Annotated in this window: 105 protein-coding genes (2 of these 105 cut by a window edge); 51 read left to right on the forward strand and 54 right to left on the reverse strand. The window is 62.2% G+C overall.

All coding sequences use genetic code 11. The annotated features are described in order from the left end of the window. Both GV035_RS01265 and ampC read left to right on the forward strand, forming a co-directional pair. On the forward strand, positions 1–737 hold the 3' portion of the coding sequence (locus GV035_RS01265) for a YoaK family protein (RefSeq protein WP_159832732.1). The gene continues 37 nt to the left of window position 1, outside the view; 737 of the gene's 774 nt are visible here — the last part of the coding sequence; its start codon lies beyond the left edge, outside the window; its stop codon occupies positions 735–737. Between the two features lie 182 nt (positions 738–919). Continuing rightward, positions 920–2083, forward strand: coding sequence for a class C beta-lactamase (gene ampC, locus GV035_RS01270; protein WP_159832733.1), 1164 nt, complete (start codon positions 920–922; stop codon positions 2081–2083). Between the two features lie 11 nt (positions 2084–2094). On the opposite strand, the gene GV035_RS01275 is transcribed toward ampC, so the two are convergent. Further along, positions 2095–3051 (reverse strand): LysR substrate-binding domain-containing protein, encoded by a 957-nt coding sequence (locus GV035_RS01275; protein ID WP_201303883.1) that lies wholly within the window; start codon positions 3049–3051, stop codon positions 2095–2097. A gap of 117 nt (positions 3052–3168) precedes the next feature. Between GV035_RS01275 and GV035_RS01280 the strand changes: the two genes are divergently transcribed. The 9 genes from GV035_RS01280 to GV035_RS01320 all read left to right on the forward strand — a co-directional run bounded on the left by GV035_RS01280 (position 3169) and on the right by GV035_RS01320 (position 13993). Next, positions 3169–4902, forward strand: a complete 1734-nt coding sequence (locus GV035_RS01280; RefSeq protein ID WP_159832734.1) for an IlvD/Edd family dehydratase — start codon at positions 3169–3171, stop codon at positions 4900–4902. Between the two features lie 15 nt (positions 4903–4917). Next, positions 4918–5856, forward strand: a complete 939-nt coding sequence (locus GV035_RS01285; RefSeq protein WP_159832735.1) for a Gfo/Idh/MocA family protein — start codon at positions 4918–4920, stop codon at positions 5854–5856. 44 nt (positions 5857–5900) lie between these two features. After that, entirely contained in the window at positions 5901–6905 is a 1005-nt protein-coding gene (locus GV035_RS01290; RefSeq protein ID WP_159832736.1) for an arabinose ABC transporter substrate-binding protein, read from the forward strand. A gap of 6 nt (positions 6906–6911) precedes the next feature. Beyond that, positions 6912–8447 (forward strand): L-arabinose ABC transporter ATP-binding protein AraG, encoded by a 1536-nt coding sequence (gene araG, locus GV035_RS01295; protein ID WP_159832737.1) that lies wholly within the window; start codon positions 6912–6914, stop codon positions 8445–8447. 40 nt (positions 8448–8487) lie between these two features. Then, positions 8488–9498 carry an L-arabinose ABC transporter permease AraH gene (araH, locus tag GV035_RS01300; RefSeq protein WP_159832738.1) on the forward strand — a complete coding sequence of 337 codons (1011 nt, stop codon included), beginning with the start codon at positions 8488–8490 and terminating at the stop codon, positions 9496–9498. Positions 9499–9599: 101 nt separating this feature from the next. After that, positions 9600–10304, forward strand: coding sequence for a DUF3348 domain-containing protein (locus GV035_RS01305; protein ID WP_159834908.1), 705 nt, complete (start codon positions 9600–9602; stop codon positions 10302–10304). A 5-nt stretch (positions 10305–10309) separates the two neighbouring features. Beyond that, positions 10310–12775 carry a DUF802 domain-containing protein gene (locus GV035_RS01310; RefSeq protein ID WP_159832739.1) on the forward strand — a complete coding sequence of 822 codons (2466 nt, stop codon included), beginning with the start codon at positions 10310–10312 and terminating at the stop codon, positions 12773–12775. Then, positions 12772–13419, forward strand: coding sequence for an OmpA family protein (locus GV035_RS01315; protein ID WP_159832740.1), 648 nt, complete (start codon positions 12772–12774; stop codon positions 13417–13419). The genes GV035_RS01310 and GV035_RS01315 overlap by 4 nt, the downstream gene beginning before the upstream one ends. Before the next feature lie 4 nt (positions 13420–13423). Then, the gene (locus GV035_RS01320; protein ID WP_159834909.1) at positions 13424–13993 is read left to right on the forward strand and encodes a DUF2894 domain-containing protein; all 570 of its coding nucleotides are present in this window, start codon (positions 13424–13426) and stop codon (positions 13991–13993) included. Here GV035_RS01320 and GV035_RS01325 read toward each other — a convergent pair. The 7 genes from GV035_RS01325 to GV035_RS01350 form a co-directional block, all read right to left on the reverse strand. After that, positions 13990–14988: a transketolase family protein gene (locus GV035_RS01325; RefSeq protein WP_159832741.1), complete on the reverse strand. Its 999-nt coding sequence runs from the start codon at positions 14986–14988 to the stop codon at positions 13990–13992. The two genes, GV035_RS01320 and GV035_RS01325, sit on opposite strands and share 4 nt — an antisense overlap. Positions 14989–15005: 17 nt before the next feature. Next, entirely contained in the window at positions 15006–15851 is an 846-nt protein-coding gene (locus GV035_RS01330; RefSeq protein WP_159832742.1) for a transketolase, read from the reverse strand. Between the two features lie 31 nt (positions 15852–15882). Next, entirely contained in the window at positions 15883–17211 is a 1329-nt protein-coding gene (locus GV035_RS01335) for an MFS transporter (protein ID WP_159832743.1), read from the reverse strand. An 86-nt stretch (positions 17212–17297) separates the two neighbouring features. Further along, positions 17298–18047 (reverse strand): SDR family NAD(P)-dependent oxidoreductase, encoded by a 750-nt coding sequence (locus GV035_RS01340; RefSeq protein WP_159832744.1) that lies wholly within the window; start codon positions 18045–18047, stop codon positions 17298–17300. A gap of 169 nt (positions 18048–18216) precedes the next feature. Continuing rightward, complete coding sequence (locus GV035_RS01345; RefSeq protein WP_159832745.1) at positions 18217–18801, reverse strand: peroxidase-related enzyme; 585 nt, start codon at positions 18799–18801, stop codon at positions 18217–18219. 496 nt (positions 18802–19297) lie between these two features. Next, positions 19298–19426 (reverse strand): hypothetical protein, encoded by a 129-nt coding sequence (locus tag GV035_RS29675; RefSeq protein ID WP_268892223.1) that lies wholly within the window; start codon positions 19424–19426, stop codon positions 19298–19300. 60 nt (positions 19427–19486) lie between these two features. After that, complete coding sequence (locus tag GV035_RS01350; RefSeq protein WP_159832746.1) at positions 19487–19753, reverse strand: DUF6566 family protein; 267 nt, start codon at positions 19751–19753, stop codon at positions 19487–19489. A gap of 105 nt (positions 19754–19858) precedes the next feature. Here GV035_RS01350 and GV035_RS01355 point away from each other — a divergent pair, with 105 nt between their 5' ends. Continuing rightward, the gene (locus GV035_RS01355) at positions 19859–20170 is read left to right on the forward strand and encodes a hypothetical protein (RefSeq protein ID WP_159832747.1); all 312 of its coding nucleotides are present in this window, start codon (positions 19859–19861) and stop codon (positions 20168–20170) included. A 12-nt stretch (positions 20171–20182) separates the two neighbouring features. Here the strand turns inward: GV035_RS01355 and GV035_RS01360 are convergent, their stop codons facing one another. From GV035_RS01360 to GV035_RS29010, 5 genes are all read right to left on the reverse strand, one after another. Continuing rightward, entirely contained in the window at positions 20183–20638 is a 456-nt protein-coding gene (locus tag GV035_RS01360) for a YaiI/YqxD family protein (RefSeq protein ID WP_159832748.1), read from the reverse strand. A gap of 57 nt (positions 20639–20695) precedes the next feature. Beyond that, entirely contained in the window at positions 20696–20953 is a 258-nt protein-coding gene (locus tag GV035_RS01365; protein ID WP_159832749.1) for a hypothetical protein, read from the reverse strand. Between the two features lie 50 nt (positions 20954–21003). Then, positions 21004–21216, reverse strand: coding sequence for a hypothetical protein (locus tag GV035_RS01370; protein ID WP_159832750.1), 213 nt, complete (start codon positions 21214–21216; stop codon positions 21004–21006). Between the two features lie 39 nt (positions 21217–21255). Beyond that, on the reverse strand, positions 21256–23892 hold the full coding sequence (locus GV035_RS01375) for a PAS domain-containing hybrid sensor histidine kinase/response regulator (protein ID WP_159832751.1): 2637 nt from the start codon (positions 23890–23892) through the stop codon (positions 21256–21258). Between the two features lie 143 nt (positions 23893–24035). Further along, complete coding sequence (locus GV035_RS29010; RefSeq protein WP_201303884.1) at positions 24036–24209, reverse strand: hypothetical protein; 174 nt, start codon at positions 24207–24209, stop codon at positions 24036–24038. A gap of 139 nt (positions 24210–24348) precedes the next feature. Between GV035_RS29010 and GV035_RS01380 the strand changes: the two genes are divergently transcribed. Further along, positions 24349–25491: an aldose epimerase family protein gene (locus GV035_RS01380; RefSeq protein ID WP_159832752.1), complete on the forward strand. Its 1143-nt coding sequence runs from the start codon at positions 24349–24351 to the stop codon at positions 25489–25491. A 13-nt stretch (positions 25492–25504) separates the two neighbouring features. Here GV035_RS01380 and GV035_RS01385 read toward each other — a convergent pair whose 3' ends face one another. Beyond that, positions 25505–26881: a GntT/GntP/DsdX family permease gene (locus tag GV035_RS01385; RefSeq protein ID WP_159832753.1), complete on the reverse strand. Its 1377-nt coding sequence runs from the start codon at positions 26879–26881 to the stop codon at positions 25505–25507. A gap of 257 nt (positions 26882–27138) precedes the next feature. Between GV035_RS01385 and treA the strand changes: the two genes are divergently transcribed. After that, positions 27139–28779, forward strand: a complete 1641-nt coding sequence (treA, locus tag GV035_RS01390; protein WP_159832754.1) for an alpha,alpha-trehalase TreA — start codon at positions 27139–27141, stop codon at positions 28777–28779. 54 nt (positions 28780–28833) lie between these two features. Here the strand turns inward: treA and GV035_RS01395 are convergent, their stop codons facing one another. Continuing rightward, positions 28834–29127 carry a DUF1330 domain-containing protein gene (locus GV035_RS01395; RefSeq protein WP_159832755.1) on the reverse strand — a complete coding sequence of 98 codons (294 nt, stop codon included), beginning with the start codon at positions 29125–29127 and terminating at the stop codon, positions 28834–28836. A gap of 225 nt (positions 29128–29352) precedes the next feature. Here GV035_RS01395 and GV035_RS01400 point away from each other — a divergent pair, with 225 nt between their 5' ends. After that, positions 29353–29652, forward strand: a complete 300-nt coding sequence (locus tag GV035_RS01400) for a DUF4148 domain-containing protein (RefSeq protein WP_159832756.1) — start codon at positions 29353–29355, stop codon at positions 29650–29652. Positions 29653–29655: 3 nt separating this feature from the next. Here the strand turns inward: GV035_RS01400 and GV035_RS01405 are convergent, their stop codons facing one another. Next, positions 29656–30537: an isocitrate lyase/PEP mutase family protein gene (locus GV035_RS01405; RefSeq protein ID WP_159832757.1), complete on the reverse strand. Its 882-nt coding sequence runs from the start codon at positions 30535–30537 to the stop codon at positions 29656–29658. Between the two features lie 129 nt (positions 30538–30666). Here GV035_RS01405 and GV035_RS01410 point away from each other — a divergent pair, with 129 nt between their 5' ends. Then, positions 30667–31815 (forward strand): alpha/beta fold hydrolase, encoded by a 1149-nt coding sequence (locus tag GV035_RS01410; RefSeq protein WP_159832758.1) that lies wholly within the window; start codon positions 30667–30669, stop codon positions 31813–31815. 20 nt (positions 31816–31835) lie between these two features. On the opposite strand, the gene GV035_RS01415 is transcribed toward GV035_RS01410, so the two are convergent. The 6 genes from GV035_RS01415 to GV035_RS01440 all read right to left on the reverse strand — a co-directional run bounded on the left by GV035_RS01415 (position 31836) and on the right by GV035_RS01440 (position 38087). Beyond that, the gene (locus tag GV035_RS01415; RefSeq protein WP_159832759.1) at positions 31836–33209 is read right to left on the reverse strand and encodes a sigma-54 dependent transcriptional regulator; all 1374 of its coding nucleotides are present in this window, start codon (positions 33207–33209) and stop codon (positions 31836–31838) included. 274 nt (positions 33210–33483) lie between these two features. Further along, positions 33484–34152 (reverse strand): RraA family protein, encoded by a 669-nt coding sequence (locus tag GV035_RS01420; protein WP_159832760.1) that lies wholly within the window; start codon positions 34150–34152, stop codon positions 33484–33486. After that, positions 34149–35189: an amidohydrolase family protein gene (locus GV035_RS01425; protein WP_159832761.1), complete on the reverse strand. Its 1041-nt coding sequence runs from the start codon at positions 35187–35189 to the stop codon at positions 34149–34151. The genes GV035_RS01420 and GV035_RS01425 overlap by 4 nt, the downstream gene beginning before the upstream one ends. Before the next feature lie 26 nt (positions 35190–35215). Continuing rightward, on the reverse strand, positions 35216–36574 hold the full coding sequence (locus GV035_RS01430; RefSeq protein WP_236572378.1) for an MFS transporter: 1359 nt from the start codon (positions 36572–36574) through the stop codon (positions 35216–35218). Between the two features lie 190 nt (positions 36575–36764). Next, a complete protein-coding gene (locus GV035_RS01435) occupies positions 36765–37658 on the reverse strand; it encodes a LysR family transcriptional regulator (RefSeq protein ID WP_159832762.1) in 894 nt (297 codons plus the stop codon). Positions 37659–37778: 120 nt separating this feature from the next. Next, positions 37779–38087 (reverse strand): hypothetical protein, encoded by a 309-nt coding sequence (locus GV035_RS01440; RefSeq protein WP_159832763.1) that lies wholly within the window; start codon positions 38085–38087, stop codon positions 37779–37781. A 235-nt stretch (positions 38088–38322) separates the two neighbouring features. Here GV035_RS01440 and GV035_RS01445 point away from each other — a divergent pair, with 235 nt between their 5' ends. Together GV035_RS01445 and ppk2 are read left to right on the forward strand one after the other, a co-directional pair. Then, positions 38323–38544, forward strand: coding sequence for a YdcH family protein (locus GV035_RS01445; protein ID WP_159832764.1), 222 nt, complete (start codon positions 38323–38325; stop codon positions 38542–38544). Between the two features lie 57 nt (positions 38545–38601). Next, positions 38602–39720: a polyphosphate kinase 2 gene (gene ppk2 / locus GV035_RS01450; protein WP_442859511.1), complete on the forward strand. Its 1119-nt coding sequence runs from the start codon at positions 38602–38604 to the stop codon at positions 39718–39720. Here ppk2 and GV035_RS01455 read toward each other — a convergent pair. Further along, positions 39717–40601 (reverse strand): LysR family transcriptional regulator, encoded by an 885-nt coding sequence (locus GV035_RS01455; RefSeq protein WP_159832765.1) that lies wholly within the window; start codon positions 40599–40601, stop codon positions 39717–39719. The genes ppk2 and GV035_RS01455 overlap by 4 nt on opposite strands. Positions 40602–40682: 81 nt before the next feature. On the opposite strand from GV035_RS01455, the gene GV035_RS01460 reads away from it, so the two are divergent. Beyond that, a complete protein-coding gene (locus GV035_RS01460) occupies positions 40683–41450 on the forward strand; it encodes a sulfite exporter TauE/SafE family protein (protein WP_159832766.1) in 768 nt (255 codons plus the stop codon). Positions 41451–41601: 151 nt separating this feature from the next. On the opposite strand, the gene GV035_RS01465 is transcribed toward GV035_RS01460, so the two are convergent. Next, positions 41602–42036, reverse strand: a complete 435-nt coding sequence (locus GV035_RS01465) for a hypothetical protein (protein WP_236572526.1) — start codon at positions 42034–42036, stop codon at positions 41602–41604. A 258-nt stretch (positions 42037–42294) separates the two neighbouring features. Further along, the gene (locus GV035_RS01470; RefSeq protein WP_008347993.1) at positions 42295–42498 is read right to left on the reverse strand and encodes a cold-shock protein; all 204 of its coding nucleotides are present in this window, start codon (positions 42496–42498) and stop codon (positions 42295–42297) included. A 296-nt stretch (positions 42499–42794) separates the two neighbouring features. Between GV035_RS01470 and GV035_RS01475 the strand changes: the two genes are divergently transcribed. The 4 genes from GV035_RS01475 (at position 42795) to GV035_RS01490 (ending at position 45558) form a co-directional block, all read left to right on the forward strand. Beyond that, positions 42795–43649, forward strand: a complete 855-nt coding sequence (locus tag GV035_RS01475; protein ID WP_159832768.1) for an oxidoreductase — start codon at positions 42795–42797, stop codon at positions 43647–43649. Positions 43650–43657: 8 nt separating this feature from the next. Beyond that, a complete protein-coding gene (locus GV035_RS01480) occupies positions 43658–44212 on the forward strand; it encodes a M48 family metalloprotease (RefSeq protein ID WP_159832769.1) in 555 nt (184 codons plus the stop codon). 114 nt (positions 44213–44326) lie between these two features. After that, entirely contained in the window at positions 44327–45130 is an 804-nt protein-coding gene (locus tag GV035_RS01485; protein WP_159832770.1) for an EAL domain-containing protein, read from the forward strand. Between the two features lie 83 nt (positions 45131–45213). Then, positions 45214–45558: a response regulator gene (locus tag GV035_RS01490; protein WP_159832771.1), complete on the forward strand. Its 345-nt coding sequence runs from the start codon at positions 45214–45216 to the stop codon at positions 45556–45558. 24 nt (positions 45559–45582) lie between these two features. Here the strand turns inward: GV035_RS01490 and GV035_RS01495 are convergent, their stop codons facing one another. The 3 genes from GV035_RS01495 to GV035_RS01505 form a co-directional block, all read right to left on the reverse strand. Next, complete coding sequence (locus GV035_RS01495; RefSeq protein WP_159832772.1) at positions 45583–45840, reverse strand: hypothetical protein; 258 nt, start codon at positions 45838–45840, stop codon at positions 45583–45585. 56 nt (positions 45841–45896) lie between these two features. Further along, a complete protein-coding gene (locus GV035_RS01500; protein ID WP_159832773.1) occupies positions 45897–46997 on the reverse strand; it encodes a glycosyltransferase family 2 protein in 1101 nt (366 codons plus the stop codon). Positions 46998–47554: 557 nt separating this feature from the next. Beyond that, the gene (locus GV035_RS01505; protein WP_159832774.1) at positions 47555–49510 is read right to left on the reverse strand and encodes a methyl-accepting chemotaxis protein; all 1956 of its coding nucleotides are present in this window, start codon (positions 49508–49510) and stop codon (positions 47555–47557) included. 404 nt (positions 49511–49914) lie between these two features. Between GV035_RS01505 and GV035_RS01510 the strand changes: the two genes are divergently transcribed. Further along, positions 49915–51204 (forward strand): MFS transporter, encoded by a 1290-nt coding sequence (locus GV035_RS01510; protein ID WP_159832775.1) that lies wholly within the window; start codon positions 49915–49917, stop codon positions 51202–51204. A 50-nt stretch (positions 51205–51254) separates the two neighbouring features. Here GV035_RS01510 and GV035_RS01515 read toward each other — a convergent pair whose 3' ends face one another. Then, positions 51255–52262, reverse strand: a complete 1008-nt coding sequence (locus tag GV035_RS01515; protein ID WP_159832776.1) for a LacI family DNA-binding transcriptional regulator — start codon at positions 52260–52262, stop codon at positions 51255–51257. Between the two features lie 182 nt (positions 52263–52444). On the opposite strand from GV035_RS01515, the gene GV035_RS01520 reads away from it, so the two are divergent. From GV035_RS01520 to GV035_RS01535, 4 genes are all read left to right on the forward strand, one after another. Next, positions 52445–53275, forward strand: coding sequence for an NAD-dependent epimerase/dehydratase family protein (locus GV035_RS01520; protein WP_159832777.1), 831 nt, complete (start codon positions 52445–52447; stop codon positions 53273–53275). Then, positions 53272–54180, forward strand: a complete 909-nt coding sequence (locus GV035_RS01525; protein WP_159832778.1) for an SMP-30/gluconolactonase/LRE family protein — start codon at positions 53272–53274, stop codon at positions 54178–54180. The genes GV035_RS01520 and GV035_RS01525 overlap by 4 nt, the downstream gene beginning before the upstream one ends. Positions 54181–54335: 155 nt before the next feature. Continuing rightward, positions 54336–55679, forward strand: a complete 1344-nt coding sequence (locus GV035_RS01530; RefSeq protein WP_159832779.1) for an MFS transporter — start codon at positions 54336–54338, stop codon at positions 55677–55679. A 219-nt stretch (positions 55680–55898) separates the two neighbouring features. After that, positions 55899–56876, forward strand: a complete 978-nt coding sequence (locus GV035_RS01535) for an aldo/keto reductase (protein WP_159832780.1) — start codon at positions 55899–55901, stop codon at positions 56874–56876. A gap of 150 nt (positions 56877–57026) precedes the next feature. On the opposite strand, the gene GV035_RS01540 is transcribed toward GV035_RS01535, so the two are convergent. The 5 genes from GV035_RS01540 to GV035_RS01560 form a co-directional block, all read right to left on the reverse strand. Continuing rightward, complete coding sequence (locus tag GV035_RS01540; protein ID WP_236572380.1) at positions 57027–58367, reverse strand: TAXI family TRAP transporter solute-binding subunit; 1341 nt, start codon at positions 58365–58367, stop codon at positions 57027–57029. Positions 58368–58522: 155 nt separating this feature from the next. Then, positions 58523–59404, reverse strand: a complete 882-nt coding sequence (locus tag GV035_RS01545; RefSeq protein WP_159832782.1) for a hypothetical protein — start codon at positions 59402–59404, stop codon at positions 58523–58525. A gap of 653 nt (positions 59405–60057) precedes the next feature. After that, complete coding sequence (locus tag GV035_RS01550) at positions 60058–60495, reverse strand: hypothetical protein (protein ID WP_159832783.1); 438 nt, start codon at positions 60493–60495, stop codon at positions 60058–60060. 167 nt (positions 60496–60662) lie between these two features. Further along, positions 60663–61586, reverse strand: coding sequence for a DNA-3-methyladenine glycosylase family protein (locus GV035_RS01555; protein WP_159832784.1), 924 nt, complete (start codon positions 61584–61586; stop codon positions 60663–60665). 289 nt (positions 61587–61875) lie between these two features. Further along, positions 61876–62619 carry a GntR family transcriptional regulator gene (locus tag GV035_RS01560; protein ID WP_159832785.1) on the reverse strand — a complete coding sequence of 248 codons (744 nt, stop codon included), beginning with the start codon at positions 62617–62619 and terminating at the stop codon, positions 61876–61878. A 164-nt stretch (positions 62620–62783) separates the two neighbouring features. On the opposite strand from GV035_RS01560, the gene GV035_RS01565 reads away from it, so the two are divergent. From GV035_RS01565 to GV035_RS29230, 7 genes are all read left to right on the forward strand, one after another. After that, positions 62784–64004, forward strand: a complete 1221-nt coding sequence (locus GV035_RS01565) for a pyridoxal-phosphate-dependent aminotransferase family protein (protein WP_159832786.1) — start codon at positions 62784–62786, stop codon at positions 64002–64004. Beyond that, the gene (locus GV035_RS01570; RefSeq protein ID WP_159832787.1) at positions 64001–64792 is read left to right on the forward strand and encodes a 2-keto-4-pentenoate hydratase; all 792 of its coding nucleotides are present in this window, start codon (positions 64001–64003) and stop codon (positions 64790–64792) included. The genes GV035_RS01565 and GV035_RS01570 overlap by 4 nt, the downstream gene beginning before the upstream one ends. Before the next feature lie 72 nt (positions 64793–64864). Next, the gene (locus GV035_RS01575; RefSeq protein WP_159832788.1) at positions 64865–67906 is read left to right on the forward strand and encodes an FAD-binding and (Fe-S)-binding domain-containing protein; all 3042 of its coding nucleotides are present in this window, start codon (positions 64865–64867) and stop codon (positions 67904–67906) included. 285 nt (positions 67907–68191) lie between these two features. Continuing rightward, positions 68192–69481 (forward strand): MFS transporter, encoded by a 1290-nt coding sequence (locus GV035_RS01580; protein ID WP_159832789.1) that lies wholly within the window; start codon positions 68192–68194, stop codon positions 69479–69481. Between the two features lie 70 nt (positions 69482–69551). Further along, positions 69552–70334 carry an enoyl-CoA hydratase/isomerase family protein gene (locus GV035_RS01585; protein ID WP_236572381.1) on the forward strand — a complete coding sequence of 261 codons (783 nt, stop codon included), beginning with the start codon at positions 69552–69554 and terminating at the stop codon, positions 70332–70334. A gap of 79 nt (positions 70335–70413) precedes the next feature. After that, a complete protein-coding gene (locus GV035_RS01590) occupies positions 70414–71601 on the forward strand; it encodes a CaiB/BaiF CoA transferase family protein (RefSeq protein WP_159832791.1) in 1188 nt (395 codons plus the stop codon). A 762-nt stretch (positions 71602–72363) separates the two neighbouring features. Next, positions 72364–72780: a hypothetical protein gene (locus GV035_RS29230; RefSeq protein WP_236572382.1), complete on the forward strand. Its 417-nt coding sequence runs from the start codon at positions 72364–72366 to the stop codon at positions 72778–72780. A 66-nt stretch (positions 72781–72846) separates the two neighbouring features. Here GV035_RS29230 and GV035_RS01600 read toward each other — a convergent pair whose 3' ends face one another. From GV035_RS01600 to GV035_RS01620, 5 genes are all read right to left on the reverse strand, one after another. After that, positions 72847–73830: an FUSC family protein gene (locus GV035_RS01600; protein ID WP_236572383.1), complete on the reverse strand. Its 984-nt coding sequence runs from the start codon at positions 73828–73830 to the stop codon at positions 72847–72849. A 100-nt stretch (positions 73831–73930) separates the two neighbouring features. Continuing rightward, positions 73931–74569: a LysE family translocator gene (locus GV035_RS01605; RefSeq protein ID WP_159832793.1), complete on the reverse strand. Its 639-nt coding sequence runs from the start codon at positions 74567–74569 to the stop codon at positions 73931–73933. A 58-nt stretch (positions 74570–74627) separates the two neighbouring features. Next, positions 74628–76208 (reverse strand): GGDEF domain-containing protein, encoded by a 1581-nt coding sequence (locus GV035_RS01610; protein ID WP_159832794.1) that lies wholly within the window; start codon positions 76206–76208, stop codon positions 74628–74630. Positions 76209–76445: 237 nt separating this feature from the next. Next, a complete protein-coding gene (locus tag GV035_RS01615) occupies positions 76446–76898 on the reverse strand; it encodes a hypothetical protein (protein WP_159832795.1) in 453 nt (150 codons plus the stop codon). Positions 76899–77820: 922 nt separating this feature from the next. Then, the gene (locus GV035_RS01620; RefSeq protein ID WP_159832796.1) at positions 77821–78918 is read right to left on the reverse strand and encodes a tartrate dehydrogenase; all 1098 of its coding nucleotides are present in this window, start codon (positions 78916–78918) and stop codon (positions 77821–77823) included. 274 nt (positions 78919–79192) lie between these two features. Between GV035_RS01620 and GV035_RS01625 the strand changes: the two genes are divergently transcribed. Genes GV035_RS01625 through GV035_RS01640 form a run of 4 tightly spaced genes read left to right on the forward strand, consistent with a single transcriptional unit; the run spans position 79193 to position 83489 of the window. Then, a complete protein-coding gene (locus tag GV035_RS01625) occupies positions 79193–80458 on the forward strand; it encodes an efflux RND transporter periplasmic adaptor subunit (RefSeq protein WP_442859542.1) in 1266 nt (421 codons plus the stop codon). A gap of 1 nt (position 80459) precedes the next feature. Then, positions 80460–81152, forward strand: a complete 693-nt coding sequence (locus GV035_RS01630) for an ABC transporter ATP-binding protein (RefSeq protein WP_159832797.1) — start codon at positions 80460–80462, stop codon at positions 81150–81152. 3 nt (positions 81153–81155) lie between these two features. Next, entirely contained in the window at positions 81156–82310 is a 1155-nt protein-coding gene (locus GV035_RS01635) for an ABC transporter permease (RefSeq protein ID WP_159832798.1), read from the forward strand. Between the two features lie 12 nt (positions 82311–82322). Then, entirely contained in the window at positions 82323–83489 is a 1167-nt protein-coding gene (locus GV035_RS01640) for an ABC transporter permease (RefSeq protein ID WP_159832799.1), read from the forward strand. On the opposite strand, the gene GV035_RS01645 is transcribed toward GV035_RS01640, so the two are convergent. Then, positions 83486–84160 carry a DUF2278 family protein gene (locus tag GV035_RS01645; RefSeq protein WP_159832800.1) on the reverse strand — a complete coding sequence of 225 codons (675 nt, stop codon included), beginning with the start codon at positions 84158–84160 and terminating at the stop codon, positions 83486–83488. The genes GV035_RS01640 and GV035_RS01645 overlap by 4 nt on opposite strands. A 290-nt stretch (positions 84161–84450) precedes the next feature. On the opposite strand from GV035_RS01645, the gene GV035_RS01650 reads away from it, so the two are divergent. Then, positions 84451–86676, forward strand: coding sequence for a TonB-dependent receptor (locus GV035_RS01650; protein WP_236572384.1), 2226 nt, complete (start codon positions 84451–84453; stop codon positions 86674–86676). A 186-nt stretch (positions 86677–86862) separates the two neighbouring features. On the opposite strand, the gene GV035_RS01655 is transcribed toward GV035_RS01650, so the two are convergent. From GV035_RS01655 to GV035_RS01675, 5 genes are read right to left on the reverse strand one after another with little or no spacing between them, the layout of a single operon-like run. Further along, positions 86863–89340, reverse strand: coding sequence for a glycosyl hydrolase 2 galactose-binding domain-containing protein (locus GV035_RS01655; RefSeq protein ID WP_159832801.1), 2478 nt, complete (start codon positions 89338–89340; stop codon positions 86863–86865). Positions 89341–89400: 60 nt separating this feature from the next. After that, complete coding sequence (locus GV035_RS01660) at positions 89401–90393, reverse strand: DUF1839 family protein (RefSeq protein ID WP_159832802.1); 993 nt, start codon at positions 90391–90393, stop codon at positions 89401–89403. Further along, on the reverse strand, positions 90390–91463 hold the full coding sequence (locus GV035_RS01665) for an amino acid--[acyl-carrier-protein] ligase (protein ID WP_159832803.1): 1074 nt from the start codon (positions 91461–91463) through the stop codon (positions 90390–90392). The genes GV035_RS01660 and GV035_RS01665 overlap by 4 nt, the downstream gene beginning before the upstream one ends. Before the next feature lie 2 nt (positions 91464–91465). Next, positions 91466–92731: an acyl-CoA dehydrogenase family protein gene (locus GV035_RS01670; RefSeq protein ID WP_159832804.1), complete on the reverse strand. Its 1266-nt coding sequence runs from the start codon at positions 92729–92731 to the stop codon at positions 91466–91468. After that, positions 92728–92979, reverse strand: coding sequence for an acyl carrier protein (locus GV035_RS01675; RefSeq protein WP_159832805.1), 252 nt, complete (start codon positions 92977–92979; stop codon positions 92728–92730). Before GV035_RS01675 ends, GV035_RS01670 begins: the two co-directional genes overlap by 4 nt. A 647-nt stretch (positions 92980–93626) precedes the next feature. Between GV035_RS01675 and GV035_RS01680 the strand changes: the two genes are divergently transcribed. Beyond that, positions 93627–93875, forward strand: a complete 249-nt coding sequence (locus GV035_RS01680) for a hypothetical protein (protein WP_236572385.1) — start codon at positions 93627–93629, stop codon at positions 93873–93875. Between the two features lie 24 nt (positions 93876–93899). On the opposite strand, the gene GV035_RS01685 is transcribed toward GV035_RS01680, so the two are convergent. Then, the gene (locus GV035_RS01685) at positions 93900–94313 is read right to left on the reverse strand and encodes a hypothetical protein (protein ID WP_159832806.1); all 414 of its coding nucleotides are present in this window, start codon (positions 94311–94313) and stop codon (positions 93900–93902) included. A 473-nt stretch (positions 94314–94786) separates the two neighbouring features. Here GV035_RS01685 and GV035_RS01690 point away from each other — a divergent pair, with 473 nt between their 5' ends. Next, the gene (locus GV035_RS01690) at positions 94787–95542 is read left to right on the forward strand and encodes a FadR/GntR family transcriptional regulator (RefSeq protein ID WP_159832807.1); all 756 of its coding nucleotides are present in this window, start codon (positions 94787–94789) and stop codon (positions 95540–95542) included. A gap of 162 nt (positions 95543–95704) precedes the next feature. Next, complete coding sequence (locus GV035_RS01695; RefSeq protein ID WP_159832808.1) at positions 95705–96259, forward strand: hypothetical protein; 555 nt, start codon at positions 95705–95707, stop codon at positions 96257–96259. Between the two features lie 17 nt (positions 96260–96276). Here the strand turns inward: GV035_RS01695 and GV035_RS01700 are convergent, their stop codons facing one another. Together GV035_RS01700 and GV035_RS01705 are read right to left on the reverse strand one after the other, a co-directional pair. Next, a complete protein-coding gene (locus GV035_RS01700) occupies positions 96277–97527 on the reverse strand; it encodes a metal-dependent hydrolase family protein (protein ID WP_159832809.1) in 1251 nt (416 codons plus the stop codon). A 41-nt stretch (positions 97528–97568) separates the two neighbouring features. Next, positions 97569–98966: an MFS transporter gene (locus tag GV035_RS01705; RefSeq protein ID WP_159832810.1), complete on the reverse strand. Its 1398-nt coding sequence runs from the start codon at positions 98964–98966 to the stop codon at positions 97569–97571. A 112-nt stretch (positions 98967–99078) separates the two neighbouring features. On the opposite strand from GV035_RS01705, the gene GV035_RS01710 reads away from it, so the two are divergent. Together GV035_RS01710 and GV035_RS01715 are read left to right on the forward strand one after the other, a co-directional pair. Beyond that, a complete protein-coding gene (locus GV035_RS01710) occupies positions 99079–100062 on the forward strand; it encodes a LysR family transcriptional regulator (protein ID WP_236572386.1) in 984 nt (327 codons plus the stop codon). Positions 100063–100232: 170 nt separating this feature from the next. Continuing rightward, entirely contained in the window at positions 100233–100979 is a 747-nt protein-coding gene (locus GV035_RS01715; RefSeq protein WP_159832811.1) for a glucose 1-dehydrogenase, read from the forward strand. Positions 100980–101040: 61 nt separating this feature from the next. Here GV035_RS01715 and prpF read toward each other — a convergent pair whose 3' ends face one another. From prpF to prpB, 4 genes are all read right to left on the reverse strand, one after another. Continuing rightward, positions 101041–102246 carry a 2-methylaconitate cis-trans isomerase PrpF gene (gene prpF / locus GV035_RS01720; protein WP_159832812.1) on the reverse strand — a complete coding sequence of 402 codons (1206 nt, stop codon included), beginning with the start codon at positions 102244–102246 and terminating at the stop codon, positions 101041–101043. A gap of 32 nt (positions 102247–102278) precedes the next feature. Continuing rightward, positions 102279–104876: a Fe/S-dependent 2-methylisocitrate dehydratase AcnD gene (acnD, locus tag GV035_RS01725; protein WP_159832813.1), complete on the reverse strand. Its 2598-nt coding sequence runs from the start codon at positions 104874–104876 to the stop codon at positions 102279–102281. A 190-nt stretch (positions 104877–105066) separates the two neighbouring features. Next, positions 105067–105588, reverse strand: a complete 522-nt coding sequence (locus GV035_RS01730; RefSeq protein WP_159832814.1) for a citrate/2-methylcitrate synthase — start codon at positions 105586–105588, stop codon at positions 105067–105069. 21 nt (positions 105589–105609) lie between these two features. Next, entirely contained in the window at positions 105610–106506 is an 897-nt protein-coding gene (gene prpB, locus GV035_RS01735; protein ID WP_159832815.1) for a methylisocitrate lyase, read from the reverse strand. Positions 106507–106694: 188 nt separating this feature from the next. Here prpB and prpR point away from each other — a divergent pair, with 188 nt between their 5' ends. Together prpR and GV035_RS01745 are read left to right on the forward strand one after the other, a co-directional pair. Further along, complete coding sequence (prpR, locus tag GV035_RS01740; protein ID WP_159832816.1) at positions 106695–108641, forward strand: propionate catabolism operon regulatory protein PrpR; 1947 nt, start codon at positions 106695–106697, stop codon at positions 108639–108641. 388 nt (positions 108642–109029) lie between these two features. Further along, positions 109030–109257, forward strand: coding sequence for a hypothetical protein (locus tag GV035_RS01745; RefSeq protein WP_159832817.1), 228 nt, complete (start codon positions 109030–109032; stop codon positions 109255–109257). A gap of 139 nt (positions 109258–109396) precedes the next feature. Here the strand turns inward: GV035_RS01745 and GV035_RS01750 are convergent, their stop codons facing one another. Both GV035_RS01750 and GV035_RS01755 read right to left on the reverse strand, forming a co-directional pair. Further along, positions 109397–109711: a DUF4148 domain-containing protein gene (locus GV035_RS01750; protein ID WP_159832818.1), complete on the reverse strand. Its 315-nt coding sequence runs from the start codon at positions 109709–109711 to the stop codon at positions 109397–109399. A 212-nt stretch (positions 109712–109923) separates the two neighbouring features. After that, a complete protein-coding gene (locus tag GV035_RS01755) occupies positions 109924–111228 on the reverse strand; it encodes a cation:proton antiporter (protein WP_159832819.1) in 1305 nt (434 codons plus the stop codon). A gap of 939 nt (positions 111229–112167) precedes the next feature. On the opposite strand from GV035_RS01755, the gene GV035_RS01760 reads away from it, so the two are divergent. From GV035_RS01760 to GV035_RS01775, 4 genes are all read left to right on the forward strand, one after another. Beyond that, the gene (locus GV035_RS01760) at positions 112168–112548 is read left to right on the forward strand and encodes a hypothetical protein (RefSeq protein ID WP_159832820.1); all 381 of its coding nucleotides are present in this window, start codon (positions 112168–112170) and stop codon (positions 112546–112548) included. Between the two features lie 108 nt (positions 112549–112656). Further along, on the forward strand, positions 112657–113694 hold the full coding sequence (locus GV035_RS01765) for an amino acid ABC transporter substrate-binding protein (RefSeq protein WP_159832821.1): 1038 nt from the start codon (positions 112657–112659) through the stop codon (positions 113692–113694). A gap of 33 nt (positions 113695–113727) precedes the next feature. Then, positions 113728–115068: an SLC13 family permease gene (locus tag GV035_RS01770; protein ID WP_159832822.1), complete on the forward strand. Its 1341-nt coding sequence runs from the start codon at positions 113728–113730 to the stop codon at positions 115066–115068. A 238-nt stretch (positions 115069–115306) separates the two neighbouring features. Further along, positions 115307–115343, forward strand: the start of a protein-coding gene (locus GV035_RS01775; protein WP_159832823.1) for an AI-2E family transporter. It continues 1103 nt past the right edge of the window; only the first 37 of its 1140 coding nucleotides appear in the window; it begins with the start codon at positions 115307–115309; its stop codon lies beyond the right edge, outside the window.

Below are 115343 nucleotides of genomic sequence, written 5' to 3' on the forward strand. Positions count from 1 at the left end.
CCCGCACCGATTCCGCGAATCGGCGGCTCGGTTGCGCGCTCGCCTTCGTCGCGGGCGCGGCGAATGCCGGCGGCTTTCTGGCCGTGGGACAGTACACGTCGCATATGTCAGGACTGGTTTCGTCGATGGCGGACAACGTCGTGCTCGGTCAGGCGGCACTGGTGGTCTCGGCGCTCGGCGCGGTGCTCGCGTTCATGTGCGGGGCCGCGACGTCCGCGCTACTCATCAACTGGGGACGCCAGCGCGCCGCGCACAGTGTGTTCGCCACGCCGCTCCTGCTCGAAGCCTGCTTGCTGCTCGTCTTCGGGATGCTCGGGGCGAATCTGGAGACGCATCGCGTGTGGGACGTACCGGCCACCGTCGCGCTGCTGTGCTTCGTGATGGGCCTTCAAAACGCGATGATCACCAAGATATCGAAGGCGGAGATTCGGACCACGCATGTGACGGGTCTCGTCACCGATATCGGGATCGAACTAGGCAAGGGCCTTTACTGGAATCGCGGCGTGGATCGGACCGACGCGAACTATGTGCGCGCGAATCATGCGCGACTTGCGCTGCTGACGTCGCTGCTTGCGATGTTCGTCGCCGGCGGCTTTGCCGGTGCGATCGGCTTCGCGCATCTCGGCTTCATGGCGACCGTGCCGTTGGCCGCGCTGTTGCTGCTGTTCTCGTCCGTGCCGGTCGTGGACGATCTTTCCGCGAGTCGGCGGCGCATGCGCAACGCGGCGGATCGTTAGAGCGTATTGCGTCTGCGATAGATTCTCTTGACGGTGCGGCAAATTTCCCTCGGATTGTGGCGCGCGCATAAAGGGCGGATAGTCTCGCCACGGTGGGGCTCGCGCCGTGTCTCCCGGCACGCACGCGACGCATCGGCCAATCAATGCGATATCGCACCCGTATTCAAACGAGGACTCAAACAATGAAGCTGACAACGCTGCTCGCAGCGGCCATTCTTTCCACATGCTCGATAGCCGCCTTCAGTCAGCCGGCGAGCCTGACCCGCGATCAGATCAAGCACATCGTCGATGAAACCATCGCGCCGTTGATGGCGCGCGACGGCATCGCGGGCATGGCAGTCGGAGTCGTCGTCGAAGGCAAGCCTTACGTGTTCGATTACGGCGTGGCGTCGAAGGAAAGCGGCGCGCCCGTCACGCGCACGACCTTGTTCGAACTGGGCTCGGTCAGCAAGACGTTCACGGCGACGCTCGCAACGTACGCACAAGAGACGGGGCATCTCTCGCTAAGCGATCCCGTCGGCAAGTACGTGCCCGAATTGCGCGGCAGCGCATTCGGCGACGAGGTCACGCTGCTCACTCTCGGCACGCACACGCCGGGCGGTCTGCCCTTGCAAGTGCCCGACGAGGTTCACGACAACGCAGAACTCATCCAGTACTTCAAGGCGTGGCGACCGCGCTATGCGCCGGGTACGTATCGCACGTATGCGAATCCGGGCATTGGCACGCTTGGTTTGATCACGGCGAAAAGCATGGGAGGCGACTTCGACGCGCTCATGCAGCAGCATGTCTTCGCGGCGCTCGGTATGAGCAATAGTTATATCCAGGTGCCGGCTGCGCGCATGCGCGACTATGCGGAAGGTTATGCCAAGGACGGCACGCCGATTCGCATGAGACCGGGCGTGCTGTCGTCGGAAGCGTATGGCGTGAGATCGACCGCTGAAGACATGACGCGCTTCCTGCAGGCCAACATGAACGACGCCGCGCCTGTCGACGCCACGCTGCAACGCGCGATCACGGCCACGCATACCGGGTACTTTCAGGCCGGTCCGATGACGCAGGATCTCATCTGGGAGCAGTACCCGTATCCCGCGCCGTTGAGCGCATTGCTCGATGGAAACGGCCCCTCGATGATCGTGGATGGACACGCCGTCACGCGTATCGATCCGCCGCAAGCGCCGCGCGACGACGCGTGGCTCAACAAGACCGGCTCGACCAACGGCTTCGGCAGCTACATTGCGTTCGTGCCGTCGAAGCATGTCGGCATCGTGATGCTGGGCAACAAGAACATCCCGAACGCGGACCGCGTGCGCGCGGCGTATGCAATCGTGACGTCGCTCGTCAAGTAGAAGATGGACCGTTAGCGGACTGCGCTCTCGTAGACGTCGGCGGCGGTGGCGCGCAACGCATCGACCATCACGCTCGTCGCGGGCGTGAACAAGCGGTCGGCGCGCGTGACGATGCCGAAGTCGTCCATCTGGCATTCCATCGGCAAGGGCAGCATCGCGGCCATGCCGTGGTGCGCGTAGTAAAGCGCCACGTCCTCCGCGAGCACGGCGATCATGTCGCTCTGTTCCAGCAAGCGCGTGATGAAAAGAATGGCCGCCGTCTCGACCACGTTCGACGGCGGCGCAAGACTCGCGCGCTGGAACATCAGTTCGAAGCGATGCCGCAACACGCTGCCCGCAGGCGGCACGAGCCACGCGCACGGCTGCACGTCGGCGAGCGTCAATTCAGGCGCATCCAGCAGCGGATGCCCCGGCCGCACGAGCGCGCGCACGGGTTCCCCCGTCAGCGGTTCGTAGCGAAGCCGCAGCTTGTCGTGTTCGACCGAAAGCCTTCCGATGACCACATCGAGCTTTTCCTGCGCGAGCCGTTCGAGCAGCACGTTGCTGGTATCGATTTCGACGGAGATGCGGATATCCGCATGCTGCCGTTTGACCGAAGCGACAGCGGCAGGCAAGAGCCGCACGCCCGGCGACGTGATCGCGCCGATCGCGACATGACCGAGCCGTCCCGTCTTCAGCGCGACGAGCTCTTCCTGCGCCTGATCGAGACTGCCTAGCACCGCCCGCGCGTGACGCACGATGGCTTCGCCATACAGCGTGGCGCGCATGCCGCGCGGCTCGCGCTCGAAAAGCGTCACGCCGAGCGTTTCTTCGAGTTCGCGCAGCAGCTTGGAAGCGGCGGGCTGCGTCATGTGCAGCACGGCCGCCGCGCGATGAATGTTGCCTTCCTCCACGAGCGCGACAACGAGCATCAACTGCCGCGTCTTCAGCCGGCTGCGGATATACCAAGGGGTCGAATTCAGCAGCATTTAGGGGTTTGTACGAATGCCGTTTCGGGTATCGGTAACGTCGAACAATTCATTAGTAGATTATCACGCGTCCTCATAGACTTCGCGGCAATCGCGTTATGAACCAGGACGAAACTCATGTCGGCATCGAAGCCCAAGCTGCGCTCCCAAGAATGGTTCGGCACCGCCGACAAGAACGGCTTCATGTACCGAAGCTGGATGAAGAATCAGGGCATTCCCGATCACGAATTCGACGGCAGGCCGGTCATCGGCATCTGCAATACGTGGTCGGAACTCACGCCATGCAACGCGCACTTTCGCAAGATCGCGGAACACGTGAAGCGCGGCGTGTATGAAGCGGGCGGCTTTCCCGTGGAATTCCCCGTGTTTTCCAATGGCGAATCGAATCTGCGACCGACCGCGATGCTCACGCGCAATCTCGCCGCGATGGACGTGGAAGAGGCGATCCGCGGTAATCCCATCGATGCCGTCGTGTTGCTCACCGGCTGCGACAAGACCACGCCCGCGCTTCTGATGGGCGCGGCGAGCTGCGACGTGCCCGCTATCGTCGTGACAGGCGGGCCGATGCTCAACGGCAAGCTCAACGGCAAGGACATCGGTTCCGGCACGGCGGTGTGGCAACTGCACGAATCGCTGAAGGCGGGCGAGATCGATCTGCATCAGTTTCTCTCGGCGGAAGGGGGCATGTCGCGTTCGGCGGGCACCTGCAACACGATGGGCACCGCATCCACAATGGCGTGCATGGCCGAGGCGCTCGGCACCTCGCTGCCGCACAACGCGGCGATTCCGGCCGTCGATGCGCGCCGTTACGTGCTCGCGCATATGTCGGGCATTCGCATCGTAGAGATGGCCCTCGAAGGTCTGACGTTATCGAAGATTCTGACGCGCGAAGCGTTCGAGAACGCGATTCGCACCAACGCGGCCATCGGCGGTTCGACGAACGCGGTGATTCACCTCAAGGCGATTGCGGGCCGTATCGGCGTGCCGCTCGAACTGGAGGACTGGACGCGCATCGGGCGCGATACGCCGACCATCGTGGACCTGATGCCTTCTGGCCGTTTCCTGATGGAAGAGTTCTATTACGCGGGCGGCCTGCCCGCCGTGCTGAGGCGCCTGGGAGAAGCGAGCCTCTTGCCGCATCCGGATGCATTGACGGTGAATGGCAAATCGCTCTGGGAGAACGTGAAGAACGCGCCCAATACGAATGACGAAGTGATCCGCGAACTGAGCAACCCGCTCATTGCCGACGGCGGCATACGCGTGTTGCGCGGCAATCTCGCGCCGCGCGGCGCGGTGCTGAAACCGTCGGCGGCGAGTCCCGAGTTGCTCAAGCACCGGGGGCGCGCGGTCGTGTTCGAGAACCTCGAACACTACAAGGAACGCATCGTCGATGAATCGCTCGATGTCGACAAGGACTGCGTGCTCGTGATGAAGAACTGCGGGCCGAAGGGTTATCCGGGCATGGCCGAAGTGGGCAACATGGGCCTGCCGCCGAAGCTTCTGCGTCAGGGCGTGAAGGACATGGTCCGCATTTCCGATGCGCGCATGAGCGGCACTGCATACGGCACGGTGGTGCTGCACGTCGCGCCGGAAGCGGCGGCGGGCGGCCCGCTTGCGGCCGTGCGTGACGGCGACTGGATCGAACTGGATTGCGATGCGGGCACGCTGCATCTCGACATCAGCGACGAAGAGCTGGCGAGCCGCATGAGCGCTCACGTGCCGCCGCGCGTGCATGGTGATGGCGGTTATCAGCGCCTGTACGTGGATCACGTACTGCAAGCGGACGAAGGTTGCGACCTCGACTTCCTCGTCGGCAAGCGCGGCGCGGCAGTGCCACGCCATTCGCACTGACCACGAGGAACACGCATGACATCGGCTTATAAGCTCGCCGTCGCGGGTATCGGCAAGATCGCGCGCGACCAGCATCTTCCGGCGATTGCCGCGCAACCCGGCTTCGAACTCGTCGCGTGCGCGAGCCGCAATGCGAGCGTCGATGGCGTGCGCAACTACGCGGACCTCGACGCGTTGCTCGCCGCCGAGCCGTCGCTCGATGCGGTGTCGCTCTGTGCGCCGCCGCAAGTCCGCTTCGCGCAGGCACGCGCAGCGTTGGAAGCGGGCAAGCATGTGATGCTCGAAAAGCCGCCGGGCGCGAGCGTGAGCGAAGTCGAGGCGCTGAGAGACATCGCGCAGTCGCACGGCCGCACGCTGTTTGCAAGCTGGCATTCGCGCGCCGCGAGCGCCGTGGAGCCGGCGCGTGCCTGGCTTGCGTCGAAAGAAGCGGGCGCGGTGCGCGCCGTGGAAATACGCTGGAAAGAAGACGTGCGCCGCTGGCATCCGGGCCAGCAATGGATATGGGAACCGGGTGGCCTCGGCGTGTTCGATCCGGGCATCAACGCGCTGTCCATCGTCACGCGGATTCTGCCGCGAGAGATCGCCTTGCGTGCGGCGACGCTCACCATTCCACGCGATACCGCGACGCCTATAGCCGCCGAACTCGATTGCATCGATACGAACGGTGCGCCGGTGCGCGCGGCGTTCGACTGGCGTCATGGTCCTGTCGAAGAGTGGGACATCGACGTGGACACGGACGGCGGACGCCTGTCGATTCGCGAGGGCGGCAAGCGCTTGTCGATTGCGGGCGAAGCCGTTTCACTCGGCCCCGAGCGCGAGTATCCGGCGCTTTATGAACGATTCCACGCGCTGATCGGGCGGGGCGAGAGCGACGTGGACGTGCGTCCGCTCAGGCTCGTCGCGGATGCATTTCTGTTAGGCAAGCATGTAGAGACCGAGCCGTTCGGCCGCTGAAATCAACGACATTCACCACAAGAGCAATACAAAGGAGACACGTCATGAACCAGCAATTCCGCCGCCTGACCTTGCGCGCCATCATGGCCGCGATGTGCGTCGCGCCTTTCGCCCTTCACGGCGCGGCGCAAGCCGACGAGCCGGTCAAGATCGGCTTTCTCGTGAAGATGCCCGAGCAGGCATGGTTCATCAATGAGCAGAAGGCGTCGACCGCGCTCGGGCAGAAAGAGAACTTCAGCTCCGTGAACATCGGCACGCCGGATGGCGAAAAAGTGCTCGCCGCCATCGACAACCTCGGTGCGCAAGGCGCGCAGGGCTTCGTGATCTGCGCGCCGGACGTGCGCCTCGGACCGGCCATCGCCGCGCGTGCGAAACGCTACAACATGAAGTTCGTCTCGGTGGATGACCAGCTCGTCGATTCATCGGGCAAGCCGCTCTCGAACGTGCCGCATCTGGGCATGTCGGCGCTCAAGATCGGCAATCAGGTCGGTGACGCTATCGCCGGCGAGATGAAGCGTCGCGGCTGGAAGCCGGAAGAAGTCGGCGCGTTGCGTATTACGGACTACGAGCTTCCTACGGCGAAGCTGCGTACCGATGGCGCGACGCAGTCGCTCGTCGCCAACGGCTTCAAGAAAGAGAACATCTTCGACGCCCCGCAGAAAACCACCGACGACGAAGGCGGCTTCAACGCGGCATCGCCCGTGCTCGCGCAGCATCCGAACATCAAGAAATGGGTGATCTTCGCGCTGAACGAAGAGACCGTGCTGGGCGGCGTGCGCGCGACGGAACAGCTGCATATTCCTTCGGCGGATGTCATCGGCGTGGGCATCAACGGTGCGGGCGAAGCGTTCGCCGAGTTCCAGAAGAAGGAGCAAACGGGCTTCTTCGGCACCATCGCGGTCAGCTCGACCAACCACGGCAAGCAAAGCGCGCAGAACCTCGTTGACTGGATTCGCACTGGCAAAGCGCCGCCCGCCGATACGCAAACCACGGGCAAGCTGATGACGCGCGAGAACTGGAAGTCGGTGCGTACCGAACTGGGTATCTAAGCCCGCATGGATACCACGACGGACGACGTGACCCTCGCGCCCGCGCACGGCGAGCGCGGCGCGTACCTGGCGCTCGACGGCATCACGGTCAGCTTTCCGGGCGTGCGCGCGCTCGACGGCGTGTCGCTCGCGGTGCGCGCGGGCGAGGTGCACGGCTTGATGGGCGAGAACGGCGCGGGCAAATCGACCTTGCTGAAGGTGCTTTCGGGCGTCAACAAGCCCCAGGCGGGAACGCTGAAGCTCGATGGCGTCGAGCAGCGGTTCGCCACGACGCGCGAGGCGATTGCCGCGGGCATCGCGATCATCTATCAGGAACTGCACCTCGTGCCGGAACTGACGGTGGCCGAGAACCTGATGCTCGGGCAGTTGCCCAACCGCGCGGGCGTGCTCGACGAGCGCGCGCTCGTCAAACGCGCGATGGCCGAACTGGAACGTCTCGGCGAACGGATCGATCCGCGCACGCCGGTGAAGAACCTCTCCATCGGCCAGCGGCAGATGATCGAGATCGGCAAGGCGTTGATGCGCGACGCGCGCGTGATCGCGTTCGACGAACCGACGAGTTCGCTGTCCGCGCGCGAGACGAAGCAACTGTTTCGCATCATCGACGCCCTGCGCGCCGATGGCCGCGCGATCATCTACGTCACGCATCGCATGGACGAAGTCTATGAACTGTGCGACCGCGTGACCGTGTTCCGCGATGGCCGCCGCATCGAGACCTTCGATTCCGTCGCGGGCCTCTCGCGCGACCGGCTGATTGCGTGCATGGTCGGCCGCTCGATCGCGGATGTCTATGGCTACCGTTCGCGCGAAGCTGGCGACGTGATGATCGAGGCGAAAGGGCTGCTCGGGCCGGGTCTCTCTGAGCCGGTGTCGTTCAGCGCGCGGCGTGGCGAAATCGTCGGCTTCTTCGGTCTCGTCGGCGCGGGGCGTTCCGAGTTGATGAAGCTGCTTTACGGGGCGACGAAAGCGAGCGAGGGCCAGGTGGAATTGAAGGGCAAGCGCGTGTCGTTTTCGAGTCCGCGCGATGCCGTGCGCGCGGGCATCGCGCTCTGTCCCGAAGACCGCAAGCAGGAAGGCATCGTCGCGATCGCGTCCGTCGCGGATAACCTCAACATCAGCGCGCGCCGTCATTTCAGCCCCGCGCGCTTCCTGCTCGACGCTCGCCGCGAACGCGCGCTCGCGCAGGAATACATCGCGAAGCTCGCGATCAAGACGCGCAGCGGCGAGACGGCTATCGGCACGCTCTCGGGCGGCAATCAGCAGAAGGTGATTCTCTCGCGCTGGCTCGCGGAACGCATCGACGTGTTCCTGATGGACGAGCCGACACGCGGCATTGATGTCGGCGCGCGTGCCGAGATCTATAACCTTTTGTATGAGCTCGCCGAAGCGGGGCGCACGGTGATTCTCGTGTCGAGCGATCTGGCCGAAGTGATCGGCGTGTCGGATCGCATCATCGTGATGAAGGAAGGACGCATTGCCGGCGCGCTGCCCAAGGCGCAAGCGACGCCGGACGAACTGATCAAGCTCGCATTGCCCCGCTGACTGCTGACCCCGGCGGCGGCCCCAGAAAGACGAACAAGACATGAGTCAAGCCATGCAAACTCCAGGCACTTCCTCCACGAGCGATGCTCACGCGCCCATCGCGCCTTCGCAGGCGCGCATGTGGGATCTCATCAACAAGTCGGGCATCGTCGTGGTGTTCCTGGTGCTGTTCGCCGCGCTCTCCGTCACGGTGCCCGGCTTTCTCACGCCACGCAATATTCAGGGGCTGCTGCTTTCGGTGACGCTGATCGGCTCCATCTCGGTCACGATGATGTTCGTGCTCGCGCTCGGCGAGGTCGATTTGTCGGTGGCTTCCATCGTCGCGTTCGCGGGCGTGATGGCATCGACGGTCATCACCGCGACGCATAGCGTCACGCTCGGCATCACGGCGGGCGTGCTCGCGGGCGGCGCGGTCGGACTCGTGAACGGCGTGCTGATCGCGCGCTTCAAGATCAATTCGCTGATCGCGACGCTCGCGATGATGGAAGCCGTGCGCGGGCTCGCGTTCCTCACGTCGAACGGCGACGCTGTGATGATTTCCGAGGAGCGGTTCTTCGATCTCGGCGGCGGTTCGTTCCTCGGCATCTCGTATCCGATCTGGAGCAATATCATCGGCTTCGTCGTGTTCGGCTTCTTGCTGAAGAAGACGGTGTTCGGCAAGAACGTGCTGGCGGTGGGCGGCAACAGCGAGGCGGCCGTGCTCGCGGGACTGCCGGTGACGCGCATCAAGATCACCGTGTTCGTGCTGCAAGGGCTCGTGACCGGCTTCGCGGGCGTGATGCTCGCCTCGCGCATGAGTCTCGGCGATCCGAAAACATCGGTCGGGCTCGAACTCGGCGTGATTTCCGCGTGCGTGCTGGGCGGCGTATCGCTGACGGGCGGCGTCGCGACCATTTCCGGCGTGCTCGTCGGCGTGCTCATCATGGGCGCGGTGCAGGACGCGATGAGCCTGCTCAACGTGCCGACGTTCTATCAATACCTCATTCGCGGCGGCATTCTGCTGCTCGCGGTGCTGTTCGACCAGTTCAGGCGCAGCAAGCGGGCGGTGTGACGGCGGCGCGCTTTCAAGAGCCGCACACTTTGACAAAAACGCCTCGAAACTAGGCAGACGACCCGCACCGTGTAAACTAACGGGTTTTTGCCTGCGGTGTTATCGTGCAAGCCCCCACGCGCACGGCGATCAGCGGCCCGGCGCTCGTGCGCCTGCTCGCGCGGTTCGCCGATCTCGATGTCTACGCACCCGGTTCCTCGCTGTCGGACCGCCTGAGCCAGTGGCTCGGATGGACCGACGCCATCGCGCTGTCCACCGCGCTCAGCGGCGATCCGCCCGCCATCCCGGGCGCGCGATCCGCATCGGACGGCGAGGAGGAAGGCTGCGCGCGCGTGCGTGCGTCGCTGACGAGCGCCATCGTCGGCGACAGGGCGAACGCCTCCAACGCTCACCGGCGTCGCGCGCCGGTCCCGGCGCCTTTGCCGGATCTGGCCGTCGAGTACGCCGTCTATCGCCAGCGATATCTGTCGCTGCAACAGGCGATGGAGTCGGAGATCGGCGCGCTGCGCGCTCGTCTGCGCGCGGCGCTCGCGGCCAGATCGGGCCGCATGGCGCGTCTTGCCGTCGTCGATGCCGTGATGGAGCAGGCGCTGGCCGCACGCGAACGCTCGCTGCTGGCGCAAGCGCCCGCGCTCCTCGGCAAGCACTTCCGGCGCATGCGCAGCGCACATCAGGCTTCTTCCGACGATGCAGCCGCCTGGCTCGCCATCTTCGAACAGGACATGCAAAGCGTCCTGCTCGCGGAACTGCACGTCCGTTTCCAACCGGTCGATGGTTTGCTCGCGGCATGTCAAACCGCTCACTGAACGCTATGCCCCGATATCTTCTGAATGTAGCTGTCTTTCTCGTGGGCCTTCTGGCCGTCTGCGGTATAGCCATTGGTTATATCGGCTCGAATGCACTGGCGCTGGCCGTCACGCTCGTGATCGGCGCGTGCTATCTCGTGGGCGCCTCGGAATTGCAGCGTTATCAGCAAACGACGCGTGAGGTTGCCAGCGCGGTCGGCGCATTGAACACGACGCCTATGAGCCTTGCGTCGTGGCTCGAACAGGTGCCGGCGGGTCTGCGCAATGCCGTGCGCTCGCGCGTCGAAGGGGAACGCACCGCGCTGCCCGGTCCCGCGCTCGCGCCGTATCTTGCGGGCTTGCTGGTGTTGCTCGGCATGCTAGGCACGCTGCTCGGCATGGTGGCGACATTGCGCGGCACGGGCGCGGCCCTCGAAAGCTCGACCGATCTCGCGGCCATACGCGCATCGCTCGCCGCGCCGGTCACGGGCCTGGGCTTTGCGTTCGGTACGTCGATCGCGGGCGTCGCAACGTCGGCCATGCTCGGGCTGCTTTCCACGCTATGCCGTCGCGAACGCCTGCACGTCACGCAGTTGCTCGACATGAAAACGGCCACCACGCTGCGGCCTTTCACGCAGACACATCAACGCGAAGAGACGTTCCGGCTGCTCCAGCGTCAGACCGAAATCATGCCGAAGCTCGTCGATCGTCTGCACGCGATGATGAGCGCCATTGAACAGCAGAGCGTCGCCGCGAACGAGCGGCAACTCGCGAATCAGGCCGCGTTTCATGCGAACACGGAGACAGCGTATCGGCGTCTCGCGACATCCGTGGAACTGTCGTTGAAGCAGAGCGTGGCGGACAGCGCGCGTGCGGCCAGCGCCGCGTTGCAGCCCGTGATGCAGGCCACGATGGACGGCATCACGCGCGAAGCAAAGACGCTGCACGGCAGTATCGAAGAAGCCGTCATGCGGCAGCTCGATGGTTTGTCGAGCGGCTTCGAGGCATCGGCGCAGAAGATCGCGGGTATCTGGGATCGCTCGCTGCAAGGGCATCAGGCATCCAACGAGGCGCTTGTCGACAAGATGGATGCATCGCTCCACCGCTTTGCAGAAGGCTTCGAACAGCGGTCGTCGACGCTGCTGGCAGATGTGTCGTCGCGCATGAGCGGCGTCTCCGGTGCATTGCAGAGTTCGGTCGAGCAGACGGCGGAAAGATTGAACGCGGCGCTTCTCACGCACGAAAAGGCGAGCGCCACGCTCGTCGCGCAGACGGGCGCGTCGCTGGATCGCTTCACGCAAGCGGCGGACGAGCGGTCACAGAACCTTGTTGCAGGCATGGCGGCGCACATCAGTGGCGTATCGACTGAACTGCATGATTGCGTCGGGAAGATCGCTGCCGCGTTGTACGACTCGGTAGCGAAGCACGAGCAGGCGAGCACCGCGCTGGCCGTGCAAACGGGCGCTTCGCTCGATGGGTTCGCCAGCCGTTTCGAAGCACGCGCGGGCGACCTGCTCGAAGGACTGTCGTCGCGGCTCGACAGCACGTCGGCCGGCATGTCGGACGCCTGGCGCAGCGCGCTTGCCGCGCAACAGCAGGCGGGCGAACAACTCGCCGCGCAGCACCGAGGCGCACTCGACGCGGCGGCCGAACGCTTCGAAGCCCACTCCGCATCGCTTCTGCGTTCGGTCGATGACGCCCATGCGAAGCTCGCAACGCAGCTTGCATCGAACCATGATGCCCGCCTGAACGCGTGGACGGATGCGCTCGGCGCGGTGTCCTCGACCTTGCGCGACGAATGGAAGCAGACGAGCACATTCGTCGAGCGCCGACAGCAGGAAATCTGCGAGACGCTCGAACGCACCGCGCGCGACATGTCGGACGCATCGCGTTCGCACGCGAGCGGTCTCATCGCTGAAATCGAACGGCTCATGCAGGCAGCATCCGAAGCGCCGAAGGCCGCGGCGGAGGTCGTCGCGCAAATGCGGCAGATGCTCTCCGATTCGATGGTCCGCGACACCGCCGTGCTGGAGGAGCGCAGCCGCTTGCTCGCGACGCTGGAGACGCTGCTCAATGCGGTGAATCTCGCGTCCACCGAACAACGCACGGCCGTCGATGCGCTCATTTCCACATCGGCCGATCTGCTTTCCCGTGCAGGCACGCAGTTCAGCGAGAAGGTCGAAAGCGAAGGCGCGAAGATCGGCGCGGTGGCGGCGCAGGTCACGGGCAGCGCCGTGGAAGTGGCGAGCCTCGGCGAGGCGTTGGGCGCGGCGGTCGAGTCCTTCGGCGCGGCGAACGAGACACTCGTCACGCATCTGCAGCGGATTGAAACCGCCCTCGACAAGACGCTCTCGCGCAGCGACGAGCAGCTTGCGTACTACGTCGCGCAGGCGCGCGAAGTCATCGACCTGAGCGTCATGTCGCAGAAGCAGATCGTCGAGGACTTGCAGCGCATTGCCGGACAGCGCGAGTTGGCCGGAGCGCGCGCATGAACGAAGAACTCGACGGCGGCATCGAAAGCGCCGCGCCGATCTGGGCCGCTTTCGCGGATTTGATGTCGGTCCTGCTCGGCGCGTTCGTGCTGATCCTGGTCGCGGTCATCGGCGTGCAGTTGCAGCTCTCGACCAGACTCGAACAAGCCGTGAAGGAACGGCAGCAAGAAGCGCAGCGACGCAAGACGCTCGAACAGGCGTTGGCGGGGCCGCTCGCGTCAGGGCGCGTGACGCTCGTGAACGGGCGCATCGGCATCAGCGGCAACGTGCTTTTCGCATTGAATTCGGATCAACTGCAACCGCAGGGGCGTGACGTGCTCAGGAGCCTTGCAGGACCGCTGTCCGCCTATCTCGGCACGCACGATCAAGTACTCATGGTGAGCGGTTTCGCCGATGACCAGCAGGTGCGCGAAGGCAATCGCCGGTTCGCGGATAACTGGGAACTTTCGGCCAAGCGCGCGTTGACCGTGACGCGCGCCTTGATCGATGCAGGCGTGGCGCCGTCGTCGGTATTCGCGGCGGCCTTTGGTTCGGAGCAGCCCGTCAGTTCCAATGCCGACGACGAAGGCCGCGCGAAAAACCGACGCGTCGAGATATCCGCCGTGCCGCGTCCGACGAATTCGCTGGTGAAGCCTCGTGGATGACGGCATGGATGCCCGCGCGATGCTCGACGCATGGCGGGCGCGCGGTGAGAATCGCGTGAATCCGGTGCGTTATCGCTTCATCGAGGCGCTGGCGCGGCGCGCCATCGAGCATGAAGGCGAGGCGAGACGCATCATCGACGCGCGCTTGTCATCGCTGTTGCACGAATACGCGTGTACCGTTTCTCAGGCAGCAGCCGAACGTACGCAACAAGCTGATACGTCGAAAGGACCGCTCGCCGCCTTGCTCGATGACATGGCGCTTCACGCGGCCACGCATTCTTCGCATGAGTCATTGCTGGAGTTCTTCCGGGCGGTCTGGTCGAAGGTCAGCGCCGAGCGGCAGTTGCGCGAATCGCAGCAGAAAGTGCCGAAGAACGCGGGACCGCTCAATTCGAGCAGCCTGGTGCATCGGTCGCTTGAATTGATGCGTGAGGCGTCGCCGGAGTACTTGCAGCACTTCCTGGCCTACGTCGACACGCTCTCATGGATGGAAGAGATGACAGGCACGAATGCGCCTGTCGGAAAGGATGCGCCGCGCGCAAAGAAGCCTGCACGCGGCCGCATCGCGCCTTAGTCGAGCCAGCTTTTGATGGTGCTCGTCATCACGTTCGTGGAAATGCCATAACGATCGTGAAGGGTAGGCAGGGCGCCCGCATCTAGGAACGCATCGGGCAGCGCGATCTGCTTGAACGCGGGCGTCACGCCGGCATTGAGCAGCGTGCACGCGACCGCTTCGCCGAGACCGCCGATCACCGTATGATTCTCCGCCACCACCACGAGCCGGCCCGCGCGCCGCGCTTCACGAATGATCGTTTCGGTGTCGAGCGGCTTGATGGTCGGCACATGCAGCACGGCCACGTCGACGTTGTCGGCTTCGAGCGCCTTCGCTGTTTCGAGCGCGCGCATCGTAAGCAGTCCGGATGAAATGATGAGCACGTCGGAACCGTCGCGCAACATCTTGGCGCGGCCGAGTTCGAACCGATAGCCGTATTCGTCCAACACGGCGGGCACGTTGCCGCGCAGGAGGCGCGCGTAGACCGGCCCTTTGTGCGCGGCGATGGCCGGCACCATCTGTTCGATGTCGAGCGCATCGCACGGATCGATGACCGTCATGTTCGGCATCGCGCGCATCAACGCGAGGTCTTCGGCGGCCTGATGGCTCGGGCCATAGCCCGTCGTAAGTCCCGGCAGCCCGGCGACGATCTTCACGTCGAGATTGTCTTCCGCGATCGTCTGGTGAATGAAGTCATAGGCGCGGCGCGTCGCGAAGACGGCATACGTCGTGACGAAAGGTTGCGCACCTTCATGCGCGAAGCCGGCGGCCGCGCCCATCAACAACTGCTCGGCCATGCCCATCTGGTAATAACGCTCCGGAAATTCCTTGCCGAAGATATGCAGGTCCGTGTACTTGCCGAGATCGGCCGTCATGCCGATCACGTTCGTCTTCGTGCGTGCCAGTTCCGCGAGCGCGTGGCCGAACGGCGCGGAGCGCGTGACTTGTCCTTCGCCGGCGATCGACGCGATCATCGCGGAGGTCTTCAAACGGGGTTTCTTTTCGATGGTGCTCATGCTGTTCTCCTCTGAGCTTACCCGGCCTGACGGCCTGATTCGAGTGCTTCCAGCGCGAGCTTCCACTCGTGCGCGTCGACTCGGATGAAGTGATTCTTCTCGCGTTGTTCGAGGAACGGCACGCCGCAGCCCATCTTCGTATCGCATACGATGATGCGCGGCTTCGCTTCCTTGAGATTGCGCGCGTTGTCGAAGGCTTGCTTCACGGCGTCGATATCGTTGCCGTTCACGCGCTGCACATACCAGCCGAACGCTTCGAGCTTCGGCACGAGCGGCTCGAATGCCATGATCTGTGAAGACGGACCATCGGCTTGCTGATTGTTCACGTCGATCATCGCGATCAGGTTGTCGAGCTTCCAGTGCGCGGCGGACATCAAGCCTTCCCAGATCGCGCCTTCGTCGAGCTCGCCATCGGAGAAGAGCGTATAGACGAACGACTTGGAGTTCTTGCGCTTGAGCCCGAGACAGCGGCCCACTGCAATCGTGAGGCCCTGGCCCAGCGAGCCGCCCGACATCTCCATGCCGGGCGTATAGCTCGCCATGCCGGACATCGGCAGGCGGCTGTCGTCGCTGCCATAGGTTTCCAGTTCCTCTTGCGGCAGAATGCCGGCTTCGAAAAGCGCCGCGTACAGCGCAATTGCATAGTGACCGTTCGACAGCAGGAAGCGGTCGCGCTCTTCCCATTCGGGATCTTCGGGGCGATAGTTCATCGCGCCGAAGTAACTCACTGCCAGCACGTCGGCGATATCCAGCGCCTGACCGATATACCCCTGACCTTGTACTTCGCCCATCAGAAGGGCGTTGCGGCGAATGCGATAGGCGCGCTCGGCGAGCGTCACCTCCTCGATAACGGGACTGCTCATGTGTGTCTCCTTGAAGTGATGAGTAGAGTGCTTAGCGATTGACCGTCTTGGCGGGCACGAGGAAAACCAGCGCCGCACCGACCACGACCGCAGCCGAGATGAAGATGAGGCCCGCAGTGGATTTGCCCGTGAAGTCGTTGAGCCAGCCGACGATGGCGGGCGAGAAAAAGCCCGCGAGATTGGCGAAGCAGTTGACCGCGGCGATGCCTGCCGCCGCCGACATTCCGCCGAGCACGGCAGTCGGCAGCGACCAGAATTGCGACGACGAAGCGAGGATGCCCGCAGCGGCCACGCTCACACACACGATCGATGCGCCCACGCTGCCGAGCATCGGCAAGGTGGCGAACCCGGCGGCGGAGATCAGCATCGGAATCGCGAGATGCAGGCGGCGTTCGCGGCGCTTGTCGGCGCTCGCACCGATCAGCGGCAGCGCGATGATGGCGCACAGATAAGGAATCGCGGTGAAGATGCCGACCCACAGCGGGTCCGCCACGCCCGCACGACGCACGATGGTCGGCAGCCAGAACGTGAGGCCGTATTGACCCAGCACGACGCAGAAGTAGATGGCCGCCATGAGCCACAAACGCCGGTCGCCGATGAATGCGCGGATGGACACATGTTCCTGCTTTTGCGCGTTGTCCTTCTCGACGTTGCGAGCGAGGAGCGTCTTTTCTGCATCGGTCAGCCACTTTGCGTTTGCAATGCCATTGTCGAGATAGAAGAGAATCACGACGCCGAGCACGAGCGACGGCAACGCTTCGAGCACGAAGAGCCACTTCCATCCGGCAAGTCCGTGCACGCCCTGAAGCGCATGCATGATGTAACCGGAAAGCGGGCCGCCGATGATGCCTGCAAGCGGGATCGCCATGAAGAACAGGGACAACGCTTTAGCGCGGCGCGCGGCGGGGAACCAGTACGTCAGATAGAGAATGACGCCGGGCGCAAAGCCTGCCTCCGCCACGCCAAGCAGGAAGCGCAGGAAATAGAACATCGTGGGCGACTTCACGAACACGAAGCTCGCGGAAATCACCGCCCATGTCAGCATGATGCGAGCAAGCCAGTTGCGCGCGCCCACCTTGTGCAGTATCACGTTGCTCGGTACTTCGAAGAGGAAGTAGCCGAGAAAGAAGATGCCCGCGCCGATGCCATAGATCGTTTCGGAGAAGCGCAGGTCGTTGAGCATTTGCAGCTTCGCAAAGCCGACGTTGACGCGATCCAAATAGGCGCCGAGATAGCACAGCATCAGAAACGGAATGAGGCGGCGTCCGACCTTCGCATAGGTCTTTGCCTCGAATGTGCCCGAGTCGGCCGGAGATGAGATGTCCGCCGCGAGCGGCGGTGCGGTAAAGCGAGGTTTCATGTTTGTCTCCTGCCATGACTGGCGTTACGCCCCGGTTTATCCGGGTGCGCTGCATGCGTTGCGCAATCGCGCGAACGCATGCGACGTCAATGAATCAGCATGCCTCCGTTGACGTCCAGCGTGACGCCGGTGAGATAGCTCGACAGATCGCTTGCGAGAAAGAGGCACGCATTGGCGATGTCGGTGGCATCGCCCAGCCGGCCGAGCGGAATCCCTTTGATAATGTCCGCGCGCATGTCGGGCGTGAGCTTGTCGCCGGTGATGTCGGTCTGAATGAGGCCCGGCGTGATGGAATTCACGCGGATATGATCGGCGCCGAATTCGCGCGCCATCGCACGGGCGAGGCCGAGAACGCCTGCCTTTGCCGCGCTGTAATGCGGACCGCCGAAGATGCCGCCGCCGCGCTGCGCCGATACCGACGACATGCACACGATGCTGCCGCTCTGCTGCTTTCTCATCTGCCCGATGACCGCTTGCGACATGTACAGCGTGCCGCGCAGGTTGACATCGATGACCGCGTCGAAGTTAGCGCCGCTGATTTCCAGCGTCTTGATCGGCTGCGTGATGCCGGCGTTATTGATGAGCGCGTCGATGCGCCCATATTGTTCTATCGTCGCGTTGGCGGCGGCGACGCAGGCGTCCTTGTCGGTGACATCGCACGCGAGGCCGAGGTGGCCCTCGCCGATATCGCGTGCGGCGCTTTGCGCATCCGCTTCGCGCAGATCGAGAATGACGATGCGTGCGCCTTGCGCCGCCAGCGCCTTCGCGGTGGCCTTGCCGATGCCGCGCGCCGAAGCCGCGCCCGTGACGATCACTACACGATTGTCGAGCAACATTGCCGTCTCCTTGGTTTGTTCGGTGTGGAGGCAGTGTCGTCGTGTTCGGCGCGGCGATCAACGCAGTTCGGTTCAACTAATGCTGAGAAATTTTCAGGTGTGAGCGTGCTATATCGGGTTTACCAGGAAGCGCCGATGGGGCGCTCGGCGTGTTGCGCGCGCCGCGCGTTCAGCGCTCCTTGGGCACGCGGCCCATCAGGTAGAACTCGTCGTTGGGCCGCATCGACATGACATTCGCCATGCGGTTCGACAGCCCGAAGAACGCAGTGATTGCCGCAATGTCCCAGATGTCTTCGTCGCTAAAGCCGTGGGCATGAAGCGCGGCGAAGTCGGCGTCGTCTACCGCGCCCGACTCGCGGCACACCTTGAGCGCGAAATCGAGCATCGCCCGCTGGCGCGGCGTGATGTCGGCCTTGCGATGATTGACCGCGACCTGATCCGCCACCAGCGCATTCTTTTCATAGATGCGCAAGATTGCGCCATGTGCGACGACGCAATAGAGGCATTGATTGACGGCACTTGTCGCCACCACAATCATCTCGCGCTCGCCCTTGGTGAGGCCGCCTTCCTTGAGCATCAACGCATCGTGGTACGCGAAGAATGCGCGGAATTCTTCCGGCCGGTGCGCAAGCGTGAGAAACACATTGGGAACGAAACCGGCCTTGTCCTGCACCTCGACGATGTGCGTGCGTATGTCGTCGGGCCAGTCTTGAGGGTTCGGAACGGGATAGCGGCTGATGGGCGTGGTGGGCATGACGTCTCCGTAAGAGCCTCGATGGGGCTTGCTGACGAAGTATGCCGCTTAGTCATTTCGCAGCCAACATTCGGCCCGATCTACTGACCCTGAGCGCCGCCGTTTGTCGTGGACGGCGCGCCGGGCCGATTCGTCGTGCTGCCGCTGCCGCTTTTGAGCATCGGCTGCATTCCGCCTGCCGACCCTTGTCCGGGCGAACGCATGCCGTCGCCTGCACCGCCGGTTCCGCCTCCCGGTGTTGGCGGCTGCATGCTGGACGCAGGCCCTTGGCCGGCGCCGCTGCGGCCCGCTGCCGACGTGTCCGCGGAAGGCCCGGCACCCGGGCTTCCGCTGCCGCTTCCGGCGGCCAGCACGGTGCCCGACACACACAGGGCGACTGCCCCGATCACTGTTTGCGCTCTCATGGACGCGTCTCCTGCAAAACGCATTCGTTAGCACCGCCCCGTGCGGGTTTGACCTGACAAGCGGGGCGGCTTCATCTCGCTTCTAAACACGATCACGGCTGCCGTTGGCCGCCTTGATGCATCGGCTGCTTTTGCTGATTCTGCTGCTGTTGGCCTTGCGCCTTTCCTTGATCGTTACGCGGGTTGGTCGGATTCGAATTGCCCTGCTTCGACGATGGCATTGCTTTGCTCCTTTCTAACGTGGTTAGGGACTGACAATGACGCATACCGCGTTCCACGCCTCAGAACTCGCGCTTCGTGCCGTCATCGGTATGCTGGTCGTCGTGGCCCAAGCAATAGCGTTCGATCAGACGATGCGCCCGCTCGACGCCCGCACGCAGCGCCTCTTCACGCGTCGCCCAGCTCGGCTGTGTCGGTTCGACATCGGGCAGTTCCGCAGGCGTCCCGTTGTGCAATGCGGCGATGTGCGGCACCCAGTCGCCCATCTCGTTCTGCTGGATGCTCACCGTGACGTCGTAGCCTTTGAATGAAAAACTTTCGCTTGTCATGTGTCCTCCGTGCTCATTGGTGGCGATGACAGTCAGCACATCACATGCCGACTTGGTTTGCTTATTGCTACGAGACCAGCAGAAAGGGATTCTGAAACCAAAGATATGAAAGCTACGATCATCTCGCATGAAGTACCGGCGGACGCATCATCGGCCGAGATTCACCGTTTTCGCTTCAAGCTGGACGACGGCACGGCGCCGCCCCTCATGGAATCGATCTCGCTGAGAACGGCGCGCGTGATCGTCGATAACCTCGAAGACGGCAATGCGTTCATCAAGATGCTTCAGGCCATCGTTAAAGCGCAACCAGCCGAGTATGACTCGCTTGTCGGCAAGGTGTACCCCGATCACTTCAACAATAACTCGAACGATAATCGCCGCATGACGGAGCGCGAGAGCGAAGGTCCGCATCCTTGAGCGCAGTCGTCGCTAGTTGACGCTGCGCTGACGCGCGAGAAACTTGTCGAGCTGCGCCGCGAAACTTTTGCCATCGCGCGGACTGTAAGGCGAAGGTCCGCCCGTCGCGACGCCCGTGCTGCGCAACTGGTCCATCATGGCGCGCATGGTCAATCGTTCCTCGATGTTGTCCTTGCTGAACCACTCGCCGCGCGGGTCGAGTGCATGCGCGCCTTTCGCCAGTATCGCGGCCGCGAGCGGTATGTCGGCGGTGATGACGAGATCGCCCGCTTCAACCATCTCGACGATGCGCGCATCCGCGACATCGAAACCCGAAGGCACTTGCACGGCCTTGAGATAGGGCGAGGGCGGCGTGCGCAGGAACTGGTTGGCGACCAGCGTCACGCTGACCTTGGCGCGCGGCCCCGCGCGAAACAGCATGTCTTTCACGACAGCGGGGCACGCGTCGGCATCGACGAGAATCTGCATGATGCGGTCTGAGTAATGAGCGAGCGCACATTATGCGGGATGCGCTCGCGCCGCCGCTCAGGCTTCCGAATCCGGCTTGCTGCGTGGATGGTCGCTGCTTGCGTCCGGATCGACGTCGGGGTCGATATGGTCGTCCTCAGGCGTATAAGGCCCTTGCTCAGGATGGTCCTTGCCTTTCGGAACGAGCGTCGGGTCCATGCTGCCATGCCCGCGTTGCTCGATCGTGCCGTCCGGCTTTTCCTTCACGTCGCCTTCGCCGATGGCCTCGCGACGCTTGTCCGCGCGCTCGACCGGATCGGATGGTTCAGGGTTCATTGCAATCTCCTCGCATGATGAAGAACGACGCTCGCGCGCCGCCGATAAGCTCACTGGTCTGCGCTGCCGAGCTCGCCATGCTTGTGCGAGTGCGTCGCGGCATGCACGAGTTCATAACGTGCGCCCTTGCCGCTTCGCGTCGGCGGGAAGTGCTCGCCTTCCACGCACGTCACCTCGAAAGCGGAGCCGCCGTCGCCTTCTTTCACGACGCGATAGATTCCCGAGGTCTGTACTTTCTCACCGGGTTTATGTTGCTCGGCCATGCGTCCTCCATCTGGGTTGCGATGCCGTGCACCAAGCAATCACCGTTCCGGGCGTCGTGTGACCGTCAGCGAAGACAGCAGCTTGAGCAGACTTTCCACGTTGACCGGCTTGACGAAGTGATAGTCGAATCCCGCGGATTGTGCGCGCAAGCGGTCGTCGGTCTGCCCATAACCCGTGATGGCGATGAGCAGCGGCGCGCTGTCGCCCTTGCGCCGCAGACGTCGCGCGAGTTCGTAGCCGTCGATATCCGGCAAGCCGATATCGAGCAACGCGACATCGGCCTGAAAAGCGGTCGCCGACAGCGCCTCTTCCGACGAATACGCCACGCGTGTGATATGTCCTTCGGATTCGCACAGCATCGCAAGCGAATCGGCGGCGTCGCGGTTATCGTCCACGACGAGGATGCGCAGCGCGGCATGCGTTTCCAGCGCATTGCTCTCGGAGAGCGCGAGCGCCGAGTGCCGTTCGTGATGATGCAGGCGCGGCAAGCGCACATTGACCGTCGTGCCGAGCCCGGGCCCGGGGCTCTGCACGGTGATCGTTCCTTTATGCATTTCCACGAGCTTCTTGACGAGCGACAGACCGATACCGAGCCCGCCATTCGAGCGGTCCAGTGTGCGCTCGCCTTGCGAGAAGAGTTCGAACACTTTCGGCAAGAGGTCCGCTGAAATGCCCGTGCCGGTATCGGCGATGACGATGGACACCCATTCCTGATCGGCTTGCACGCTGACTGAAATGTCGCCGCCTTCGGGCGTGTACTTGCTCGCGTTATTCAGCACGTTGACGAGAATCTGCGAAAGCCGCGTGACGTCGCCGCATACCCAGGTGGTCGCGTCGGGCACATCGACCTGAATGTGCTGACCGCGCGATTCGACCATGTTCGCGATCGCTTCGACCGCGTGATAAACAGCGGTGCCGACGAGCACGGGCTCGCGCTTCAGTGCAATGCGTCCCTGCGTGATGCGCGACACTTCCAGAAGATCATCGACGATGCGCGTCATGTGTTCGACCTGTCTGCGCATGAGTTCGATCAGATCGTTCGTCTGCGATGAAAGCGCCTCGTCCTTTTGCAGCAGCGCGATGGCCGTGCGCAAGGGCGCGAGCGGATTGCGCAACTCATGCGCGAGCATGGCGAGAAATTCGTCCTTGCGGCGGCCCGATTCGCGCAGCACCAGTTCCATGTGCTTGCGGTCTGTGATGTCGATCAGGCTGCCGATGATGCGCAGCGGCTTGCCGTCCTTGCTTCGTTGAAGCAAGGCGCTGCCTTGCATCCATTGCTCGCCATGCACGTTCTGCACGCGAAATTCGAACTGTTCGTGCGGATCTTCGCCGGAGGCGAGGCGCCGCACGTAACGGTCCAAAGTGGGCGCATCGTCGGGGTGAATGCGTGCCAGTGCCGCTTCGTAAGTGAGCGTTTCGGCCTGATCGGCCCGATGCTCGACACTGGTTTCGAAAAGCATGGTCCAGTTCGCCAGTTCCAGCGAGACGATGTGGATCTTCGCCGCTTGCATGGCAACCGTCAGACGCAGGCTGCGCGCTTCGATGGCCGCTTGCGCTTCATACTGCGGCGTGACGTCCGTTGTCGTGCCGAACCATTCCTGTAGCTTGCCGCGATCGTCGTAGAGCGGCGCGGCGTGCGCCTGAACCATGCGATAGGCGCCGTCGCGGCGATACATGCGAAAGGTGAGTGTGCGCGGGCCGCCTTGCTGCAACGCTTCGAGCCATGCCTGATGCGTGCGCTCGCGATCGTCGGGATGAATGAAATCGAGCCAGCCCCAACGCGACAGCCGGTCGCGCCGCTCGCCGGTAAACATCTCCCATTCGCCGCCGGAAGGGCGGATTTCGCCGTTCGCATCGGCGGACCAGACAAGCGCCCCGGTCGATTCGACGAGCGCGCGATAACGCCGTTCGCTCAAGCTCAGGCGCTCCATGTCCGCGCGTTGCTGACTGATATCGAAGCTCACGCCATGCACGCGCGTGAGGACGCCTTGCGCGTCGAACTCGGGATTGCCGCGCATGCGAAGCCAGCGTCGCGAGGCGGGATTGCCGTCGCGATTGCAGTCGAGCATGAAGTCGAATTCGAACGGGCCGCCATAACGCAGTGCATCGGCGAGCTTGCGTTGAAACGGCTCGCGATAGTCGGGCGCGACGCGGTCCCAGATTTCCGACAGCATCACGGATTCGGTACCCGGCGGAAACGAGTACATGTCCGCGAGCTGTGCCGTCATGCGCACGACGCGCTCTTTCATGTCCCACTCCCACGCGCCCATGCGCGCGCCCGCGAAGGCCGCCTGCAAGCGCCGCTCGCTCGCTTCGTAAAGCGCCCATGCATGACGGCACTCGTGAATGTCGATGGCAACGCCTACCGTATCGCCGATGCGCCCGTCTTCGTCGCGGCGCGCCTGCAAATGCAGCGTATGCCAGCGGAACGCGCCGTCGACGCGCAAGAGACGCACATCGACGTTGCGAAGCAGCATGCCGTCGCGCATCTGCCTCAGCGCGTCGAGGACCATGCGTTCGTCTTCGGGGTGAACAAAATCTTGCCAATGCCGGCCGATTAAATCGTCCGACGCAATGCCGAGATAGCGGGACGCCCACGGATTGGCGTACTGGATGAGTCCGTCGCGCGCCGCGCGCCATACGAACGACGGCAAGAAGTGAGCAGGATCGTGCATGAGCGTCCTTGCTTCGGTTGAACGGCGAGGTTATCGCCGGACGCAGCGCAGTGTCGTTTGTGACGATGCTTCGAACATTGTACGAATAGCACAGCGCAGCACGACGCGTCAGGGCACGCCGAGTTGCGCGCTGCGGGAATTAGTTAGCCGTCCTCGCCGACATCGTTCGGATCGGGCAAGGGTTTGCCGGCGCCTGTCGGTGGCGCGGGCTCGTTCGTCAGGTTCTGTTTTTGTTCATCGCTCAGCCGGCGGTCGGCAGTGTTTTCGTCGTCGGACGTTTGCTTAGGGGGAGTCGAACGTTCGGTTTCTTGTGTCATGGCATGCTCCTCAGGATGAGAGACGAAACGCATAGGCATCGTGATCTGCTTGCATCGAACGTGCCCGCTGGCAGTAGATACGCGAGGCGTGGGCATAGGCGATGCTTAACCGAAACTTTGTCTCTGCGTTCCCCAAGCCATGACACCGTTTTTCCGAAGCTTCGCCGCCCTATGCGCCGCTGCATTGCCACTTGCGACGAGTGCGGCCACGGTCACGTCTTCGCCTTATGGCGCCACGCAGCAGGGCCAACCGGTCGTGCAATACACGCTCGCCAACGCGCGCGGCGTCTCGATCAGCTGCATCACATACGGCGGCATCGTCACGCGGATAGACGTTCCCGACAGACGCGGGCGTCGCGCGGATATCGTACTCGGCTTCGCGTCGCTCGCCGACTATGAGCGGTATAACGGCGACATTCACTTCGGCAGTCTGATCGGCCGTTATGCGAATCGCATCGCACAAGGCCGCTTCACGCTCGACGGACACACGTATCAATTGCCGATCAACGATCCGCCCAATACCTTGCATGGCGGCCCGCACGGCTTCGACGAAAAGGTCTGGACGGTCGTTCGCACGTTTCAGAACGGGAATGGCGCAGGCGTGCAACTGCGATACGTGAGCCCCGACAACGAGAATGGTTTTCCGGGCACGCTCACGGTCGACGTGACCTACACGCTCACCGACGACAACGAAGTGCGTATCGACTATCGCGCGAAAACGGACAAGCCCACCGTCGTGAATCTCACGAACCACAGCTATTTCAATCTGGCGGGCGAGGGTAGCGGGAGCGTCGAGAATCAGCTCATCATGATCGCTGCGTCGAGCTATACGCCGACGCGCGCCGATTCGATTCCGACGGGCGAGATCGCATCCGTCGAAGGCACGCCGCTCGATCTACGCGCGTTGACGCCGATCGGCGCGCGCTTGCGTTCGGCGTTTCCGCAATTGCGCTACGCACGCGGCTACGACAATAACTTCAAGCTGAACAAGAGCAGCCAGCATGACGGCGAGCCGTCGTTCGCGGCGCGCGCGTACGATCCCGCAAGCGGCCGCGTGCTCGATGTCTATACAACGCAGCCGGGCTTGCAGTTCTATACCGCGAACGGGCTCAACGGCAGTGCGGTGGGCGTATCGGGCACGGCGTATCGTCAGACGGACGCGTTCGCGCTCGAAGCCGAGCATTTCCCGGATTCGCCGAATCATGCTTCGTTTCCGTCGACCGAGCTCAGGCCCGGCGACGAGTATCACGAAGTGACGGTGTGGAAGTTCGGCGTGCGCTGATGCGCGCCCTGATTCAAGTCAGCACGTTCCAGAGCAGCAAGGTCAAAGCAAGACCGACGACCGACACGATGGTCTGCAGCACCGACCACACCGCGACCGTCTCTTTGAGCTTGAGGCCGAAGTACTCGCGGACCATCCAGAAGCCGGCGTCGTTGACATGGCAGAAGAACACGGAGCCCGCGCCGATTGCAAGCGCCATCAGCGAGTCATGCGTCGCGCTCAACGACCCGACGACGGGCGCGACGATGCCGGCGGTCGTCGTCGTGGCAACCGTCGCGGAGCCGGTGGCCTGCCGCAGCGCGACCGCGATCAGCCATGCCAGCAGGATCAGCGGCATATGCGCGCCGACGGCGATCTTGCCGATCGTCCCACTGATGCCGGCTGTGACGAGCATCTGCTTGAGACCGCCGCCCGCGCCGATGGTGAGCAACAGCGCCGCGATAGGCGGCAGGCTCTTGCGCAGAATGCCGCCCACACGTTCACGCGCCATGCCGCGTGACCAACCCAGCGCGACGATGGCGAACAGCACCGTCAATGTCAACGCAACGAGCGGCTCGCCGACGAAATCCAGCATGTCGTAAAGCAATGTGTCCTTGGTGAGCGCGAGCTTCGCGACGGTGCGGCCCAGCATCAACACGACGGGCAGCAGAATGGTGATGAGCGAGATCGCGAAGCCTGGCGTGGAGGTGCTGTCGGCATGCTCGGTGAAGAGCTTGCCGATTGCGTCCGGTTCTTCCACATGCAGGCGCCTGGAAAGCCACATGCCGTACAACGGTCCCGCGAGAATGACCGCGGGCAACGCCACGATCAAGCCGAGACCGAGTGTGAGGCCCAGGTCAGCATGCAACGCGCTCACCGCGATCAGCGGGCCCGGATGCGGCGGCAGCAGCGCGTGCAATGTCGTCATGCCGGCGAGCGCGGGTATGGCGATGCGCAAGATGGGCTGCTTCGAGCGGCGCGCCATCACGAAGATGATCGGCACCATCATCACGAGACCGACTTCGAAGAAGAGCGGCAAGCCCACGATGATCGCGACGAACGCCATCATCCACGGCAGGCGGCGCGGCGTGGAGTGTTCGAGCAACGTGGTGACGAGCCTGTCCGCTGCGCCCGAATCAGCCATCAACGCTCCGAGCATGGAACCGAGCGCGATGATGATGCCGACATCGCCCAACAACGCGCCCGCGCCTTTGCTAAAGGCTTGCGCAATGGCTTCGAGCGGTTGATGCGCGGTGAAACCCGCAGCGAACGTGCCGACGAGAATGGAGAGGAACGGCGCGATCTTGAGCGCACTGATCGAGACGATGATGATCGCGAGACCAATAGCGCACGCAATCAGAAGTTGTGTGTCGTGAGGCGACCACGAAGCGAGAGTTGTCGTTGGATTCACGGTGACCTTGAGGCTGACGTGACATCGGCTTTGCAGCCAATGTCTTTACGGAAGGCTTTCGCGCGTGAAGTCCAGCCTGTGCCGCGCGCGAAGCCCCGTCGTAATAGCATCTTTCGACCTCACGGTCAAAGAGCGCCAGTGCGCCGGTTGCCATGACCGTGCGCCGCATGCGATGCTTCGCCCTGCTGCAACTTCCAATTCAAACAGCGCGGCACGAGCGAGACCAGTCCGGTTCATCACCCTTTGAAGGAGTGAGCATGATCGTACTGTCGCGGTATCGCATGACGCTTGACGCGTCGCAGCACTTTCCGTTGAACGCGCGCCGCCTGCTCGGCGCGTGGGCTTTGCTTGGCGCAGCGAGCGTCGCTTATGCCGATGCGCAAAGCAGCTATGTCGTGCCGCCGCCGCCGAGCGAACTGTATGGCGAGCTCTTCGTTGCAGTGCAAACGCAGCAGATCTATCCCGATCAAAAGACCTTTGTCGATGCAACGCCGAAGATGGACCCGGCGCAAATCAATCAACTCTATCTGCAACAGCGCATCGTTCCGGGCTTTAGCCTCTCCGCATTTGTCGCGCAGTATTTCACGCCGCCGACGGATCAGGTGATCACGCCGCCGCCTAATCAGAGCTTGCGCCAGCACATCGACTGGCTATGGCCCGAACTCACGCGGAACTCGGCGACAGTGCCGCCATACAGCACGCTGATTCCAATGCCCAAGCCGTATGTCGTGCCGGGCGGACGCTTTCGCGAGGGCTACTACTGGGACACCTATTTCACGATGCTGGGCCTTCAGGAGGCCGGCCGCGAAGATCTCGTCGATAACATGCTCGACAACTTCGCATATCTGATCGACACCATCGGCCATATTCCGAACGGCAATCGCACGTACTATGTGAGCCGTTCGCAGCCGCCGTTCTTTTCGTACATGGTCGAGCTTGCCGCGCATAAGGAGGGCGGGCGCGTCTATCAGAAGTATTTGCCGCAAATGCGCCGCGAATATGGCTACTGGATGCAAGGCGCGCATTCGCTGCAACCGGGCGCCGCCGTGCGCAACGTGGTCATGCTGCCGGATCGCACCGTGCTCAACCGCTATTGGGACGAACGCGACACGCCGCGCGACGAGTCGTATCTCGAAGACGTCCAGACAGCCAGCACGGTTCCGAGCCGTCCCGCGAACGAGGTGTATCGCGATCTGCGTGCGGCAGCGGAAAGCGGCTGGGATTTCAGCTCGCGATGGTTCGGCGACAATCAGACGCTGGCCACCATCCGCACGACATCCATTGTTCCCGTGGATCTGAACAGCCTGATGTTCCATCTCGAGACGACGATTGCGCGCGGCTGCGGCGAGGCGCGGGACTTCGGTTGTGTCGCGGAGTTCATCGGCAAGGCGGCAAAGCGCGCCATCGGCATCAACACGTATCTGTGGAACACCAACGGCTACTACGGCGACTATGACTGGCAACTGGGTCAGCCGCGCAACAACCCGTCGGCCGCGATGCTTTATCCCTTGTTTGCAGGGGCCGCATGGCCCGAACGCGCGCACGCCACGGCGCGCACGGTGGAAACGCTACTGCTCAAGCCGGGCGGCCTGACGACAACCACCTTCAATACGGCGCAGCAGTGGGATGCGCCCAACGGCTGGGCGCCGCTGCACTGGATCGCGGTCGAAAGTTTGCGGCGCTATGGTCGCGGCGATCTCGCGCAGCAAATCGGCACGCGCTTCCTGTCTGACGTGAATCACGTCTATGCGACCGAGCAGAAGCTGGTGGAGAAATACGTCGTGGAAGGCACGGGTACCGGCGGGGGAGGGGGCGGTGAATATCCGCTGCAAGACGGCTTCGGATGGACGAACGGCGTGACCTTGCGTCTGCTCGATCTATACGCGCCCGGTCAGTGAAGCACAAAGGATTGCGATGGCGGCTCGAGCGCGCCGCCATCGCGTCGTCGCGTGTTACTCGACGCCTTCTACCACGCGGAAGTCGCGCTCGCATGCATCGCCGAGCACCTTCAACGCTTCCTGATACTTCTCGCCATTAAACGCGGCGAGCGCCTGATCGAGTGAATCGAATTCGACGAGCACCGTGCGCTCTGCCACGCCCGCGCCCTGCACGGTCGACGCCACGCCGCGAACCAGCACGCGGCCGCCGCCTTCCTTGATCGCTACCGTTGCGAGCTTCGAATACTCAGCGACCTGATCGGGCTTCGCAATCTTGCGGTATGCGCTAACCCAATAGCCTTTTGCCATCTGCAATCTCCTGATTTCGTTGAGCGCCATGCGCCATGAGGTGTCTTCTTGCGAAGGCGAGCATAGCAAAATTCGGCTCAAGCCTCTTGCGACGCATTGTGCGCGCGTGATGAAGGCTCCCTTCCTGGTTTAGGGGTTAACCCCAAACGACCACGCGCCTAGACTTCGGTCACTGCCTGAGCGGCAAGCGCCCAGGCAAGCCCTGAAACCTTTGGAGTATTGGTCATGAAGTCTTTGATTCGCGCAGTCGTCGTCGCCACCGTTTTTGCTGTTCCCGCCCTGTCGTTTGCAGAGGGCAGTCAGATCACGCGTGCGCAGGTGCGTGCGGAACTGGCCGATTTGCAAAGCGTCGGCTACCACGCCGGCGACGGCGACCAGGCGCACTATCCGGCTGCCGTTCAAGCGGCCGAAGCGAAGCTGGCCGCACGCAACGGCGCGACGGCATACGGCGGCACTGCGGGCGGCGCGACGCAATCCGGCAATCGCGTGTCGCAGGCGGACTGGAACGCAATGTATTCCCGCTAAGTCTCAATCCGCCGCGTATTTGCGGTCGAGTTCGTCGAAAAGAGGCTTATTGACGAGCCTCTGGCGTTCCGAAAACGGCGCGACGACAGCGGGGTCTTCATCCAGTTTGCCTTGTTGCCTGAGCGCGGTCAGCGCGGTCTGCATGCCGCGCACCGCGCTTTGCAAAGCGGCGTTCGCGTAAAGCACGAGACTGAAGCCAAGGTTCTGCAATTCGTCGCGGCCCGTGACAGGCGTCTTGCCGCCAATCACGATATTGATGAGTTGCGGCGCGGCGACGGGCTGCGTCAGCGACGTGATCTGCTCCTGCGTTTCGATCGCTTCGATAAAGAGAATATCCGCGCCTGCCTCGGCGAACTGGTTCGCGCGCTCGATGGCGGCATCGAACCCGTGTACCGCGCAAGCGTCGGTGCGCGCGATGATCTGGAAGTTCTCGTCCTCCCGCGCGTCCACGGCGGCGCGTATCTTGCCAAGCATCTCGCTTGTCGAGATGACGCTCTTGCCCGCGAAGTGGCCGCATTTCTTGGGCATCACCTGATCTTCCAGTTGAATCGCATCGGCGCCGGCGCGCTCCAGCGTACGTACCGTATGGCGTACATTGAGCGCATTGCCGAAGCCCGTGTCGGCATCGACGACAAGGGGAAGATCCACCACATCGCGAATTCGATTCGTATGTTCGGCGATTTCCGCCAGTCCCATGAAGCCGAGATCGGGCATGCCGAGCGACATATTCGTGACGCCCGCGCCCGTGATGTAGATGGCTTCGAAGCCGAGGTCCGCGATGAGGCTCGCGCTCATCGCATTGAATGCGCCGGGCAGAAGCAGACCACGGCGTGCGTTCACCAGTTCTTTGAAGGCGGCGCGGCGGCGGGAGGACGGAGTTGTCATGAGTAATGATTCCGGAAAGAGGCGCTAAATGTGCACGAAAATGCACCATGATCTGTCATGTTAAAGCGTGCAGCGCTTGAGCGCCTAACGGAAATGGCATGATGTTGCTCTCGCCAAAAGGAGCCGCGCATGAGTGAGACCTTGCCCGCTTTGCCCTTGCCCGACGGCGTGCGTGCGCGCTTTGTCGATAATGGCAACGGCCTGTCGATGCATATGCTGGAAGCGGGGTACGACACGCCGCAAAGGCCGTGCATCGTGTTGCTTCACGGCTTTCCCGAACTGGCCTATAGCTGGCGCAAGGTCATGAAACCGCTCGCGGACGCGGGGTTTCACGTTGTCGCGCCCGACCAGCGAGGCTTTGGCAGAACCGGCGGGGCGGACATGAGCTTCGCTGCGGATCTCGCCGATTACGCCATGCCGAACCTCGTCGCTGACACACTGGGCCTCGTTTTCGCACTGGGCCATACGTCCGTTGCCGCTGTCGTGGGCCATGATTTCGGCTCCTTCGTGGCAGCGTGGTGCGCGCTCATCCGGCCCGATGTGTTCAGCTCGCTGGTGATGATGAGTGCGCCGTTCGCAGGGCCGCCGCGTTTCCAGTTCGACGATGCGCCTTCCCCCACGATGGCCGATGCCTTGGACGCGCTTGCCTCGCTCGATCCGCCGCGCAAGTACTATCAACGCTATTTCAGCGAGCCGCAGGCTAACGATGACATGTGGCATGCGCCGCAAGGACTTGCCGATTTTTTGCGTGCGTACTGGCACGTCAAGAGCGCGGACTGGTCCGGCAATCGGCCGCATCCGCTCGTCGCGCCCGCTGTTGAAGAACTCGCGTTGCTGCCCGCGTATTACGTGATGCGCGCCGATCAGACGATGCCGGCGACCGTCGCGCAGTACATGCCGTCGCCCGAACAGATCGCATCATGTGGATGGCTCGACGACGCCGAACTGCACGTCTATGCCGGCGAATTCGCGCGCACGGGATTCCAGGGTGGTTTGAACTGGTACCGAGCGAGCGGCGACGAACGGCAGGCCGCGCGCTTGCGGCTGTGGTCGGGCCGCACGATCGACGTGCCTGCGTGCTTTATCGCGGGAAGCAGCGACTGGGGCTGTTATCAGAGACCGGGCGATCTCGAAGCCATGCGCCAGCGCGCTTGCACGAATCTTCGCGCGATGCATTTCATCGAAGGCGCGGGGCATTGGGTGCAGCAGGAACAGGCGCGAACCGTGGTGAGCCGCATCCTGCGCTTTCTGCGGCAGGATGCCCCGCCGATCTTCTGAGCGCGCGATCGATGCGCCGCTCAGGCGCTCGATACCTGTAGCGGACGGTCTTCCTTCGCGCGCAGTCCGTACGCGGTCAGCAAGCGATAAAGCGTGACGCGTGAGATGCCCAGTTCGTCGGCCGCTTCGCCGAGCCGTCCGCGATGCCGCAGGAGCGCCACCTCGATGGCCTGCCGCTCCGCTGTTTCGCGCGCTTGCGCAAGCGTCGTCGGCGCGGCTTCGACGTAATCGCCCAGTTCGAGATCGCTCGCGAGAATCTGCCGTCCTTCGCACATGACGATGGCGCGCCTCACGCGATTGATCAGCTCGCGCACGTTGCCGGGCCAGCCATAGTTGTGAAGCGCGGCGATGGCGCAGGGCGCAAAGCCGCGCAAACGGCGGCTCGCGTCGCGCCTGAAGCGTTCCAGCATGTGATTGGCGAGCAGTTCAATGTCCTTGCCGCGCACGCGCAACGGCGGCTCGTCGATCTGCAACACGCATAGACGGTGATAAAGGTCGGCGCGAAAGCGCCCTTCGAGCATCGCGGTCTGCATATCGACGTGCGTCGCCGAAATGATGCGGACGTCCACGGCCGTCGAACTCTGTCCGCCGAGGCGCTCGATCTTGCGTTCCTGAAGGAAGCGAAGCAGGCTCGCCTGGCTTTCGAGCGGCAAATCGCCGATTTCATCGAGAAACAGCGTGCCGCCGTCCGCCGCTTCCACGCGGCCGATCTTGCGCTGATTCGCGCCCGTGAACGCGCCGCGCTCGTAGCCGAAGAGCTCGGATTGCAGCAGATGCGGAGGAATCGCGCCGCAGTTGATCGCGACGAAAGGCTGCTCGCGGCGTGCCGAACGCGCGTGAATGGCGAGCGCGGTCAGTTCCTTGCCGGTGCCCGATTCGCCCGAGATGAACACCGGCGCATCCGTCATCGCGACTTTGCGGATAGAGCGGTACAGGGCCTGCATCGCTTCGCAGGTGCCCACCATGCCGATTTCGTTGCCATCGGGCTTGTGTGCATCGTTGCAGGCGGCATCGTGCAACGAGACCATGCCGTAAGCGTGACCCACGGCATCGACAATGCGCTCGGCCGCCGAAGGCACCGTCACGTAGTCGAAGCAGTAGTCGCGGATCAGACGGCAGACATCCGGGTTATCGCCGTGATCCGGATCGACGGTCGCGACCCAGCCGATGCGATGCCCCGACAGCAGCGCCGTGAGCGAGGACGCGTCCTTCGCATGCCCTCGGCTGGTCAGATCGATGATGCCGGCCGCCGCGCGTTTGTCGTGCTTGGCGGCTTTGGGCGGCTTGGCCGGCGTGACGTACTCGATCGCCCAGCCGCGCGCATGCAGGCGCTCGGCTAGATCATCCGACACGGCGCGTCCTGCGAAGTAGAGTGTTCTCGATTCCCCGTACATGGCTTTCTCTCAGTATCTATTTTGTATGTAGACACAGTATGCCCTTGAGACTGCTGAGGCAAAAAGCCGCGCAAACGATCTCCGTAAGTTAATTGTTTGCATTGCCCGCTGAAAGCGATTAAGAAAGCTTGAGCAAATTTTGCATGACATTCGTTCGCTTTTATGGCGAACGAATGTTCTATTGCGCGAGAGGCGCGTCATTGCAGGGCCGCAGGGCCTTAGGAGACAGGGCGCTTTTACTTGTTTGTTTTTATTGGCGCGGGCAGGACGCCGCTTAACCCTTCATCGCCCGTTCGAGTTGGCCGGGAACCCACGCGCGGTCGAACGCGCCTTCGAGAATGGAACGCAACGCCTGCGCTTCCTTCAGTTCTTGCGCGCGCGCGCCTTTGAGCACGTCGGCTGCATCGGCTTGCGCGATGGCGAGCACGCCGTCCTCGTCGCCGACGACGATATCGCCCGGATGAACCACCATGCCGCCGACGGAAACCGGCACGTTGATCTCGCCCGGGCCGTTCTTATACGGGCCGCGATGCGTCACGCCGCGCGCATAGACCGGAAAATCGCGGGCGCGCAGCGACGCCACATCGCGGATCGCGCCGTCGATCACGAGGCCCTTGAGGCCGATGCTCTCGGCGTAGCTCGCCATGATGTCGCCCATGAGCGCCTGATGCAGGTCGCCGCCGCCGTCGATCACGAGCACGTCGCCGGGTCGGCAGAAATCGAACGCCAGGTGAATGGCGAGGTTGTCGCCGGGGCGCGTGCGTACGGTGACCGCGGTGCCCGCCATCGCTTTGGGCCGATGATAAGGCGTGAGGCCGATCGCGCCCGACGCGCGCGCCATGTTGTCCGACAAGAGCGATACGGCAAGTGAGCCGAGCGCGTCGAGCAATTCGGCGCTCGCTTGCGCAGCGGACGGATTGTGCCGCCATCCGGGAGCATTCATGGTGCGACTCCTTGGGTTGAAGTGTTGCGTTCGAGCCGTGCGCCGAGGCGCGGATAAACGGCGCGCGCATTGCCTTCGAAGATGCGCTGCCTGTCGTCGTCGGCAAGCCAGGTAATGCCGTCGATATAGCGGCGGGTATCGTCGAAGTGATGGCCCGTCTCGGGATCGATGCCTTGCACCGCACCGATCGTTTCTGACGCGAAGAGAATGTTCTTCGCCGGTATGACGCGCGCGAGCAGTTCCGCGCCGGGCTGGTGATAGACGCAGGTATCGAAGAAAACGTTATTCAGCAGATAGTCGGACAGAAGCGGACGCTTCATGTCCTGCGCGAGACCGCGATACCGTCCCCAGTGATAGGGAACCGCGCCGCCGCCGTGGGGAATCACGAGCTTGAGCGTCGGGAAATCGGCGAACAGGTCGCCCGCGAGCAACTGCATGAACACGGAGGTGTCGCCGTTGATGTAATGCGCGCCGGTGGCGTGAAAGTTCGGATTGCACGACGACGACACATGGATCATCGCGGGCACGTCCAATTCGACGAGAGCTTCGTAGAGCGGATACCAATGGCGGTCGGTCATCGGCGGGCCGGACCAGTGACCACCCGACGGGTCCGGATTCAGATTGCAGCCGATGAAGCCCAGCTCTTCGACGCAGCGCCGCAATTCGGGGATGCAGTTCTTCGGATCGACGCCCGGAGCTTGCGGCAACTGACATACGCCGATGAAATTCTGCGGAAACAAGTCCACGACGCGATGAATCAGGTCATTGCATTCGCTCGACCATAGTGCGTTGGCGTTCGCATCGCCGAGATGATGGCCCATGCCGGCGGCACGCGGCGAGAAGATCGTCAGATCGATGCCGCGCTCCTGCTGCACGCGCAGTTGCGCATTGCCGATGGTGTCGCGAATCTGGTCGTCGCTGATATGCGGGCGGGGCGGCACCGGCGTGCCGTCGGCGAGCGCCTGAATCTGGCGCGTGCGCCACGCCTCATGTTCCGGCGGTGAAGTCGTGTAGTGGCCGTGACAGTCGATAATCATGAATGGCTCGCGTAAGTATCGTTGATTCACAGCGAATGCTTGGCGCTGCGGCGCGTGTCGCCGGTGCGTTCATCGACCGCTTCATCGTCGGCGGGACGCACGCGCATGACGAGCGCGATGATCGTCGCGATCACGAGGAAGGCTGCGATGGTCACGAGCGCGAGCTTGAAACTGCCGGTCGCGCTGCGCACGAGGCCGATGCTCCACGGCCCGACGAGCCCGCCGAACTGCGCGATGGTGTTGATGAGCGCAATGGTCGCGGCACCCGCCGCGCCCGTGCGGAACGAGGCCGCGAGGCTCCAGAACAGCGGATTGCCCGCGTAGATGAAGAGGCCGGTGACGCACAACAGCGCATAAGCGATGACAGGCGAGGGCGCGTAGGCGCTCGCGGCAATCGCAACGGCGCTCATGCCATACACGAATGCGAGGTGCTTCTTGCGATCGCCCGTGCGGTCAGAGCTGCGGCTGATGATGAACGTGCCCAGCACGCCGAGCAGAGGCGGCGCGGCGGACAGAAAGCCCACTTCGATATTGCTGAGATGTCCGAGGCTCTTGACGATTTGCGGCAGCCACAGGAAGAGCCCGTAGATGCCCACGAGCGCGCATCCGAAAAGGCATGCAAGGCTCCAGACGCGGATATCGCCGGCCACGCGCCACATCGAAACGTGCGTGTCGCCGCCGAGTTGCTTGCGTTCTTCCTGAAGCGTGCTTTCCAGCCATTGCTTTTCTTCGGTGGTGAGCCAGTCCGCATCGGCGGGGCGCTCCTGCATCACTTTCAGCGTGACGACGCCGAGCAGGATGGCGGGCACGCCTTCGCAGATGAACATCCATTGCCACCCGGCGAGCCCGAGCACGCCATTGGCATAGGTCATAAGCGCCGTCGAAATGGGACCGCCCAATACGGCCGAGAACGAGCCGGCGATGATATAGCCGCCCACTGCACGCGCCCGATAACGCTCGGGAAACCATTTGGTCAGATAGACAGCCACGCCCGGCAGAAAGCCCGCTTCCATCACGCCGAGCAGAAAGCGCAACGTATAGAAGCTCTTGTCATTGAAAACGAAAGCGGTCGCCGCCGCCACCGCGCCCCACGTGATGAGAATGCGCGCGATCCATCTTCGCGCGCCCACGCGATGCAGCAGCAAGTTGCTCGGTACTTCCAGCAGCATGTAGCCGACGAAAAACACGCTACCCGCGAAGCCGAATACGGCCGGGCTGAAGTTCAGCGCGTGATTCATGTCGAGCGCCGCGAAGCCGATGTTGATGCGGTCGAGATAATTGAAGAACATCATCGCGAACAAGAGCGGCATGAGGCGGCGGTAGACCTTGTGCATCGTGGCCGAAGCGGTCGCGGACGCGATCCCGGATGCGGGCGCTGGGGTCATCGTTGTCTCCATGCGCCGGCTTCGTTGCCGGCGTCTATTCGATGGCTAGTCAATGGGGGGCGAGCGCGAACACATGCGCTCGCCTCACGCGAAGGTCATCATAGGGATGCAAGGGCGCGGCCGTCCAAGACGGAATCGGCATGCTTCTATAGGCTTTTACTTATAGCAGCGGTGAAGCTGCGCTGGACGGTCAGCGTTGCGGCTCTGCGAGAGGAAGGCACGCAAGAAAGGCCTGCACGTGAGGCGAGGCGTCAGGGCTTCGAAAGGTCGCCGTGAGCGACGTGATCTGCGCGGCGCCCGGTCCCGTCAGATGCCGATAGACGACATCCGAGCGGCCGTGCAGCGCCACCGATTCCCCGACATAAGTCACACCCAGGCCGGCCGCGACGAGCGCGATGGCCGTCTGAATCTCGTAAGCCTCGTGCGCCACGTTGAGCGTGGCGCCCGCGTCGCGATAGAGCGAAGCAATGAAGCGTGGAAACTGCGCGGCAGGGTGCTTCGGATAAACGATAAGCGGCGTTTGCGCGAGTTCGTCGATGCGGACCGTCTTACGTTCGGCGAGCGGATGGTCGGATGCCAGCACCGCCATCACGCGTTCGTGCAGCAGCGTGCGCGTAGCGCAGCCGGGACGGTCGGGGGCCTGTCTGCCGATTCCGATATGAATGCGCGCATCGCGAAATGCATCGGCCTGTTCCTCGGTGAGCATTTCGAAGAGCTTGAGTTCGACCTTCGGATAGGCTGCGTGGAATGCCTTGAGCGCGGGCGGCAGCACGCTGTACATGGCCGAGCGCGTGAAGCCGATGGCAAGCCAGCCGTGCGTGCCGGCATCGATGGCGCGCACGCCGAGCGTCGCCTGCTCGCAGCGTTCCAGAATTTGCCGCGCTTCGGTGTAGAAATAACTGCCCGCTTCGGTCAGCCGCAACGGCCGGCTGCCCCGATCCACCAACTGGCTGCCGAGACGTTCTTCGAGCGAACGAATCTGCTGTGAAAGCGCGGGCTGCGCAATATGCAGACGTTCTGCCGCCCGGCTGAAGTTGAGTTCTTCAGCGAGCACGATGAAGCACTGCAATCCCCGAAGATTCATTGCATGGCGCTCCTGACCGCCGGCGTGTTCATGTGAATGACTCGACCGCGGGCGTCCGCCCGATCGGCGGAACATGATAACGAAGCGCGCGGGTCCCGCGCAAAGCGGAGCCGTCTTGTTTTATCTGGCGTTGCCTGCCGCCGCGCCTGCGCGAGCGGTCGCGCCTGCATTCGTCGCCGCGTTGGCCGGGCTTTGACCATTGACCCCGTTCGTCGTGTTTCCGTAATTCGCTCCGGCGGACGTGGAATTCGAAATGGAATTCGAATAGGCCGGCGACGATTTCGCCGGCTTCGGCTGAAGCGTCTGATTGATGACGCCTATTTGCCCGAGCTTTTGCGCAGCGGAGCTGTCCGCATGCGATGCCGTGGTGACGCACAAGCCGCCCGCGCCGATCGCGAGCGCAATGGCGGAAGTCAACGCTGTTTTCATGCTTTCTCCCTGCGGGAACGTGTCGTCCCAAGAGACACCATGGTGCGCGAGAAACGTGCCCGAAGGCAGAGGGGTTTTCGCCTACTGCCCGAGACGTGCGCCGCAATGCAGACATGCGGCGATATCACGCAGCACCGAAACAGGCAGCTTCGGACGAAAGATCGCCGGTAATCGGTAAGATGTACTACGCAGTGTTGATTAACGCTGTCGTTGAACCTGCATGGAGAATCGCAACATGTTTCCCGAATATCGTGACCTCATCTCTCGCCTCAAGACCGAAGACGCGCACTTCTCGAGGCTTTTCGAACGGCACAATGCGCTCGACCACGAGATCCGCAACATGGAAACCGGCGTCACGCCCGCGGATTCGTTTGCCATTGAATCGTTGAAAAAGGAAAAGCTGCTGCTGAAGGACAAGATGTACGTCGTCTTGCGCAGGGCCGCCGAAGCCGCTTGAACGCGCAAGAGTACGCGCCGCCGCACACGCTGCACACGCGATATGGAGTAAAAGACTTTGAAAAACACACGATCAACCGGGACACAGGCAGGCAAGGCTGCCCAGCGTCAAAAGCAGGAACAGGACGGCGATGTGAGCGTCGTCGAACCGTCAGAAGCGATACTCGAACAGGAAACGCAGGACGCAGTGGATACGGCCAATGACCTCATATCCAGCGGCATGGAAGACATCCTCACGTATGCCGCGTCGAGCGGCAGCAGCGCAGAAACGAGGCTCGACACGCTGAAGGCCATGATGGGCGGTCTATCGCCGGACGAAGCGGCGACCCTGCGCGCGTATCTTTTCGAGGCTACGTCGCTCGTCAGCGCGCCGGCGTCGCGCAGGCAGCGGCAGGACGAAGAACTGTCGCCCGGCTGGCGGCATGGCGATTATCCGTACAAGCACCTGATGTCGCGCCAGGCGTACGAGAAGCAGAAATATCGGCTACAGGTCGAATTGCTGAAGCTTCAGGCGTGGGTCAGGGAGACCGGCCAACGCGTCGTCATCCTGTTCGAAGGGCGCGATGCGGCCGGCAAGGGCGGCGCCATCAAACGCTTCATGGAACACCTGAATCCGCGTGGCGCGCGCGTCGTCGCACTTGAGAAGCCGTCGGAACGCGAAAAGGGGCAATGGTACTTTCAGCGTTACGTCGAGCATCTCCCGACCGCCGGCGAGATCGTGCTATTCGACCGTTCGTGGTACAACCGCGCGGGCGTCGAGCGCGTGATGGGCTTCTGCACGAACCAGGAGTACGACGCCTTCATGCAACAGGTGCCGGCCTTCGAGCGGCATCTGACGCAAAGCGGCATGCACATCATCAAGTTCTGGTTCTCGGTGAGCCGCGCGGAGCAGCGCCGCCGTTTCAAGGAGCGCGAAGTGCATCCGCTCAAGCAATGGAAACTGAGTCCGGTGGACCTGGCATCGCTCGACAAGTGGGACGACTACACAGCCGCGAAAGAAGCCATGTTCGCGCATACCGATACCGCCGATACGCCGTGGACCGTCGTGCGCTCCGATTGCAAGAAGCGGGCGCGTCTCAATGCAATGCGTTATGTGTTGCATCGCCTGCCGTTTGCGAATCGCGACATCCAGACGATCGGTCCTGTCGATCCGCTGATCGTGGGGCGGGCGTTCTAGGCGGCGGCTTCCATCAATTGATGCGCAAGCAGGCGCGCATGCGGCGTCAAGGTATCGAAATCGCGTGCGCATAGATGCAGGCGGCGCGCGGCCCACGGCTCAGATAACGGCACGATCGCGAGCCCCGGCCGCCGCAACGCCTGCGCCGACACGTCGGAAAGAATCGCGATGCCGATCCCGGCTTCAATCAGCATCCCGACGCTGTCGAGACTGCGCATATGAATGCGGTAATGCAACTGCCTGCCAAGGCGCGACGCGCGCTCGGACAGATGCATTTCCAGCGCGGCATCCGCGAGTCCGACGTACGCTTCGTTCACGATATCCGCGAATGCCACCGCCCGTTGCTGTGCCACGCGATGCGCGCGGTGCGCGACCACCACGAGCTGATCCTGCGCGATCACGTGTGTCTGAAGGCTCGCGAGATCGGTGATATCGGCCACGATGCCCAAGTCCGCGCGACCCTCGGCCAGCGCCTGCACGATATCGACGCTCGGCCGTTCGTCGAGGTCGATGGAAAGGTCGGGATGCGCCGCGAGAAAGCGCGCAAGCTGCATCGGCAGGAACGCGGCAAGGGCGGCCGTATTCGAAAGCAGCTTGATGCGTCCTTTGAGACCAGTGGCGTAGTGGCGCAACTCTCCCTTCATGTATTCGACCTGAGCCAGAACCATGCGTGCATGGCGCACGAATGTTTCGCCCGCGGCGGTCGCCTGTACGCCGCGGCGGTTGCGTTCGAGAAGCGGTGCGCCGAGCGCCGCTTCCATTCCCGCGATGCGTTCGCTCGCCGACGCCAGCGCAAGATGCATGGCCTGTGCGCCCGCCGTGATGCTGCCGCGCTCAAGCACGGTCAGAAAGAGCCTCATGTCGATGAGATCGAACCGCATGCCATGCCTTCGGTCTCGCCGAAGCCTCGCATTGGAAATGCCAGATTGTAAGCGCGCAGGCGGCCCGCTACGATTGGCCGCATGGAACCTCTCATCGTTGTGACGGGCGCGGGTCTGGTCGCGGGCGCCATGAACGCGCTCGCGGGCGGCGGTTCGTTCGTGAGCCTGCCGGCGCTGATTGCAGCCGGTTTGCCACCGGTTCAGGCGAATGCTTCGTCGACCGTGGCGCTCTTTCCGGGCGGCGTCGTGAGCGCGTGGGCCTATCGCGACGGCCTGAGTCCGGTCGGTCCCGTGTCGATACGCGCGATGCTCGTCATCACCGTGATCGGCGGGCTGATCGGCGCGGCGTTGTTGTTGTCCACGTCGTCATCCACATTCTCGTTTCTGTTGCCGTGGCTCATGCTATGCGCGAGCTTGGCCCTCGCATTCGGCCGCAGGATCGGCGAAGCGTTACGGCAACGGTGGCGGATCGGCGCGCCGGCGGTCCTCGCGATCCAGTTGGCGCTTGGCGTCTATGGCGGCTATTTTGGCGGAGCCGTGGGCATCATGATGATGGCCGTCTGGGGGCTGCTCGATACGCGCGATCTCAAGAGCCTCAATGCGCCCCGTACGTTACTGGTCAGCGCGGCGAACTCGGTCGCCGTATTGACGTTCGCGCTCGCGCATGCGGTGCGCTGGCCGGAAACCTTCGCGATGCTCGTCGCGGCCATGGCGGGCGGATATGGCGGCGCGCAGCTCGGTCGCCGCATGCCGCCCGGCGCGATCCGGATCGGTACGTTGATTCTGAGCACGGGCATCACGATCGCATTCTTTGCGCGAACCTATGGGCCGATGTTTTGGCATCGGTGACACGCTTGTCCTGCTCATGAAAACGTCATGATTTCCGCATTGCTGGAGACGATCGGCGCGCTATCGGTGCTCGTAAGCGTGGCGGCGAAGATCGCGTGGGCGCGCGAACAGCGGGAAGAATCGGCGCATGCCGATTCTGTCCGCGCAGGCTTCACTGAGGGGAGCTTGCGTAGGGCGGCAAGCCCAGCGGCTTCAAAGCGGATTCATAGGCGCGGACAAAACGGGGATCGTCGTCCGCTTCGCGCGCCATCCACGCGCCGAGTTCCTCGCTGCAAGCGGCCTGCGCGATGGAATCGAAACACGCGGACTTCTCGTTCATCATGCTCGCCGCCCAATAGAAGCTGAATAGCGTTCGTTTCTCGGCAGGGCTCATGTGAATTGCGTCGGGATCAGTGCCCGAAAGCCAGTGCGCGAGCTTTGCCTTGAGCGTCGCATCGGTTTCGTGGACGTCATATGAAAAGAGATAGCCGCCGCCGGACTGAGCGGTATGGAAGTCATCCATCACGACCGCGCTCACGAAACGGGCCGCACGCGCATTCAGCGCAAACGATTGCGCCTGGGCGCTCGCGAACACACACCAGAGCATGACGAGCAACGCATTCGTTCCATACCGTGACCAGACACGGCGCCTTTCTTGACTGCTTCGCGGATTCACGCCAATGAAGACCAGAGAATGGGCTGCAAGAACATACGCAGCGTTGAGTGAGATGCTTGAATTCTACTGACTTATAAGCAAGTCCGCGCCACTGAATCGGGCAGTGCCGGACAATCGACCTGAATCAGATCTACAAAAGACAAACGGCCCCGAAGGGCCGTCGTGCGCCGAGGCAGCCTGCTTACTGCGTTACAGCGGCTGGATCGTCGAAGCCTGCTTGCCCTTGGGGCCTTGCTTGACTTCGAAGCTCACCTTCTGGTTTTCCTGAAGCGACTTGAAACCCTTGGACTGGATTTCGGAGAAATGTGCAAACAGGTCCTCACCGCCGTCGTCCGGCGTAATGAAACCAAAACCCTTTGCATCGTTGAACCACTTGACGGTACCTGTTGCCATTTTTCCAACCTTAAGAGACGAATTTCGTTGAAGATGCGCCCGTGATGTCGAGCGAATACATTTTTACCATGACTCGGGATTTTGGTCCAATACGCGTTTCTGCTAACCAAGTGGACTTAAGCGCGTCACATTGAACGAATTACTTGGCGTCTCCCAAGTGTCGGTTCAATTTGCCGCTTTATGTTCGCGAGGCATTAGACATATCGAATGCCCTTTAGCGCGGCAACGGCCTAAGCACGTTCGCCGCATTGCGCTCAAAATGACTGACACGCCGCCATCTTCCACGGAGACAAGCAATGTCAGCTTCATCCAGCGATTCGCCTGTGTGGTTCATCACGGGCTGTTCGACCGGCTTTGGCCGTGAGCTCGCCGCCGCCGTCATCGATCGCGGATGGCGCGCGGTGGTTGCCGCACGCAATCCGCAGAGCGTCACCGATCTCGTCGAGCGTGCAGCGGGACGCGCGATTGCGGTCCAACTGGACGTGACGCGCGCCGAGGAAATCGCAGCCGCTGTGAACGCCGCGCATGAATCGTTCGGCCATATCGATGTGCTCGTGAACAACGCGGGCTTCGGCTATCTCGCTGCCGTCGAGGAGGGCGAGGAGGACGAAGTGCGGGCCATGTTCGAAGCCAACTTCTTCGGCGCGGCCGCGATGATCCGGGCGGTCCTGCCAAGAATGCGCGAGCGCCGCGCGGGGCATATCGTCAATATCACGTCGGTGGGCGGGCTCGTCGGCAATCCGGGCAGCGGCTATTACGCCGCGACGAAATTCGCGTTGGAAGGACTCGGCGAGGCGCTCGGGCGCGAGACGGAAGGGCTCGGCATCAAGGTGACGGCGGTGGAGCCCGGGCCGTTCCGCACGGACTGGGCGGGCCGCTCGCTGCGTCAGGCGAAGCAGGCGATCGACGACTACGCCGAAGTCGCGGGCCGCCGGCGTGCCGGCATCGCGCAACAGAGCGGCAAGCAGCCCGGCGATCCGGCACGGGCGGCGCAGGTCATCATCGAAGCGGTGCAGTCCTCGCGACCGCCCGCGCATCTCGTGCTCGGCAACGCCGGCATGGAACTGGTGCGCGGCAAGCTCGGCCGCCTCACACGCGACCTCGACGCCTGGCAGGCGCGTAGCGCATGGAGCGACAACCCCGTCGAATAACGCTCGACATGGACGAGAGGGAAGCGCACGCGTCGCGTCTCGTCGCGGACTATGCGGCGGCGCTGGGCATCGCGCCGCCCGACGTCCGGTTCGTCCAGACGTCGCCTGGACCCTGCTACGAGGCGTTGTTCAACCGCATAGAGATCGACTCGCGCACGCTCGGCTTACCCGAGCCTGCGCTTCGCCTCGTTCTCGCACATGAAGTCGCGCACGCAACGCAACGCGCCGCGCTGCTTGCCGACTTTCTGTGGATCGTGCTTCGCGTGACCGTAATGTTCTCGGTGCCCTGCATCCTGTTTGCGGCCTTGCCGGATCGTGAGCTTTGGCGCGTGTCCATTCCCGGTGCATGCTTTGCGCTGATATGGGTGGCTTCTTGGTGGGCGTGGCGCATACGGGCGAGCAAACGCGCCGTTACGCTGGAACTCGACGCAGACGCCAAGGCCACCCAGCTTTGCGGTTCGCAAGCGACTTTGAGCGCCCTCGAAGTCATGTTGATGCGCGGTTATATCGACGCTGATCGCTTTCATGCGATGCAAGACCGCTTGCCTCCGTCTTCGCCATGAATCCCTAAAGAACGATGAACGCCTGCCGTTACTGGGCTGGATACGCCTTTTCTTATCCGGTCGCTTTGACATCCTAATGGCGTGGGACCGGGAAAATATTACGGGGATTCACTCATGAACGTTGAACGAGGCGTTGCGAGCCATATCGCCATTCAGTCGGCTTCGTCGGCTTCGTCTGGTTGCGCAGGCTGCAAGACCGACTCCGATACGGCGCTCGCCTTCGCGTTTGCGTTTCAGCCTATCGTCGATGTCGTCGCAGGCGCGCCATTCGCGCACGAGGCGTTGGTGCGCGGTTTGAAAGGCGAACCGGCGGGCACGGTGCTCTCGCAAGTCATCGACAGCAACCGCTACCACTTCGATCAACGCTGCCGCACGACGGCCATCGCGCAGGCGGTGGAACTCGGGCTCGAAGGCTTTCTCTCCATCAACTTCATGCCGAACGCGGTGTATCGGCCGGAAGCGTGTATTCGCAGCACGTTCGACGCCGCGGAGAAGCACGGCTTTCCGATCGAGCGCATCATCTTCGAGACGGTCGAAGGCGAGAACATCATCAGCCGGCCGCATCTCGTCGATATCTTTCGTGCGTACAAGCGTTTCGGCTTTCAGACTGCAATCGACGATTTCGGCGCAGGCTACTCGGGCCTGACCTTGCTCGCCGATTTTCAGCCGGACCTCATCAAGCTCGATATGGACCTCGTGCGCGGCATCGACACGGATTCGGTGCGGCAGCGGATCGTCTGCGGCGTGCTGGCCATTTGCCGCGACCTCGGCATTCGTGTGATTGCGGAAGGCATCGAGACGAAGGGCGAGCGCGACTTCTTCCTTGCCAACGATGTGCGTCTCATGCAGGGCTACTTCTTCGCGAAGCCTGCTTTCAATGCGATTCCCGCATTAAGCGAGGCTTCGTTCGCGGCCTGAGAATGGCTCGCTTCTTGCGTGCGTTTGAGGCTTGGCGCTTGGCCTCAAGCGCGACGCGCATCAACGCCCCCGGATGACCGATCATGTATGTCCTGTTTGTAGAAGATGACGCCCGTCTTTGCGATGCATTCAGAGACCTGGCTGTGTCGCTTGGACACGTCGCGCACGTGGCCTACGACGGTCATCAGGCGATGCTGCTCGCAGCGGAGAATCGCTACGACACCATCTTCATCGATATCGGCTTGCCCGACGTCGACGGCCGGGACTTGTGCCGGCGCTTGCGGGCGGCGGGGCCGAGTCAGCTTGCGTGCGTCGTGGCCGTCACGGGCGATGATCGGCACAGGAACGAGTTGCACGAGCATTTCGACGGCTATTTTCTGAAGCCTTTCACGGCGGATGGCTTCAGGGCAGTGCTGGACGCCTGCTGACGCTTGGAGCATTGCGTGTCTTGTTCAAACATCGAGATCGTCAGCCGCCTTGCGTTCGCGGCGTTCTTCGTTCGCGCGCCGCGCGCGCAGGCGCTGCCGTGACAACTGGGCGATCACTTCGCCCGTCGATGCACCGGCAGGAATCTCGTTACGAATGACTTTGGGAACCATGGGCAAGCCCATGCGCTGCCTGCGCAGCGCAATGGCGATAGCAGTCCGGCATGTTTGTCCGTGACAGTCCCATTCGTCGCGGATTCTTTCGCAATAGGGGCACTTTTCCATGCCTGCAGTTTACTGCCAAACGCGGCACGCTCGCCGCGCTTGGGCCTCGGGCGACTCTAGGCGCCCGAACGCTCGCTCATGCGCAACCGTTCTTGCGCAAGCGGGCGCCGCGCACGCTGATGATGATCGAGGCTGCGTCTTAGCACTTTCTTCACGAGCGACTTGAGAAAGTGAATGGACCTGTCCTTGCGCACGTCCAGATCGAAAGGCTTCAGTTCGACCACTTGGCGACCGTTGCGCTCACCGAGCCTTGCGCGCGTGTCGCGATGGTCCGCCGCCATCCTCGATAGTATTTCCGACGCCTCGCGGAACGATGCACGATCGACTCGGGCGCAGACATGACACGCGCGATGAAAGATCTTGTCGAACACGGCAAGCCAGAAATCGTCCATCTCGCCGCCGTCGCAGCGCGCGAGCGCCTCGACACCGTTGACCTGCAGGTCGCGCATGTCGTGCAGCGTGGACTTCTGCGTGATACTGCCAAAGCGCCTGCGATAGCCGATCAACGGCTCGGCGATGCGGTAGAAGCGTTTGGCGCGCAGAAAGATGGAAGGGATGAGCGCCATGTCCTCATACACGCGGCCCACGGGAAACTGCATCGTCTTGAAGAACTCAGTGCGATAGACGCGCGCCCATACAAACGTATGGAACTTGTCGGCGAAGTCGAGCCGCGCACTGCGATCCACTGCGTGATCGCCGCCTTCAGTCTTGGTGACCAGTTCGAGTTGTTCGAGCTCGCGATCTTCGTCGTCGATGATGCTCACGTTGTACTCGATCATGTCGTAATTACCTTCCGCGAGCCGTGGAATGACGGCTTCGGTAAAACCCTTGAGGTAAATATCGTCGCCATCCAGAAAGCCGACATAAGGCGTGCTTACCGACGCCAGCCCCGTATTGCGCGCGGCGCTGACGCCACTGTTCTGCTGGCGAATAAGTTGAATATGCGCGCCGCCGTCGCGTTCGATCATGGCTTGCACGGCGGCGTGCGTCTCGTCGGGCGAACCGTCGTCGACGACGATGATCTTCAGCCTGTCGATATGAGGCTGGCTCAGTAGCGACTCGAGCGCTTCTTCGATGTAACCCTCGACGTTATAGGCTGCCACCACGATGGTGAGCAGCGGACTTGTGGCTTGCACAGAGTCACGTTCGAAAGACATAAGGACGCTCCGTCGTAAATCGGATTGAAAGGTGCGCCGCTGTAAGGGCGACGCAGTAGCGCGAATGGACTTCGCGCTCCCCGGACGAATCTCCTGGTCAATTGCATCGCACACGGCGCGGCATGCCGTGAACAGAACGGCACTGCGCGCGTTGCGATGTCTAGTTATAGGTGCTGGCGGACCCGGTCGACATGTCGAAGAGACAGTGGACGAGCCAGTCGATGCCTTGGCACCGGAGCGGCATGCTCCGATGTGATGCACGTGTTGTCAACCGCGCCACGCAATAGAGCGGGTTCTCTGCGGTGGGTTCCCCGACTATGCCCGAATTTCTGCATTCTGCTTGAATTCGCTTGCTTGCTACATCGTAGCTGTACAAAAAGTCTGAATGCGATGTTCGCCGTCTAAATACTATGTTGGCATCGCGAGGTCAATGCCATGATGGACGACGCTTGGTAAGCTTCATAGCAAGGACGGTGCCACGCGTCTATCGAGCGTGTGGAACAAGAGAGGCGCGCCAAGGAGTGGACAGCGCCGAAGCGTCCTGGATCACGCACTGGTCACACGCGAAACGCACTGACTGCCCGAGCGAGCCGCTCCGCCTGTTCGCGCAGTTCCGTGGTGGAATGCTCTGCTTCGCCGACGAGCGCCGCATTCTGCTGCGTCGCTTCGCCGATCTGCATGACCGCCGTGTTGACTTGCTCGATGCCGCAAGCCTGCTCGCGCGAGGCCACGCCGACTTCGCCGACGATCGCATTCACGCGTGCGACGTGCTCGACGATGCCGCTCATCGTGCTGCTTGCTTCCTCTGCGATCTTGAAACCATGCGACACCTTGGTCGCGGACTCCGTGATTAACGCTTCGATCTCCTTGACCGCGCCCGCGCTGCGTTGCGCAAGCGCGCGGACTTCGGATGCGACCACCGCGAAGCCCTTGCCATGCTCGCCCGCGCGCGCCGCCTCGACGGCTGCGTTGAGCGCGAGGATATTCGTCTGGAACGCAATGCCCTCGATGGTCGCCGTGATGTCGGCGATGCGCCGCGCGGATGCGTCGATCTCGCTCATCGTTTCGACGACGCGCGCCACGGCCTCGCCGCCCGCACGTGCTGCGTCGGATGCGGACGACACCAGCGTTCCGGCCTGCTGGGTATTGGCCGCGTTCTGCTGCACGGTGGACGTGATCTGCTCCATGCTGGCCGCTGTTTCTTCGACGCTCGATGCCTGCGTGGCGATGCGCGATGCGATATCGCTGCTCCCCGAGGCGATGCGCGCGGTGCCATCCGTCATGTCGGCGGATGCGCTTCGCACTTGCCCGACGATGCCGGCGAGCCCTTGCGAGACGCCGTCGATCGCGCGCATCAGGCGACCGATATCGTCCTCGCGCGCAGTGTCGATACGCACGGTCAGATCGCCTGCGGCAATACGCTCGGCAGCACGCGTCACTTCATCGATAGGATGACCAACGAGTTTCGCGACGGCATAGAGCAACGCACCGACGAGCGCGGCGATCACGACCAACCCAAGCATCAGGAAACGGTTGCGGCTTGCGTGAATGCCGGCAAGCAGTTCGTCGCGATAGGCGATGCCGCCGATCATCCAGTTCCATTGCGGCACGGTCGTGAAGACGATTTCCTTCGCGCCGCCATGGACGTGTGCATCGGCGCCGGGAATGTCGGCGCCATCGAACGCGAGCTTGCCTTCATGCGCGTCGAGCATGTGCTTGAAGGGCGCAACGCGCTCATCCGCCGCTTGTCCCTCGTTGCCGGGATGCACGAGCAGCTTGCCGCGATTCGGCCCGTTCGAGGCATCGACGACGAAGTAATAGCCGCTCTCGCCGATGGTCAGCTTGCGGATGTCGTCCTGTAGCGCGGACATCTCGGCTGTCACGTCCACGCCTACGAAGAGCGCGCCGATCACGCGGCCTGTCGCATCGGTCACGGGTTTATATTCGGTGATGTACTGCTTGCCGAAGAGCGCAGCCATGCCGATATAGCTCTTCCCGGCGAGGATCGGACCGTAAGCGGGGCCTTTGCGGTCGAGCAGCGTGCCGATGGCGCGCGAACCGTCTTGCGTCTTGAGTGACGTCGTCACGCGCACGAAGTCGTCGCCGGTGCGGGCGAAGATCGTCGATATGGCGCCGCTTTCTTCGAGGAACGCATCGGGAATGGAGAAGTCGCCATTCAGGGGCTTGTCGCCCGCATTCAGGCTCGGCGTCGCTGCGCCGGCGACATCGACGGTATGCGCTTCGTCGAGCGCGAAAGCGTTCGGCAGGCGATGCGAAAACATCGTCATGAAGCGCGCGACTTCGGCGTTCACCGCGGTGTCGTAGAGACGGATCATGGTGACGATCGAGCGGTTGTCGCTCTCGACGCGGGCGAGTGCGTGGGCGTCGACTTGCTCGCCTGCGGAGCGGGTGACGGCGAGCGTGAAGCTCGCGACGACGATAGCCGCGAGCGTGCACGCAAGAATGGCGAACTGGGTTCCCGCATTTGCGCGGGTGAAACGTTTGAAAGGCATGGACACGTTAAGTTAATGAAAGGTGTCCGGTTTTTATCGGCAAGAATGGGCTCTTTCTTTAATGATTGAGACGTTTTTACCGCTTGGCGGGCGGGAGCCAGTCACAGGTGTTTGGTCTTTTGCATGCCGCATTCGGCATCCCGGAATGCAACATGCCGGATGCACTAGAAAACGATTAACGGCGCGCACGCCTAGGTGCGTTTGCAGGATGACATCATGCGCAGCGGACGCGCCTGCGTCAGGGTAGTCCCGGGGTAGGCGCGATCGTCCAACGACGATACTCTTCGGAAAAACGTTTTCCAAGAAACTGCAGCGCGGCGCATTTGCTCGCCGCATGCCACCGGCGCCCGTCGCCTTCTACTGACACGCGGCACGACGAGCGCCGCCGCGTAACGGAGACAACCATGCAAACAGCCGTCGTCGGCATCGCCCGCACCGCCAGCCGGTATCGGTGGATCGTGTGTGCGTTGCTGTTCTTCGCGACCGTCATCAACTACATGGACCGGCAAATCCTCGGCTTGCTGGCACCGTTGCTGCAACATGACATCGGCTGGACGCAGATTCAGTACGGGCGCATCGTCATTGCGTTCTCGGCCTTCTATGCCGTCGGCCTGCTGTGCTTCGGACGCATCGTCGACTGGCTCGGCACACGGGTCTCCTACGCGCTGGCGATGTTCGTCTGGAGCGTTGCCGCCATGCTGCACGCGGCAGTCGGCTCGGTGATGGGATTCGCGATGGTGCGCGCGCTCCTCGGCATCGGCGAAGGCGGCAACTTTCCGGCGGCCATCAAGACGACGGCCGAATGGTTCCCGCGTCACGAGCGCGCGCTCGCCACTGGTATTTTTAATTCAGGTGCCAACATCGGCGCGGTTTTCGCGCCGGCCATCATTCCGGCGCTCGCCGTGGCCATGGGCTGGCGCTCGGCGTTCGTGATCGTGGGCGCAATCGGACTCGTGTGGCTCGCGGTCTGGTTCGTCATGTATCGCCAGGCGGACAGCCGCACGGACGACGACGAACTCTCGCACGAAAAAGACGAAGCCGAAGCCGCCGACGCCGGACGGGCGAAGGCGGGCGCGCCCGGTTTCAAGGTGCTGATCCGCAAACGCGAAACGTGGGCGTTTCTGATCGGCAAGTTCCTGACCGATCCGGTGTGGTGGTTCTATCTGTTCTGGCTGCCGAAATGGCTGAACGAATCGCGCGGCATGGACATGCAGCACATCGGCCTTCCGCTCGTCGTGATCTACGCGATCACCACGGTGGGCAGCATCGGCGGCGGCTGGATTTCGTCGGCGTTGCTGCGCGCGGGCTGGAGCGTGAATGCAGCACGCAAAACCGCGATGTTGATTTGTGCATGCTGCGTGCTGCCGATTGCATTCGTTTCGCAGGTCCACGATCTTTGGTTGGCCGTGGCGATCGTCGGTCTCGCGGCTGCGGCGCATCAGGGATGGTCGGCTAATCTTTTCACGACGGCTTCCGACATGTTCCCGCGTCGTGCCGTAGGCGCGGTCGTGGGTATCGGCGGGATGGCCGGGTCGATCGGCGGCGTGCTTTTCTCGGAAGTGATCGGGCAGGTTCTGCAACGCACCGGTCAGTATTGGGCGCTCTTTGCGATCGGCGCACTGGCTTATCTCGTCGCCTTCGTCGTCATGCACGTGCTCACGCCGAAGATGGCGCCGGCCCGGCTCGACGCGTGAGTGCGGCCGTGCGACGCATCGTGATGCACGTCGACACGATGCGCCGCGTTTCACTCGGTCGTCATGGCAGTGGCCGCAGCCGTCGATTCACGCACGATCAATCGCGGCTCGAACATGGAATTGCCGGGGTCCGGATGGCCCGCGAGCGCGTCGATCAGCTTCTGCATCGCGAGTTCGCCCATCTTCTCGCTCTGGATATCGACTGTGGTGAGGCCGGGCGCGGCGTATGCGCCGTACGGCACGTTGTCGATGCCAGTGACCGAAACGTCCTGAGGCACGCGAATGCCGAGCGTCGCCGCTTCTTTCATGAAGCCGAGCGCAATCAGATCGTTGTAGCAGATGACCGCCTGCGGACGCCGCGGACCCAGCATCACGCGCGAGCAGGCATGTTCGCCGGCGAGCGAAGTCGGAGCGTGGGCATCATGAACGTCGAGTTCGAGGCCGGCATCTTGAAGACATTCGCGCACGCCGCGAATCCGTTCATCGTTAATGCGGGCCTGGCCGAAGCCAAGGTATGCAATATGCCGATGTCCGAGGTTCAGCAGATGCCGCGCGAGCATGTGCGCGGCCAAGCGGTTGTCGATGCCGACGCTCGGAATAGGCAGCGCCTCGGCGTTGCGCAGAAGCACGACGGGCTTGTCGAGGTCGATCATCCAGCGCGCGTCTTCGTCGGACAGGCGCGAACTGACGATCAGGCCGTCCACGCGCTGAGACAACGCTTCGATGAGCGGACGCTCGCGCGCCTGATTTTCGTCGATATCCACGAGCAGCAGCGTGTAGTCGTGTCTCAGCGCAATGCGGTTCGCGCCCTTGACCACGTTGGTGAAGTGCGGATTGCTGATGTCGAGGATCGTGAGGCCGATGGTGCGCGTGCGGCCTGTGATCATCGAGCGCGCCAGCGGGTTGGAGCGATAACCGAGCGAGTCGATCGCAGCCTTGAGCCGCGCTTCGACCGGCGCCGAGAACCGTTGGGCGCCGTTCATGTATTTGGATACCGTCGCGACCGACACGCCGGCAGCGGCGGCGACATCGCGAATGGTCGGAGAAGTTTTTTTCATGTCGGGGTAACGTTTTCTCGCGGTTTCCAATATTTTCGGATTGTCGCAGAAATTTGGGAAACAGAATTGCGTTTTGGATGCAGCATGCAAGTTGAGGTGGCAAACTACACGGGCGACCATCCAAGGTGGGACGACCAAAAAACGTTTTACTTTTTTGCATCCGGTAAGGACGAGGAGTTTCGATGAACCAGACCAACGCAGCGGGCAAACCGTACAAACGCCTGCTTTTGACCGGCGCTGCCGGCAATCTCGGTCGCCAGTTGCGTGGCGCGCTCGCAGAGTGGGCCGACGTCGTGCGCGCATCCGACATCGCTCCGCTCGACGATGCCGCAGCGCATGAAGAAGTGAGCGCCGTCGATCTCGCGGACCGCGATGCGGTGATGCGCCTGGTCGAAGGCGTCGATGCAATCGTGCATCTCGGCGGCATCTCGATCGACGCGCCGTTCGACGACTTGATCGAGGCGAACATCCGAGGCACCTACAACCTCTATGAAGCCGCGCGCCGTCACGGCGTGAAGCGCGTCGTTTTCGCGAGCTCGAATCACGCGATCGGTTTTCATCCGGTAACGGAGGTTCTCGATGCAGACGCGCCGCAACGGCCCGACAGCCTCTACGGGGTGACGAAGTGCTTCGGCGAGGCGCTTTCGCGTTACTACTTCGACCGTTTCGGCATCGAGACGGTGTGTATGCGCATCGGCTCGTCATTCGAGGAGCCGAAGAATCCGCGCATGCTGGTGACCTATCTCAGCTACCGCGATTTCATTGAACTCGTGCGTTGCTCGCTCTTCACGAATCGCGTTGGGCACACCGTCGTGTACGGCGCGTCGAACAATCCGCTGAAGTGGTGGGACAACACGAAGGCGAGCTTCCTTGGATTCAATCCACAAGACAGCTCGGCCAAATTCAACGACCGCTTCCCGGCCTCGGCGCCGACCGCCGAGCGTGATGACCCCGCGCAGCGGTTCCAGGGCGGCGCGTTCGTGCTGGGCGAACCGATGGAGCGCGGCCAATGAGCAATGCGCCTCGGGTGGAGCGGCTGGAGGCGGCGGGGCGTGCGACGGTCGGCGAGTGTCCGGTCTGGCATGCAAAAGACCGCGCGCTGTATTTTGTCGACATTCCGGAACGGCGCTTCGTGCGTCTGGACGTCGAAAGCGGGCGGCGCGCCGACTGGACGCTTCCCGAGCAGATCGCGTGTTTCGCATTCGATGCTGCGGGCACTATCGTCGCCGGCATGGAGAGCGGGCTGCATGCCGTGACGCTGCATGCTGAAGGCGAAACGCGCGTGACCCGGCTTGCCGCGCCACGCTTCGACGCGCCGGGCATGCGCTTCAACGATGGCCGCTGCGACCGGCAAGGGCGTTTCTGGGCAGGGACGATGGTGCAGGACATGTCGCTCGCGAGCACCGCGGGCGCGCTGTATCGCTACGACACCGGCGGCATTCTGTCCGAGCCGCTCGTCGATGGTCTCGTCACGCAGAACGGGCTCGCGTTCTCGCCGGACGGCGCGATTCTGTATCTGTCCGATTCGCATCCGACGAGGCGGCTCATATGGGCGTTCGATTTCGACGTCGACACGGGCACGCCTCATAACCGCCGAGTGTTGGCGGATCTGCACCAGCATGCGGGGCGCCCCGATGGCGCAGCGGTCGACGCGGACGGCTGTTACTGGACCTGCGGCAATGATGCCGGCCGCCTGCTGCGCTTCACGCCGCAAGGCAAGCTCGACCGAACGATCCTATTGCCGGCCACCAAGCCGTCGATGTGCGCGTTCGGCGGCGACGATCTTTCGACGCTTTACGTCACGTCGATTCGTCCGGCCGCCAATGCGACCGAAGACGACGGTTGCGTCTTTGCGCTGCGCCCCGGCGTGCAAGGATTACCGGAACCGGCGTACGGCGGTATGTTACCGGTCGCATAAATGCCATGAAAACGAAGTAATGACTGTCGCCAAGTGTGGGATTGGTCCGCACAGTACAGGCTAAACACCAGTTCTGTACTTGCTCCGTAGAGAGTAGGCTTGCAAGTCGCATTCAAGTCAACGATCGGCCGCTTGCCTATTCGGAGGAGACATTGATGGACCTTGAAACTCGCACCATGAAGCGCGTGATGGTTCGGCTCGTGCCGTTCCTCATCGTGTGTTACTTCGTCGCTTATCTGGATCGTGTCAACGTCGGCTTTGCTGCATTGCAGATGAACAAGGCGCTCGGCTTTTCCGCGAGCGCATTCGGCTTCGGCGCGGGCATCTTCTTTATCGCCTATTTCTTTTTCGAAGTCCCGTCGAATCTCTTGCTCGAACGCTTCGGCGCACGACGGTGGATTGCCCGCATCATGTTCACGTGGGGCATTCTCGCGGCGGCAATGGCGTATATCCCGCACATCGCGCAAGCGACCGGCTTGTCCAATGCGTACGTGTTCTATGGCTTGCGCATCTTGCTCGGCATCGCGGAGGCGGGCTTCTTCCCCGGCATCATCTTCCTGCTGACGCTGTGGTTTCCTGCAAAATATCGCGGACGTGTCGTGGGTTATTTCATGGCGGCCATCCCGCTGTCTACCGTGATCGGCGGCCCGATCTCCGGTGCGCTTCTGCAGCTAGACGGCCTTCACGGCATGGCGGGCTGGCAGTGGCTTTATCTGATCGAAGCGTTGCCGGCGCTGCTGCTAGCGTTCGTCGTGTTCTTCTATTTGACCGATAAACCCGCAGACGCACATTGGCTCGCCGACGACGAACGTAAGTGGCTCGTGGACCGGCAAGCGCATGAGCGCGCGCATCGCGAGGCGGTACATGCGTTCAGCGTGAAAGAGGCGTTGTTCAATCGTCGCGTGCTCGCCATTGCGCTGATCTATTTCGGCGCCAATGCCACCAACTATGGCTTGAGCTTCTTCTTGCCGCAGATCGTCAAAGCCTTCGGTTTGACCAACCTGCAAACCGGCTTCGTGACCTCGCTGCCGTATGCGGTCGGCGTCGTCAGCATGGTGCTTTGGGGGCGTCATTCGGACCGCACACTCGAACGACGCTGGCACGTTGCCATCGCGCTGATGGTCGCGGCGGCGGGTATCGCAGCGTCGGCTGGCCTGGATAATCCGGTGCTCAAGATGATTGCGTTGTCGATCGCGGGCTTTGGCATCTTCGGCTGCTTGCCGGTCATCTGGACGTTGCCTGCTGCGTTCCTTTCGGGCGCTGCGGCCGCGGGCGGCATCGCGGCAATCAATTCGCTCGGCAATCTGGCGGGCTTCTTCGGGCCGTATGCGATGGGCTGGATCAAAGACAGCACGGGCGGCTTCGGCGCAGGTTTGCTGTGTCTCGCGGGCGCCGGAATGGTCGGTGTCGCGGCCGTGTTATTGCTGCATCACGATTCCGCGCTCGAGACGATATCGGGGCCGCAGGATATGGAAGAAGGCGAGCCGGTGAGGTCATAGAATCCGGATCGGTTGTCTGCTTCTTCAAGCCCGCTATCGCGGGCTTTTTCGTGTATGCGACCGACTAATGCTCTCTCAGCGACGACAGAGTTCTTTAAGTTGCAAGCGCACGGGTCGCGCCAAGCAACGCATCGCAACCTGCGCTAATGTCGTCCTTTCAGCCTCTCACGCGCGAAGACGCTACCTTCCGACAACCAATCGACAGCACGGAGAATCTCGATGGACTATGTGAAACTCGGCACAACCGGTCTGGAAGTGTCCCGCCTCTGCCTTGGCTGCATGACCTTCGGCGTGCCCGAACGCGGCACGCATCCCTGGACGCTGGACGAAGAGAAAAGCCGTCCTATCATCCAGCAGGCGCTGGATGCGGGAATCAATTTCTTCGACACGGCCAATACCTATTCCGATGGAACGTCGGAGGAAATCGTCGGGCGCGCGCTGCGCGAGTTCACCCGGCGCGACGACATCGTGATTGCCACGAAGGTCTTCAACCGCATGCGCCCTGGCGCTAACGGCGCGGGGCTGTCGCGCAAAGCCATCTTCAATGAGATCGACAACAGCCTGCGACGCCTCGGGACCGACTACGTGGATCTTTATCAGATCCATCGCTGGGACCATACGACGCCGATCGAGGAGACGCTCGAAGCATTGCATGACGTGGTGAAAGCCGGCAAGGCGCGCTATATCGGCGCTTCTTCGATGTTTGCGTGGCAATTCAGCAAGGCGCTCTATACGTCGCGCGAAAACGGCTGGACCGAATTCAAGACGATGCAGAACCACTTGAATCTTCTGTATCGCGAGGAAGAGCGCGAGATGTTGCCGCTGTGTGCGGATCAGGGCATCGGTGTACTTCCTTGGAGTCCGCTTGCACGTGGACGTCTCACGCGCGAATGGGATGCGACATCCGAGCGTCAGCAAACGGATACGTTTGGCAGCACGCTCTATCAGACGCATGACGCGGACCGGGCTGTGGTCGAGGCCGTGGCGGCCGTCGCGAAGGCGCGCAACGTTCCACGCGCTCAGGTTGCACTTGCCTGGGTGGCGCAGAAAACGCCGGTGACTGCGCCTATCATTGGCGCTTCGAAGCCCAACCATGTGAGCGATGCGGTCGAAGCTTTGTCGTTGAAGCTGACGCCCGAGGAGCTTGCACAGCTCGAAGCACCGTACGTTCCGCATGCAGTCGCGGGCTTCAAGTGATGCGTTGAGCGCGGGTTGATCATCAGGTTGCAGTTCATGCGCGGCATGGCTGCGACCTGATGCGGCCTGAGTCATCTTGTTGGCTAAATAATACGAGGTACTAAGCGAAGGTTCAGTGCGTGCGACGAGATGTTGGCAGGTCCGCGCCTGCTAAACGGCTTGCCTGTCTCTTCTTCCGGCGGCACTCAAACGCGAGCGCACAAAGCCGATATGCTCGCGAAGCACATACAGCGCATCCGTATGAGCGAGCGGCAACTTGAGCGTATCGAGTGATGCTTCGATGTCGTCGAGTTCGGCGAGCAGCGCGCGCCGTTCGTCGTCGCCCGAAAGATGCATCGCGCCGCGCTCCACCGCGATCAGCGCGCCGTAATAGCGATAGATGCGCGAGCGCACGCGCCATCGATACAGCGCCGGCACAACCCGAAGCGCCGGAAAAATCAGCACCGCAATAGGCAGCAGCAAGACGAGCGCGCGGTCCGCAACGTTTGCCAGCCAGAACGGCAGAGCGCGATAAAGGAAGCTCTTGCCCGAGCGGTAATAGCGGCTTGCATCTTCGCTGATCGGGAACTCGTGCGCGACAGGGCTCGGGAATTGGCCCGCGCGCTGCAACAGGCCCGCCTTGCCATGCACTTCCTGCGCTGCTTCGATCAACAAGTCGGACAGCGCCGGATGCAGGCTCGTGCGTGCGACGAGTTCAACTGTCGGGCTGATCAGATGCACCGGCTGCGGCGGAATACGTCTGCCAAGATCGAGGACGCCGGGCGGTAACTCGATGTCGTCGAGATACGGGAAAAGGCGCGTATAGGCGTCCGCTTCGTTGAAGTCCATCACCGAGATGCCGGGTACCTTCAGAAGGCGCAGCATCAACGTACGCGTCGCGGAATCGCCGCTCAGGAAGACTGCATCGGCTTGATTGCTGACGAGTTGCGTTGCGGCCGGCAGGCCATCGGTCGGAAGCAGCTGTGTACTGCCGCCGGGCGTGATGCCATTAGCTTCGAGCAGCTTGAGCGACAGTGTGCGTGTGCCGCTGCCTTCGCGCCCGATTGCAATGCGCTTGCCTTCCAGTTGCGAGAGCAGCGTCAGGCCCTTGCCGCGATAGAACACGACCATCGGCACATAAGCCACGCTGCCGAGAGACATCAGCGACGACGCTTGTTGAGGAGTGGCGATGCCGCCCTGCACGAGCCCGAGATCGACATGGTCCCTTGGATCGAGTAGGCGTTGCAGATTCTGCACGGAGCCGTCGGATGGCAGCACCTTGAGCGTGACGCCGTTGCGCGCAAGAAGCTTCGCATAGTCCTCGGCAATCTGATAAAGCGAACTATCGGGCGGGCCCGCCGTGATGGTGATGGAACGCGGCGGCGCGGGATCCACGAGCCATACGACGAGCACGATCGCCAGCGCGGAAGCAAGCACGAGCGGCCCGATGGACCAGGTGAGGTCGTGCAACAGTCGCCTTGCATGATCGTGCGCAAGCGGCGAGCGTGTCATGCGAGACCGCGTCATAGGCGGAACGCCTTTGCATCTTGCATACCGGAGAAGACATTGCGCATGTCGAGCCCGCTCGGAAGCTGCGTTGACTTCGCAGTGTACCGCCAGGCGAGGGCGAAGCGGCAGGGGGCCTCGAACGCAACTGCATTTTGCATTCAGGCCCAGTGCGCTGGAATCCAGACGGCGCCTACCCAGTGACCCGGAACCCAAACGGCGGGGCGAGGAACGGGGGCGACGTACACCACTGGCGCCGGCGGCGGGGGCGGTGCCACCACGACGGTGGTCGGAGGCGGGGGCGGTGCGACCACGATCGTCGAGGAGGGCGGCGGCACGGCCACGACTGTGGTTCCCGCAGTGACGGTGGCGCCCGCCACGACCGTCGTGCTGTGGGTGCCCGTGGTGGCCGTTGCGCTGCCTGACGTGACGACGACGCCCGGTGCGACGCTGGTCGCGCTGCCTGCATGAGTGACCGTGCTGCCGTTCGCGGTGTCGATGGTTCCCGAGCGGTTGCACGTATAGCCGGCGCAACTCGTGGATGCATTATGCGTGGATGTATTGCCGTTTGGTCCGGTCACCGAGCCCGAGGACGAGTACTGGCCGGGTGCGTTGCGCGTGACAGTATTCGCCGTCGTTGCGGTCTTGCCGCTGGGGCCAGTCATGTCGCCCGTGTGCGAGCAGGAGCCGCCCGCGCACGATGTGTCGCCTGCATGCTGCACCGAACGTCCGTAGGGGCCGTAAGCCGTGCCCGAATTCGAAAACTGGCCGGGGGCCGTGCGGGTGACCGTGCCGGAGTTCGTCGCGACGCCGCCCCACGGGTTCATCACGCCGCCCGCATGCGAGCAGCTTCCGCCGCCGCAAGAGCCCACATGCGCGCCGCTGTATGCACCGCGGCCGGTGTATGCGGTGCCGCCGCGCGCCCAGCCCGCGAAAGCCGAGCCGCTCGACAGTGCGAGCGCCGTGGTCGCGACGGCAACCAGCAGTCGGCGCAAGGCTGCCTTCGATGAGAATGAGCTGGCGAGATTCGATCTGTCGTTCACGTTGATTCTCCTCGATGAGCGAGCCACTTGACGTTGCGTGTGGCGACGGACTGACTATAGGAGAAGCCCGCTGCTAAGTCCCGTGCAGACTTATTTCATGGGATGTCGTGAAAGGCTGATTCGACATTTCCTATCTGTCCGACGAATCGCATAACGATGCTCGACAGTGGTTGGCTTCGTCGATGCGTTCCGATCACCGCGACGCCAGGTGGAGGCGACGCGAACAATGGTTCGATGGCGGTGCTCGATTGCCGCTCGCTTTCTCAGTGCAAGAGCACGACGACTGTGAGTACCGCGACAACCGCATGGATCGTCGCCACACGCGCTTTGCGCACCGAAAGTCGCATCACTTCGAGCATGGGCGCGGCGATGCCTGAAAGAGGCTTTGTATCGAGGGTTCTTAGTCGAAGGCTCAGGTTTGCCCGAGAGCCAGAGGTATGCGTGTCTTCTCTGCTGCAAGTGATAGCGGCGATGAGGGCCGCCGTGGTCTTCAGTGAGGAATTGTCGGCGAAGGCATCGAGTTATCTGTCGATGGCCGCGTATGCGACGGCTTCGTGATTCGTTCGCGATCTTGCAAGGCGGCATGCCCTGCGCGTCCTCGTTCTGGCTTGGTTGATTAACAAGAAATCATCGCGCGTCATCCGTACGCGCTGTCAAGGCGTGTCGTAGGTGGGCGGCTGTGGATTGTGGGCCGGGTTCGTGTCGAATTTGCTGATGTCGATGATCGCATCACTAACACGCGCTTTGAGCTGAACGAGATCGGCTTCTAGCGCATCGGCTAGAGCTTTGTCGTAGACCTCGGCGCCATGTACATAGATTGTGAAGGCCTGAAGGTACTTCGCTTCCTTGGCTGGATTCTCGATAGTCTCGCGCGTCCAGCGATATAGCGGATAGTGCTGCGTGCCTTCGCGTTCGGCTTCGGCTACGTAGTCGGCGAAGGCATCGAACTGACATTTGATTGTGGCGTCGTGCTTCCTTAGCAGTGCATCGAGCGATGACAGCCCAGCGTTCTGCGGTTCTTTGCGCGCCATCTCGGCGTACTGCGGACTGAGTCGAATACGCACTTGATACTGCCATCTGTCGTCGTTCATGGTGTGCTCCGCTCGAACCGAAAGTAGACTATACGCCTCGATGCGCACGCTATTGTGACTTCGCGAGGTGAGCGACGCGCCTCTGGAAGAAGCGTGAGCGCATCTGGCATGCAAGCGACCGGCATGCGGCATGCCGCATGCAATCAACGGGCATGCCGCATGCAGAATCATCCGCCCTTGGCGCGTCCGGCTTGCATGGCGACACCGTTCCAGAGATGCATCGCGGCGTAAGCCCGCCACGGCCGCCAGCGATCCGCATACGCTCGCTGTTGAACAGGCGTGGTCAGCGACGGATCATGCCGTGCGATAGCCTGCATGAGCACGAGATCGGCGTCCGGCCAGGCGTCGGGATCGCGTAGGGCCCGCATGGCGACATAGCCGACGGTCCATGGTCCGATGCCCGGCATGGCGAGCAGATCGCGTTTCAGGCGCTCGCGATCGATGCCCGGCGTGTCGATCGGTAGCGCGCCTGACGCTACGTCGTGCGCAAACCGCTGCACGGTCTCGACGCGCTTCCCCGGCATGCCGATCTGTTGAAGATCGGCGGCGGCCAGCTCCGCTGGCGTCGGGAATCGCCATGACGTAGCTTCGTGTAGATGCCCGTCGATGCGCCGCCCGGCACGCTGGACGATGCGCGCCATGATCGTCGATGCGCCTTTCACGCTCACCTGTTGCCCGACGATCGTTCGCACGACGAGTTCGAAGCCGGACCACGCGCCCGGCACGCGTAAGCCCGGCGCAGCCTCGACGAGCGGCCCAAGTAGCGGATCACGCACCAGGCATCGACCGATGGCTCGCGGATCGGCGCCGGTGTCGAACATGCGTGATAGCGGCTCCGCGAGTTCATCAGCGTGGCGACCGACGTCGCCTTCCACCGTCACGATCAGACGATGCTTGCACTCGTGTGGCCTGACCTCGACTGTGCCGTCCTCGCCGCGCCATTCGATCGCGCGACGGTATATGCCGCCCTCGACCGTCTCGACGCCCGCCGACGCCCGTCCGCTTATGAAGGCGCACAGCCGCGACCAGTCGAAGGGGCGTGTGAAGGGCAGTTCGATCACGGTCGCAGCGACGCGTTTGGTGGAATGCATGCTGAGTGCCGAATGAAGAATGCAATGCTGTTGCGGCATGACTGCGTTCATCCTTCGCCGGCTGTCGAGGTCGACAAGGCGTTCCCGACGACATCGAAAAAAACACGACCCTGCGGTCATCACACCGATGAGAACGCCGTCGCGAGATCGCCTGTTCTATGGGCGCATACCACGGCGAAAGCGGCCAGCGGAGAACCTCGACCGACCGCGTACACGCGTAGCCCGCCGACTTTCCTCTGCGTGTACGGGCAACACTTCCGCTTGCAGTGAAGCCCGCAACCTGCATTCATTATGCGTCTTTGGCGCCGCGCTTTGCCGGCACTGCGGGCTTGACCGTCGCTAGGGTACGCTCCGCCAGCACCGCATCCCGCTTGCCCAACAGATGCCGACGCAGGATGGCGGCCATGCGCGGACCATCTCGCGTTTCCAGTGCCGCGATCATTTCCTCGTGTTCGCGAATGGCGCTGTCCCACTTGGGCGTCTGAAAGTTGGAACGAAACCGCAGCGCCTGCAAACGACGGTTGATCGACACGTAGGTTTGCCGCAAAGCGGAATTGCGCGCGGCCTCGTTGATCTTGTCGTGAATCGCACGGTTGCGTGCGTAGTACCCGGACAGATCATTCTGCGCGCGGCATCCGACCATCTCTTCATGCAATGCCTTGATGTCCGCGATCTCGGCAGCGGTGATGCGCTCGCACGCGAGCTCACCGGAGAACGCTTCCAGCCCGCTCATCAGTTCGAACATCTCGCGGATTTCGAGGTCGCTGATCTGCGCCACTGATGCGCCTCTGTTTGGCGCTATCTCGATCAGCCCTTCCGCAGCCAATACCTTCAATGCTTCACGCAAGGGCGTGCGCGAGATTCCCAGCGTCTCACAGAGCTTGCGCTCGTTCAGCTTGACCCCCGGCGCCAGCAAACCCTCGACGATGAAGCTGCGCAGATTGTCGACCACGGTGTCATGCAGGCGAAGCCGTTCCAGCTTCGGCAGCAGGGAGGACGACAAACGCGCCTCCGGTATGTCCATATTTTGCATTCAATACCTCGAAATCCGTTTTCGGCAATTCTAGCCCACCGACAGCGGAAAAAACCGCCAGCGGGTTATCCCTAGGCCATTCGGCCTGATAAATCCTTTGCCGGCGCAACTCACTGCGTTAGAGTATTTTGCATGCAAAATTCAATTTCTAAGGATGCGCACCCATGCTGAAGCTCGACTTCCATCCCGCTGGCCGTCACTTTTTGCAGATTCCGGGGCCCAGCCCCGTTCCCGATCGCATCCTGCGTGCAATGAGCTACCCGACAATCGACCATCGGGGTCCGGAGTTCGGCGCGCTCGGGCTGAAGGTGCTCGACGGCATCAAGCGGATCTTCAAGACGACGCAGCCGGTGGTGATCTATCCAGCGTCGGGAACGGGTGCGTGGGAAGCGGCGCTGTGCAATACGCTCAGTCCGGGCGACGCTGTCCTCATGTACGAGACCGGCCACTTCGCGAGCCTCTGGAAAAAGATGGCCGAGAACCTCGGCCTCAAGCCGGAGTTCCTGGGCTTGCCCGGTATCGAAGGCTGGCGTCGCGGCGTGCAGCCGGACATGATCGAAAAGCGTCTGCGCGAAGACACGCAGCATGCGATCAAGGCGGTATGCGTCGTGCATAACGAGACATCGACCGGCGTGACATCCGACATCGCCGCGGTGCGCCGCGCGATCGACGCCGCCGGTCATCCCGCGCTGCTGCTCGTGGACACCATCTCGGGTCTCGCATCCGCCGATTACCGTCACGACGAATGGGGCGTGGATGTCACGGTTTCGGGCTCGCAGAAGGGCCTGATGCTGCCGCCCGGCATCAGCTTCAACGCGGTGTCGCCGAAGGCGATCGAGGCGTCGAAGGAGGCCAAGCTCCCGCGTGCGTTCTGGGACTGGAAAGAGATCATCGAGATGAACAAGCAGGGCTACTGGCCCTACACGCCGAATACGAATTTGCTATACGGCCTGCTCGAAGCACTCGACATGATTCTCGGGGAAGGGCTCGACAATGTATTCGCGCGCCATCAGCGACTTGCTGCCGCGTGCCGTTCAGCGGTTACGGCGTGGGGACTCGAGATTCAGTGCGCCGATCCCGCCGTGTATTCGCCGGTGCTGACGGGCGTGATGATGCCGGAAGGCGTCGATGCCGATGCCGTTCGCAAGCTCATCTACGAACACTTCGACATGTCGCTGGGCACGGGCCTCGGCAAGCTGAAGGGGCGCATGTTCCGCATCGGGCACCTGGGCGATTGCAACGATCTCACGCTAATGGCCGCGCTCACGGGATGCGAGATGGGCCTGAAGCTCGCGGGAATCGCGCTGAAGGACAGCGGCGTCGCCGCTGCGATGGACTATCTGACGAGCCACGTCGCAAAGCCCGAGTTGAAGGTGGCCGCGTGAACGCCGTATTCGACGCTGCCTCCGTCGCCCGGCTATTCCTTCAGGCGAAGGCGCACCGCGCGAAGCTCGACACGTTGCCAGAAGGCGTGCGCCCTTCCAATGCAGATGAAGCCTACGCTGTGCAAGAAGCAACGTTGCACGTGCTTCGCGCCGATGCCGCCGATGCGGGCGATGCACACGCGATCGGCGGCTGGAAGGTCGGAGCAAAATCGGCGGACGGTCCGATTCAGGGCGCGCTCCTGCCGGCGTATGGCGTGCATCGTTCGGGCGCGCATCTCTCGATGCAGGCTTTCGGCAAGGTCGCCCTGGAACTCGAAGTGGCGTTCACGTTCAATCGCCCGTTCGACGCTGGCAGCGGTCCGTACGACGACGCGGAAGTCTTAGCGGCTATCGGTTGCATACATTCGACAATCGAGGTTGTTGCGAGCCGCTTCGCCGCGTGGCCCGATGTCGACAAACTCTGGCAGCTCGCCGATTTGCAAAACCATGGCGCACTGGTTGTCGGTGAAGGCGTGCCGTACGACGATGCGTTCGCGTTTGTATCGCCGACGATGACGTTCACGTACGACGGCGCGTCCCTATTCGACGCAGCGCCCGCGAATCCCGCAGGCGACCCACGCCGGCTGCTGACGTGGACGATCAATCACGCGGTATCCCGTGGACTCTCAGTGGAGAAGGGCACGGTGATCACGGCGGGTTCTTATACCGGCATGGCGTTTCCGGACAAACCTGGCACGGCGATCGGCGCGATCGACGGCCTTCCGCCGGTTGTTCTGCATTTTGAATGAAGCGTGCCGGGATTCCGCATCAGGCATTAAGCATTAAGCATTCAAAAGACCACGCCCTCACTGACCGCGACAATGCTCAACTCAACTACCGACCGTCTAGTCAAGCCGATACATCTGATGCCGGCTTCGGCGCGGGCTCGGCTCGCCTCGGCGCCCACGCCTCTGCAGGAACGTTTGCAGCGTGAGTTGAAGGGCGATGTGCTATTCGACCGCGCATCCCGCGGGCGCTATGCGACGGATGCATCGATCTACCAGATCATGCCGCTTGGCGTCGTGGTGCCGAAAGACCAGGACGACCTTCGCCTGGCCTTGGACGTAGCGCGTGCGCAAGGCGCGAGTGTCCTGGCGCGCGGTGCGGGAACGAGCCAATGCGGACAGACGGTGGGCGAGGCACTTGTTATCGACACGACGAAATGGCTGAACAATATTGTTCATTTCGACAAAAACGCTTGCACGGTCACCGTCGAGCCGGGCGTCGTGCTCGATCATCTGAATGCGTGGCTTAAGCCACATGGCCTGTGGTTTCCTGTGGACGTTTCGACGAGCGCGCAATGCACGATAGGCGGCATGGCCGGCAACAACTCGTGCGGCTCGCGTTCGATGGAATACGGCATCATGGTGCACAACGTCGAGGCGATCGATACGATCCTCGCCGACGGTCACGATGCGCATTTTGGCAAGCTGTCCACGATGCAACTCGATGCACGCATGCGCGATCTCGTCGATGGCGTGCGCGGCATTGCAATGCGCGAACGCGATGAACTGCGCGAGCGCATTCCGAAGGTATTGAGGCGCGTGGCCGGCTATAACCTTGATCTGTTCGATTGTCAGAGCCCGCTGTCCTTCAGTGACGGCGAGCCCAATCTCGCGAACCTGCTGGTCGGCTCGGAAGGCACCCTTGCGTTCAGCCGTCAGTTGACGCTCAAGCTGTCGCCGCTGCCAGCGCATAAGACGCTCGGCGTCGTGAACTTTCCGAGCTTCTATGACGCGATGGACATGACGCAGCACATCGTCAAGCTCGGGCCGGTCGCCGTCGAACTTGTCGATCGCACGATGATCGACCTCGCGATGTCCAATCCGTCGTTTCGTCCGGTCATCGAGAAGGCTTTGGTGGGCGATCCCGAAGCGGTGTTGCTGGTCGAATTCGCGGGCGCGGACCGCGATACGCAGTTAATGAAGCTCGCGCAACTTGTCGAGTTGATGGGCGATCTGGGCTTGCCCGGTTCGGTCGTCCAAATGCCTGAAGCGGGCCCGCAAAAGGCGCTATGGGAAGTGCGCAAGGCCGGGCTCAACATCATGATGAGCATGAAGGGCGATGGCAAGCCGGTGTCGTTCATCGAGGATTGCGCGGTGCCGCTCGAGCATCTCGCGCAATACACGAGCCGTCTGACTGAAGTGTTCAGAAAGCACGGCACCGAGGGTACATGGTATGCGCATGCAAGCGTCGGTACGTTGCATGTGCGACCTATCCTCGACATGCGACGCGACGGTGCGGTCAAAATGCGCGCCATCGCGGAAGAAGCTGCGGCTATGGTGTGCGAGTACAAGGGCGCTTATTCAGGCGAACACGGCGATGGTCTCTGCCGTGGCGAGTGGGTCGCATGGCAATACGGACCGCGCATCAACGAAGCATTCCGCGACATCAAGCGGCTCTTTGATCCGGACAACCGCATGAGCCCGGACCGCATCGTTGCTCCGCCAAAGATGGACGATGCCGCGAATTTTCGCTTTCCGCCGTCGTATCGCGAACGGGCCATTGCCCCGCAACTCGACTGGTCCGCGTGGAATGTGACGCGTGATCCGATGACGGGTATGGAAGGCGTCGCTGGCTCGGGCACCGATCTCGCGGAAGGACTCGCGAAGGCGGTCGAGATGTGCAATAACAATGGTCACTGCCGCAAATTCGATGCGGGAACCATGTGCCCGAGTTACCGCATCACGAAGGACGAGCAGCACGTGACACGAGGCCGCGCGAATACGCTGCGCCTGGCTCTCTCAGGCCAACTCGGCGACGAGGGAGAAGGACTCGCGAGTCAGGACGTCAAGGACGTCCTCGACCTCTGCGTATCCTGCAAGGGATGCAAGCGCGACTGTCCGACGGGCGTCGATATGGCGCGCATGAAAATCGAAGCGCGTGCGGCATGGACAGCGCGCCATGGTCTGCGCATGCGTGAACGATTGATTGCGTTCCTGCCGCGCTATGCGCCATTTGCAAGCCGCATGCCGTCGCTTGGCAGCACCATCGAAACGAACATGCCTTGGGCGGCGCGTTGGCTGAAGACGAAGCTCGGACTCGCGCCGCAACGTGCGTTTCCTCGCATCAGGAAGCCTTTTCTCAGTGAAGCGGCAAGCAAGCCGGTCCTGTCTGCGACGAAGGAAGTGCTGCTCTTTGTCGATACGTTCAACAACTACATCGAGCCGGAAAACGCCCGCGCCGCGCAGCGCGTTCTGCAAGCGGCCGGCTACACGGTACATGTGAACACGAAGAAGAGCGAGCGACCGCTCTGCTGCGGCCGGACCTTTCTCGCGGCTGGGCTTGTTGCTGAAGCCAAGGCCGAAGCACGCCGAACGCTCGATGCGCTGATGCCCTACGTGGAGCGCGGTGTAGCGATAGTCGGTCTGGAGCCTTCCTGTCTGCTGTCTTTACGCGACGAATTCCTCGGCTACGGATATGGAGAAATCGCTAATAAGGTGTCCGAAGCATCATTTCTGTTTGAAGAGTTTCTGGTGCGCGAGCGTGCCGCGGGACGATTCGATCTCGCGCTGAAGCCGCTGGACAAGCCGCGGGCGTTGCTTCATGGCCATTGTCATCAAAAGGCGTTCGACGCCGTGCGACCTGTCGAAGCAGTGCTCGGATGGATCCCCGAGCTGCACGTCGCCACCATCGAGTCGTCGTGCTGTGGCATGGCCGGAAACTTCGGCTACGAAGCGGAGCACTACGAGGCCTCGCAAGCCATGGCGGAGTTGTCGCTGATGCCGGCGGTGCGCAAAGCAAGAGACGCGCGCGATGCCATCATCGTCGCGGACGGCACGAGCTGCAGGCATCAGATCGCGGACGGCGCGCAGACTGAAGCGTGGCATGTAGCGCGCGTGCTAGAGCGTGCGCTGGCATGAAGCCGACCGATTGAAGCAGGACGTACACGAGCCAATAGATTCATTCATCGACACCACAACAGCGGACACTTCCACGATCCGCGACAGGAGACGACGCCATGAAAACCACCAGCAAACCACGCAGTCGACGCTTACGCCGACGCACGCAATAGACACATAGGCGGTCATCCGTTACCGATGATCGCCACCCATCGATCTTTAATTCGACGCACCAAGACGCTGTTCCGTATGTCGTGGCCAGGCGCCCTTGCGCTCGGCTCACGCACGCGATCACTCAAGGAGACGATGATGTTCCGTCGAGCCACCACGCGCGTTCTGCTGCTGCTATGCGCGATGTATTTCATTACCTATATCGACCGCGTCAACGTCAGCACCGCCGCAAGCCAGTTCGGCGCGGAGCTCGGTCTGTCGCACACTCAGATCGGCTTCGTGTTTTCTGCATTCGCGTATCCGTATCTCGTCTTCCAGATCATCGGTGGATGGGTGGGCGACCGCTTCGGGCCGCGCCGCACGCTAGCGGTGTGCGCCATCATCTGGGCCGGTGCGACGGTGCTGACAGGCTTGGCCGGGGGCTTCTTCTCGCTGATCGTCGCCCGCGTGCTGCTCGGCCTGGGGGAAGGTGCGACCTTCCCGACGGCGACGCGCGCGATGTCCAACTGGATGCCGGCCGACCAGCGAGGTTTTGCACAAGGTATTACGCATGCAGCATCCCGCATTGGAAATGCAGTCGCGCCGCCGCTGATCGTCTGGCTGATGATCGCGACGAGCTGGCGAGGTGCGTTCATCATCACCGGGGTCATCAGCTTCGCGTGGGCGCTGGTGTGGATGTTCTACTTTCGCGACAACCCGCGCGATCATCCACGCATCACGGAAACCGAATGCCAGACCCTCGCCACGTATTCTGGCGTCAAGGAGCGCAAGGCCGTGCCGTGGCGCACCTTGCTCGGCCGGATGGCGCCTGTGACCGCCGTGTACTTTTGCTACGGCTGGGTTCTGTGGCTCTTCCTCGGCTGGATCCCGCAGTACTTCCTGCACAGCTATCACATGCAGCTTGGAAAGTCGGCACTGTTTGCATCCGGCGTGTTCTTCGCGGGCGTGCTCGGCGACTGGCTCGGGGGTTCGCTGACGGACCGTGTCCTGCGCAAAAGCGGCAACGTGCGACTGGCGCGCAATGTGATGGTCGGCGTATGCATGCTGCTGACGCTGTTGTCCCTCGCGCCGATCATGCTCGTAACGAATCTTTCGATCACGCTCGTCGCGCTGTGCCTGTCGGCTGGCTTCTTCTTCAACGAGATGACGATCGGCCCGATGTGGTCGGTGCCGATGGACATCGCGCCGAAGCACTCAGGGACAGCCGCTGGCATTATGAATTCCGGCTCGGCACTGGCTGCGATCATCAGCCCGGTCGTTGGCGGTTGGCTCATCGACCGCACCGGCAACTGGAACCTACCGTTCACGGTCTCGATGATCCTGATGGCAGCGGGCATCATCCTCTCGTTCACGATGCGCCCCGACCGCGCGCTCGAAGTAGAAGAGGAAAAAACCGAGACGGTGCCTGCGAGCAAGTTCGTGTGACATGCGAGGCGTTCCTCGCGGCCGTTCAGTGACGTCCGGAAGTGCATGCAACATTCAATCAGGAGGCGAAGTGACGGAACCATCCATCGTGACGGAGCGTGACGGCGATATCGCGACGGTCATCATCGACCGGCCCGAGAAACTCAACGCGATGACGAAGCACTTGTGGCAATCGCTCGGCGAGACTATCGAGGCGCTCTCCGCAGACGATGCGCTGCGCTGCATCGTGCTGCGCGGCGCGGGGGAAAAGGCGTTCTCACCCGGCAACGATATCGGCGAGTTCCGCACCGACCGGTCGAACGTCGAGCAGGCGCGTGCATACGGCGCGATCATGCATCGCACGCTCGCGGCGTTGAAGAACTGTCGCCACCCGCTGATTGCGATGATTCACGGCATCTGCGTGGGAGGCGGTCTGGAAATCGCGGCGATGTGCGATCTGCGTATTTGCGGCGAATCGAGCCGCTTCGGTGTACCGATCAAGAATCTCGGCCTCGTGATGGCACATGCGGAAATGGAGGGGCTCGTGCAGCTCGCGGGCCCTGCCGTCGCGCTGGAGATTCTGCTCGAAGGGCGAATATTCGACGCTGCGGAAGCCCTCGCGAAGGGGCTCGTCACGCGGATCGTCCCGGACGGCGAAGTAACGTCGCATACCTATGGCACGGCGCGCCGCATCGCCGATGGCGCTCCGCTGGTCGCACGCTGGCATAAAGAATTCGTGCGTCGCGTGATGGACCCGGCACCGCTCACCGACGACGAGCGCGACGAAGGCTTTGCCTGCTTCGGCACGGAGGATTTCCATACCGGATACGAGGCGTTCCTGAGCAAGATCAAACCTGAATTCAAAGGGCGTTGAAATGGCATTCGGAATACCAGAAGATGCATCCGCGAAGTCGGCTCAAGCGACGAACGCTGGCAAGGGGCCGTTAGCAGGTATGCGCGTGATCGAACTCGCGCACATCATGTCCGGGCCCATCTGCGGGATGATGCTCGCGGACATGGGCGCGGAGGTCATCAAGGTCGAGAAGATACCGAGCGGTGACGATTGCCGAAGGTTCGCGCCGATCCTCGAAAGCGGCGAATCCGCATCGTTCATGATCGTGAACCGGAATAAGCGAGGCATCGCGCTCAACCTGAAGACTGAGGGCGGCCAGGACGTGCTCAAGAAGATGCTCGCGAGTGCGGACGTCGTCACCGAGAACTATCGGCGCGGCACGATGGAGAAGCTCGGCATGGGCTATGAAACGCTGAGAGCTGTCAACCCGGGTCTCATCTACTGCGCAATTTCCGGGTATGGACGTAGCGGGCCGATGGCGGACAAAGGCGGATTCGATCTTATCGCGCAGGGCATGAGCGGTTTGATGAGCATGACCGGCGAGCCTGGCCAGGCGCCGATCAAGGCCGGCTCGCCCGTCACCGACATCAACGCGGGCATTCTCGCGGCCCTCGGCATCAGCGCGGCGTATGCGAGAAAGCAGGTCACGGGCGTGGGGCAGATGGTCGATACATCGCTCTTTGAAGCGGGACTGCAGCAAATGTACTGGGCGTTTGCGAACTATTTCGCGGACGGGACGGTGCTGCCGAAGGCGGGCTCGGCGAACCCGACTAGCGCGCCGTATCAGGCGTTTCGCACCCGCGATGGCTGGGTGAACATCGGCGCGGCTAACCAAAGCAACTACGAACGATTAGTCGGTGTACTAAATATTGCGGGATTAGTCGGCGATCAACGATTCCAGACCAATGCGGGACGGCTGAAGCATCGTGATGCGCTCGTCGAGATACTCACTGCGCGCCTGGTGGAGCGCACCACGGACGAGTGGCTCGCCGCGTTCGACGAGATCGGGCTGCCGAGCGGGCCGGTGCTGGGTGTTCCGGAGGCGTCATCGCACGAGCAAGCGTTGGCGCGGGGAATGATCGTCGAGACGGAGCATCCGCTCGCGGGCCGCATGCGCGGCATCGGCTTGCCGATCCATTTTTCGGATCCTGCTGCGCAGTCGTCGCGTCCAGCCCCGCTTCTCGGGCAGCACACGTCCGAAGTGCTGCATGAGTATGGTTTCGACGACGCACGCATTCAGGCGCTGAAAGATGAAGGCGCGATTCTGGAGACGGAAGTGCCGGCGTGAAGCATCGTGCTCCGGTTCTTTGCATGCGGCATCTGGTATGTCGCATGCAGGGGAAGGCACGTCTTCCAGTGGCACTTTGTTCAGTCGTCTCACGTCCACGAAGGATCATGACGCTCGCTTCCCCGCCCGCCGCCCGCTTCGGCGACGCGCTCGCCGACGTCGCGCGCCTTCTCTACTGCTCGGCCTCAAAGCCTGCGATGCGAATCTCCGGCAGATGGCCTTGTTGGCGGCCCGTCATGGCGTCGCCTTACGGCCGCATTCAAAGGCGCACAAGTCCAGCGCGATAGCGCGCCGTCAGACGGGTGCCGGCGCGGTGGGCGTGTGCTGCCAGAAACTGTCCGCGGCTTGCCCGTTCGCGGCAGCGGGCATCGCGAGCATACACATCAGCAACGAGTTCGTCGGCGCGGACAAGCTCGCAATGGCTGTCGATCGCATCGCGCGTGCGCTTGTCGGTCTGCGTCGATGCGTTGCCCCGGGTCGTCGCTCTCGGTGACGTGGCGGCACGCGCGGGCGTACATATCGACGTATTCGCGGAAGTGAATGCGGGCCAGCGTCCTTGCGGCGTGACCCGTGACGACGCGCTGCTGTCCCTCGCCGATGCGATCGCCGTGCAGCCGCGCTGGGCTTCTCAGGTATTCAGGCTCGCCACGGCGGCACGCAGCATATCGCCGACTGGTAGGCGCGCAAGACGGCTGCGAGCCCTGGGGCAGAATGCGCGCGCATTTTGTATGCGCACTTGAGGCACGCGGCATTCAATGTACCGTGGTCACAGGCGGCGACACAGGCACCGTCGAGTTCGATGCCGCCAGTGGCGTCTATTCGGAAGTGCAGCCAGGGTCGTATCTGTTCATGGATGGCGACTCCGGTGGATTGACGCGGCGCGACGAATCGCGCTGGCGGCAAAGGTTGTTCGTGTTGTCGACCATCATGGGTGCCTCGCGGCCTGCCGGCGGCGTATGCGATGTGGATCTCAAAGGACTGGCGGTGGACTCAGGATTGCCACGTAGCGTGCACTGGCTGAATGCATCGGACCAGCAGACCCTTACATACATTGCCGCCAACGACGAGCACGGAATGCTGGAAGCGAAGCTCGCGCCGCATGGGGATACGAGCGCACTGCGCGGCACGCGCATTCGCTTGCCGCCCGGCCATTGCGATCCGACCGTGAACCCCAAATGAATACGTGTGCTATCGCGACCAACGAGTCGTCGATATTTGGCTCATCGATGCGCGAGGATTGTCGCGTTAGCGAGCTTTCGACTGGTTGCTGGGATAAATCGCGGCAATCAATGCATCGAGGTCGGTCACGATCAGGCCGACGACGAAATAAGCAACGTCGTGGGCCTGTCCGTTCAACCTGTTGCGCTCCAGCGCCTGCTGCAAGTGGTGCACGCACGCGCGCACGCGTTCGAGCTTCGTCTCGTCCGCCTGCGTGCCGGAGAGCGCGTCGGTCAGTGCTGCGAACGGCGCCTGCAAGGCGCGGCCCATCTCGCGATACCGAATTTTGTATGCATCGGGCTGCCCATGCGAGAGTGCCTTGCCGAGAAACTGCGCATCGCTGTGCAGACGGCGCAGAAAGGGCGCGGCCTTGTCGATTGCGTCGGAACGATGACTTTGCAAGGGCACGATGATGTGCTCGCGCTCGGCTTCGTGGAGCGCGTCGTCGAGTGCCTGCTGCGCCTGGGCGCTGCGTGCTTCGAGACGCGCGGCCTGGGCTTCATCCGCTTTTCCCGAAAGCTGGATATCAATGAGTTGACGCAGGCTGTCGAGCGTATCCGCGACGCATCGGTGCGCGGTGCGAAGGGCGCGATTCGGCCAGATCGCGGCGACGATGAAAGCCGACGCTGCGCCAATGAGAATTTCCAGCACGCGATGCAGCGGCCGCTGAAACGGCGATCCGCCGCCCGCCGGTATCAGCACGACGATCACCAGCGTCACGCAGGCCAGCCGCAGCGCCGGACGCTTCGCGGTCAGGACGGCGAGAGGTATCAGCGCGACGGCGAACACCGCGAGCGGCGAAGCGCCGTGAAGGATCGCCATCACCCCGAGCACGCCCGCCACGCCGCCAATGCATGCGCCAATGACCTGATCGCGGGCGGTGCCGAGGGCTTGCGTGAGGCTCGGCTGAGTGACGACGACCAGCGTTGTGATGAGTGCCCAATAACCTTCCGGCAACGCGGCCAGGCGCGCGCCCCCATAGCTGATTGCACACGCGATGAGGGTGCGCACGAGACGGCGCGTTTCTGGGACACCGAAGGACAACCAGGCGGGCATACTTCGTCGTTTTGAATTCTTTATCGTTTTGGCGGAATCTTGCATGCAAGCCTGCTCAAATGCCGCGTTCGCCTGCGGCAACGATGAGCCGTAGCCCTAGTGCGGCCACCATCGTTGCCGCGATGCGGTCAATCCATACTCTTGCCCAAAGATACAACTCGCGCGGCCGACGGCTCGAAAAACAGACGGCGACGACGGCGTACCAGCCGAATTCGACGCCGAACACAAGCGAAGGCAGTACGAAGTAGCACCAGAGCGGCGGATGCTGCGGCAAAAGCGCGGCGAAAATGCTGCCGTACCAGATTGCGGTCTTCGGGTTGCTGAGTTGGGTGCTCAGTCCGAGCCAGAACGAGCGGCCCGCGTTAGCTGTTGCCCGTGTGCCGCCTTCCTGCATTGACAGCGGTTGCGAGGCGCCCCGCCAGATCCGCAGCGCGATGTAAATGAGATAGACGCCGCCCGCCACCTTCAATGCGATATAGAGCCATTCGACCGCGAACAGCAGTGTGTACAGACCCGCGAGCGCAGTTCCGGCGAACGTTATGCCACCGATGCCCATGCCGAACGCAGTGGCCAGGCCGTCGGCCCGCGAGAGCCCGATCGCGTTGCGCGCGACCATGACGAAGCTTGGCCCGGGAATCATCGCGCCCAGAAGGATCGCCAACAGGATCGCGGATATGGCCGCGGACGTCGTCATTGGATGGCTCCTTGGTATTCAGAATGCCAGCGCGCGGCTTACGCTGTGTTCTCCGAGTCTATGCATCGCCGCTCGCCATGCTGTTCTCGTGAACTGCCCGATTGCGGCCGGCGCCTTTCGCGCGGTAAAGCGCGGCGTCGGCGCTATTGAGCAATTTCAGCGCGTCGTCGCCCTGCCGGGGCTGGACCGTTGCACAGCCGATGCTGATCGTGAGCACGCCCTTCGGCGACCGGCTGTTCGGGATGGCGAGCGCCTCGACACTGGCGCGCAGGCGCTCTGCAAAGATCACAGCGGCGGCTGCCGGCGTGCCAGGCAGCACGAGCACGAACTCCTCACCCCCGTACCGGGCCACAATATCCCCGGGGCGTTGGGCGGCATGTTGCATGCAATCGGCAACGGCGACGAGAGCATCGTCGCCCATCGCATGACCGTACGTGTCGTTATAGAACTTGAAGTGGTCGACATCGACGAAAAGGGCAGAAATCGGATGATCGACACGGCGCGCGCGCCGCCACTCTTCGGCGAGACGTCGATCGAGCGCGCGGCGGTTGCTCAGGCCCGTCAGGGAATCGGTGCCGGCAAGGCGCTGCAGCTTCTCGTGAGCGATGGCGCGTGAACGCAGCGAGATCGCGAGCAACCATGAGATCGCAATGAAGCCGCAGCCGAACATGAGCGTCAGGCCGCCGATGATCGTGCTGCGTTCCCGCCATCCTGCGAGCACGTCTTCTTCGGCCGGCGCGACGGCGGCGATCAGATTCGTTCCCGGCACGCGCACGAAGGTGTAGAGGCGGCGCACGCCGTCTAGCGGAGAGGTCGAAATGTAGGAGCCGGAGCGTTCGTCCTTCATCGCAGCGAAGGTCGGCGATCCCAGCACACTGCTCGGGCTAGCGGCCGTCAACTGCGGTTTGCGGGCGAGCACGAGCCCGTCGCGTTGCACAATGAATACCGATCCGGAGCGTCCCACGTTCACTCGCGACAGCAGCGAGTCGAAATAGCTGGTGTTCATCGCGATGACCGCCACACCCGCCAACGAGCCGTCGGGTGCGTTGATGCGCCGGCTCAACGCAAGCGAACGCTGGTCGTTGCGCAGCCGCGAGCGGTACGGTCCGGAGATATAGAGACCGACGTCTGGCCGCTCGACGTGGACCTTGAAATAGTCGCGGTCGTCGAACAGGAGGTCCGCATGACTGGAAGAATCGCGTTCATCGACGATATGGCCTTGCGCATCCATGACGAACGCGCCGCCGATGTAGCTGACGGCCGTCGCGCCGTCGAAAAGAATTAGCCTCCGCAATTCGGGCGACAGGCGGGACACGACTGGATTCTGCATGCCGCTCACGATCGTGCGCAGCGACAGGTCGCTCGATTCAATATTGCGTGCAATATCCGCGCTCAATGTGGCGACGACGTTCGCCGACGCCTCGTGCGCATTCTGCAATGCCTGTGCGCGACCTTGCCAAAGGGCGGCGAACGAAAGCACGGCCATCGAAAGGGCCACTGCCGTCCCAAGCGCACCCGCCAGCAGCGGAAAGCGCGAGAACATGTCGGCTATGCGCATCCATGCATGGCTATTGCGGCGAAACAGCCGCCGCCCGACGGCTCGGCCGCTTTGGCGTACGGCTTTGAATCTGCGGGGCATTCGTCTCTCCGTGACGCGAGCCTGGCTTCGATCGATCCTCGCGCGCTTCTTAAGCTCCTGGGATGTTCTAACTCAGCACTCTTACGTATGCCGGTATCGTCGAACCGGGACGTTTCCATTCCTCAATTGTAGTGGGTCATACTACGTCCCAAGCATGCGTTGGTCTTTTGCATGCACTCGAACAAACGCCTGAGACCAGTGACCGGACTTGCCAAGTTTTTGTCCGCCTGTTGTAGGCTATTTGACGAGACGCAGCCGCCTTGTGACGATGGTGCCGTCGTTTCGATCCACGAGCCAAACCGCATCGATGTGCCCGTGCAATGTCGACGTCCTCCGTGTGATGTCTGTGGGCTCTTCGTCGGTCGGGTCGCTATGTTCTATCCGATCCGACAGATACGGGGGCTCGAGTGAGCAGACGAGCACGATCGCGAAATCGCTACTGCCACGCGATACGTCGAAGCTCGGCACGACCGCACGCCCACGCACGCTGGTATTCGCGTGCGCGTCGGTTTCGAGCTGGATCGTGTCGATGGTCTGGACGAAGCCCTTCGCCTTCGCTTCCGGAGCGATTACCAGTTTGCGTCCGCTCTGTCCGTGGACCTCACGCTTGAGAAGAACGGCGTCGGGCTGGTCCGGCGCGGCAAGCGATACATCCACCGACAGTACCTTTTTCTTGGATTCGAAACGCACGCCGTACGCAGCCGGAATAACGAATACAAAAGTTCGGTCCGAACGCGATGCGTCGTTGCTCGCCGGCAGAGGGCCGCTTGAGACTTGCGCCGAATGCCTCGTTGCAACGAAGGGCCGCGACAGAATGCGGCGGACACGACTGACCATCGACGGGTTCGTCGGCGGTTGCGGCCCGGACGATGTCGCTGCGGCGAGCGCGTCCCTGACATGCTCAGGGTCGTCGCCTGCGAAATGAGGCGGCAGCGATGCAGCGGAGAGAATGCTTGCATCAGTGGCGCTCGTGTCAGGTACCGCGCTCCCAGCGGTCGTCGGCACTGCGCCGTGCGCTTGTTGCACATGTATCGCTATCGACAGGCAAAGCGCCGCGCTGGCGGTGCACGCCACGGTGTTGCGAGCTGGTATCGGGATGAACACAAACTGCCCCTGGCAAACGTTGCCGAGTCACCGAGAAGCGGTTATCTTAAAATAAAAGCAGGGGATTCGGCCCACCGTTTGCATTTCGCGTGCGGCGCTCGGCACTTTGCATTCCGCGTGCAAGCCGGGGAGCACCGACAGGCTCTCGCGATCGACGCAAAGCCTTACATGTCGGCAACAGGCCATTGCGACGGTAAGCGTACGCGGCGGATGAGGAATCGCATCACCTAATTCGGCGCGAGCGCGGAAGACGTGGAAACGGCGTAGCCCCACGGGTCATGCGCCGTTCCGCACACGAAATAATCGAACCATCGGAGCTAGCGGCTCCGAGGCTGGCTGTTGAGAACCAAAGAACGTGTCCGGTCATCGGCAGCGCCGCGCTGCGGTAATTAAAAGAACCAGCATTCGCAGCGCCTCGCGTCAATCCTCCTTGATTCGCATTGAAGCCAAGGCGACGATTCGCGGCGGCCGGGCGAACGCCAGCCGCACGTCCTGGGGCCGACGCCGGTCAGGAAGTCGCCCTGGTTGCACGACTCCCGCGGCGCTCGATGACGCCGCACACTGCGGCCGTCACTTGTGCGGTCGTCGCGTTGCCGCCGAGGTCGCCCGTGTGCAACGATTCGTCCGCAGTCGCCGCTTCGATCGCAGCCATGACACGCTTTGCGGCTTCTCGCTCGCCGAGATGCTCGAGCAGCATCACGACAGACCAGAACGTGCCGATCGGATTAGCGAGACCCTTTCCCATGATGTCGAATGCGGACCCGTGGATCGGCTCGAACATCGAAGGATGCCGACGCTCAGGGTCGATGTTGCCGGTCGGCGCAATGCCGAGACTGCCCGCGAGGGCGGCGGCGAGATCGCTCAGGATATCGGCGTGCAGGTTGGTCGCGACGATGGTGTCGAGCGTCGCAGGGCGGTTGACCATGCGCGCCGTGGCGGCATCCACCAACTCCTTGTCCCACGTCACGTCGCTGAATTCCTGCGCGACTTCCTGCGCAATCTCGTCCCACATGACCATCGCGTGCCGCTGTGCGTTGCTCTTGGTGATGACGGTCAATAACTTGCGCGGACGCGACTGCGCGAGCTTGAATGCATAACGCAAAATCCGCTCGACGCCGGCGCGCGTCATGATCGAGACGTCGGTCGCGACCTCGAGCGCATGACCCTGATGTACTCTGCCTCCGACGCCTGAGTACTCGCCTTCCGAATTCTCCCGGACGATCACCCAGTCCAGATCTTCCGGTCTGCAGTGCTTGAGCGGGGCGTCGATACCGGGCAGGATGCGCGTCGGGCGGACGTTCGCGTATTGATCGAGGCCCTGGCATATCTTCAGGCGCAGGCCCCACAGCGTGATGTGGTCCGGCACATCGGGGTCCCCCGCGGAGCCGAAGAGAATCGCGTCTTTCTCTCGAAGCGCGTCGAGTCCATCGGCGGGCATCATCACACCGTGCGCACGGTAATAGTCGGCGCCCCAGTCGAAGTTCTCGAATTCGAATGCAAAATCCCGCGTGGTTCGGGCGAGCGCGTCCAGGACCTGCCGTCCGGCGGGCACGACTTCCTTGCCGATGCCGTCGCCAGGGATCGTAGCAATGCGATACGTCTTCACGTCTCCTCCTTATCCGCAGAATGCGTTGTTTGTCCAAGCAGCATGACGCCACTCTATCCAACTTCGCCTTTAAGCGTGGCTTCACGAAGGACGACTGCTCGCAAGTTAGACGGCTCATGCGATGCCGAATGCGATCGTCCGCACGCTGCATGCAGAATGCCACCAGATGGCGTATGCATTCGCAGAGCAGATACGAATCGCGCAGGGACATGTAAGCAGCTGTAAGCGCCGGCGCTATACTGAACATCCCTTGACCGCAACACGCGCCGGACCGCTGCCTCAGGCAGCCAATCCGCAGGCACCTAACGGCGCTTTACGTCCAAAATTGGCTGAACACGACCTAGAAAAACTCCGAATCGACCGGGGACCGGCTCCGGGCGCCATCGCCCCGCGACGCCGACGCAGCTGGCTTCGCTACGCGGGGATCATCGTCATTGTTCTTGCGTTGATCGGCGTCGCTCTGCGGCTGGCCGGTCCGCAGACGGTAGAGACAGCTACCGTGACGTCCGTGTACCCGTCGCAGACCTATACCATTTTGAATGCAACCGGCTATGTGGTGCCGCAGCGCAAGGCGGCGGTCGCATCCAAAGCGCAAGGGCGCGTCGAATGGCTGGGCGTGCTTGAGGGGACGCCCGTCAAAGAAGGGCAGATCATTGCACGGCTCGAGAGCGCGGATGTCGCCGCCGCCCTTGCGCAGGCGCAAGCGCAAGTCAAGGTCGCTCAAGCAAATCTGGAGTTGCAGCGTGCAGAACTGGAGAACGCTTCGGCCAATCTGAAGCGTTCACTCGTGCTCGCTCCCCACGGCGCAATTTCCACTTCGCAATACGACGCCGACCGCTCCCGCTACGATAAAGCGAAGGCCTCGATCAATAGCGAGCAAGCGGCCATTCAATCCGCGCAGGCCAACGCGCGTGCGGCTCAGGTTGCCGTCGATCAGACGGTGATTCGCGCGCCCTTCGATGGCGTCGTGATCGAGAAGCATGCGAACGTCGGCGACAACATCACGCCTTTCTCTTCCGCATCGGACAGCAAGGGCGCGGTCGTGACGATCGCGGACATGAAAACGCTGGAAGTCGAAGCCGACGTAGCGGAATCGAACATCGGGCGCATCGTCGTCGATCAGCCTTGCGAGATTCAACTCGATGCGTTGCCCGATACGCGCTTCGCAGGCCGTGTATCGCGCATCGTGCCGACCGTCGATCGCTCTAAAGCCACCGTGCTGGTGAAGGTGCGTTTTGTCGAGCGCGATGAGCGCGTGCTGCCCGATATGAGCGCGAAAATCGCTTTCCTTTCGAGGCCGGTACCGCCTGAACAAAAGAAAGCGGTAGTGGCTGTCCAGCCGAGTGCTGTCGTGACTCGCGACGGCAGAAACGTCGTGTATAGGGTCGACAATGACAAGGCGCGTGAAGTGCCCGTGACAACCGGCGAGCGCATCGGCGACCTCTTGGCGGTGTCGGGCGTCAAGCCCGGCGATACGCTCGTGCTCGCGCCCGGAGACAAGATCAAGAACGGCGCCAGCGTCACCGTGGCGAAGAAGTGACGTGAGCACAGCGCCCCTCGTTCAGATCAGCCATGTCGTCAAGTCGTATCGGCGCGGCGTGCAGACGGTGCCCGTACTGACCGACATTTCGTTGTCCATATCAGAAGGCGACTTTGTCGCGCTGATGGGACCGTCGGGTTCGGGCAAGAGTACGTTGCTCAATCTCATTGCCGGCATCGACAGGCCCGACGGCGGCGAGTTGCGCGTGGGCGGGCTCGACATCGCGCGTGTGCCTGAAGCGGCGCTTGCGGACTGGCGTGCATCGAATGTCGGCTTCATCTTCCAGTTTTATAACTTGATGCCGGTGCTCACCGCGTTCGAGAACGTCGAGCTTCCGCTCATGCTCACGCGCCTCTCGCGTGCGCAGCGGCGCGAGCGTGTGGCGATGGTGCTCGACATGGTGAACATGAGCGAGCGCATGAGCCACTATCCGTCGGAGTTGTCGGGCGGGCAGCAGCAACGCGTCGCGATTGCGCGTGCAGTGGTGACTGATCCGAAGCTGATTGTCGCCGACGAACCGACGGGCGACCTCGACCGCACGTCCGCCGCCGACGTGCTGACCATGTTGCAGCGATTGAACGATCGGCTCGGCAAGACGATCATCATGGTGACGCACGACGCGCACGCGGCGAATGCGGCCAGAAAGCTCGTGCATCTGGAGAAAGGAGAACTGATCGATGCCGAGGCGCGCTGAATCATGTACGTGCTCAAGCTGATTCTTCGGAACGCGACGCGCCATACATTGCGCACCGCGTTGACTGTACTTGGCCTCACCATTGCCGTGCTCGCCTATGGCTTGCTCTATACCGTCGTCGATGCGTGGTATGCCGGTGCGGCGGCGGCCTCCAACGCGAGACTCGTCACGCGCAACGCGATATCGCTCGTATTTCCACTGCCGCTCGCTTACGAGAACCGCATTCGCGGCGTCGATGGTGTAACGATGGTTGCACGTTCGAACTGGTTCGGCGGCATTTATCGAGACCCGAAGAATTTCTTTGCGCAATTCGCGGTGTCCGACAACTACCTCGACCTTTACCCCGAATTCATCATCTCGCCGCAAGCGCGCTCCGACTATCAGCGCGACCGCAAGGGATGTCTGATCGGGCGTCAACTCGCGACCCAATACGGCTTCAAGGTCGGCGACGTGATACCACTCAAAGGCACGATCTATCCCGGCACCTGGGACTTTGTAGTGCGCGGCATCATGGAAGGACGCGATGAATCGACCATTACGCGGCAGCTTGTGTTCCATTGGGAGTATCTAAACGAAACGATCCGCAAGACCACGAAGCGCAATGTCGATCAGGTGGGCGTGTATGTCGTCGGCATCGCCAACCCTGATCGAGCCGCGACGGTTTCGCGCACCATCGATGCTGTCTTCAAGAACTCGCTAGCCGAGACACTGACCGAAACCGAGCAGGCTTTTCAGCTCGGCTTCGTCGCGATGTCGAATCAGATCATTGCCGCGATACGCGTGGTGTCGTACGTAGTTATCCTTATCATCATGGCGGTCATGGCCAATGCCATGGCGATGAGTGCCCGAGAACGTACCGTCGAATATGCGACCCTTAAGGCGCTCGGATTCGGTCCCGCGTTTCTTTCCGGTCTCGTGTTCGGCGAATCGTTTGCCATTTGTGCTATCGGCGGCGGCATCGGCATACTGGCGACGCCGCCTGCAGCTGTGGTGTTCCAGCATGCAACGGGCGGCGTGTTTCCCGTCTTCAAGGTGTCGCACGAGACCATGCTGCTACAAGCCGCCTGTGCGTTCGTCATTGCGATCGCCGCGGGCATCGTGCCGGCTGTGCAGGCTAGCCGCGTGCGTATCGTCGAAGGCCTCCGGGCTATCGGCTAAGGACATACGGCGATGGCTATTCCCGTCACTTACGTCGCACGCAATCTATGGGCGCGGCGTCTCACGACGCTGCTGACCGCCGGTGGCCTCGCGCTAGTGGTGTTCGTATTCGCCACCGTGCTGATGCTCGATGCGGGCCTGAAGAAAACGCTCGTGTCGACGGGAGAGCGCGACAACGTCGTCGTGATTCGCAAGGGCGCGGAAACGGAGATACAGAGTTCGATCGATCGGGCGCAAGCGAATGTGATGGAGACGCATCCGTCCGTCGCGATGAATCGCGATGGCCAGCCGCTAGCCTCAAAAGAAACCGTAGTGCTGATCTCGCTGACAAAGCTCGGCGCGAACGCGCCCGCGAACGTGGTGATACGCGGGGTGTCGCCCATGGGCGTCGATTTGCGCCCGCAGGTGAAGCTGACGGCAGGGCGCATGTTCAGACATGGGTCTTCGGAAATCATCGTTGGCAGCAATATCGCCAGGGGCTTCGCGGGCACGCGCATTGGCGAGCACTTGCGCTTTGCGCAGCGCGACTGGACCGTGGTCGGTCATTTCGATGCGGGCGGCAGCGGCTTCGACTCGGAAATATGGGGCGACGTGGATCAACTCATGCAGTCGTTCCGCCGCACGAGCTATTCATCGATGGTGGTGCGCCTTGCGCGCAGCGACGCGTTGGAACAATTCAGAGCCGACATCGACGTAGACCCGCGCCTCGCGGACGAAGCCAAGCGCGAACAGGTCTTCTACGGCGATCAGTCCAAAGCCCTCTCCACGTTCATTAATATTCTCGGCTTCACGCTTTCCATCATCTTTTCGATTGCCGCTATGATCGGCGCGATGATCACCATGTATGCTTCCGTGGCCAATCGCGTCGCGGAGATAGGAACGCTGCGCGCGCTCGGCTTCAAGCGCCTCGACGTGCTCCTCGCGTTTCTGATCGAAGCCTTGTTGCTTGGCCTCGTAGGCGGCATCGCAGGCCTATGCTGCGCCTCGCTGATGCAGTTCGCGTCATTCTCCACGACGAACTTCCAGACGTTCTCGGACCTGTCGTTCCGTTTCACGCTGACGCCTTCGGTGGCGCTTCAGACAGTCGTGTTCTCGCTCATCATGGGCTTCGTGGGTGGCTTCTTGCCTGCGCTCAAGGCATCGCGAATGAATATCGTCGATGCCTTGCGAGCACACTAATTCCGCTTGGCAGGATTACCGTTGTCGTCGGTTAGCGTCGCCTGCGTTGCAAAACGTACAAAAAGGGCGAACGTCTCGCCGCCCGAGAAGCGGATGAAGAGCGCGCCGTCGCCGTTGATGCGGTTGTCGTCCGCGAAGCTGCCTGAGTTTCCCTGCATCATATGAATATCGTGCACGCCACGACCCAGCGAGAACGCGAGCGGCTCGCGCGTCGCGTAGTCGTCGAATTTGTCACCGATGGCAAGCACGACTGCTTGCGCATCGTTCTTCACGCGCTGAATCTGTGCATCGAGAAGTGTGGACATCGTGCCGCCTTTTCCGTCCGGCGGGACCGGCTTCATTTCGTCGAGCGGGAAGAGGTCATCGCGTAGATAGTCGAGTCCCTGTCCGTTCTTGCCCGTGGCGAGAGGCGTGAAACCGTGCGTTCCTGAGAGGCGTTGCGATAGACCGAGCTTGGTATCGTTGCTGTATTGGCTGTCGCTATAGGCGAGCACTTCGCTGCCTTCCACCGAACGAATATTGACCGCGATGCGATACGGCGTGCCGGCCGCATCGACAAGAATCTCGTAATGTGGAGAGTTGCCGTTCGGATTCTCCTTGCCGTCGGTGATGTGTCCAACAAGCGCGCCGTACACATACTTCGATGCTGCCGGACGAAAGCGTTCGATCATCGTTCAATCCTCGTATTAGGTCGGTCCTGACTCATGGCATAGGCAACGCACAACGTTCTGCCGCTTTCATAGCGCCTTCGGGAGCCTTTCCCTACGCAATCGGGAGAAAGTCCCGGCGCGCGGGCAATTCCTTATGCGACTCTTTCAAAGCCGGAACGGTTCACGTGTTTCGCCAGAAAGAACAAATCAAGGAGACGACGATGACGAGCAATTCGTGCCTGCTCGAACAGGGGCGTCCATGCAAGCCGCGCGTGCGGTACAGGCTCGCGTTCGGTGGCGCGTTGGCGAGCATGACTTTCGGCGCATCGGCACAAACGGCGAACGAGCCGCAGACCACGGCATTGCCGACTATCGTCGTGATCGGTACCACGCCGCTCGTGGGTGTCGGTACTCCGCTCGAAAAGGTGCCCGCAAACGTGCAGACCATCAAGGGCAGTGAGATGCAAGCACAGCATACGTCCACCACTTCGACCATAACAGATTACATGCAGAAGAATGTGACGAGTGTCGATGTCAACGATGCACAGGGCAACCCGTCGCAAACGGACATTCTCTATCGCGGGTTCACGGCCTCTCCGCTGTTGGGCACACCGCAGGGCTTGTCGGTCTTTCTCGATGGCGTGCGGATCAATGAACCATTCGGCGATGTAGTCAATTGGGATCTCATTCCGCAAGCGGCGATCCAGACCATGCAGATCATCCCGGGTTCGAACCCGACGTTCGGTCTTAATACGCTTGGCGGTGCGGTGGCAGTGACGACCAAGAACGGCCGCAGTAATCCCGGAGGAAATATCGACGTAAGCGGCGGCTCTTGGGGACGAAAAGCGGCGCAGATAGAGCAGGGCGGCGCGATTGGCGACCACCTCGATTATTACTTCACAGCCAACATCACTAATGACAACGGCTGGGCCGAACACAATTCCAGCCGCTTGCGCCAGGCGTTCGGAAAGCTGCGCTACACCGATGCCGATACCACGGTGTCAGTATCGATGGGCGGCGCCGACAATACGCTCAACGGATCGCAAACCATCCCCAGGTCATTTCTCGACAACTACAAGCAGGCGTACACTTTTCCCGACACGAACGAGAATCAGGTCGGCTATCTGACGATCAACGCCGAGCACTACTTTTCCGCGAACGTAGAAGTCAGCGGCAACGTCTATTACCGGCACTATCGAAACAAGAACATCAGCAGCAACGTCAATGACGACTACAACCCGGGCACGAGCGGCGGCGATAATGATATCGACCTCGTACAGGCGACGAATCAGCAGTCGGTCATACTGACCGACAGCTATGGTGCAAGTCTCCAGCTGACGCTTTTGAATAAGTTATTCGGCAGAGACACTCAACTGATTCTCGGGGCCGCGGGCGACTTCGCGAACACGCATTTCACGCAAGCGACGCAGCCGGCGGAATTCACCGACACGCGCGCGACCATTGGCATCGGCCCCTTCGTTCCCGGTACCAACGCAAGGACACGCAACGAGAACTGGGGCATCTATTTCGAGAATACTTTCTCATTCACGGAACAATGGTCGATGACGCTCGCGGGGCGATACAACTGGTCCAAGGCATCCATTGGCGACGAGAGCGGCGTGCAACCTTTGCTCGACGGAAATCACACGTTCTCGCGCTTCAACCCCGCTATTGGCTTCAACTGGAACCCGACGCCCTGGCTTACCGCGTACGCAACGTATAACGAAGGCATGCGCTCGCCCACTGCCATCGAGCTTGCTTGCGCGGACCCCAATGCACCTTGTTCGTTGCCGAATGACTTTATTGCCGATCCGGATCTAAAGCCTGTGATTTCGCGTACGTTCGAGATCGGTGCACGCGGCCGCATTGGCAGCACGACGACGTGGAGCGCCGCAGCGTATAGCACGACGCTCTCCGACGATATCCAGTTCGTCAGCAGCCAGGGCGCTTCCAGCACGCTGGGCTATTTTCAGAACGTGGGCAAGACTCGTCGTCAGGGCTTCGAGCTTGCGGGCCGAACGCAATGGGGGCCTGTCGGCGTGTCAGCGAGCTATAGCTATGTCGATGCGACGTACCGCTCGACGTGGATCGAGAACAGTGCCAGCAACTCGAGCGCGGACGGTGATGGCAACATCACTGTGCACTCTGGCGACCGCATTCCCGGCATTCCGGCTAACACGGTCAAGCTCCGTGTAGATTACAACCCGATCGCGCGATGGAACATCGGCACCAATATGACTTACCGTGGCAACGTCTTTGCACGCGGGGACGAGAACAATCAGGACGTGAATGGCAGCATCGCGGGCTACTTCCTGATCGACCTGGACACGACTTATAACGTGACGAAGCAGTTGCAAGTCTATGCGACCGTTAAGAACCTACTGAACAAACGCTATGCGAGTTTTGCGATTCTCGGGCAGAACGCGTTCAACGGGCCGGGTCATACTTTCAGTGGACCTGATACGACTAGTGAGCAGTTCCTGGGTCTCGGTGCGCCGCGTGGCGTGTGGGTCGGACTCAGATACGCGTGGAAGTGAGAGGGTCATGGCGTGAAGCCAAGGATTCGGAGTGTAGGTTCAACGCTTTGTATTCTCAATATCAGTCGCGCAGCACAGATTTCACTTCCTAACAAGCATTGGTCGAAACGTTCAAATTGGACGCCATCTATCGCGTGCCTCCTTATAGCGAGATGCTAAAACGCTGAGCAAAGCGAGAAGAATGCTTCACGCGCGATACGTTGCGCCTGCCGTTCCATCGATCGCGAAGACATCGCCTTCCGGCTTCGAGCATGAGTCAGTACGACGCGCGATGAGTGGAATCCGTCGCGTTCGACCGGGCGCGAGATGGAACCAGTCATTTTCCGCGTAATAGTTGGGGTCGACCACATGCACCCAGCGCGCGAGTCGCGTCGTGCTCACATCGAGGTACCATCCGTCTGCATGCTTTTCGACGATCACGCTCAGGCCCGGATCGCGGCGTTCTGCAACCGTAGGACCGGGAAAATGAAAGGCCTCCGACAGGAGTTCCCCTGTAGCGATATCGCTCAAAAGAACGTGCGTTGCGTCGTGAGCACGCGGGCCAAAGCGATACGCATAAGTCGTGTCGAAGAACGCGCCAGCCAGAGCATTCGAGCTGATGCGCTCCACGCTGCGAGCAGGCAATGTGATCTCACACGAACCGCCCGCGACTTTGATTGCGCCGTCGCGCAGGCAATGCAATTCCAGACGAGCGCGAATCTCATGCGGCGTCTCGTTGACAAGATGCACGTCGAGCCCATCGAGACCTTCATCGGTCATCAACACCTGCACCGGTTGCAGTACGCGAGCAAGGCCATGCAAAGCACTCTTGGGAACACCGTGAATGTCGATGACTCCCCAGCCGGCGCCGGCTCTCACATCGAGCAGGTTCCATACGATGCCACCTGCACAGGAGGAGCCTTTTCGTCGCCATTCGGAGAACACGGCGCCCATGACGTCCGCAACGATGGCGCGTGAAAGGGTTAGATACCGCTCGGGATCTTCGTAGCGCAGACGCGCGACGTCGACGCCGTAGACCGTTCGCAAGTAATGCTCACGCACGTCGTCGAAGTCCCATGCCGCACCCGGATCGCGCGGCACGCCGGCTTTCCACCGGGGCTCGTGCGGTCGCGTTGCATTCGGCGCGGACCGTAACGCGACGTCGTCAGGAAGGTTAGCGAACGCAAGGCACTCGGACGCGAAGCGCACCGCCGCACGCCGCGCATCGTCGAAGGGACGCTGATAAGCGCCGACGCCGTAGTAATGCGTGATGCCGCCGCGTGTACCGAAAGGCATCGACGACTTATCGCCGGGCGCGGCACTCGGTGAGTTCACGACGTATGGGACGTCGGGCCGCATCGCTGCGACAATCGACGGCAATTGCTCCGTGAATAGCGGCTGTTGATAAGCGTCGAACGAAAGCCCGAACATCGCGGCTTGCTGATGCACTTCGCTTCCGCCGCAGAGCACTGCAAGCGACGCAAAACGCCGCGTGCGAGCGAGAAACTGCTCCGCTTCCTGCTGCACGGCTCGCTTAAAGCTATCATCGGTTGGATAGTCGAAATTCGCGAAGGCGAAGTCTTGCCAGATAAGAATGCCGTGCTGGTCGGCGAGCTCGTAAAACGTATCGGATTCATAGAGCGTTGTACCGCTCACGCGAATCATGTTCAGACCAGCGCGGCGACAAGCCTTGAAGATGGAATCCAGCTTGTCGCGCGAGGCGTCGAGCGCAACGATATCGGCCGATGTCCAACATGCTCCGCGTGCAAAGATCGGTACGCTATTCACAACGAGTTGAAAGCCCGCGTTATCCGCGCCACGGTCTACTTCGATCGTGCGAAAGCCGACTTCGCCTAAAGCGATATCGCCTATCCCTTTGCCGACGATTCTGACTGGATACCGCGCAGCTTGCCCGTGTGTGTGAGGCCACCATAAGCGCGCTTGCGGCACGCGCACGCGACCGGTAACGGTATGCGCGTCTTTCCAGACGAGCGTGGCCGACGTCTCGCCGCATTCCAATCGCACATCAACAGGCGCTTGAGCGTGAAAGAAGCGCACGCTCACATCGAGTACGCCATCGCTGCCATCGACGCTACACGTTGAATCGACGCGATCGATCGAATGAATTGATTCGCCGATCAACTCCACCGCGCGCCATGGCCCCGCAGGTTGCACCGCCGGGCACCAGCCGGGCATATGGCCCAGCAGTGTCGTGCGTACATTACGCAAAGTGGCGGGCTGCGCGAGCTTGGGCCGCCAGCGCGCTCGACCGCGTTTGGCCCCAAGCGCAGGCGCAATCGACCGGAAGCAAAGATAAACCGTGGCCTCGCCAGTGAATTCGTAATCGACGTCGTGAGCAATGAACATCGAGTCGGAGTCCAACAGTTTGCGATCGTCGATCCAGACTTCGGCGATGGTGGCCAGCCCATTCAAGCGCAACCGTCTTTTCCCTTCGGTATGCAACGTCAGACGGTACCAATGATCCGATGACGCAAACGGTTGTGCGAGTGCTTCGTCGTTCATGCCTGCTGCACGATGCGCGGACGCGACGGTTCCCGGTACTGGCGCATCGAGCCACTTCATGCAGGCGTCGAGCGCCATGGGCGTCGCATAGGCGCCGGCAGCCGTGCTCGCGCATTGCCATCCAACGTCCAGGCGGCGAGGCGTGAACGGCGAGACATTCATATCACAACCTTCGTGCGGAATAGATAGGAAGCATGTGCCGTGCTAACCGCGGCACATGCCCTAAAGAAGATGCAAGGCAAGCGGCTCGATGACCTTCTCGTACGCTGCTTCGAGAGAGTCAAGACAATCGTTGCATGGGTCGGAACGCGAGCGCATACGGGCGCGGGCAAGGCGGAATTGCATGACCATCGCTTCGCTTGCAATCGTCTGCGCGCTGGTCCGAATGTCTTCCGGAATTGCAACGCCGCTTGAATCCAGCCACGTCAGATATTTCGACAGCAACTCGAAATTCGATCCGAGCTGACGCATCGTATTGAACGTGTAGAGATGGTAATAGGCCACGTCGCGTTCAAGGAGCGTCCGCAAATGCTCCGGAAATTCCGCACGCCATTGCGATATCGGATTTGCCATTGGCCGATCCACGAGGCGGAGCTTGAGCAGTTCGAGCGATCGTTGTAGCAATGCATCGCCCGTCAGCGGAGCTCTCGCGCGCTTGACGAATTCCACATAGGGGAATAACGCATGCACGTCGCTTGCGAGGTCCGGCATCAAGCGAAAGACGCCGTCATAGTCCTCAGCCGATAGCGCAAAGTACCCTGCGTTATGGAAATACGTCAGGCGCTTTGCTCGAGGATCAATCGAATCGATTGCAATGGTCGTTTTCGAATGCGTCTGCCGGTATGCGGTCGCACGCGTGTCGGGCAGATAATGCGCGTCCACTTCCGCGACCACCACATGTCCGCGTTTCGTCTGCTCGCATACATGTGCTTCGAGCGTATCGTAGATGGCAAGCTCTTGCGCCTGCAGGCCGTAAAGCCTTGCGATGTCGTCGAGAGAAAACTTCGGGAATGTGAACTGGTCGCCCTCGAACGATTGCGTCACCGTGAAGCTAAGTGCCGCATGGGGATCGCAGCCGAAGTGATGCAGCAGTTCGATCCACAGGTCGACGTAGCAATTGGTTTCGAGCCAGACGCGCTCGCCGCGATGCAGCGCATGGCGGCTTGCTTCGTCGTCCGCGCCACTCAACGCTTCTGCGGGCGAGCGCGCGTTCATGCCTCTTTACCCAGCTTGGAGAGGCCATCGGCGATGATCGGCGCCGCATCGCCCCAGAGCAATTCCCGCACGGATGCGGGCCACGCTTTGACATCGAGGCCATGATGGCGGAAGAGGGCAAGCGTCGTGCGCTCCATGCCGAAGCCCACGCATGCGGTATGCGCGACGCTGTCGTCCGCCTGTCGAATGTTCCACAACTCGCCGAAGTGTTCCATGTGATAGTTGAACGAGAGGCAAGCGGTCGGACGGTCGGGCGTTGCGACGGGAACCAGCAATTCGAATTTCAATTGCTGTGCGCGCTGGCTGTCCGCAACAATCTTGCCGCCGCGCCCAAAGAACGGATCGTTGGCGAGATCGATTTCGAATGGCAACTGCAAAAGATCCACAAGCAGCGAGCCGCGTTCGATCCACTTCTGGCGGAACGCCATGACCTGCTCGGGGCTACCGACGCGAATGTATTCGCGCATGCGGAACATCTGCATCCGGCCCGGATCGATAGAAGGCTCGTGGCGGAAGCAGTAAGAGAATGCGTCGAACGTTGCGCCGTCCTTGGCCAGATTCCCGCGCTTGGCGACGAGCGGATAGATCGGATAGCAGGCGGCCGGGGTGAGCACGAGGCGCGTCGGCTTTTGCTGATCCATCCATTCGTCCGAACGCTCTTGCTCTTCGCCGATATGAACGATCTTGTCGAGCGCCTCGAGCAGACGATGATGTCCGCGGTCGCTGCCCTGGAACGAATGAATCGTACCGGCGAGATTAGGGAAGCTCTTGAGATATTCGCTATCCTCGAAATCGCGGCGGCGCATCGCGGGCGGAAAGCGCAGAGCTTCGGCGTGCTGATCCGCGCCAAGCAGCGTGATGGCCTGATCCAGGCGTTCAACGACATCTTCGAAAATTGCGCTGCGGCCATAGAGCCCATCTTCGCCGGTATCGAGCAGAATGCCCGCTTCAATCAAGCGGTCCCGCAACGTGACGTCCGACTTGTCATACGGTGCTTGCGTCGCATTCGATTGCGGTTGCGCGGGTGCTTCAGCCGGCACGAGCGCGGCTTGTTCCGTCGGCATGTTCATAGTTACAGGTCCCCGGTTGCGGCGCGCTGCGCGAGCAGCAGATTTGCCGTGTTCAATTCAATGCGGTCGTTGCTGATCATGAGCGGTGCGGAATGCAGATCGCGCAAATGACGCCCGACGCTGAACGGCGTGTCATTTTTATAGCCGGCCATTCCACAAATCATTAGCGTCTCTTGCACCACATGCACCGCCGATTGTGAAATCGAGAGCTTCAGCATGTTGAGGTCCGATGCGAGACCGATTGATGCCGTGAGCGGTGCATCGATGTCGTCTGCATGGTTGGCCTGACGCACCACGCGTTGGCGTTGCGAGGCTTCCACTGCCGCAAGCGATTCACGCAAGCGCGCCTGCATCATGCGTACGAGGGTCACTGCTTGCGCGAGCCGCGAAGCCGACGGCGGCAATGCACCCGGCTTGCCACGCGCCTGATTGCGAAAGAATTGATGCGCGCGGTTCACGGCGTCCGATGCAATGCCGATCCACACCGACGACCACAACGTATGCGATACAGGCAGCATGCTTTCATCGGCGATCTTCGAAAACGGTATTGGCAGGATCTGCTCAGCGGTTCCGCTCGCGATGAGCCGATGTCCTTCACTGCACGTTCCGCGCATGCCGAGTGTGTCCCATGTACCGCGCTGCTCGAGTGTGCACGTTTCACGCGGCGCGACGATCAGCACTTGATCGGACGGCGGCGCATCAGGATGACGGCGCGCGGTAACGAGAATGGCGTCGGCGTACTTGCCATACGAGATGGTCGGCGCAAGCTTCTCGATGGTGAAGGCGCCATCGACGAGATCGACCGCACACGCGCTCGTACGCATGTTGCCGCCGATGGTCTCCTCCGACGTCGCGGACGCGAGCAGCAATTGCTCTTTGACCATGCGCGCGAGGAAATCGCGTTGCCATTGCACATTCACGCCGTGATCGACGATGCAGATGACCTGGCTTTGATGCATCGCATAGATCATGGCCGCCGAGGCGCAGCCTTGCGCGAGCGTTTCGCACACGCGGGCGACGCCGGAAAGCGAGAGGCCGTCGCCACCGTGCGTCACGGGGACCATGGCGGAGAGCAGCCGTTCCTCGCGCATGGCAGCGACGGCTTCGGCGGGGAAGCGCGCATCTTTGTCGACGGCATTCGCATGCTTCGCTGCGATTGCGGAGACACGGCGCGCGGCGTCGAGCAACTCACTCTCGCCACGAGCGTCCGCGCCGCGATCGAGTGCGGCCAACTGGGACGCTTCGACTTCCTGCGCGGCGGCGTTCATGCTGCCGCCTGCTGACGACGAAGCTCCTCGACGGCTGCGGCGAGAGAATCGACGCTGGAAAAGAGCCGGCGTGTGAGCATGTGGTCCGGAATCTCGACGCTGAATTCATCTTCGATCGCGAGCATCACGTGAACAGTGGCGAGCGACGAAAGACCCGCGGCGTAGAGATCGTCGCTGTCAGTGAGGGTATCGATGGGCACGTCGAGGCGTGCGGATTCGGAAAGGATGCGGCGCAATTCAGTTTTCATTATGTCTGGTTCCCTTGTACCTGGCCAACGGTGCGACCGGCCGATTGGGCGCTCAAGGGGATCCCCTCAACGAACGCCATTTACGTTATTCAAGCCGGGGCGTACGGGCGGCGGTGTATTCGCTCGATGAATCGAAACCGGTTCGAAGAGCCCTCGCATCACCATCGAGGTTGTTTGATCGTATTTAACGGATTGGGCGGGGTGTACGTCCGTGCGATGGCGCACGGTGCCCTCGATGAGCGTTGTTTTCTATATTCCGCTCGTCCACGCCGTCCTTCAAGGAATTAGCTTCGGGATGTTATGCGACGCGTGGCGTTCCTTTGAATGGAGCAGCCAGAAAGGCGTCCATATTTGCGGTATTCAGAGGGCGGTAACCGAGAGGTTCACGCGAAGCGGTTACGACTAAGCGGCGTCGCGGTTCCGGGCCTTCGGCGAACATCGCGCTTGAGCGCAGGGAATGAGCATGAATCCTGCTTCTGACGCTTCGGCGGCAAGGTGGCGCGTTGCCTGCAGCGAACTGTCCGCTACCGCCGGTCACGTACCGCGCGATTGCATACCGCATGCAGCGTCCGGCATGAAGAATGCGAAAATGACCGCGACCGCCGGATGAGCGCGGAAGTCAACCTCGAAGAAACGGAGCAGACGAGATGAGAACAAGCAGACTGGCAGTATTGATCGCCTTGACGACCGGCGTGGCGCTGGGTGCAGGCGGCGCCATGGCGCAGGCCGGCGGCAACGGCAACGGCGGCTCCGGCGGTGGCAACGCCCACGGACCGGCGACTGCCGCGCCAACGGTAGGCGGAGACAACACCTCCGCGCCCGGAAGCACGCACAAGGGCGGCTTTCACTTCAAGCACAAGAAAAAAGCAAAGCCCGCTGAGTCGACGACGCAGTAAGCGCGGTTCGCGAAGCGCGGCGAGTCACATCGCCGTGCTTTCGGCGTCGATGTCGTCCGTACCGAGGCGGGAGAAAATGTCACAGACCGCGCGTAGCTCCGCTTCGTCGCGAATCTTGACGATGACCCGCGTGATCGCGCCGATGTTCCCTGCGTCGCTGGCGTCACCGCCATCACGGAAGTTAGGAAGAATATCGTCGCCGGCCGATGCGGCGTCGCTCGAATCGTCGTCGAAATAAGCGGCATACCCGGCGTGTTCGGCGGTGATCCATTGCGTCGGCGAGCTGGCGCTCAGCGCGATCGACATCTGAATCTCGGCGATGCGTTCAGCGCAGGCCACCCGGATACGGTCGCCCGCGATGCCCTCGGCGCGCAGGTCTTCCAATGCTTCGTCAAGCTTGTGCGGGCCGCAGAACGCCCCGCTTACTTCTCGCATCATTACTCGTCTCCTTGCGTGCCGGTGTCGCGCGCATCGCCCGCCCACGTCGAGCGAAGGAATGCTGGCTGCCGGCCGTCCGTGGTCGTCAGAGGAAGGCGCAACGTCACGCCGGTGCGCAGGACCGTTCGATCACGACAGCCGAAGACCGCATTTCCCGGAGCTCGCGCGTTCGCGAAAGATGGCGAATCCGACGGATGCGGACATGGGATTCACGAGCCCCGGAACCGAATGAACGCACGACGCCCGTTCCGGCGAGCGGAATGCGCGGCATTCACTTCATGCGGTACGTGAACTCTACGCCGCAACCTTCGGCTTTTCAATGAGTGGTTTCAGGCATGCATTACCGCCGTAACACTTGCATTTTGCATACGAGCGAGGTGCCAGACGATTGCGCGCCTGGACTTGGAATAGTCATCGTACAAGCGTGTCCGCGCCCTATAATGAGCCATTGGCATTCAAGGACCGGTCTCTCAATGTCTCCTGCACTCGCAACTGGCGCGCTTCGCCGTTCCCGCAATCTAACCGAAGAGGTCGTCGCCGAACTGTCCGAGCGAATCCGCAGCGGGACGCTTCAGCCGGGCGACAAGCTGCCGACCGAATCCGAAATCATGGCGCAGCTCGGCGTGAGCCGCACCGTCGTGCGCGAGTCGATCTCGCGCCTGCAGGCGGCGCGGCTCGTGCAGACGCGACACGGCATCGGCACCTTCGTGCTGGAGGCGGGGGATCATGACCGCTTCCAGATCGAAGCCGCCGGCGACCTGACCATTCGCGACGTGATGGCGATTCTCGAACTGCGCATCAGTCTCGAAGCGGAGGCGGCGGGCCTCGCCGCGATGCGCCGCACCGATGAAAACCTCGCGCAGATGCGCCGTGCCCTCGACGAGTTCGAGCGGCACATCGCATCCGGCACGGAAAACGCCGTCGCCGCCGATGTCGCATTCCACCTTGAGCTGGCGAAGGCAACGGGCAACCGCTATTTCCACAGCATTCTGAGCCAGCTCGGCAATACGATCATTCCCCGCACGCGTGTGAATTCTGCTGCGCTCGCGCACAACGATCCCGGCAGTTACCTCGACCGCGTGAATCGCGAGCACGAGGACATCTACGATGCAATCGAGCGCCGCGATCCCGAAGCGGCGCGCGCCGCGATGCGCATGCATCTCTCCAACAGCCGGGAGCGTCTGCGGCGAGCGCAGGAGGCGTCAGCCAAGCCCTCCGACGCCGGCTGACACACGTTGTACGTCCTGCTTTCCCGCTTGTAAGGCGAGGCTCTTGCTATCTGTCTGCATGCAGCATGCAGCACGCCGCATGCGAAGTGCCGGCATGCAAAGCGCAAAAGGCAAAGGCAACGCGAAAGCCCTCGACTGAACATATCGAAAGGAGAAGCACGGATGCACTGGATCGACCCCGACTGCCTGCCGGAAACGCGCGGCACAGTCACGCGATTTCTTCTAAACCCACATGGCGAGCTTGACGGATTCATATTGGACGAGTCGCGGCAAGTGCACGTCCCGCCGCATCTATCGAGGCAACTGTCGCGCAACGTGAAGATCGGCGATGCCGTCACCGTGCGCGGCATCAAGCCGCGCGGCGCGGACATGGTCGCCGCCGTCGCCGTCATGACCAGGGCGGGTCGCACTATCCTCGATGAAGGCCCCGACCATGGCGGGAAACATCACCCGCCGGAAGTCGAAAGACGCGAAATGGAAGCGTCGGGCGAAGTGCTCATCGCGCTGCATGGTCCGAAAGGCGAACTGCGCGGCGCGTTGCTCGACGATGGCACGTCGCTGCGCATGCCGCCGCATGCGGCCGAGGCGCTGTCGGACTATCTGACGCCGGGCGCGCACGTTCATGCGTGGGGACATGGCGTAAAGAATCGCCTCGGCCGAAGCATTGAAGTCGATGAAATTGCCCATCTGGTCGATGACGGAAGTGCCGAGGAGTAGGCCTCACGTGTCCGGCGTCACCGGGCGTCGAGTTCATCGAACTGAATCTCGCCGCCTTTCATGATCAGCGGAATCCGCTCGCCCTGTCCCAGCAGACAGGCGATGTCCTCGAGCGGATTGCCGTCCACCACGATCATGTCGGCCCACGCGCCCGGTGCGATGCAACCCAGCTTTCCGGGCAGGCCGAGCACTTCGGCGGCCGTCGTCGTGGCGGCCGCGAGCGCCGCCGCGTTGCCGAGCACTTCGGATCGAATGCGAAATTCATCGCTTTGTAGCCGCTGCGACGGTCCGAGCAGGTCCGAGCCGAAACCCATCTTGACGCCGGCATCGCGATAAATCTCAAGCGAGCGCAGACCCGCCTCGCGCACGTCTTCGATCTTCGCGACGCTTTCTTCGCCGAGACCGTACTGCGCCCCTTCCGATGCCAACGCTTCATACGTAACGAGCGTCGGCACGACGTACGCGCCGTGTTCGGCCATCAGCCTGGCGGTCGGCGCGTCGATCAGATTGCCGTGTTCGATCGTACGCACGCCGCAGCGCACGACCCGCGCGATGGCGTCCGCCGTGTACGCGTGGGCCATCACGTAGGTCTTGCGTGCGCGCGCTTCCTCGACGATCGCGCGCACTTCGTCTTCCGCGTAGCCGTAGGCGCCGACAGGGTCGGTAGGCGACGCCACGCCGCCCGACGCCATGATCTTCAGATGATCGGCGCCCATCTGCAATTCCTCGCGCGCGGCGCGGCGCACTTCGTCCACGCCGTCCGCGACGCGGGCGAGCGCGCCCACGCGCACGCAGCAGCCACAAGGCGCACTGTCGCCCACGTAGTCCGAGCGGGCGCGCATGTCGCCGTGACCGCCGGTCTGACTGAGCGCGCGTCCGGCCACGAAAAGGCGCGGCCCCATGGCGAGCCCGCTTTCGACCGCGATCTTGTGCGGATGTCCCGCCCCGCCTGCGTCGCGCACGGTGGTGAAGCCGCGCCGCAGCATGCCGCGCATGATCGGCACCGAACGCAGCGTGACGAGTACGTTCGGCATGTGTATCTGCTGCGAAAGGTTGAGCTGCACCGCCACCACATGCACGTGCAAGTCGATGAGGCCGGGCATCAGCGTCTTGCCCTTCAGATCGATGACACGCGCGGACGCGCTTCGCAGCGGCTTGTCCGAGATCTCCTTGACGACGCCGTTCTCGACTAGAACGTGATGTGCGTCGCGTACTTCGGCTCGCGCGGGGTCGAGCACCGCGGCGTTCTGGAAAAGGATGCTTTGCACGCGTGAGTCTCCCTGAAAAGCTTGCATTCGGCGTTATGTATTCAATACTTGGCGGCGTGTCTCACGGATGCCACGTCTTCCGCTTCGCCTGCCGCAATGTCTTCGAGCGAGCGCCCGCGTGTCGGCACGCCCATCACCACGACCGCGAGCGCGCCGAGCAGCAGCACGACGGTCGTCGCGCCAAACACGCCCGCAAAGCCGGACACGGGGTAGAGATAGCCGACGAGAATCGGCGAGACGATCGCGCCGATTCGTCCGATGGCGGATGCCGTGCCCGCGCCGGTCGTACGCACCGCAGTCGGAAAGACTTCGGCGGTGTAGGCGTAGACGCCGGCATACGTGCCGTTCATGAAAAACGACAGACAGATGCCCGCCAGCATGATCTCGCCGTTGCTGCTCGCGAACGCCATGCCGAGCGCGCACGCGCCGCCACATAGCATGTAGGAGGCGATCGTCGCCTGTCGCCCGATGCGTTCGTTCAAATATGCCGCCGTGAAATAGCCCGGCACTTGCGCGACATACATCGCGAGCGAATAGCCGAAGCTGCGCGTGATGCTCATGCCGTGCTGCACGAGCAGACCGGGAATCCAGGTGAAGAACGCGTAATAGCTGAACGTGATGGAGAGCCACATCAGCCAGGTCATCACCGTGATGCGCGCCTGCCGGCCAGCCCACAGCGCGCGGAAATTCGTGACGAGCGTGCCGGTGGGCGCGGGCGGTGCGCCCGTCGGACCGGCGGCTTCGGCGGCGGGCAGCGTGATGCCTTGCCGCGCGAAGTCCGCTTCGATGTCGGCGAGCACGCGGTCGGCGTCCTGGTGACGTTTGCGACTTTCGAGCCAGCGCGGCGACTCGGGCAGCGAGCGGCGCCACCACAAAAGCATCACCACGGGCAGCGCCGTGATGAAGAGCACAGTGCGCCAGCCCGAGGGAAACGCCGGCACGACGAAATAGCCGAGCAGCGCCGCCGCGACGAAGCCGAACGAAAAGAACCCCGCGAGCGCGCCCGTGAAGACGCCGCGATAGCGTTTGGCGACGAACTCCGCGAGATACGGCGCGATGATCGCGCTTTCCGCGCCGGTGCCCATTCCCGCGACGATGCGCGAGGCGAGGAACGTGGGCCAGGAATCGGTCATCGCGCTGATGATCGACGCGACGCTGTAGAGCAGCAGCGCGTACATCATCACCTTACGACGCCCGATCAGATCGCCGAGCGTGCCCGCGAAAAGCGCGCCGAAGAAATAGCCGATGAAGTTGCCGCTGCCGAGCACGCCCGTCTGCACGCTGGTGAGCGCCCAGTCGTGGCGCAGCACCGGCAGCACGAACGCGACGGCGGCGGCGTCCATGGCATCGAACGCATAGCCGAAGCCGCCCATCATCAGGAGCCGCCAGTGAAAGCGTCCGAAAGGAAGACGTTCGATGCGCGCGGATACGTTCGACACAGGGCTCTCCAGTCAGGGCAACGATGCGTTTCAGACAGTCGATCCGCTCATTCTATGGCGCGCTCGACTTAAGCCATATTTATAATCGTGATCCCGTCCATTGATACGGTGAATGTCCATCATGAGTTTCCGGACGCTCGACCTCAACCTCTTGAAAGTGTTCGAGGCGCTGATGACCGAGGGTGCGGTCACGCGCGCCGCGAGCAAACTGTCGCTCACGCAGCCCGCTGTTAGCAACGCGCTCGGCCGGCTACGCGAGGCCTTTGGCGACCCGCTATTCGTGCGCCACGGCGCGGGCGTCGCACCGACTCAACGCGCCATGGCGTTGTGGGGACCCATCGGCGAATCGCTGAGCCGCATTCGCGGTGCGCTCGACGAGCAGACCTTCGTTCCCGCGCTCGCCGACGTCAACTTCAGTCTGTCGATGTCCGACTATGTCGCGGGCATCGTCATGCCGCGATTGATTACGCGATTCGGCAAGTCCGCGCCCGGCGTACGGTTTCAGACCGTGCCGAACATCCTGCTCGATGCGCCCGCGCTGCTCGAGGGTAATCGCGTGGACTGTCTGATCGGCGTGTATGTGAACGAGACGTTGCCGCCCGCGCATATCCGCTCGCGTTCATTGTGGACCGTGGACTATGGATGCGTTATGCGACGCGATCATCCGCTCGCCGAAGCGGGCAAGCTGACGACGCGCCGCTTTCTGAACGCGCGTCACGTCGATGTGAGTCTCGCGGGGCAGACGCAACCTACCTTCGACACCTTTCTCGCATCGCGCGGATTGAAGCGCAATCTGGTCGCGACGGTGAACCACTACACGGTGGCGTGCGACATGATCCGCGCGAGCGATCTGATCGGCGTATTGCCGAGCGATCTGTGCGAGCGCGCGGCTGCAAGCGGGGAGCTCGTCACCGCGCGCGCGCCGCTGGAGGCGCCGGATCGCGTGATCAGCCTGTTCTGGCATCAGCGTAACGAGACCTTGCCCGCGCACCGGTGGCTGCGCGAGCAACTGGTCGACATGTTCGCCGCGCCGCAGCTTGCAGCGCCGGCGCGCGGCGGCCGGCGCAGGACGTCGGCGCGCTCGATCGCCGCCTGACGGCTTCTGGTTCTTTGTATGCATTGTTCATCGTTTCCAGTCAGTCAATTCGTGCTGGACGGCTTTATCGCGAAGGACGAGGTGTCTACATTGGCGACGTGGCGCTTCGGCGCGTTTCAGCCGACCGCCGACTTCATCTTCGCGGTAATCCCTCTCCAAAGGAAATGATCATGAGCAAGCTCGCAGGCAAAGTGGCCGTCGTCACGGGTGCATCGAAGGGTATCGGGGCCGCCATCGCCAAGGCGCTCGCGGCGGAAGGCGCGTCGGTCGTGGTGAACTATGCAAGCAGCAGGAATGGCGCGGATGCCGTCGTGGCCGATATCGTCGCGGCTGACGGTAAGGCGATCGTCGTGGCCGGCGATGTATCGAATTCGGCCGACGCGAAAGGCATCGTGAATGCGGCGGTGGAGACTTATGGCCGCCTTGATATCGTCGTGAACAACTCGGGCATCTATGAGTTCTCGCCCATCGAAGAGATCACGGAAGAGCATTTCCATAAGCAGTTCAATGTCAACGTGCTCGGCGTGCTGCTCGTGACGCAGGCCGCTTCGAAGCATCTGGGCGAGGGCGCGAGCATCATCAACGTGAGTTCGGTCGTGAGCCGCATCACGCCGCCGGCAAGCGCGGTCTACAGCGGCACCAAAGGCGCGGTCGATGCGATCACAGGCGTGCTGGCGCGCGAGCTGGGCGTGAGGAAGATTCGCGTGAACTCGATCAATCCCGGCATGGTCGCGACGGAAGGCACGCACACGGCCGGCATCATCGGCTCGGAGATGGAAACGGGCATCGTGGCTCAGACGCCGCTCGGTCGGCTGGGGAATCCGGACGATATCGCGTCGGTCGCGGTGTTCCTGGCATCGGACGATGCGCGCTGGCTGACAGGCGAGAGCATCGTGGCGAGCGGCGGGCTGCGGTGATTTGAACGAGACTGAAGGAGAGGCGATCCGCGACGTATCGCGCGCCGCCTCGAACGGTTACTTACGAAGCCGACACGTTGTCCCGAGGGTCGGGCACACGAACGAATCCTTCGAAAAGCACGCGCGCGCTGCGGCTCATGATGGCCTTCGTGACCGTCCACTGTCCGTTCGATTCAACCGCTTCCGCGCCGACGCGTAACGTGCCCGACGGATGACCGAAGCGCACCGACTGCCGCGCGCCGCCGCCCGCCGCGAGATTGACGAGCGTGCCGGGAATCGCGGCCGCCGTGCCGATGGCGACAGCGGCAGTGCCCATCATCGCGTGATGCAGCTTGCCCATGGACATCGCGCGCACGAGCACATCGACATCATCCTTGCCGATACGCTTGCCGCTCGATGCCACGTACTCCGCCGGACGCGCGACGAACGCGATCTTAGGCGTGTGCTGACGCTTGGCGATTTCATCGAGGCTCTTGACGAGACCCATGCGTAGCGCGCCGTAGGCGCGAATTGTTTCAAAGCGCGTCAACGCTGCATTGTCGCCGTTGATCGCGTCCTGAAGTTCCGTGCCCTTGTAGCCGATGTCCTCGGCATACACGAAGATGGTCGGTATGCCCGCGTTGATCATCGTCGCCTTGAAGGTGCCGACGCCGGGCACTTCAAGATCATCGACGATGTTGCCCGTCGGGAACATCGCGCCTTGTGCGCCTTCTTCCTCCGCTGCGGGATCGAGGAATTCGAGCTGCACTTCGGCGGCCGGGAACGTCACGCCGTCCAGCTCGAAATCGCCCGTTTCCTGCACGGCGCCGTTGGTCATCGGCACATGCGCGATGATGGTCTTGCCGATGTTCGCCTGCCAGATACGCACGATCGCGATGCCGTTGTCCGGCACGCGCTCCAGATCGACGAGGCCGCTCGTGATTGCGAACGGTCCGACCGCCGCCGAGAGGTTGCCGCAATTGCCGCTCCAATCGACGAAGGGCTTGTCAATCGCGACCTGGCCGAACAGATAGTCGACGTCATGATCGGGCCGCGCGCTCTTCGAGACGATGACCGTCTTGCTCGTGCTCGATGTCGCGCCGCCCATGCCGTCGATTTGCTTGCCGTACGGATCGGGGCTCCCTATCACGCGCATGAAGAGCGCGTCACGCGCCGGTCCAGCGACGCGCGCCGCTTCGGGCAAATCGTTCAGGCGAAAGAAAACGCCCTTGCTGGTGCCGCCGCGCATGTAAGTCGCGGCGATCCTGATCTGTGGTGCGTGTGCCATATGAATCCTTCTGTTGGCGGCAGGGCGCGATGTCAGGCCGCTGCCTTCGACGATTCCAGGAAGTCCTGAGCGAAGCGTTGCAGCACGCCACCGGCTTCGTAGATCGAGACTTCTTCCGCGGTATCGAGCCGGCACGTCACGGGCACTTCGACACGCTCGCCGTTCTTGCGATGGACCACGAGCGTGAGATCCGCGCGCGGCGTGCGCTCGCCGATCACGTCATACGTTTCCGTGCCGTCGATGCCGAAGGTCTGCCGATTCATGCCCGGCTTGAACTCGAGCGGCAACACGCCCATGCCGATCAAGTTCGTGCGATGAATGCGCTCGAAGCCTTCCGCGACGATCGCCTCCACGCCCGCAAGCCGCACGCCTTTCGCGGCCCAGTCGCGCGATGAACCTTGTCCGTAATCCGCGCCCGCGATGATGATAAGCGGCTGCTTGCGTTCCATGTACGTTTCGATCGCTTCCCACATCCGCGTGACCTTGCCTTCCGGTTCGATGCGCGCAAGCGAGCCTTTCTTCACTTCGCCATTCACGACCGCCATTTCATTGCTGAGCGTCGGGTTCGCAAAGGTCGCGCGCAGCGCCGTCAGATGATCGCCTCGATGCGTTGCGTATGAATTGAAGTCCTCTTCGGGCAAGCCCATTTTCGCGAGATATTCGCCCGCCGCGCTATTCGCGAGGATCGCATTGGATGGCGAAAGATGGTCCGTCGTGATGTTGTCGCCGAGCACCGCAAGCGGGCGCATGCCCTTGAGCGTGCGTTCACCCGCGAGCGCACCTTCCCAATACGGCGGGCGGCGAATATACGTGCTTTGCGGGCGCCAGTCGTAGAGCGGACTGATGGCTACGTCGCTCGCTGCCGTCAGCGCGAACATCGGCTCATAGACCTTGCGGAACTGATCCGGCTTCACGCTCTCTTTGACGATGGCGTCGATCTCTTCATCGCTCGGCCAGATGTCTTTCAGATACACAGGCTGGCCGTTCTTGCCGATGCCGAGCGCATCGCGTTCGATGTCGACGCGGATCGTACCCGCGATGGCATACGCGACGACGAGCGGCGGCGACGCGAGAAACGCCTGCTTCGCATAGGGATGAATGCGGCCATCGAAGTTGCGATTGCCCGAGAGCACCGCAGTCGCATACAGATCGCGATCGACGATTTCCTGCTGAATAGCGGGGTCGAGCGCGCCGGACATGCCATTGCACGTGGTGCATGCAAACGCGACAATGCCGAAGCCCAGTTGTTCGAGATCGGACAGCAAGCCGGCTTTTTGCAAATAGAGTTCGACCACTTTCGAACCCGGCGCAAGCGACGACTTCACCCACGGCTTGCGCGTGAGACCTTGTGCATTTGCGTTGCGCGCAAGCAGCGCCGCTGCGATCACATTGCGCGGATTGCTCGTATTCGTGCAACTCGTGATTGCCGCGATGATGACCGCGCCATCGGGCATGCGCCCCGGCGTGTCTTCCCATTGGCCCGCGATGCCGCGTGTCGAAAGCTCGGCAACGGGCAGGCGTTTATGGGGATTCGACGGCCCCGCCATGTTGCGCACGACCGTCGACAGATCGAAACGCAGCACGCGTTCGTATTGAGCGTGGACGAGCGAATCTGCCCACAGGCCAGTGGTTTTTGCGTATTGCTCGACGAGGCGCACTTGCTGCTCATCTCGTCCGGTCAGCCGCAGATAGTCGATCGTCCGCTCGTCGATATAGAACATCGCAGCAGTCGCGCCGTATTCGGGCGCCATGTTCGAGATGGTGGCGCGATCGCCGAGCGTGAGACTCGATGCACCTTCGCCATAGAACTCGAGATACGCGCCGACGACTTTCTCCTTGCGCAGGAATTCGGTGAGCGCGAGCACGATGTCGGTTGCCGTAATGCCCGGCTGACGCTTGCCGCTCAACTCCACGCCGACGATATCCGGCAAACGCATCCACGACGCGCGGCCGAGCATCACGTTCTCGGCTTCGAGTCCGCCCACACCGATTGCAATGACGCCGAGCGCATCGACGTGCGGCGTGTGACTGTCGGTGCCGACAAGCGTATCCGGGTACGCGACGCCATCGACTGCGTGAATCACTGGCGACATACGCTCCAGATTGATCTGGTGCATGATGCCGTTGCCCGGCGGAATCACGTCGACATTCTTGAATGCCTTCTTGGTCCAGTTGATGAAATCGAAGCGATCTTCGTTGCGCCTGTCTTCGATCGCGCGGTTCTTCGCAAACGCGTCCGGATCGAAACCGCCGCATTCCACTGAGAGCGAATGATCGACGATCAACTGCACGGGTACCACGGGATTCACTTGCGCGGGATCGCCGCCCTGATCCGCGATTGCGTCGCGCAGGCCGGCAAGATCGACGAGCGCCGTCTGCCCGAGAATGTCGTGACAGACGACGCGCGCGGGAAACCACGGGAAATCGCGTTCGCGCTTTCTCTCGACGAGCTGCATCAGCGACGCGTCGAGAATCGAAGGATCGCAACGGCGCACGAGGTTTTCCGCGAGCACGCGCGAGGTATAGGGCAGCGTGTCATAAGCGCCGGGCGCGATGGCTTCGACGGCGGCGCGCGCATCGAAGTAGTCGAGCGAGAAGGCGGGCAGGGGTTTGCGGTTTGCGCTATTCATTGCGGTGTCTCGGTCATTGCATGGTCTTTAACATGCCACGCTCGAAGGGACTGGGGCGACCCTTCATTCGAAGATTCGGGCTATTGTAGGCGCCGCTGGCGCTCGACGCGGTGACGACCATCACGGAATCGAGCGCCAGTGTGCTGAGACAGGGCTTGTAGCAAAGCCTTCAAGTCACGCGAAGATTCACTCAGGAACGCTTCGCCAGCGGGATGAACTCCAGATCATCCGGCCCCGTGTAATTCGCGCTCGGCCGGATGATCTTGTTGTCGATGCGCTGCTCGATGATGTGCGCGCTCCATCCGGAGGTGCGCGAGATCACGAACAGCGGCGTGAACATGGCGGTCGGCACGCTCGTGCCGAGCACGGAGACGCCGGTGCGCATCACGTCCATCGGATGCGCGGACGCCGGAATCCATTCCAACGCGGCCTTCAGGCTCGCGGGCAGGCCGCGCAGCGCCTTGAGCTTGGTCTTGTATGCGTTCAGCTCCGCGACGTTCGGCAGCTTGCCGTGCACGAGCAGATACGCGATTTCTTCAAACTCGGACGTGGTTGCGACATCCAGAATGTCGTAGCCGCGATAGTGCAGGTCATTGCCCGTCTTGCCGACGGTACACAACGCGGTATTGCCCGCTGTCACGCCCGACAGCGCGACGGATTTCTTCGGCTTGAATGCGCCTGCAGTTGCAGTGCTGTTGTCTGCTTCGCTCATCGATTTCGTCTCCTTCAAGGGTTATTTCTTCGCAGCAAAGAGCTGGTCGAGCTTGTCTTCGTAGGCGTGATAGCCGAGATACTTGTACAGGTCGGCGCGCGTCTGCATCGTTTCGACTGCGGCCTTTTGTGTGCCATCGCGCTTGACCGTCTCGTAGAAGTTGAGCGCAGCCGCGTTCATCGCACGGTAGGCGCCGCAGCAGTAGAGCGCGATATCGACGTTCGCTTCCCGCAACTCATCGACGGTGAAGAACGGCGTCGAGCCGAATTCGGTCAGGTTCGCGAGAATCGGCACGCGCACGGCGGCCTTGAAGCGGCGATAGTCGTCGAGCGTTTTCATCGCTTCGGGGAAGATCATATCCGCGCCCGCATCGACATAGGCGATCGCGCGCTCTATCGCGGCGTCAAGGCCCTCGGCGGCGGCCGCGTCCGTGCGCGCCATGATGACGAAGGAATCGTCGGTGCGCGCATCGACCGCGGCTTTCACGCGATCGACCATCTCGCCGGTCGGCACGACTTCCTTGCCCGGACGATGACCGCAACGCTTCTGCCCGACCTGATCCTCGATGTGCACGGCGGCCACGCCCGCCTTGATGAACGAGCGGATGGTACGCGCGATGTTGAAGGCGCCGCCCCAGCCGGTGTCGATATCGACCATCAGCGGCAACGACGATGCATCGGTGATGCGGCGCGCGTCGATGAGCACGTCTTCCATCGTGCTAATACCTAAGTCCGGCATGCCGAGCGAGTTAGCGGCGACGCCGCCGCCCGACAGATAGAGCGCCTTGAAGCCGACCGCTTCGGCCATTTTCGCGGCATAGGCGGTGATCGCGCCGACGACCTGGAACGGCGATTCGTCCTGGACGGCCTGGCGGAATCGCGCGCCTGCGGTCTGTGCGGACTGGTATTCAGAATTCACGGTTGTCTCCAGCAGAAGGGTGCGGCCTTAAAAGCAATTACCTTGCCAACGGCGCTTGAGTTTGTAAAACATTGATTTTAAAGGAAACGGATTCTTCGGCCCCGGCGTCTCATTTCGTCTCTGGAATCCATAATTCGAAATTGAAATGATGTTGCATACTGCATGCTTCGACCGGCTTCCAAAACACCATGCAAACCGAAAACGCGACTCGCCCGCGCATCTGGGCGGTCGGCATCAGCCGGCTCCGAGCCTTGTTCATCGACCTTGCGGGCGCCTATTCCGATCGCGCCGAACTCGACGTCGTACCGCTCGCCTATGAAGACGCCGCGAACAGCATCGAATCGGCGCGCGACGGGCGGCCGGATGTCGTCGTCGCAGGCGGGTCCAATGGCGCCTATCTGAAGAGCCGTGTGTCCGTGCCGGTCGTCGTCATCAGCCCGACGGGTTTCGACGTGATGCACGCACTGACTAAGGCGCGGCGCGAGGGCGCGAGCGTCGCCCTCGTCACGCACGGCGACACGCCTGCGGAGATACGCCGTTTTCTGGCCGCGTACGGCATCGACGTCATCTGCGAGTCGTACCGTTCGGCGCAGGATGCGGAAAGCCTCGTGCTCGATCTGCGTGACCGGGGCGTCGACGTCGTGGCAGGGCCCGGCCTCGTCGCCGATCTCGCGGCCGACGCGGGCATGAGTTCGGTGTTTCTTTACTCGCGCACTTCCGTCGTCGCGGCGTTCGAGACCGCGCTCGAAGTCGCTCAAGCCATGCGCGGCGAAGCCGCGAGGCGCAATCGCCTCGACAATTTGCTGCAGCATCTTCGCGATGGCGTCGTCGCTGTCGATGCCGAAGGCCGCATCGAGGCAATGAATCGTCAATTGGCCGCTGCGCTCGGCATTGCGGATGCATCGCGCGTGGCCGGCCGTTCATTGCTCGATGTCGCGCCGGACCTGCAAGGCGTGCTGCCCGCTGACGACGGCGATGTGTTCGGCACGGTGCGCGGCGTGAGCTATGCGATTCATCGCGGTCCGCTCGCGAGCGACGGCGCATCCGACGGCACCCTCTTCACCTTTCAGGAATCGCGAGCGGTCGAGCGGCTCGACCGGACGCTGCGATCGCGGCGGGGCGCGCAGGAATTCGTCGCGCGCTATCGGCTGGAGGACGTCGTCGGCGAGTCGGATGGAATCGAGCGTGTGAGGGCGCTCGTGCGCCGCTATGCGAAGTCCGACGCAACCGTGCTGATTCTCGGCGAGAGCGGCACCGGCAAGGAGATGGTCGCGCAAAGCATGCATCGCCTGAGCCGTCGCAGAGACTTTCCATTCGTCGCGATGAATTGCGGCGCGTTCCCCGAGGCGCTGCTTGAAAGCGAACTCTTCGGCTATGAGGAAGGCGCGTTCACGGGCGCGCGCAAGGGAGGCAAGGCGGGCTTGATCGAGGCGGCGCATCGCGGGACGCTCTTTCTCGACGAGATCGGCGAGATGCCGCCCTCGCTGCAAAGCCGCTTGCTGCGAGTCCTGCAGGAGAGAGAAGTCATTCGGCTTGGATCGACGGAGCCGACGCGCGTCGACATTCGCGTGATCGCGGCGACGCATCGCACGCTTGCCGACGCTGTCGCCGACGGGTCGTTTCGAGCTGACCTGTTTTATCGCATCAATATCCTGAGCATTGCGTTGCCGCCGTTACGTGCGCGCGCTTCGGACATTCTGCCGTTGGCAACTGAGCTACTCATGCAGGCCGCGCGGCGCGACAAGGCGCTTGCGCTGCGCGTACCCGACCGCGAAGCGGCGGCCCGTGTCTTCGCGCCGCTGGAGCACGCTTTAATCGGTCACGCGTGGCCCGGCAACGTCAGGGAATTGCAGAACATCGTTGAGCGCATTTCTGTCGAGTTATCGGACATGGCGTTCGAGACCGATCGCGCCATCTCATTGACATTGGATGACTTGCAAGCGATCGCGCCAGAACTTTTCGCCACGCAATCGAATGGCGCTGCCGACTTGTCGCTTCGCGATCTGAGCCGTTCGGTCGAAGCCGATCAGATTCGGGCAACGCTCGCCGCGTTCAATGGCGATCGGGACGCCGTCTGCAAGGCGCTTGGGATAAGCAAGACAACGTTGTGGCGAAGGCTGAATTCGAAGCGTTAAGGCGCGGAATGCGTGAGAGTCGCAGCAGCTACGGCGTAAAGGTCGGGAAAGGCTGCGCGTAGATTGGTGTCGATGCTTGCAGAAGCCCCGTTTCACTCAAGCTCGCCCGCCGAATAACAGACGATCGTGCTGAAGGACGCTGTATGTCAATCGTCTATCTTAAGAGACCTCTCCACAAAAGTTACTGTTTGTTAAAACAGGTGCGTCAACCCTTTCGTCTACTTATCTTTCTCCTGCTCGACAAACACTAGACTAAGGACGCTAAACGGCTGTCTGCCGGTCCTTGGCGCAATGAGTCGTCCAACACTAGAAAACGTCAGGCAGTCATCCGCTACGGCTTCTTGGGAAAAGCCGTGAATTGCCTACACGAACCTGAGAGAGATTACTGATGATCATCTACCATCGCGGCGCGGCCTTCGAACCGAAAGTGACCCAGGCCGGCAACGGCTTTATTGCTTCGGTCGCACTGCTCGAAGAAGACGGCCACGCCACGTCGCTTGGAAAGCTGGGCCTCTTTGCTAACGAAGAGGGCGCAATCAACTTTGCGGTGCGGTGCGCCACGGCATTCATCGAGGGCGACGATATGCCATTGCCGCCCTTCAAGATGAATTCTTGAGAGGGCTGTCGCACCGATCGACGATCCGCAACAGGCGTCGATGGCCATGCGAGCGCGGATGCCTGCGCCGACGTCTTGTTGTGACACACAGTTCCGGACTGGCGTTGGTCTGCTGTGGCCGAAGGAAGAGACCGGGGCGTCATTGCGTCGGTACTGGCGGGCATTCCGTCTGAAACCAGTAATCGACGAGGCGCTGTGCTGCCTGCAGATCGTCTGGATAGTAGGGATCGTCGTAGAACGGAGACGGGTCGTAGCCGGCTTTGCGCAGCGCCCCCAGCTCCACTTGATGCTGTGCCATCGTCGGACTCGCGTTCGTCCTGAGCGCGGCGAGATCGCGGCATTCGAGGTCGGTGAGGTGCCTGCCCGGCGGAGGCATCCCGCCCGCCACACAGCCCGCGAGCACGAGAAGCGCAGCAGTAAGTAACGATGCCTTTTTCGAGGTTTCAACCACCATGTCTAGCCGGCCACTTTGAAGGCCGCTCCGGATTTCGCTGTGTCGATATGAATGCGTGGCCGCGCGGACGCAATTGCACCGAGCGCCTCTTCCGATCCTCGTCGGCCGAGCATTTTTCGAATCTCGGCGTTCTGCCTGCGCTTGTGTTGTTCTCTCATCTTTTCGCTCCCAATGCGCATGCCGTGGCAAGAGCAAACATCGTTCCGTACCGGTTACTTTCTGCGCAGGTATCGGTCCAGCAGGACGCCGGCACTTGCGCCATGCAGGAATACAGAAAGCACGATGGCTGCAACGATGATCGGCAGAAGCGGATCAATCACGCGATGCCCGGCTTTCTCGAAGCAGAAAAGCAGGTAATAGAACGCGCTGACGCCTCGCAGACCCAGCCATGCCGACAAGAGGCGCTGCTGGCGGTCGAGTGACGAGCCAGCGAGAGAGAGTGTGCTGCCGAGCGGGCGGGCAACGATGAACAGAAACAGAACCGGCCAGATGACGGACCAGTGCAGCAGTTCGCGCCAGTGCGCAGACGCGAAACTGCCGATCATCACCATGAGGCCCAATTCAATGAAGCGTTCGACTTCGACCGAGAAGCCCATCATGTTTTCCGCGATGTAGGCGTGAGCCAACTCGGGGTCTTTAGCGGCCTTCTCGCGCTCTCCGCGTTCGACCGACTCTAGCACTTCGCTTGGCGGCTTTTCGCCGGTCGCCTTCATCTCCTGCCGCCGCAACGCGACGCCGGCGACGAATACCGCAATGAAGGCGTAACCATCGACAATCAGCGTCGCGCCATACGCCAGAGCAACCAGCCCGAGCGCGAGAAAGCCTTCCAGACCGAGCGCATGGTCAAAGCGCGTGCGCAGCTTCGTCACGAGCACGACAACGCCGGTGCCCAATAGCCAGCCGAAGAACACGGCGCTCGCCAGTCCCCATGCGATCGCGAGGGCGAACGTCCACGGATTGCTGCTGCCGAGACTCTCGATGCCGCACAGGGCGAGCGCGATATAGACCATCGGGGAGGCCGCGCCATCGTTGAGTCCACCTTCCGATGACAAGGCGAAGCGCAGCGGTTCATCGTCGCCTGCTTCCTCGACGCGCAGCTCATTGGCCAACACCGGATCCGTTGGTGCAAGCGTGGAAGCCAGCAGAAGGGCCGGGCCCGCGGCCAGCCCTAGTCCCCACCGCGCGGCGGCGAACATGACGCCGATGGTGATGAGCATCGCAGGGCCAGCGAGACGCAGCGTGAGCCGCCACAGAGGATTCGAATACTCGACGCGCAGATACATTCCGATTGCGAATAACGACACGACGAGCCCGGCTTCGGTAAGCGTTCGAAGCAGGCGAACGTCGCGCTCGACGTCGATGTTCAGGAGCCCGGCGCATGCGGGGCCGAGGACGAAGCCGACGACGAGGTAGACCATTGCGCCGGTCATCGGCAGCCGCTCGACGAATTTGCGACCGACCGCCATCAGCACCATCAATGCCCCGACTATCAGGAACCAGACGGCTTCAATCGTCATACCGGCTCCTTGAATTGAAGAAGCGTTGCAGTGTGTTCAAGTGATTGAAGCGGCGAATGGAGTCGTTCGCGCAGGAACGAAGCGGGGCGAGCGCGTGATTCCGGCCTGATACGTGCGAAGCGCCTTCAGGCTCGCCACAGCGTTTTCCAGCATTCCCCGATGGTCCGGCAGACGCAATCGCCTTTTCGAACCCTCAGACGCGAACAGGATACAGCCACGTTCAGCAGCGCGTTGTTGGCGCTCGGTGCGATCACGTGCGCCTCGATGCGTCGACGTCCTTATGCTTGAGGAAGCGCGCGATTTCGACCCGCATTATCGCGGGAATGTTTCTCACTCGGTGCGTGAAGCAAGGCCGCCTTCATGGCGGAATTGAGTCCGACGAACTGGGAGCAACTGTTCCGGATCAGGAAGGACAAGCCAGACCAACACGCTACGGAATGCATGAAAACTGCCGGTTCAAGTTCTACATGCTCGAGTGCCCTTCGGGTCTCTGAAACTAGAGCATCCGTGCATCGCATCACAACAGGCTACGCATAAGAACAATTGAGCGTTGAGTCGCCCGCACCGCGAAACGAACGAACGTCTGTACGCCACGATTCATGACACCAACGCGCGACCTTCCACGAAAAGAACGGGCTTGCAGCATAGGACGTCAGCGCGGTCCAAAGAATTGACCAGCGCAACGCAACGCACAACACAGACGACTGCCTTTTGCTCGGTCGAGCGCAAGCCTGAATAAATTTGGCGTATGTCATTCAGACTTCTGTGCTATCAGAGTCATAAGGGCCCGACACGAAAGACCGGTAGCCGCGAAGTTACTGCGGGCTGTCGGAATCACGACTGTGTAGTGAGCCGGTTACAGGAATCAGGCAGCAGGTCGGCGGTACGTGGTAACGACCCGCCAATGGCGACACATGCAAGCTCCGGTAGGAGAATCCAATGCGCGTGCCTCTCGCTGTGTCTTTCTTCATCTTGTCGGTCGTGATTTCGGGCTGCAATACGCCGCCGATTCCGCCAGGCAAGTCAGTCGATATTCCCACCGCCATGCAGCAGGTCCTCGCGGGGCTTTGCAGTTTCGAGAAGGACCAGGCAGCGCGAAAACAGGATTGGGGCGTCGCCATCGACTCGATCACGGTGGAACTCGACTTGACGGTCGACGGTTCGAAAAATCCGCCAGTGGCTGTAGCGCCCGACATCCAGTTCATACCGACCGTCAGTTACGGTCAGATCATTACGGCGACCAAGGGAAGCCGGCTCATGCTCACGTTGAAGAAGACGGGCGGTGGCAAGGAATGCAACGGCCCCAAGGCGACTCAATAGGAGATACACGCCCCGCATGACATCCCGGTCGTCGGCGCTGGCCTCGGAGTCGGACATCGATACGCAGCGGCGCTAGACGGTCACTGAACGCGCGAGAAGGACGGTCCCATGACGGATGCGAGCCCGATTGCCGGCGCACTGCTGCTGAGCCTGCTGCTTACCCTGGCATGCGCTCCCTCGACCTCGACGGCCGCCGATGGCGAAGTTCTGGCCAGCGTAAAAGCTCGCGGCATCGTGCGTTGCGGTGTCAGCGAGGGCATCGCGGGCTTCTCCGCGCAAGACGCCGCCGGGCAATGGACAGGACTCGACGTCGACTTTTGCCGAGCGTTGGCGGCCGCCGCACTCGGCGACAGCCGCAAGGTGACGTTCGTGCCACTCAGGACATCAGAGCGATTTCCCGCGCTGGAAATACGACGGATCGACGTTCTCGCCCGCAACACCACGTGGACCTTGCTGCGCGAGGGCGCACTCAAGGTCCAGTTCGCGGGCGTGCTCTTCTACGACACGCAGGCTTTCATGGTTCCCGCCGCGAGTGCGCAACAATCGGCCGGCTCGCTCAAAGGCGCCACGGTGTGCGTACAGAAAGACACGTCCACACTCGACCATCTGATTGCCTATTCGGAGGCGAGCGGCGCACGCATCAAGCCGCTCGTGGCGGATTCGGCTACCGAGGCAAGCCGCGCATTCTTCGCGGGACAGTGTGCCGCCTACACGGCGGACGCGTCGACGCTCCATGCATTACGTCTTCGCGCGCCGGGCGGTGTCGAGGCTTTCACGATTCTTCCCGCACGTATTTCGAAGGAACCGCTCGGACCTGCCGTGCGCGGTGGCGATGAACGCTGGCTGACGTTGGTCCGCTGGGTATTGCTGACGCTGATCGCTGCAGAAGAAATCGGCGTCACGCGCGAGAACCTCGACATGCGCTTGCGCGATCCATCGGTCTATCGCGCGCTCGTGCCGGACGATGCCGTCACCCGCACGCTTGGCGTCGAGCGCGGATGGACACTGCGCGCTTTAAGGAGCGCGGGCAACTATGGACAGCTATTCGACCGTAACGTGGGCGCGCACAGTCCTCTCGGGCTCGCGCGCGGAATGAACGACTTGTGGACCCGTGGCGGCCTGATGTACGCACCGCCTATTCGTTGAAACGTTGAAGCGTTAAACCGAGCGAGGGCTCGCATGAGCGCAACGCAGGTCTATATCGTCGTAGGCGTGTTCGCGACAGTCATTCTCGCGATCGCCTTCAACGTGGTCGACATGGCCGTGGCGGCGCTCGGCGGCATGTGCGTTCTGATCGTGCTCGATATCCTCGACGAAGACGATCTTCTCGCTGCCGCGCGAATCGCCGCCGGTCCAATCAGCCTGCTGTTTGGCGGCATGGTCGTGGCGCGCATCCTCTCGACCACGGGCGTCTTCGACCTGATCGGCGACGCATACCTGCGAGCAACGGGCGGCAGCGGCAGACGCTTTCTTCTTTTGCTGCTCGTCATTGTGGCGCCTCTATGCGCTTTGCTGCCGAACGCCACAACCGTGATTCTGCTTGCGCCCATCATCATTCGCGTGGCGGTGGCGCTCGAACTGGACATCGTTCAACCGATGATCCTGACTGCCATCGTGAGCAATGCAGCCGGACTTCTGACGCTGGTCGGCGATCCGGCGACGTTTCTCGTCGGCAGTTCCATCGGTATGACGTTTGGCGAATATCTGAGGCGTGTGAGTCTCGGCGGGCTGCTGGCGCTCGCTGCCGTGTTGCCGCTGTTGCCGCTTCTGATGCGCGACATCTGGCGCGTCCGGCGAACGCTGCCGCCTTCCGAGCATCGCGCGCGCATCACGCGGCCCGTGTACGCCGCGCTATCGCTGGCAGTGCTGGCCGCGATGATGGTGCTGTTCGTCTTCGGCGAAAATCTGCCGACTCGGATCGTTCCGCCTGTCGTCGCGCTGATCGCGGGTGCGCTCGCGCTTCTCGTTGGATTCGGCGCCAAGATCGAGCCGACCGACAGTGTCCTGCGCGACGTCGACTGGAAGACGCTGCTCTTTCTCGCCTGCATTTTCTGTCTGGTTCAGGCGATGACGAAGACGGGCCTTCTTCAGTTGATGTCGCTCAGGCTTTACGACGCGTTCGGCACGCGGCTCGCGCTCGTCGCGCTCGCCATGATCGCGGGGATCGGCGCGCTATCGTCGCTGCTCGCCAACGTGCCGGTCGCGGCGGCCTCCATCGTGATGGTGAAGGGCTATCTGGTGGCGGCGCAGTTCGTGCCTGAGGTCGCGCTATCGGACCAGTTCACGCAGTGGCCTGCTGTCACGATCCCGGTGTTCGTTGGCATGATGTTCGGTGCCACGCTTGGCGGCAATGCCACGCTTGTCGGCTCGGCGGCGAACATCGTCGCAGCGGGTATTTGCGCCCGCGAAGGGCGGACCATCACGTTTGCGCGGTTCCTGCGTTACGGCTTGCCTGTCACCGTCGCGCAACTCGCGGCCTCGGCGGTGTATGTGCTCGTGCTGACGCACTTCTTGCGGTGACGTGGGCGGCATGCTCGCTTCGATGACGGCCGATGCCCCCGCGCTCACAACAGTCATTGCCGATGAAGTTCGTAAAACTAATCGACGCGGAAGTCCATAATGAAGCATGCAGCCGTCGTCGGCTCAAATCCGTGACGACGATCTGCGAAACGACGCTCAAGAGCGTCACGCAGTTTGAAACGAACGTGCCGCTTTGGGAAGTGTTCGGTGCGTCATCATTCATGCGAGGAGATAACCGATGCTGCGCACACCGGTCGTTCACCGAACGCTATCCC

The sequence above is a fragment of the Burkholderia sp. 8Y genome (assembly GCF_902506145.1).
GTDB lineage: Bacteria > Pseudomonadota > Gammaproteobacteria > Burkholderiales > Burkholderiaceae > Caballeronia.

What these genes read in the sequence shown, in the direction of transcription:
- GV035_RS01590 (WP_159832791.1), top strand. Translation starts at nt 70,414, where the DNA reads ATGCGCGTGATCGAACTCGCGCACATCATGTCCGGGCCCATCTGCGGG.
- GV035_RS01710 (WP_236572386.1), top strand. Translation starts at nt 99,079, where the DNA reads ATGTCCATCATGAGTTTCCGGACGCTCGACCTCAACCTCTTGAAAGTG.
- GV035_RS01400 (WP_159832756.1), top strand. Translation starts at nt 29,353, where the DNA reads ATGAAGTCTTTGATTCGCGCAGTCGTCGTCGCCACCGTTTTTGCTGTT.
- GV035_RS01475 (WP_159832768.1), top strand. Translation starts at nt 42,795, where the DNA reads ATGTCAGCTTCATCCAGCGATTCGCCTGTGTGGTTCATCACGGGCTGT.
- GV035_RS29010 (WP_201303884.1), bottom strand. Translation starts at nt 24,209, where the DNA reads ATGACACAAGAAACCGAACGTTCGACTCCCCCTAAGCAAACGTCCGAC.
- GV035_RS01605 (WP_159832793.1), bottom strand. Translation starts at nt 74,569, where the DNA reads ATGACGACGTCCGCGGCCATATCCGCGATCCTGTTGGCGATCCTTCTG.
- acnD (WP_159832813.1), bottom strand. Translation starts at nt 104,876, where the DNA reads ATGAATAGCGCAAACCGCAAACCCCTGCCCGCCTTCTCGCTCGACTAC.
- prpR (WP_159832816.1), top strand. Translation starts at nt 106,695, where the DNA reads ATGCAAACCGAAAACGCGACTCGCCCGCGCATCTGGGCGGTCGGCATC.
- GV035_RS01540 (WP_236572380.1), bottom strand. Translation starts at nt 58,367, where the DNA reads ATGACACGCTCGCCGCTTGCGCACGATCATGCAAGGCGACTGTTGCAC.
- GV035_RS01330 (WP_159832742.1), bottom strand. Translation starts at nt 15,851, where the DNA reads ATGAGCAGTCCCGTTATCGAGGAGGTGACGCTCGCCGAGCGCGCCTAT.
- GV035_RS01460 (WP_159832766.1), top strand. Translation starts at nt 40,683, where the DNA reads ATGGAACCTCTCATCGTTGTGACGGGCGCGGGTCTGGTCGCGGGCGCC.
- GV035_RS01315 (WP_159832740.1), top strand. Translation starts at nt 12,772, where the DNA reads ATGAACGAAGAACTCGACGGCGGCATCGAAAGCGCCGCGCCGATCTGG.
- GV035_RS01275 (WP_201303883.1), bottom strand. Translation starts at nt 3,051, where the DNA reads ATGCTGCTGAATTCGACCCCTTGGTATATCCGCAGCCGGCTGAAGACG.
- GV035_RS01340 (WP_159832744.1), bottom strand. Translation starts at nt 18,047, where the DNA reads ATGTTGCTCGACAATCGTGTAGTGATCGTCACGGGCGCGGCTTCGGCG.
- GV035_RS01280 (WP_159832734.1), top strand. Translation starts at nt 3,169, where the DNA reads ATGTCGGCATCGAAGCCCAAGCTGCGCTCCCAAGAATGGTTCGGCACC.
- ampC (WP_159832733.1), top strand. Translation starts at nt 920, where the DNA reads ATGAAGCTGACAACGCTGCTCGCAGCGGCCATTCTTTCCACATGCTCG.
- araG (WP_159832737.1), top strand. Translation starts at nt 6,912, where the DNA reads ATGGATACCACGACGGACGACGTGACCCTCGCGCCCGCGCACGGCGAG.
- GV035_RS01285 (WP_159832735.1), top strand. Translation starts at nt 4,918, where the DNA reads ATGACATCGGCTTATAAGCTCGCCGTCGCGGGTATCGGCAAGATCGCG.
- GV035_RS01660 (WP_159832802.1), bottom strand. Translation starts at nt 90,393, where the DNA reads ATGAACGCGCGCTCGCCCGCAGAAGCGTTGAGTGGCGCGGACGACGAA.
- GV035_RS01470 (WP_008347993.1), bottom strand. Translation starts at nt 42,498, where the DNA reads ATGGCAACAGGTACCGTCAAGTGGTTCAACGATGCAAAGGGTTTTGGT.
- GV035_RS01535 (WP_159832780.1), top strand. Translation starts at nt 55,899, where the DNA reads ATGGACTATGTGAAACTCGGCACAACCGGTCTGGAAGTGTCCCGCCTC.
- GV035_RS01565 (WP_159832786.1), top strand. Translation starts at nt 62,784, where the DNA reads ATGCTGAAGCTCGACTTCCATCCCGCTGGCCGTCACTTTTTGCAGATT.
- GV035_RS01635 (WP_159832798.1), top strand. Translation starts at nt 81,156, where the DNA reads ATGTACGTGCTCAAGCTGATTCTTCGGAACGCGACGCGCCATACATTG.
- GV035_RS01515 (WP_159832776.1), bottom strand. Translation starts at nt 52,262, where the DNA reads ATGAAAAAAACTTCTCCGACCATTCGCGATGTCGCCGCCGCTGCCGGC.
- GV035_RS01510 (WP_159832775.1), top strand. Translation starts at nt 49,915, where the DNA reads ATGCAAACAGCCGTCGTCGGCATCGCCCGCACCGCCAGCCGGTATCGG.
- GV035_RS01430 (WP_236572378.1), bottom strand. Translation starts at nt 36,574, where the DNA reads ATGACCCCAGCGCCCGCATCCGGGATCGCGTCCGCGACCGCTTCGGCC.
- GV035_RS01365 (WP_159832749.1), bottom strand. Translation starts at nt 20,953, where the DNA reads ATGAACCCTGAACCATCCGATCCGGTCGAGCGCGCGGACAAGCGTCGC.
- GV035_RS01380 (WP_159832752.1), top strand. Translation starts at nt 24,349, where the DNA reads ATGACACCGTTTTTCCGAAGCTTCGCCGCCCTATGCGCCGCTGCATTG.
- prpF (WP_159832812.1), bottom strand. Translation starts at nt 102,246, where the DNA reads ATGGCACACGCACCACAGATCAGGATCGCCGCGACTTACATGCGCGGC.
- GV035_RS01345 (WP_159832745.1), bottom strand. Translation starts at nt 18,801, where the DNA reads ATGCCCACCACGCCCATCAGCCGCTATCCCGTTCCGAACCCTCAAGAC.
- GV035_RS01745 (WP_159832817.1), top strand. Translation starts at nt 109,030, where the DNA reads ATGATCATCTACCATCGCGGCGCGGCCTTCGAACCGAAAGTGACCCAG.
- GV035_RS01490 (WP_159832771.1), top strand. Translation starts at nt 45,214, where the DNA reads ATGTATGTCCTGTTTGTAGAAGATGACGCCCGTCTTTGCGATGCATTC.
- GV035_RS01670 (WP_159832804.1), bottom strand. Translation starts at nt 92,731, where the DNA reads ATGAACGCCGCCGCGCAGGAAGTCGAAGCGTCCCAGTTGGCCGCACTC.
- GV035_RS01650 (WP_236572384.1), top strand. Translation starts at nt 84,451, where the DNA reads ATGACTTTCGGCGCATCGGCACAAACGGCGAACGAGCCGCAGACCACG.
- GV035_RS01730 (WP_159832814.1), bottom strand. Translation starts at nt 105,588, where the DNA reads ATGAGCGAAGCAGACAACAGCACTGCAACTGCAGGCGCATTCAAGCCG.
- GV035_RS01555 (WP_159832784.1), bottom strand. Translation starts at nt 61,586, where the DNA reads ATGCATTCCACCAAACGCGTCGCTGCGACCGTGATCGAACTGCCCTTC.
- GV035_RS01480 (WP_159832769.1), top strand. Translation starts at nt 43,658, where the DNA reads ATGGACGAGAGGGAAGCGCACGCGTCGCGTCTCGTCGCGGACTATGCG.
- GV035_RS01355 (WP_159832747.1), top strand. Translation starts at nt 19,859, where the DNA reads ATGAAAGCTACGATCATCTCGCATGAAGTACCGGCGGACGCATCATCG.
- GV035_RS01290 (WP_159832736.1), top strand. Translation starts at nt 5,901, where the DNA reads ATGAACCAGCAATTCCGCCGCCTGACCTTGCGCGCCATCATGGCCGCG.
- GV035_RS01465 (WP_236572526.1), bottom strand. Translation starts at nt 42,036, where the DNA reads ATGCTCTGGTGTGTGTTCGCGAGCGCCCAGGCGCAATCGTTTGCGCTG.
- GV035_RS01350 (WP_159832746.1), bottom strand. Translation starts at nt 19,753, where the DNA reads ATGACAAGCGAAAGTTTTTCATTCAAAGGCTACGACGTCACGGTGAGC.
- GV035_RS01685 (WP_159832806.1), bottom strand. Translation starts at nt 94,313, where the DNA reads ATGATGCGAGAAGTAAGCGGGGCGTTCTGCGGCCCGCACAAGCTTGAC.
- GV035_RS01530 (WP_159832779.1), top strand. Translation starts at nt 54,336, where the DNA reads ATGGACCTTGAAACTCGCACCATGAAGCGCGTGATGGTTCGGCTCGTG.
- GV035_RS01495 (WP_159832772.1), bottom strand. Translation starts at nt 45,840, where the DNA reads ATGGAAAAGTGCCCCTATTGCGAAAGAATCCGCGACGAATGGGACTGT.
- GV035_RS01520 (WP_159832777.1), top strand. Translation starts at nt 52,445, where the DNA reads ATGAACCAGACCAACGCAGCGGGCAAACCGTACAAACGCCTGCTTTTG.
- GV035_RS29675 (WP_268892223.1), bottom strand. Translation starts at nt 19,426, where the DNA reads ATGCCATCGTCGAAGCAGGGCAATTCGAATCCGACCAACCCGCGTAAC.
- GV035_RS01610 (WP_159832794.1), bottom strand. Translation starts at nt 76,208, where the DNA reads ATGCCCCGCAGATTCAAAGCCGTACGCCAAAGCGGCCGAGCCGTCGGG.
- GV035_RS01575 (WP_159832788.1), top strand. Translation starts at nt 64,865, where the DNA reads ATGCTCAACTCAACTACCGACCGTCTAGTCAAGCCGATACATCTGATG.
- GV035_RS01645 (WP_159832800.1), bottom strand. Translation starts at nt 84,160, where the DNA reads ATGATCGAACGCTTTCGTCCGGCAGCATCGAAGTATGTGTACGGCGCG.
- GV035_RS01440 (WP_159832763.1), bottom strand. Translation starts at nt 38,087, where the DNA reads ATGAAAACAGCGTTGACTTCCGCCATTGCGCTCGCGATCGGCGCGGGC.
- GV035_RS01755 (WP_159832819.1), bottom strand. Translation starts at nt 111,228, where the DNA reads ATGACGATTGAAGCCGTCTGGTTCCTGATAGTCGGGGCATTGATGGTG.
- GV035_RS01770 (WP_159832822.1), top strand. Translation starts at nt 113,728, where the DNA reads ATGAGCGCAACGCAGGTCTATATCGTCGTAGGCGTGTTCGCGACAGTC.
- GV035_RS01505 (WP_159832774.1), bottom strand. Translation starts at nt 49,510, where the DNA reads ATGCCTTTCAAACGTTTCACCCGCGCAAATGCGGGAACCCAGTTCGCC.
- GV035_RS01680 (WP_236572385.1), top strand. Translation starts at nt 93,627, where the DNA reads ATGAGAACAAGCAGACTGGCAGTATTGATCGCCTTGACGACCGGCGTG.
- GV035_RS01395 (WP_159832755.1), bottom strand. Translation starts at nt 29,127, where the DNA reads ATGGCAAAAGGCTATTGGGTTAGCGCATACCGCAAGATTGCGAAGCCC.
- treA (WP_159832754.1), top strand. Translation starts at nt 27,139, where the DNA reads ATGATCGTACTGTCGCGGTATCGCATGACGCTTGACGCGTCGCAGCAC.
- GV035_RS01485 (WP_159832770.1), top strand. Translation starts at nt 44,327, where the DNA reads ATGAACGTTGAACGAGGCGTTGCGAGCCATATCGCCATTCAGTCGGCT.
- GV035_RS01415 (WP_159832759.1), bottom strand. Translation starts at nt 33,209, where the DNA reads ATGTACGGGGAATCGAGAACACTCTACTTCGCAGGACGCGCCGTGTCG.
- GV035_RS01435 (WP_159832762.1), bottom strand. Translation starts at nt 37,658, where the DNA reads ATGAATCTTCGGGGATTGCAGTGCTTCATCGTGCTCGCTGAAGAACTC.
- GV035_RS01695 (WP_159832808.1), top strand. Translation starts at nt 95,705, where the DNA reads ATGCACTGGATCGACCCCGACTGCCTGCCGGAAACGCGCGGCACAGTC.
- GV035_RS01525 (WP_159832778.1), top strand. Translation starts at nt 53,272, where the DNA reads ATGAGCAATGCGCCTCGGGTGGAGCGGCTGGAGGCGGCGGGGCGTGCG.
- GV035_RS01320 (WP_159834909.1), top strand. Translation starts at nt 13,424, where the DNA reads ATGGATGCCCGCGCGATGCTCGACGCATGGCGGGCGCGCGGTGAGAAT.
- GV035_RS01550 (WP_159832783.1), bottom strand. Translation starts at nt 60,495, where the DNA reads ATGAACGACGACAGATGGCAGTATCAAGTGCGTATTCGACTCAGTCCG.
- GV035_RS01690 (WP_159832807.1), top strand. Translation starts at nt 94,787, where the DNA reads ATGTCTCCTGCACTCGCAACTGGCGCGCTTCGCCGTTCCCGCAATCTA.
- GV035_RS01560 (WP_159832785.1), bottom strand. Translation starts at nt 62,619, where the DNA reads ATGCAAAATATGGACATACCGGAGGCGCGTTTGTCGTCCTCCCTGCTG.
- GV035_RS01765 (WP_159832821.1), top strand. Translation starts at nt 112,657, where the DNA reads ATGACGGATGCGAGCCCGATTGCCGGCGCACTGCTGCTGAGCCTGCTG.
- GV035_RS01325 (WP_159832741.1), bottom strand. Translation starts at nt 14,988, where the DNA reads ATGAGCACCATCGAAAAGAAACCCCGTTTGAAGACCTCCGCGATGATC.
- GV035_RS01405 (WP_159832757.1), bottom strand. Translation starts at nt 30,537, where the DNA reads ATGACAACTCCGTCCTCCCGCCGCCGCGCCGCCTTCAAAGAACTGGTG.
- GV035_RS01370 (WP_159832750.1), bottom strand. Translation starts at nt 21,216, where the DNA reads ATGGCCGAGCAACATAAACCCGGTGAGAAAGTACAGACCTCGGGAATC.
- GV035_RS01640 (WP_159832799.1), top strand. Translation starts at nt 82,323, where the DNA reads ATGGCTATTCCCGTCACTTACGTCGCACGCAATCTATGGGCGCGGCGT.
- GV035_RS01715 (WP_159832811.1), top strand. Translation starts at nt 100,233, where the DNA reads ATGAGCAAGCTCGCAGGCAAAGTGGCCGTCGTCACGGGTGCATCGAAG.
- GV035_RS01425 (WP_159832761.1), bottom strand. Translation starts at nt 35,189, where the DNA reads ATGATTATCGACTGTCACGGCCACTACACGACTTCACCGCCGGAACAT.
- araH (WP_159832738.1), top strand. Translation starts at nt 8,488, where the DNA reads ATGAGTCAAGCCATGCAAACTCCAGGCACTTCCTCCACGAGCGATGCT.
- GV035_RS01580 (WP_159832789.1), top strand. Translation starts at nt 68,192, where the DNA reads ATGATGTTCCGTCGAGCCACCACGCGCGTTCTGCTGCTGCTATGCGCG.
- GV035_RS01335 (WP_159832743.1), bottom strand. Translation starts at nt 17,211, where the DNA reads ATGAAACCTCGCTTTACCGCACCGCCGCTCGCGGCGGACATCTCATCT.
- GV035_RS01760 (WP_159832820.1), top strand. Translation starts at nt 112,168, where the DNA reads ATGCGCGTGCCTCTCGCTGTGTCTTTCTTCATCTTGTCGGTCGTGATT.
- GV035_RS01310 (WP_159832739.1), top strand. Translation starts at nt 10,310, where the DNA reads ATGCCCCGATATCTTCTGAATGTAGCTGTCTTTCTCGTGGGCCTTCTG.
- GV035_RS01675 (WP_159832805.1), bottom strand. Translation starts at nt 92,979, where the DNA reads ATGAAAACTGAATTGCGCCGCATCCTTTCCGAATCCGCACGCCTCGAC.
- GV035_RS01375 (WP_159832751.1), bottom strand. Translation starts at nt 23,892, where the DNA reads ATGCACGATCCTGCTCACTTCTTGCCGTCGTTCGTATGGCGCGCGGCG.
- GV035_RS01445 (WP_159832764.1), top strand. Translation starts at nt 38,323, where the DNA reads ATGTTTCCCGAATATCGTGACCTCATCTCTCGCCTCAAGACCGAAGAC.
- GV035_RS01665 (WP_159832803.1), bottom strand. Translation starts at nt 91,463, where the DNA reads ATGAACATGCCGACGGAACAAGCCGCGCTCGTGCCGGCTGAAGCACCC.
- GV035_RS01655 (WP_159832801.1), bottom strand. Translation starts at nt 89,340, where the DNA reads ATGAATGTCTCGCCGTTCACGCCTCGCCGCCTGGACGTTGGATGGCAA.
- GV035_RS01420 (WP_159832760.1), bottom strand. Translation starts at nt 34,152, where the DNA reads ATGAATGCTCCCGGATGGCGGCACAATCCGTCCGCTGCGCAAGCGAGC.
- GV035_RS01360 (WP_159832748.1), bottom strand. Translation starts at nt 20,638, where the DNA reads ATGCAGATTCTCGTCGATGCCGACGCGTGCCCCGCTGTCGTGAAAGAC.
- GV035_RS01500 (WP_159832773.1), bottom strand. Translation starts at nt 46,997, where the DNA reads ATGTCTTTCGAACGTGACTCTGTGCAAGCCACAAGTCCGCTGCTCACC.
- GV035_RS01750 (WP_159832818.1), bottom strand. Translation starts at nt 109,711, where the DNA reads ATGGTGGTTGAAACCTCGAAAAAGGCATCGTTACTTACTGCTGCGCTT.
- GV035_RS01455 (WP_159832765.1), bottom strand. Translation starts at nt 40,601, where the DNA reads ATGCGGTTCGATCTCATCGACATGAGGCTCTTTCTGACCGTGCTTGAG.
- GV035_RS01410 (WP_159832758.1), top strand. Translation starts at nt 30,667, where the DNA reads ATGAGTGAGACCTTGCCCGCTTTGCCCTTGCCCGACGGCGTGCGTGCG.